At 72.3% G+C, this 86,778-nt stretch carries 79 protein-coding genes and 3 tRNA genes; 48 read left to right on the forward strand and 34 right to left on the reverse strand.

Annotation, left to right across the window (positions count from 1 at the left end; all coding sequences use genetic code 11):
* Positions 1-106: 106 nt before the first annotated feature.
* Genes DEI81_RS12265 through DEI81_RS12275 form a run of 3 tightly spaced genes read left to right on the forward strand, consistent with a single transcriptional unit; the run spans position 107 to position 3,343 of the window.
* Positions 107-1,741: a sensor histidine kinase gene (locus tag DEI81_RS12265; RefSeq protein ID WP_111011011.1), complete on the forward strand. Its 1,635-nt coding sequence runs from the start codon at positions 107-109 to the stop codon at positions 1,739-1,741.
* A 17-nt stretch (positions 1,742-1,758) separates the two neighbouring features.
* Complete coding sequence (locus DEI81_RS12270) at positions 1,759-2,421, forward strand: response regulator transcription factor (RefSeq protein ID WP_111011012.1); 663 nt, start codon at positions 1,759-1,761, stop codon at positions 2,419-2,421.
* Between the two features lie 7 nt (positions 2,422-2,428).
* Positions 2,429-3,343, forward strand: coding sequence for a DMT family transporter (locus tag DEI81_RS12275; protein WP_111011013.1), 915 nt, complete (start codon positions 2,429-2,431; stop codon positions 3,341-3,343).
* 28 nt (positions 3,344-3,371) lie between these two features.
* Here DEI81_RS12275 and DEI81_RS16275 read toward each other — a convergent pair whose 3' ends face one another.
* The 3 genes from DEI81_RS16275 to DEI81_RS12290 all read right to left on the reverse strand — a co-directional run bounded on the left by DEI81_RS16275 (position 3,372) and on the right by DEI81_RS12290 (position 4,474).
* On the reverse strand, positions 3,372-3,527 hold the full coding sequence (locus DEI81_RS16275; RefSeq protein WP_181434930.1) for a hypothetical protein: 156 nt from the start codon (positions 3,525-3,527) through the stop codon (positions 3,372-3,374).
* Positions 3,528-3,704: 177 nt separating this feature from the next.
* The gene (locus DEI81_RS12285) at positions 3,705-4,031 is read right to left on the reverse strand and encodes a hypothetical protein (RefSeq protein ID WP_111011015.1); all 327 of its coding nucleotides are present in this window, start codon (positions 4,029-4,031) and stop codon (positions 3,705-3,707) included.
* Positions 4,032-4,120: 89 nt separating this feature from the next.
* A complete protein-coding gene (locus DEI81_RS12290; RefSeq protein WP_111011016.1) occupies positions 4,121-4,474 on the reverse strand; it encodes a hypothetical protein in 354 nt (117 codons plus the stop codon).
* A gap of 95 nt (positions 4,475-4,569) precedes the next feature.
* On the opposite strand from DEI81_RS12290, the gene DEI81_RS12295 reads away from it, so the two are divergent.
* Positions 4,570-4,881, forward strand: a complete 312-nt coding sequence (locus DEI81_RS12295) for an ATP-dependent DNA ligase (RefSeq protein WP_111011017.1) — start codon at positions 4,570-4,572, stop codon at positions 4,879-4,881.
* Complete coding sequence (locus DEI81_RS12300) at positions 4,878-5,201, forward strand: hypothetical protein (protein WP_111011018.1); 324 nt, start codon at positions 4,878-4,880, stop codon at positions 5,199-5,201. The genes DEI81_RS12295 and DEI81_RS12300 overlap by 4 nt, the downstream gene beginning before the upstream one ends.
* Here DEI81_RS12300 and DEI81_RS12305 read toward each other — a convergent pair.
* Positions 5,170-5,243: transfer RNA gene (locus DEI81_RS12305), tRNA-Gly, on the reverse strand. The genes DEI81_RS12300 and DEI81_RS12305 overlap by 32 nt on opposite strands.
* A gap of 44 nt (positions 5,244-5,287) precedes the next feature.
* On the opposite strand from DEI81_RS12305, the gene DEI81_RS12310 reads away from it, so the two are divergent.
* The 5 genes from DEI81_RS12310 to DEI81_RS12330 all read left to right on the forward strand — a co-directional run bounded on the left by DEI81_RS12310 (position 5,288) and on the right by DEI81_RS12330 (position 8,776).
* On the forward strand, positions 5,288-5,677 hold the full coding sequence (locus tag DEI81_RS12310; RefSeq protein WP_181435411.1) for a hypothetical protein: 390 nt from the start codon (positions 5,288-5,290) through the stop codon (positions 5,675-5,677).
* Between the two features lie 136 nt (positions 5,678-5,813).
* A tRNA-Pro gene (locus DEI81_RS12315) sits at positions 5,814-5,890 on the forward strand.
* 35 nt (positions 5,891-5,925) lie between these two features.
* A complete protein-coding gene (tig, locus tag DEI81_RS12320; protein ID WP_111011020.1) occupies positions 5,926-7,245 on the forward strand; it encodes a trigger factor in 1,320 nt (439 codons plus the stop codon).
* A 217-nt stretch (positions 7,246-7,462) separates the two neighbouring features.
* On the forward strand, positions 7,463-8,089 hold the full coding sequence (locus DEI81_RS12325) for an ATP-dependent Clp protease proteolytic subunit (RefSeq protein ID WP_111011021.1): 627 nt from the start codon (positions 7,463-7,465) through the stop codon (positions 8,087-8,089).
* Positions 8,090-8,116: 27 nt separating this feature from the next.
* Positions 8,117-8,776, forward strand: a complete 660-nt coding sequence (locus tag DEI81_RS12330) for an ATP-dependent Clp protease proteolytic subunit (RefSeq protein ID WP_111011022.1) — start codon at positions 8,117-8,119, stop codon at positions 8,774-8,776.
* Positions 8,777-9,122: 346 nt separating this feature from the next.
* On the opposite strand, the gene DEI81_RS12335 is transcribed toward DEI81_RS12330, so the two are convergent.
* Together DEI81_RS12335 and DEI81_RS12340 are read right to left on the reverse strand one after the other, a co-directional pair.
* Positions 9,123-9,854, reverse strand: a complete 732-nt coding sequence (locus DEI81_RS12335; RefSeq protein ID WP_111011023.1) for a copper resistance CopC family protein — start codon at positions 9,852-9,854, stop codon at positions 9,123-9,125.
* Positions 9,851-10,618 carry a YcnI family protein gene (locus tag DEI81_RS12340; protein ID WP_111011024.1) on the reverse strand — a complete coding sequence of 256 codons (768 nt, stop codon included), beginning with the start codon at positions 10,616-10,618 and terminating at the stop codon, positions 9,851-9,853. Before DEI81_RS12340 ends, DEI81_RS12335 begins: the two co-directional genes overlap by 4 nt.
* Positions 10,619-10,824: 206 nt before the next feature.
* On the opposite strand from DEI81_RS12340, the gene clpX reads away from it, so the two are divergent.
* On the forward strand, positions 10,825-12,105 hold the full coding sequence (clpX, locus tag DEI81_RS12345; RefSeq protein WP_111011025.1) for an ATP-dependent Clp protease ATP-binding subunit ClpX: 1,281 nt from the start codon (positions 10,825-10,827) through the stop codon (positions 12,103-12,105).
* Between the two features lie 137 nt (positions 12,106-12,242).
* On the opposite strand, the gene DEI81_RS12350 is transcribed toward clpX, so the two are convergent.
* Positions 12,243-14,267: a M3 family metallopeptidase gene (locus DEI81_RS12350; protein WP_111011026.1), complete on the reverse strand. Its 2,025-nt coding sequence runs from the start codon at positions 14,265-14,267 to the stop codon at positions 12,243-12,245.
* 58 nt (positions 14,268-14,325) lie between these two features.
* Positions 14,326-14,916, reverse strand: a complete 591-nt coding sequence (locus DEI81_RS12355) for a TetR/AcrR family transcriptional regulator (protein WP_111011027.1) — start codon at positions 14,914-14,916, stop codon at positions 14,326-14,328.
* 211 nt (positions 14,917-15,127) lie between these two features.
* Here DEI81_RS12355 and DEI81_RS12360 point away from each other — a divergent pair, with 211 nt between their 5' ends.
* Positions 15,128-15,964 carry an alpha/beta fold hydrolase gene (locus DEI81_RS12360; protein WP_111011028.1) on the forward strand — a complete coding sequence of 279 codons (837 nt, stop codon included), beginning with the start codon at positions 15,128-15,130 and terminating at the stop codon, positions 15,962-15,964.
* 227 nt (positions 15,965-16,191) lie between these two features.
* Positions 16,192-17,178, forward strand: a complete 987-nt coding sequence (locus tag DEI81_RS12365) for an SDR family oxidoreductase (protein WP_111011078.1) — start codon at positions 16,192-16,194, stop codon at positions 17,176-17,178.
* A gap of 52 nt (positions 17,179-17,230) precedes the next feature.
* Here DEI81_RS12365 and DEI81_RS12370 read toward each other — a convergent pair whose 3' ends face one another.
* Complete coding sequence (locus DEI81_RS12370; protein WP_111011029.1) at positions 17,231-17,476, reverse strand: hypothetical protein; 246 nt, start codon at positions 17,474-17,476, stop codon at positions 17,231-17,233.
* Between the two features lie 95 nt (positions 17,477-17,571).
* Positions 17,572-20,166, reverse strand: coding sequence for a valine--tRNA ligase (gene valS, locus DEI81_RS12375; protein WP_111011030.1), 2,595 nt, complete (start codon positions 20,164-20,166; stop codon positions 17,572-17,574).
* A gap of 234 nt (positions 20,167-20,400) precedes the next feature.
* On the opposite strand from valS, the gene DEI81_RS12380 reads away from it, so the two are divergent.
* Positions 20,401-21,975, forward strand: coding sequence for an MFS transporter (locus tag DEI81_RS12380; protein WP_111011031.1), 1,575 nt, complete (start codon positions 20,401-20,403; stop codon positions 21,973-21,975).
* Positions 21,976-22,029: 54 nt separating this feature from the next.
* A complete protein-coding gene (locus DEI81_RS12385; protein ID WP_111011032.1) occupies positions 22,030-22,941 on the forward strand; it encodes an EamA/RhaT family transporter in 912 nt (303 codons plus the stop codon).
* A 9-nt stretch (positions 22,942-22,950) separates the two neighbouring features.
* On the opposite strand, the gene DEI81_RS12390 is transcribed toward DEI81_RS12385, so the two are convergent.
* The 4 genes from DEI81_RS12390 to DEI81_RS12405 form a co-directional block, all read right to left on the reverse strand.
* The gene (locus DEI81_RS12390; protein ID WP_111011033.1) at positions 22,951-23,793 is read right to left on the reverse strand and encodes a dienelactone hydrolase family protein; all 843 of its coding nucleotides are present in this window, start codon (positions 23,791-23,793) and stop codon (positions 22,951-22,953) included.
* A gap of 162 nt (positions 23,794-23,955) precedes the next feature.
* Positions 23,956-24,360, reverse strand: a complete 405-nt coding sequence (locus tag DEI81_RS12395; RefSeq protein ID WP_111011034.1) for a hypothetical protein — start codon at positions 24,358-24,360, stop codon at positions 23,956-23,958.
* The gene (locus DEI81_RS12400; protein WP_111011035.1) at positions 24,361-24,717 is read right to left on the reverse strand and encodes a hypothetical protein; all 357 of its coding nucleotides are present in this window, start codon (positions 24,715-24,717) and stop codon (positions 24,361-24,363) included.
* Between the two features lie 225 nt (positions 24,718-24,942).
* On the reverse strand, positions 24,943-25,848 hold the full coding sequence (locus tag DEI81_RS12405; RefSeq protein ID WP_111011036.1) for a PHB depolymerase family esterase: 906 nt from the start codon (positions 25,846-25,848) through the stop codon (positions 24,943-24,945).
* Between the two features lie 97 nt (positions 25,849-25,945).
* On the opposite strand from DEI81_RS12405, the gene DEI81_RS12410 reads away from it, so the two are divergent.
* Complete coding sequence (locus DEI81_RS12410) at positions 25,946-26,290, forward strand: MerR family transcriptional regulator (protein ID WP_111011037.1); 345 nt, start codon at positions 25,946-25,948, stop codon at positions 26,288-26,290.
* A 103-nt stretch (positions 26,291-26,393) separates the two neighbouring features.
* On the opposite strand, the gene DEI81_RS12415 is transcribed toward DEI81_RS12410, so the two are convergent.
* Genes DEI81_RS12415 through DEI81_RS12430 form a run of 4 tightly spaced genes read right to left on the reverse strand, consistent with a single transcriptional unit; the run spans position 26,394 to position 31,904 of the window.
* On the reverse strand, positions 26,394-28,166 hold the full coding sequence (locus DEI81_RS12415) for an ABC transporter ATP-binding protein (protein WP_111011079.1): 1,773 nt from the start codon (positions 28,164-28,166) through the stop codon (positions 26,394-26,396).
* A gap of 35 nt (positions 28,167-28,201) precedes the next feature.
* Complete coding sequence (locus DEI81_RS12420; RefSeq protein ID WP_258368706.1) at positions 28,202-29,101, reverse strand: ABC transporter permease; 900 nt, start codon at positions 29,099-29,101, stop codon at positions 28,202-28,204.
* Complete coding sequence (locus DEI81_RS12425) at positions 29,098-30,219, reverse strand: ABC transporter permease (RefSeq protein ID WP_309146674.1); 1,122 nt, start codon at positions 30,217-30,219, stop codon at positions 29,098-29,100. Before DEI81_RS12425 ends, DEI81_RS12420 begins: the two co-directional genes overlap by 4 nt.
* The gene (locus DEI81_RS12430) at positions 30,204-31,904 is read right to left on the reverse strand and encodes an ABC transporter substrate-binding protein (RefSeq protein ID WP_111011038.1); all 1,701 of its coding nucleotides are present in this window, start codon (positions 31,902-31,904) and stop codon (positions 30,204-30,206) included. Before DEI81_RS12430 ends, DEI81_RS12425 begins: the two co-directional genes overlap by 16 nt.
* 30 nt (positions 31,905-31,934) lie before the next feature.
* Here DEI81_RS12430 and DEI81_RS12435 point away from each other — a divergent pair, with 30 nt between their 5' ends.
* Entirely contained in the window at positions 31,935-32,552 is a 618-nt protein-coding gene (locus DEI81_RS12435; RefSeq protein WP_111011039.1) for a TetR/AcrR family transcriptional regulator, read from the forward strand.
* A gap of 67 nt (positions 32,553-32,619) precedes the next feature.
* Here DEI81_RS12435 and DEI81_RS12440 read toward each other — a convergent pair whose 3' ends face one another.
* Both DEI81_RS12440 and DEI81_RS12445 read right to left on the reverse strand, forming a co-directional pair.
* Complete coding sequence (locus tag DEI81_RS12440; protein ID WP_111011040.1) at positions 32,620-33,714, reverse strand: acyltransferase; 1,095 nt, start codon at positions 33,712-33,714, stop codon at positions 32,620-32,622.
* 86 nt (positions 33,715-33,800) lie between these two features.
* Entirely contained in the window at positions 33,801-34,877 is a 1,077-nt protein-coding gene (locus tag DEI81_RS12445) for a cation diffusion facilitator family transporter (RefSeq protein ID WP_111011041.1), read from the reverse strand.
* 305 nt (positions 34,878-35,182) lie between these two features.
* Here DEI81_RS12445 and ileS point away from each other — a divergent pair, with 305 nt between their 5' ends.
* From ileS to ndk, 4 genes are all read left to right on the forward strand, one after another.
* Positions 35,183-38,449 (forward strand): isoleucine--tRNA ligase, encoded by a 3,267-nt coding sequence (gene ileS / locus DEI81_RS12450; protein WP_111011042.1) that lies wholly within the window; start codon positions 35,183-35,185, stop codon positions 38,447-38,449.
* A gap of 82 nt (positions 38,450-38,531) precedes the next feature.
* Positions 38,532-39,950 (forward strand): bifunctional folylpolyglutamate synthase/dihydrofolate synthase, encoded by a 1,419-nt coding sequence (locus DEI81_RS12455; protein ID WP_375334775.1) that lies wholly within the window; start codon positions 38,532-38,534, stop codon positions 39,948-39,950.
* The gene (locus DEI81_RS12460; RefSeq protein WP_111011043.1) at positions 39,947-40,390 is read left to right on the forward strand and encodes a DUF4233 domain-containing protein; all 444 of its coding nucleotides are present in this window, start codon (positions 39,947-39,949) and stop codon (positions 40,388-40,390) included. The genes DEI81_RS12455 and DEI81_RS12460 overlap by 4 nt, the downstream gene beginning before the upstream one ends.
* A 52-nt stretch (positions 40,391-40,442) precedes the next feature.
* Positions 40,443-40,862: a nucleoside-diphosphate kinase gene (gene ndk, locus DEI81_RS12465; RefSeq protein WP_111011044.1), complete on the forward strand. Its 420-nt coding sequence runs from the start codon at positions 40,443-40,445 to the stop codon at positions 40,860-40,862.
* Between the two features lie 285 nt (positions 40,863-41,147).
* Here the strand turns inward: ndk and DEI81_RS12470 are convergent, their stop codons facing one another.
* Positions 41,148-42,068, reverse strand: a complete 921-nt coding sequence (locus tag DEI81_RS12470; protein WP_111011045.1) for a thioredoxin domain-containing protein — start codon at positions 42,066-42,068, stop codon at positions 41,148-41,150.
* 143 nt (positions 42,069-42,211) lie between these two features.
* Positions 42,212-42,814 (reverse strand): vitamin K epoxide reductase family protein, encoded by a 603-nt coding sequence (locus tag DEI81_RS12475; RefSeq protein WP_258368710.1) that lies wholly within the window; start codon positions 42,812-42,814, stop codon positions 42,212-42,214.
* Positions 42,815-43,084: 270 nt separating this feature from the next.
* On the opposite strand from DEI81_RS12475, the gene DEI81_RS12480 reads away from it, so the two are divergent.
* On the forward strand, positions 43,085-46,087 hold the full coding sequence (locus DEI81_RS12480) for an Rne/Rng family ribonuclease (protein ID WP_111011046.1): 3,003 nt from the start codon (positions 43,085-43,087) through the stop codon (positions 46,085-46,087).
* A 364-nt stretch (positions 46,088-46,451) separates the two neighbouring features.
* Entirely contained in the window at positions 46,452-47,375 is a 924-nt protein-coding gene (locus DEI81_RS12485) for a hypothetical protein (protein WP_146244092.1), read from the forward strand.
* A gap of 18 nt (positions 47,376-47,393) precedes the next feature.
* Here DEI81_RS12485 and DEI81_RS12490 read toward each other — a convergent pair whose 3' ends face one another.
* On the reverse strand, positions 47,394-47,669 hold the full coding sequence (locus DEI81_RS12490; RefSeq protein ID WP_111011048.1) for a DUF4031 domain-containing protein: 276 nt from the start codon (positions 47,667-47,669) through the stop codon (positions 47,394-47,396).
* A 153-nt stretch (positions 47,670-47,822) separates the two neighbouring features.
* Here DEI81_RS12490 and rplU point away from each other — a divergent pair, with 153 nt between their 5' ends.
* The 15 genes from rplU to DEI81_RS12565 all read left to right on the forward strand — a co-directional run bounded on the left by rplU (position 47,823) and on the right by DEI81_RS12565 (position 62,805).
* The gene (gene rplU, locus DEI81_RS12495) at positions 47,823-48,131 is read left to right on the forward strand and encodes a 50S ribosomal protein L21 (RefSeq protein WP_111011049.1); all 309 of its coding nucleotides are present in this window, start codon (positions 47,823-47,825) and stop codon (positions 48,129-48,131) included.
* Positions 48,132-48,143: 12 nt separating this feature from the next.
* Positions 48,144-48,395: a 50S ribosomal protein L27 gene (gene rpmA / locus DEI81_RS12500; RefSeq protein ID WP_111011050.1), complete on the forward strand. Its 252-nt coding sequence runs from the start codon at positions 48,144-48,146 to the stop codon at positions 48,393-48,395.
* A gap of 116 nt (positions 48,396-48,511) precedes the next feature.
* Entirely contained in the window at positions 48,512-50,035 is a 1,524-nt protein-coding gene (obgE, locus tag DEI81_RS12505) for a GTPase ObgE (RefSeq protein WP_111011051.1), read from the forward strand.
* Positions 50,036-50,099: 64 nt separating this feature from the next.
* Complete coding sequence (gene proB / locus DEI81_RS12510; RefSeq protein ID WP_111011052.1) at positions 50,100-50,921, forward strand: glutamate 5-kinase; 822 nt, start codon at positions 50,100-50,102, stop codon at positions 50,919-50,921.
* Between the two features lie 51 nt (positions 50,922-50,972).
* Complete coding sequence (locus DEI81_RS12515) at positions 50,973-52,238, forward strand: glutamate-5-semialdehyde dehydrogenase (RefSeq protein ID WP_111011053.1); 1,266 nt, start codon at positions 50,973-50,975, stop codon at positions 52,236-52,238.
* A 48-nt stretch (positions 52,239-52,286) separates the two neighbouring features.
* On the forward strand, positions 52,287-52,493 hold the full coding sequence (locus DEI81_RS12520) for a hypothetical protein (protein WP_111011054.1): 207 nt from the start codon (positions 52,287-52,289) through the stop codon (positions 52,491-52,493).
* Positions 52,494-52,504: 11 nt separating this feature from the next.
* Positions 52,505-53,104 (forward strand): nicotinate-nucleotide adenylyltransferase, encoded by a 600-nt coding sequence (nadD, locus tag DEI81_RS12525; RefSeq protein WP_111011055.1) that lies wholly within the window; start codon positions 52,505-52,507, stop codon positions 53,102-53,104.
* Positions 53,101-54,708, forward strand: coding sequence for a hypothetical protein (locus DEI81_RS12530; protein ID WP_111011056.1), 1,608 nt, complete (start codon positions 53,101-53,103; stop codon positions 54,706-54,708). Before nadD ends, DEI81_RS12530 begins: the two co-directional genes overlap by 4 nt.
* Positions 54,709-54,837: 129 nt before the next feature.
* Positions 54,838-55,206 carry a ribosome silencing factor gene (gene rsfS / locus DEI81_RS12535; RefSeq protein ID WP_111011057.1) on the forward strand — a complete coding sequence of 123 codons (369 nt, stop codon included), beginning with the start codon at positions 54,838-54,840 and terminating at the stop codon, positions 55,204-55,206.
* 69 nt (positions 55,207-55,275) lie between these two features.
* Positions 55,276-55,351: transfer RNA gene (locus DEI81_RS12540), tRNA-Ala, on the forward strand.
* A gap of 104 nt (positions 55,352-55,455) precedes the next feature.
* Positions 55,456-56,415: an aldose 1-epimerase family protein gene (locus DEI81_RS12545; RefSeq protein WP_181435413.1), complete on the forward strand. Its 960-nt coding sequence runs from the start codon at positions 55,456-55,458 to the stop codon at positions 56,413-56,415.
* A gap of 73 nt (positions 56,416-56,488) precedes the next feature.
* Entirely contained in the window at positions 56,489-56,821 is a 333-nt protein-coding gene (locus DEI81_RS12550; RefSeq protein WP_111011059.1) for a hypothetical protein, read from the forward strand.
* 190 nt (positions 56,822-57,011) lie between these two features.
* Complete coding sequence (locus DEI81_RS12555; RefSeq protein WP_181436036.1) at positions 57,012-57,758, forward strand: hypothetical protein; 747 nt, start codon at positions 57,012-57,014, stop codon at positions 57,756-57,758.
* Positions 57,755-59,368 carry a DNA polymerase Y family protein gene (locus tag DEI81_RS12560; RefSeq protein WP_309146675.1) on the forward strand — a complete coding sequence of 538 codons (1,614 nt, stop codon included), beginning with the start codon at positions 57,755-57,757 and terminating at the stop codon, positions 59,366-59,368. Before DEI81_RS12555 ends, DEI81_RS12560 begins: the two co-directional genes overlap by 4 nt.
* The gene (locus DEI81_RS12565; protein ID WP_111011085.1) at positions 59,368-62,805 is read left to right on the forward strand and encodes an error-prone DNA polymerase; all 3,438 of its coding nucleotides are present in this window, start codon (positions 59,368-59,370) and stop codon (positions 62,803-62,805) included. Before DEI81_RS12560 ends, DEI81_RS12565 begins: the two co-directional genes overlap by 1 nt.
* 38 nt (positions 62,806-62,843) lie before the next feature.
* Here the strand turns inward: DEI81_RS12565 and DEI81_RS12570 are convergent, their stop codons facing one another.
* Positions 62,844-64,271, reverse strand: coding sequence for a cell wall metabolism sensor histidine kinase WalK (locus DEI81_RS12570; RefSeq protein ID WP_111011060.1), 1,428 nt, complete (start codon positions 64,269-64,271; stop codon positions 62,844-62,846).
* A 16-nt stretch (positions 64,272-64,287) separates the two neighbouring features.
* On the reverse strand, positions 64,288-64,965 hold the full coding sequence (locus DEI81_RS12575) for a response regulator transcription factor (RefSeq protein ID WP_111011061.1): 678 nt from the start codon (positions 64,963-64,965) through the stop codon (positions 64,288-64,290).
* Between the two features lie 322 nt (positions 64,966-65,287).
* Between DEI81_RS12575 and DEI81_RS12580 the strand changes: the two genes are divergently transcribed.
* The gene (locus tag DEI81_RS12580; RefSeq protein WP_111011062.1) at positions 65,288-65,686 is read left to right on the forward strand and encodes a hypothetical protein; all 399 of its coding nucleotides are present in this window, start codon (positions 65,288-65,290) and stop codon (positions 65,684-65,686) included.
* Between the two features lie 21 nt (positions 65,687-65,707).
* On the opposite strand, the gene DEI81_RS12585 is transcribed toward DEI81_RS12580, so the two are convergent.
* A complete protein-coding gene (locus tag DEI81_RS12585; RefSeq protein ID WP_111011063.1) occupies positions 65,708-66,739 on the reverse strand; it encodes an aromatic acid exporter family protein in 1,032 nt (343 codons plus the stop codon).
* A gap of 82 nt (positions 66,740-66,821) precedes the next feature.
* Here DEI81_RS12585 and DEI81_RS12590 point away from each other — a divergent pair, with 82 nt between their 5' ends.
* Both DEI81_RS12590 and DEI81_RS12595 read left to right on the forward strand, forming a co-directional pair.
* A complete protein-coding gene (locus DEI81_RS12590; RefSeq protein WP_111011064.1) occupies positions 66,822-68,054 on the forward strand; it encodes a phosphotransferase enzyme family protein in 1,233 nt (410 codons plus the stop codon).
* Positions 68,055-68,440: 386 nt separating this feature from the next.
* Positions 68,441-70,570, forward strand: a complete 2,130-nt coding sequence (locus DEI81_RS12595) for a DEAD/DEAH box helicase (RefSeq protein WP_111011065.1) — start codon at positions 68,441-68,443, stop codon at positions 70,568-70,570.
* Positions 70,571-70,717: 147 nt separating this feature from the next.
* Here DEI81_RS12595 and DEI81_RS12600 read toward each other — a convergent pair whose 3' ends face one another.
* The gene (locus DEI81_RS12600; protein ID WP_111011066.1) at positions 70,718-70,990 is read right to left on the reverse strand and encodes a mycoredoxin; all 273 of its coding nucleotides are present in this window, start codon (positions 70,988-70,990) and stop codon (positions 70,718-70,720) included.
* 125 nt (positions 70,991-71,115) lie between these two features.
* On the opposite strand from DEI81_RS12600, the gene DEI81_RS12605 reads away from it, so the two are divergent.
* From DEI81_RS12605 to DEI81_RS12610, 3 genes are read left to right on the forward strand one after another with little or no spacing between them, the layout of a single operon-like run.
* Positions 71,116-71,454, forward strand: a complete 339-nt coding sequence (locus tag DEI81_RS12605; protein ID WP_111011067.1) for a PadR family transcriptional regulator — start codon at positions 71,116-71,118, stop codon at positions 71,452-71,454.
* A complete protein-coding gene (locus tag DEI81_RS16035) occupies positions 71,451-72,323 on the forward strand; it encodes a hypothetical protein (RefSeq protein WP_146244093.1) in 873 nt (290 codons plus the stop codon). The genes DEI81_RS12605 and DEI81_RS16035 overlap by 4 nt, the downstream gene beginning before the upstream one ends.
* Positions 72,320-73,834 carry a CYTH domain-containing protein gene (locus DEI81_RS12610; protein ID WP_146244094.1) on the forward strand — a complete coding sequence of 505 codons (1,515 nt, stop codon included), beginning with the start codon at positions 72,320-72,322 and terminating at the stop codon, positions 73,832-73,834. Before DEI81_RS16035 ends, DEI81_RS12610 begins: the two co-directional genes overlap by 4 nt.
* 99 nt (positions 73,835-73,933) lie before the next feature.
* On the opposite strand, the gene DEI81_RS12615 is transcribed toward DEI81_RS12610, so the two are convergent.
* Positions 73,934-76,072 carry a S9 family peptidase gene (locus DEI81_RS12615; protein WP_111011069.1) on the reverse strand — a complete coding sequence of 713 codons (2,139 nt, stop codon included), beginning with the start codon at positions 76,070-76,072 and terminating at the stop codon, positions 73,934-73,936.
* Positions 76,073-76,172: 100 nt separating this feature from the next.
* On the opposite strand from DEI81_RS12615, the gene DEI81_RS12620 reads away from it, so the two are divergent.
* Positions 76,173-77,381 carry an amidohydrolase gene (locus tag DEI81_RS12620; protein WP_111011070.1) on the forward strand — a complete coding sequence of 403 codons (1,209 nt, stop codon included), beginning with the start codon at positions 76,173-76,175 and terminating at the stop codon, positions 77,379-77,381.
* Positions 77,382-77,487: 106 nt separating this feature from the next.
* On the opposite strand, the gene DEI81_RS12625 is transcribed toward DEI81_RS12620, so the two are convergent.
* The gene (locus DEI81_RS12625; RefSeq protein WP_111011071.1) at positions 77,488-78,378 is read right to left on the reverse strand and encodes an aminodeoxychorismate lyase; all 891 of its coding nucleotides are present in this window, start codon (positions 78,376-78,378) and stop codon (positions 77,488-77,490) included.
* Positions 78,379-78,451: 73 nt separating this feature from the next.
* Entirely contained in the window at positions 78,452-78,802 is a 351-nt protein-coding gene (locus DEI81_RS16040; protein WP_111013891.1) for a tryptophan synthase subunit alpha, read from the reverse strand.
* Positions 78,803-78,899: 97 nt separating this feature from the next.
* On the opposite strand from DEI81_RS16040, the gene DEI81_RS12630 reads away from it, so the two are divergent.
* Entirely contained in the window at positions 78,900-79,418 is a 519-nt protein-coding gene (locus DEI81_RS12630) for an 8-oxo-dGTP diphosphatase (protein WP_181435415.1), read from the forward strand.
* Here DEI81_RS12630 and DEI81_RS12635 read toward each other — a convergent pair.
* A complete protein-coding gene (locus DEI81_RS12635) occupies positions 79,384-80,691 on the reverse strand; it encodes an ABC transporter permease (RefSeq protein ID WP_146244096.1) in 1,308 nt (435 codons plus the stop codon). The two genes, DEI81_RS12630 and DEI81_RS12635, sit on opposite strands and share 35 nt — an antisense overlap.
* A gap of 234 nt (positions 80,692-80,925) precedes the next feature.
* The gene (locus DEI81_RS12640) at positions 80,926-82,614 is read right to left on the reverse strand and encodes a sodium:proton antiporter (protein WP_111011074.1); all 1,689 of its coding nucleotides are present in this window, start codon (positions 82,612-82,614) and stop codon (positions 80,926-80,928) included.
* Positions 82,615-82,792: 178 nt separating this feature from the next.
* Here DEI81_RS12640 and DEI81_RS12645 point away from each other — a divergent pair, with 178 nt between their 5' ends.
* Positions 82,793-84,049, forward strand: a complete 1,257-nt coding sequence (locus tag DEI81_RS12645; RefSeq protein WP_111011075.1) for an inorganic phosphate transporter — start codon at positions 82,793-82,795, stop codon at positions 84,047-84,049.
* Positions 84,046-84,261 carry a hypothetical protein gene (locus DEI81_RS12650; protein ID WP_111011076.1) on the forward strand — a complete coding sequence of 72 codons (216 nt, stop codon included), beginning with the start codon at positions 84,046-84,048 and terminating at the stop codon, positions 84,259-84,261. The genes DEI81_RS12645 and DEI81_RS12650 overlap by 4 nt, the downstream gene beginning before the upstream one ends.
* A 57-nt stretch (positions 84,262-84,318) precedes the next feature.
* Here the strand turns inward: DEI81_RS12650 and DEI81_RS12655 are convergent, their stop codons facing one another.
* Both DEI81_RS12655 and DEI81_RS12660 read right to left on the reverse strand, forming a co-directional pair.
* Positions 84,319-85,413, reverse strand: a complete 1,095-nt coding sequence (locus tag DEI81_RS12655; RefSeq protein ID WP_146244097.1) for a YihY/virulence factor BrkB family protein — start codon at positions 85,411-85,413, stop codon at positions 84,319-84,321.
* Positions 85,414-85,423: 10 nt separating this feature from the next.
* Positions 85,424-86,778 (reverse strand): MFS transporter (locus DEI81_RS12660; protein ID WP_375334774.1); only part of this gene is annotated, 1,355 nt, incomplete at its 5' end.

Genomic DNA, 86,778 nt, shown 5'->3' on the forward strand with positions numbered 1-86,778 from the left:
GCCCGGAGGGTGGGACTACCCGGAGGGTCGGAGGGGGGACAACCCCACCACGGGTCCGGGAGCGGGCAGGATGGGGCGCGGGCCCGCCGACCGCGAGGCTCGATCCATGACCGAAACAGCTCGTATCGACACCGCGGAGACCGTGCCCATGCCCTCCGACCAGCTCCCGTCGGCCGCGTCGGGCGGCGTGCCCGCGTCGGGCGCCGTGCCCGCGTCCGGCAGCGCGCCCGCGTCCGGCAGCGCGCCCGCGTCCGCGCCCGGCCGCATACCGGGGACCCGACTCGGCGACGTCCCCCCGTCCGGCCCGGACGACGGCGCCGTCCCGCCCGGCGGTGGGGGTGGTGGCGACGGCACCCCGCGCCGCTCCTTCTACCGGGACGCCTGGAGGCACGTCCCCCGCGACTTCGGGTACCTCGCGTTCACGGCGCTGCTCCTCGGCACCGTGTACTCCGTGTTCCCCCTCGTGATCCTGCACGGGACCGCCGGGCAGGTGCTCAACCCGATCTCGCTCGTGCTGTTCCTGGCGTCGCTGTTCGTCGCCCGATGGCTCGGCGCGTTCGAGCAGCTCCGGATGAGCTGGGCCGAGCCCGAGCGCTTCCGCCCCGTCGACTGGACGCCGCGGTGGCGACAGAACTGGTTCCTCCGGATCGTGTCGGCGGTGGCGAACCCGCACTACTGGCTGTACCTGCTGCACGCGGTCGTCGTCTACCCGCTCGTCGCGTGCATCACGATCGGCGCCGGCGCAACCCTCGTCGCCGGCGTCGTGGCCCCGGTCGGCGCCGGGTTCGCCGCCATCACCCACGGGTGGCAGATCAACCAGTACCTCGCCCACCAGGGGATCGGCCAGACCTGGCCCTGGGTGGTCGGCGCGATCGCGTGCGCGGTGTCGGTGACGGCAGCGGTCCTCCTGTTCCCGCTGTGGACCCGCGGCGCGGTGCTCGCGCACTACTGGGTGGACCGAGCACTCCTCGGCGGCTTCCGGTCCGAGGTGCTGCAGCAGCGCGTCGTCGGGCTGCAGGCGTCGCGGGCCGGTGCCGTCACCGCCGAGGGCCAGGCGCTCCGTCAGATCGAGCGTGACCTGCACGACGGACCGCAGCAGCGGCTCGTCCGGCTGCGGATGGACCTCGCGGCGGCCGAGCGCGCGTTCGAGCGTGACCCCGAGCGTGCCCGCGGACTCATGGCCGAGGCGTCCGGGCACGCGAAGGACGCCCTCGACGAGCTCCGTGCGCTGTCCCGGGGGTTCGCGCCGCCGATCCTGCTCGACCGCGGGCTCGTCGCGGCACTCGAGGCGCTCGTGTCCCGGACGCCCCTGCCCGTCGACCTCGACGTGCGGCTGCCGGACGGGTTCGTGCTGCCGACCGAGATCGAGCGCAACCTGTACTTCACGGTGAGCGAGCTCCTGACGAACACCACGAAGCACGCGGAGGCGTCCTCCGCCGAGGTCTCGATCACCCTGACGTCCGACCCCGACGGTCAGCCGGTGCTCGAACTCCGGGTCCGGGACGACGGCCGGGGTGGTGCCGCCGTGCAGGAGGGCCACGGGATCCTCGGGCTCATGGGGCGGATGCGCGCGCTCGACGGCGAGCTGTCGGTGTCGAGCCCGGCGGGTGGCCCGACCGACGCCGTGGCGCGGATCCCGCTCGGCGCGCTGCGGGGCACGCCGACGACGATGCCGGGAGGCCCGTCCTCGTCCACCACACGTCCGGTCGCGCCGGCCGCGGGGCCGACCGCGGCGCCGTGACGGCTAGCATCGAGCGCATGACCGACGGCCCGGATGCACCCCGCATCCGGGCCGTCGTCGTCGACGACGCGGTCCTCCTGCGCGAAGGCCTCACGCGCGTCCTCGACGAGGCCGGGATCGCGGTCGTCGCGCAGTACGGTGACCCGGCGACGTTCCTCGCGAGCCTGCCGGAGGTCCGCCCGGACGTCGTCGTGATGGACGTCCGCATGCCGCCGAGCTACACGGACGAGGGTGTGCGCGCCGCCGTCGCGGCCCGTCGCACGGTGCCGGGCATCGGGGTGCTCCTCCTCTCGCAGTACGTCGAGGCGTCGTACGCCGAGGAGCTCCTGGCAGACGGATCGAGCGGGCTCGGCTACCTGCTCAAGGACCGCGTCACGCGCCTCGACGAGATCGACGACGCGATCCGGCGCATCGCGAGCGGCGGCACGGTGCTCGACCCCGAGGTCGTGACGGAGCTCATGGGGCGCCGGCGTGACCCGCTCGCCGCCCTGACACCGCGCGAGCGGGACGTCCTCGCGCTCATGGCCGAGGGGCGCTCGAACGCCGCGATCGCACGCACCCTCGTGATCGGGACCGGCGCCGTGGAGAAGCACGTGTCGAACATCTTCGCCAAGCTCGGACTCGAGGACACCGGCGACGACCACCGTCGTGTCCTCGCCGTCCTCGCGTCCCTGCGATGAGGCACCGATGAGCGCGCCGACCCCGGCCCGGGACGGTGACCGCGCGGCACGTGTCCCGGCGCCCGCGCTCGCCGTCGCCGCCATGGTGTCGGTGCAACTCGGCGCGGCGATCGCGAAGACCCACTTCGACGTGGTCGGGTCCGTCGGTGCGGCCGTGCTCCGTCTGACGATCGGAGCCGTCGTGTTCGCCCTCGTGGTGCGGCCGGCGGTGCGGTCGTGGGACCGGGCGCAGTGGCTCGGCGCCCTCGGGCTCGGTCTCGCCCTCGGCGGCATGAACGTCTGCATCTACGTCGCGTTCGCGAGCATCCCGATCGGCATCGCGGTGACGGTGGAGTTCCTCGGGCCGCTCGCGCTCTCGCTCGTGTACACCCGGCGATGGCGCGACGTGGTCTGGGCCGCGCTCGCACTCGTCGGCGTCGTGCTGCTCGGTGTCGGCGCGTCCGGTCCCGCCGCGGTCGCGGGGTTCGTGTTCGCCGTCGTCGCCGCGGTGTGCTGGGCGGCGTACATCGTGCTCAACCGGCACGTCGGTGCGCGGATCCCCGGGGTGGACGGTCTGAGCGTCTCGCTCGTCGTCGCGATGCTCGTCGCCCTCCCGGTCGGTGCGGGTGCCGCCGTGCACGGTGTCCGAGCGGATCCGGTGCTGCTGCTCGTGTTCGGCGCCGTGGCCGTGCTGTCGAGCGTCCTGCCCTACGCCCTCGAGATGCAGGCACTCCGGACGTTGCCCCCGCGGGTGTTCGGGGTGCTCCAGAGTCTCGGGCCGGCCATCGCAGCGCTCGCCGGGTTCGCGATCGCGGGCGAGGCCCTGTCGGCGCGGGAGCTCGTCGCGCTGGCCTGCGTGACGCTGGCGAGCATCGGCGTCACCGTGAGTGGCCGACGCGCGCGCGGGAGGAGCACACCGGTACCCGACGCGCCGCCCGCTTGACGGGCCTCCCGGCCGGCGCCGGGGCCGGTCAGTCCTCGGACACGAGGAAGTCCGCGTACGTCGGCTCGGTCTGGTCCGGGGCGAGGAGCGACGGGTCGTTGACGCGCTGCTCGACGTAGGCCGCGATGACCTCGGGCGGGGTGAGGACGTGGGACATCCAGGAGGGGACGTCGGTCTTCTTCATCTGCCCTCCCGTGGTCGATGCGGCCGGCACTGGTCCGTCCGTCCAATCCTTCGCGCGCTGAAATGTTCAACGACGTGCGATTCGCTGAACGATCCTCTGTATGGGCAGGGCTGTCAATGCGGTCGCGTCAGAATGTCCGCTTGACGCAATCCGTGCGTCCGCGGCGTCGTTGCATGGTCACCATCGGTCGTCCGCCACCCGGCGCGTCCGGCGGTCGTCCTCGCGGAGGGTGCGGTGCTTGACGGCGGATCGCCAGACCCAGGCCTCGGCCGGATGACCGAACTGCGCCCACTCCACGAGGACGGCGTCGACGGTCCAGCTGCGGGCGAACGCCTTGACCCGGACGTGGAACGACGGGAACTGGATCCACGCCCACACCGGGATCGGCGTGACGGCGTGGCAGGGATCGCCGCCCCGGGCGTCCTCCGACAGCGAGAACGCGTCGGGGCGCGGCGACTCGGGGTGCTCCGGTGGTGACCACCGGTCCTCACGTCGCCGTCCCATGCCCCTATTCGAACGTGTGTTCGAACCCGGCGTCAAGTCGAGCGGCGCGTCCCGGCTCGGCTGCGCGTCCGGTACGCCCTCGGCCGACCCTACGTGGCGTCGTAGTCCAGGTCGACGAGGAAACTGAGGTCCTGCACGTCGGTCATCTCGGCGGGCCACTCCGGCCGGCTCGGTTGCAGGGACATCGTCCCCCGCTCGAGGCGCTCGATGACCTCCTGGTCGAGCGGTTCGTCCGGGCTCTCGAGGACCGGTGTCGAGAAGATCTGGCTCGCGGGCCCGATGAGCAGGTGGGCGTACGCCCTGCTGCCGCCGTCCGTGACGACCGGGATCTGGACGACGTCGGCGACGCCCGCCACGGCGAGTGCCCGGGCGTACCGGAGGAGGGCCTTGCACGTGCTGTCGCCGGTCATGACGTACCCCCCGGCGTAGTGGATGCGTCGCATGATGCCAGCGTGGTCGTTCCGGTCTGGGTACGCTGACAGGACAGGCGTTGGGCTCCCTGGTGGCAATCCCAGGAGCCGGATCGGAGGCTGGTCCCATGGGCAGGATGATCTACAACAGCTCGTACACCGTGGACTTCGAGGACCGCCTGCTCGCGCACCTGCAGATCGTGATCGCGACGAAGCTGCGCCGCGGCGAGTCGTTCATGTTCTCCTGGAAGGACGACCGCGACGTCGGGAACGGTCGGACCGCGATCTGGCTCGACCGGACCGTGCCCCTCGTCATCCGCTACTCGGGCAGTCGCCCGCCGACCATCAACCGCGAGTGGGTCGAGGCGTTGGCCCAGGCAGCCGGGTCACCCGGCGGACTGCGCATCGTCCCCGAGCCCTCGGAAGGGACCCCGGCATGATCCGGACCATCGTCATCTACGACGGGATCGAGTACACGATCTCGAAGGAGGGGCCCGACGCGGTGCGGGAGCGGATCCGGACGGCCCTGGCGTCCGACGGCCTCATGTGGCTCGAGGTGAACCGTGGCGACGGCCGGCCGACCCCGGCCGTGCTGCTCGTGTCCCGGAGTTCGACCATCGCACTCGTCGCCGACCGTGATGCATCGGACGACGGCGATCCGGTGCGGTACCGGCTCGAGGAGGACGAGCACCTGCTCGGCACGGTGGACGACGTCGGGTCGGGTCACGTGGAGGGGATGACGGGAATCGAACCCGCGTAGCCAGTTTGGAAGACTGGGGCTCTACCATTGAGCTACATCCCCGTGCGACACCGCGGCGCCGCCCTCCGATCGTAGCGGACGGCCGGGTGCCCACGCACACCGCGCTTACACTCGGCGGCGTGCGGGTACCCCGGATCGCCACCACCAGCCACGATCCGCTCGTGCGGCGTTCGCGCGTGGTCTCCCACATCCTCGTCGCCGTCGGCGTCGTCGTCCTGTCGTTCGCGCCGTCGGTCGTCGGCGGACGGGTGGGAGAGCCGTTGCACGTGCTCCTGCACGTCGTCCGTCCGATCGTCGCGGTGGCGCTGTTCGCGGCCGCGGTGCTCGTCCAGGTCGCCGTGGGCGTCCGCTGGCGGCGCCGGCTCCTGCGGGACGCCGCGGACGACGGCCGCCAGGACCGCAGGACCGGTCGCGGGCAGGACGCCGCCACCGACGGCCGGGAGGACCGGGGCGCGCTGCCACCGCCACCCGCGTGACGCGGGTGCCCACCGCCTCCACGGCCGCTGGGAGGGCCGGGAACGCGGCGCTTGCGTGCCGCTAGACTCGTCGGGATCGATCGCGGTCGGGTCCGTCCTGCCCGCGCTCGTTGCACGACCCTGGCCCGGCAACGACCGGGGCGTAGCTCAGCTTGGTAGAGCGCCCGCTTTGGGAGCGGGAGGTCGCAGGTTCAAATCCTGTCGCCCCGACCAGGTCACACCATCGTCAACCTCAGGAGAACACACCCTTGGTCACCAGCACCGTCGACAAGTTGAGCCCCACCCGGGTCAAGCTCACCGTGAACGTGACGCCGGACGAGCTCAAGCCGAGCATCGACCACGCGTACAAGCACATCGCCGAGCAGATCAACATCCCCGGCTTCCGGAAGGGCAAGGTGCCGCCGGCCATCGTCGACCAGCGCGTCGGCCGTCCGGAGATCCTGAACCACGCCGTCGGGGACGCCATCGACACCTTCTACCGCCAGGCGGTCGAGGAGAACGAGCTCCGCGTGCTCGGTCGCGCCGAGGCCGACATCGCCGAGCTCCCGAGCGTCAAGGACTTCTCCGGCGACCTCGTCCTCACGTTCGAGGTCGACGTCCGTCCCGAGTTCGACCTCCCCGACTACGAGGGCCTCGAGCTCACGGTCGACGCGGTCGACGTCACCGAGGACGAGATCGAGGAGGAGCTCCAGAACCTCCGCACGCGCTTCGGCACGCTCGTCACGGTCGACCGCCCCGCCACCGCGGGCGACTTCGCCCAGCTCGACCTCACCGCGACCATCGGTGACGAAGAAGTCGACTCGGCCACGGGCGTCTCGTACGAGATCGGCTCCGGCGACCTCATCGAGGGCATCGACGACGCCCTCGAGACCCTGACCGCAGGCGAGTCCACCACCTTCGAGTCGAAGCTCCTCGGCGGCGACCACGAGGGCGAGACCGCCCAGATCGCCGTGACGCTCACGGCCGTCAAGGAGCGCGAGCTGCCCGAGGCCGACGACGAGTTCGCGCAGATCGCGAGCCAGTTCGACACGATCGACGAGCTCAAGGCGGACCTCAAGGAGCAGATCGCCAAGTCGAAGACCTTCGGCCAGGGCGCCGCGGCCCGCGACCAGCTCGTCGAGAAGCTCCTCGACAGCGTCGAGATCCCGATCTCGCAGCAGCTCATCGACGACGAGGTCCACCGTCACCTCGAGCAGGAGAACCGCCTCGAGGACGACGAGCACCGCGCCGAGGTCGCCGAGTCCAGCGAGAAGGCGTTCAAGTCGCAGCTGCTCCTCGACGCCGTCGCCGAGCAGGAGCAGGTCCAGGTCAGCCAGGAGGAGCTGACCCAGTACCTGATCCAGGCCGCCGCGCAGTACGGCATGGAGCCGGGCGAGTTCATCAAGGTGATCGACCAGAACGGCCAGATCCCCGGCATGGTCGGCGAGGTCGCCCGTTCCAAGGCGATCGCGACCGTGCTCGCCAAGGCGAAGGTCGTCGACACGAACGGCAACCCGGTCGACCTGTCCGCGTTCACCGCGGGCGTCGCGCAGGAGCCGGCGACGGACGACGAGGCCGAGGCCGAGTGAGCCGAGCTGACTGACCGACCTCGCAGGCTCGGTCGGCGCCGCGCAACGCTGGCGCGTCGCACATGCGAAGAGTGCGCACGGGAGGCCCGGGACCAGCTGGTCCCGGGCCTCCCGTGCGTCGTTCCCGGCCCTGGTATTGCCGACAGCGAACTCGGGAGATGCGCCGCGTTGCACCCGATAGGTTCGACGACAAGCGACAACTGAACGGGAGCTACACATGGCCGAAGCGACACTGAACCCCAGTGTTTTTGACCGTCTTCTGAGGGACCGGATCGTCTGGCTCGGCTCCGAGGTCCGTGACGACAACTCGAACGAGATCGCTGCGAAGCTGCTGCTGCTCGCGGCGGAGGACCCCGAGAAGGACATCTACCTCTACATCAACTCGCCCGGTGGTTCGATCACCGCCGGCATGGCCATCTACGACACGATGCAGTTCGTCCCGAACGACATCGTCACCGTCGGTATCGGGCTCGCCGCCTCGATGGGGCAGTTCCTGCTCTCGTCCGGCACCCCGGGCAAGCGCTACATCACCCCGAACGCCCGCGTGCTCCTGCACCAGCCGTCCGGTGGCTTCGGCGGGACCGCCGCCGACATCCAGACCCAGGCCAAGGTCATCCTCGACATGAAGCAGCGCATGGCGGAACTCACCGCCGAGCAGACCGGCAAGTCGATCGAGCAGATCCTCAAGGACAACGACCGCGACAACTGGTTCACCGCGCAGGAGGCCCTGGAGTACGGCTTCGTCGACCACCTCCGTGCGATGTCCAGTGAGGTCATCGGTGGCGGCGGGACGGTCGGCGACGGCGAGACCGAGACCCCGGCCGCGGCGCCGTCCGCCGAGTAGCCCACCACCAAGAAAAGGAAATCGAGAATGCATCTCCCCATGCTCGGTGGCGCGCAGAACGTCCCCGCACCCTCCGACCGCTACATCCTCCCGAGCTTCGAGGAGCGCACCGCCTACGGCTACAAGCGCCAGGACCCGTACGCCAAGCTCTTCGAGGACCGCATCGTGTTCCTCGGCGTGCAGGTGGACGACGCTTCGGCCGACGACATCATGGCCCAGCTGCTCGTGCTCGAGTCGATGGACCCGGACCGCGACATCGTCATGTACATCAACTCGCCCGGTGGCTCGTTCACGGCCATGACGGCGATCTACGACACGATGCAGTACATCCGTCCGCAGATCCAGACGGTGTGCCTCGGTCAGGCAGCGTCCGCCGCGTCGGTGCTCCTGGCCGCCGGCACGCCGGGCAAGCGTCTCGCGCTGCCGAACGCCCGCGTGCTCATCCACCAGCCGGCAACCCAGCAGGGTGGCGGGCAGGCGTCGGACATCGAGATCCAGGCCGCGGAGATCCTCCGCATGCGCACCTGGCTCGAGGAGACCCTGTCCCGGCACTCGAACCGCACCCCGGAGCAGGTCAACCACGACATCGAGCGCGACAAGATCATGTCCGCGCAAGAGGCCGTCGAGTACGGGCTCATCGACCAGGTGCTGACCAGCCGCAAGTCGCTGCCGGCGCTCGTCAAGTAGTCCCGACAGACCGAGGGCCCCGACCGTTCTGGTCGGGGCCCTCCGTCGTGTCCGGCGGCTTGGTGGCCGCGCGCCTGCGCCGCTTGCGCCGCTTGCGCCGCTTGCGCCGCTTGCGCGGCCTGCGGCCTGCGTCCTGCGGCCTGCGTCCTGCGGCCTGCGTCCTGCGTCCTGCGGCCTGCGTCCTGCGTCCTGCGTCCTGCGTCCTGCGGCTTGCGGCCTGCGGCCGGCCTGCGGCCGGCCTGCGGCCGGCCTGCGGCCGCCCACCCTTCCGCGAGATCGCAGTCGTTGCCGTTCTGGGTCTCCTCAGAACGGCAACGACTGCGATCTCGCCGGGGGGCGCCTGCGGTCAGTCGCGGGCGTCGTCGGCGAGGTCGTCCTCGTCGTCGCGGCCGCGTTCGGCGGTCGCCGGCTCCACGGCGGATCCGGCAGGGCGGCGGAGGAGCAGCAGCACGACCACGACGAGCGCCACGAGCACGAGCCCGCCCGCGCCGATCCAGATCGCGTCGCCCACGACCCCGCTGGAGCCGCTGCCCGCGCTGCCCGTGCCGGAGTCCGACGCGGCGGCCGACGAGCCCGGCCCGGACGCGCAGACCGGCGGCCGCGTGCTCCCCGTGGCGGGGCGGAACCCGGCCGGGGCATCCCACCGGAACCGGTACTGGTCCGACACCGTGTGGCCGTCGGCACTGACGATCTGCCACTCGATCGTGTACTCGCCCGACCGTCCGAGCGCCGCCTTCGTCGTCATCGACGGGCCGTCCACGATGAGGCAGCCGTTCTCGTAGTACCGACCGCTCGGTCCGACGATCCGGTAGGCGAAGCCCGAGTTGGTGTCGCCGATGTCGAGCAGACGGTCGTTCGTCGTGATCTCGAACCGCTTCGGCAGTGAGGTCAGTGTGCCGTTGACGGTCGGCGTCGACGCGATCATGTAGTTGTGCGCGGAGGCCGGGGCCGCCAGTCCGAGGACGGCGCCTGCGGTGACCGCCACCGATGCCAGCGCGAGGGCGAGCGCGCGACGCGCCCCGGTCCTCCCGGCCGGCGACGCCGCACCGGATCCGGTGCGGATGCGGCGGGCGCTCACCGGGGACGCCGCCGGGCCATGGCGGCCGCGCTCACGACGCCCACCGCGCCGACGACGAGTCCGGCGATGCCGAGGCCCCGAGCGACGAGGTCGGTGTCCCCGCCGGCGGATCCGGTGCCGCTCGTCTCGGTGCCGCTCGCCTCGGTGCCGCTCGCACTGCCCGTCGCCGCGTCGCTGGCGTGCTCCTGCGCGTGGTCGTCGTCGTCGTCCGCGCCCGGGATCGCCGCGGTCAGGGTGACGGCCGGTGCGGGGTGCTCGGGCTCGTCCTGGCCGGCCTTCTGCACCTGGTCCCACTCGGTCGATCCGGTGACGCACGTCTGGGTCACGGGGAACGCGACGATCGTGCCGGGCTTGCCGTCGGGCAGCGAGAGCGAGAGCTGGAAGGTGTCGCGCTCGTCCGCGGCCAGGGGCGTCGTCGCCGTGTACGTGACGCTCGTCACGCGCGTCCCGGCGTCGGCGGGGTCCTCGTCGTCGCTCGCGGACTGCTTGCTCGTGTAGGGCTCCGTTGCCTTGGTGATCGTCCAGTTGGGGTTCACCGTGGGCGTGACGTCGATGACCGACCGCGGAACGTGGAAGGTCAGCGCGGTGGTCGGGGAGCCGTCGCACCCGTGCGGGACCGAGAACGTCAGGGTCGTGTACGAGTCGGCGGCGGTGTCCGTGGCCGTCGCCTCGACGTGGGCGCTCGCCGCGGCGGCGGTCCCGAGGACGAGAGCGGCCGTGATGCCCACGGTGGCGGCGGTGCCCGCGACGAGGCGCTTGCGCATGGAGGTCCTTTCGCTTCTACAACTTGTAGAGTCCCGACGGCCACCGTAGTCCGAGGCGGTCTTGTGGCACAAACCGGCCGCCCCGAGCGAACGCGTGGTGGTTTGCGGCACGGTCGCGCCGTCAGTGTCGTCGGATGCGATTAGGCTCAACTCCACGACGACCTCGTGTGCCAGCCACCGGTGCGCGACGACCAAGGAGGCCTCGCATGGCACGCATCGGAGAGAGCGCCGATCTCCTCAAGTGCTCCTTCTGCGGCAAGAGCCAGAAGCAGGTGCAGCAGCTCATCGCGGGCCCGGGCGTGTACATCTGCGACGAGTGCGTCGAACTCTGCAACGAGATCATCGAGGAACGCCTCGCCGAGGCCGGCGAGGACACCGCGGACGGCGACTTCGACCTCCCCAAGCCGCGCGAGATCTTCGACTTCCTCGAGGAGTACGTCATCGGGCAGGATCCGGCCAAGCGTGCCCTGTCGGTCGCGGTCTACAACCACTACAAGCGCATCCGCGCTCAGGGTGCGATCACCGCGGCCGAGCACCGCGGCGACGACATCGAGATCGCCAAGTCGAACATCCTGCTCATCGGCCCGACGGGCTGTGGCAAGACCTACCTGGCGCAGACCCTGGCCAAGCGGCTCAACGTGCCGTTCGCGGTCGCGGACGCCACGGCGCTCACCGAGGCCGGCTATGTCGGCGAGGACGTCGAGAACATCCTGCTCAAGCTGATCCAGGCCGCCGACTACGACGTCAAGCGGGCCGAGACGGGGATCATCTACATCGACGAGGTCGACAAGATCGCCCGGAAGGCCGAGAACCCCTCGATCACGCGCGACGTCTCGGGCGAGGGCGTGCAGCAGGCGCTCCTCAAGATCCTCGAGGGCACGACGGCGTCGGTGCCGCCGCAGGGTGGGCGCAAGCACCCGCACCAGGAGTTCATCCAGATCGACACGACGAACGTGCTGTTCATCGTGGCCGGGGCGTTCGCCGGGCTCGAGGACATCATCTCGTCCCGCATCGGCAAGCGGGGCATCGGCTTCGGCGCACCGTTGCACAGCCCGCTCGACCAGACCGACGTCTACGGCGAGGTCCTGCCCGAGGACCTGCACAAGTTCGGCCTGATCCCGGAGTTCATCGGGCGCCTCCCCGTCGTGACCACCGTGACACCGCTCGACCAGGCCGCCCTCATGGAGATCCTGACCGAGCCGAAGAACGCGCTGGTCAAGCAGTACCAGCGGATGTTCCAGATCGACGGCGTCGAGCTCGAGTTCGACCGGCAGGCGCTCGAGGCGATCGCGGACCTCGCGGTGCTCCGCCAGACCGGTGCCCGTGGTCTTCGCGCCATCATGGAAGAAGTCCTCGGCCCGATCATGTTCGAGGTGCCCTCGGACGATGACGTCGCTCGCGTCGTCGTCACGCGGGAGTCCGTGCTCGAGAACGCCGCGCCGACGATCGTGCCGCGGGCGCGCAAGCGCGTCGAGAAGTCCGCGTAGCGCCGCTGCAACGCGGTCGGCGGACGTCCCGCTGGCCCGTTGACCACGACCGTGCCGTTCGAACACCGCGATCCCGGTGTTCGAACGGCATCGCGGTGTTCGAAGCCCGGCGGCGCCTCGGCGCGACGTCGGCCGGCCTACTCGAGCCCGCGGCGGCGCAGCAGGGGACCGACCTCGGCGTCGCGGCCCCGGAACTCGCGGTAGGCCTCGAGCGGGTCGCGGGAGCCTCCGACACCGAGGACGATCGAGGCGAACCGGCGTCCGGCCTCGCGTGACAGGCCGCCGTGCTCCCGGAACCACTCCACGGTGTCCGCGTCGAGCACCTCGCTCCAGATGTAGCCGTAGTAGCCCGCGTCGTACCCGCCCGAGAACGTGTGGGCGAAGTACGTCGACGAGTAGCGCGTGGGGACCGCGGGGACGGCGATGCCGGCGGCCTCGAGGGCGTCCTGCTCGAACGCCTCCACGTCGGTCACCGCCGCGGCCTCCGCGGAGCTGAGGCGGTGCCAGGCCTGGTCGAGCATCGCGGCAGCGAGGTACTCGGTCGTGGCGAAGCCCTCGTTGAACCCCTCGGAGTCGCTGAGGCCGAGTACGAGTTCCGCGGGCATGGGCTCGCCGGTCTCGTGGTGTCGGGCGTAGTTCACCAGGACCTCGGGCCAGTTGAGCCACATCTCGTTGACCTGGCTCGGGAACTCGACGAAGTCGCGCTCGACGCTCGTGCCCGAGAACCGCGGGTACGTCGTCCGCGCGATGAGGCCGTGCAGCGCGTGCCCGAACTCGTGGAACAGCGTGGTGACCTCGTCCTGGGTCAGGAGTGTGGGGGACCCGGCGGCGGGCTTCGGCACGTTGAGGTTGTTGACGACGACGGGCAGGGTGCCGATCAGGGCCGACTGCTCGACGATCGGGTTCATCCACGCACCGCCGCGCTTGCCGTCGCGCGTGTACAGGTCGAGCAGGTAGAGGCCGACCGACGCGCCCTGTTCGTCCGTGACCTCGAACACCCGGACCTCGTCGTTGTAGCCGTGCAGGTCGGGCCGCTCGGCGAACGACAGGCCGTACAGGGCGTTCGCCGCGTGGAACACGCCGTCGTGCAGCACGCGCTGCGCCTCGAAGTACGCGCGCATCGCGGTCGCGTCGACCGCGAACTGCTGGGCGCGGAGGATCTCGGTCGCGTACGCCCAGTCGTGCGCCTCGACCTCGTGGCCGAGCACCCGCGCACGGACCTCGCGCTCGTCCCGGGCGTTCGCGGCCGCGGCGGGCGCGAGCGACGTCAGGAGGCCGTCCACCGCCTCCGGCGTCCCTGCGGTCTCGTCGGCGGTCACGGCGGCGGCGTGGTTCGGGAACCCGAGGAGTTCCGCGCGCTCGGCACGGAGCCGGACGATGCGGAGCACGAGGTCCCGGTTGTCCCAGTCGTTGCCCCGCCGACCCCGCTGCAGCGAGGCGTCCATGATGCGGGCCCGGACCGCTCGGTCCGTCAGCGTCGCCAGGTAGGGGTGCCCGGTGAACAGCGGCAGGGTGATGAGCCAGCCGTCCAGGCCGCGCGCCTCGGCGGCCCCGCGGGTCGCGGACCGGGCACCGTCGTCGAGGCCGTCGAGCTCCGCCTCGTCGGTGATGTGCACGGCGAGGTCGTTCGTGTCGTCGAGCAGGTTGCGCTCGAACCGTGTCGTGAGCGTCGAGAGCTCCTGGTTCAGCGCGGTCAGGCGCTCCTTGCCGGCGGCGTCGAGCCCCGCACCGGCCAGGGTCATCTCGGTGTGGGTCCGCTCCACCAGGCGGAGGTCCTCGCCGGTCAGGCCGAGGTCCTCGCGGGCGTCGTGCACGGCGGCGACCCGCTCGTACAGCCGACTGTCGAGGGTGATCGCGTCGCGGTGGGCGGCCAGCAGCGGCGAGATCTCGGCCTCGAGGTCGTGGATCTCGGCGGTCGAGTCCGCCGAGGCGACGGTGAAGAAGGCCATGGACACGCGCGCCAGGAGCTGCCCGGACCGCTCGAGGGCGACGAGCGTGTTGTCGAACGTCGGGGACTCCGGGTCCGTCGCGATCGCCTCGACCTCTGCACGCTGCTCGCGCATGCCCTGGTCGAACGCGGGGCGGTAGTGCTCGAGCCGGACCTCGGTGAACGGGGGGAGCGCGTACGGGAGGCTGCTCGGGGCGTCGAAGGGCGTGGCCATGTCCACCACCCTAGGACCGGGGGTGCGGGGACGCCCGGGGGCGGGCCTCCCGGCCGGTTCAGCGGGTGGCGACCGCGGCGTCGACGAGCGTGGCGGCGGCGCGTCGGGCGTGGACGGCGGCGTCGGCGGTGCCGGCGATCGCCGCGGTGGTCTGGGCGCCCTCGGCGAGCAGTGCGAGCTGGGCGGCGAGCTCCTCGGCGTGGGCGTGGTCGAGCCCGATGGTGGCGGTGAGCCCGGCGATGTACCGCTGGAAGGACTCCTTGTGTCGCCGCGCCATGTCCGCGATCGCAGGGGAGGTCGCGCCGAGTTCCCCGAAGGCGTTGATGAACCCGCACCCGCGGAACGAGCTGTCGGCGAACCACGCCTCGAGGTAGTCGTAGACGGCGAGGAGCTTCGCTCGGGGCCCGTCGGCGGCGTCGACGGCGGCGCTGACCCCGCGCTCCCACATGTCGTGCCGGCCGGCGAGGACGGCGACGACGAGGTCCTCCTTGCCGGGGAACTCCTTGTAGAGGCGCTTCAGCGACACGTTCGCGGCCGAGCGGACGGCGTCCATGCCGACCGACTGGATGCCACGTCGGTAGAACAGCTCGTCGGCAGCGGCGATGATGCCGGCCCGGGTGTCGTCCTGCTCGACGGTGACGGTGCTCATGTCTGGTTCCTCTGGTCCTAGGTCGTGGCAGCGGAGGAGCTGCGGCGGGATGGTGTCGACGTCCCCCGTTCGGAGCAGTACCTGCGAGTCGGCTGAGACCGGCTTGCGCGGAGAACGCTCGTTCTCTAGTGTAACCAACATCGGCGGAGAACGATCGTTCTCCACCGGAGCGGACCGAGAGACGGCCCGGACGACGAAGGGATGTAGGACGATGAGCACCATCACGGTCGGGACCGAGAACAGCATCGACATCGAGCTCCACTACGAGGACAAGGGCACGGGCCAGCCGGTCGTGCTCATCCACGGCTTCCCGCTCGACGGCAACTCGTGGGAGGGCCAGGTGCCCGCGCTCCTCCAGGCGGGCTACCGCGTCATCACGTACGACCGCCGCGGGTTCGGGCAGTCGTCGCAGCCGTCGACCGGGTACGACTACGACACGTTCGCGGCGGACCTCAACGTCGTCATGGAGACCCTCGACCTGCACGACGCGATCCTCGTCGGCTTCTCGATGGGCACCGGCGAGGTCGCCCGGTACATCGCCACCTACGGTTCCGGGCGCGTCGCGAAGGCCGCGTTCCTCGCATCGCTCGAGCCATACCTCGCGGTGACCGACGACAACCCGGACGGAGCGGCGCCGATGTCCTTCTTCGAGGGGATCGCCGAGACCGTCGCGCAGGACCGCTACGCGTACTTCACCGCCTTCTACCAGGACTTCTTCAACCTCGACGAGAACCTGGGCAGCCGCATCAGCGAGGAGGCGGTCCGCAACGCGTGGAACGTGGCCGCCGGTTCCGGGGCCATCGCGTCCGCGGCCGCGCCCCTGACCTGGCCGACCGACTTCCGCGCGGACATCCCCCAGGTGGACGTCCCCGCGCTCATCGTGCACGGCACCGGCGACCGCATCCTGCCGATCGACGCCACCGGCCGGCGCTTCGCCGCGGCGCTGCCGTCGGCGGACTACGTCGAGATCGAAGGGGCGCCGCACGGGCTCCTCACGACCCACACCGCGGAGGTGAACGAGGCCCTGCTCGCCTTCCTCCGCAAGTAGGCCCGGCGCAGCACCAGCCCGCTCCTCTCGCACCCCGCCCTCCGATCCGGCAGGGCGGTGGCCGCAGGGCGATGCCCCGCTCCACTCCGGAGCGGGGCACCGCCGTGTCCGGCGCTCGCGGCCCGCGAACGGCCGTCGCTGGGAACGACGGCCACCCGGAGGGCGTACCAGTGGACCGTCAGGAGACGGGGACGTCCCGCTCCACCGAGCGCACCGGGAGGCGCACCATGGGCAAGCGGAACCGCACGATCGTGATCACGGGGGCGTCCAGCGGCATCGGTCGGGCCACGGCGCTCCGGTTCGCCCGCGCCGGTGACGCGGTCGTCCTCGCCGCCCGTCGTCCCGCCGCCCTGGAGGCCGTGGCCGCCGAGTGCCGTGCGCTCGGTGGCGACGCGCTCGCCGTGCCGACCGACACGAGCGACGAGACCGCCGTGCTCCGCCTGGCAGCGGAGGCCGTCCGCCGGTTCGGACGCATCGACGTGTGGATCAACGACGCCGCCATCTCGTCGTTCTCGCCGTTCCTGCAGATGCCGATGGACGAGTTCCGCCGCGTGATGGACGTCAACGTCATGGGGTACGTGTACGGCGCACGCGCGGCCCTCGAGGTCATGGAGCGGCAGGGGCGTGGCGTGCTCGTCAACGTGTCGTCCATCGTGGGCGAGGTCCCGCAGCCGTACACCGCGCCCTACGGCATGTCGAAGGCGGCGGTCCGTGCACTCGGCGTGAGCCTCCGGTCCGAGCTCATGCTCCGCGGCAAGAAGCGCATCCACGTCGTCACGGTCCTGCCGCCCACCGTGGACACGCCGTTCTTCCGGCACAGCGCGAACCACACCGGCCGCAAGATCGTCGCGCTGCCGCCGGTCTACGGTGTCGACAAGGTCGCGCGCGCGGTCGTCCGCGCGGCCGACGCGCCCGGCAAGGCGACCGAGATCGCGATCGGAGGTGCCGGCAAGGCGTTCGTGCAGCAGCACCGCATGACCCCGGCCGCGGTCGAGGCGCAGATGGCGATCCAGACCGACAAGACGCACCTGTCTCGCCACGAGCACGTCCCCGACAACCAGGGCACGATCTTCACCCCGTCGTCCGACCCGCGGGACGCGACGGCGGATGGCGGGTGGCACGGCGGACGGCGCACCGCGAGCCGCAACGTGATGGGCTGGGCGCTCGTCGGCGCGATCGCGGTGTTCGTCGGACGGCGTCTCCGCGCGCGCTGACCAGCCCCGCCTGGCTGCCTGCCCGGCGCGGCCGAGACCGGGCTGGGTCCGCTCAGGGCTCGTCGTCGTGGGGCGGCGTCGTCACGGCCTGCCCGAGCGGGTCGAGGTGGATCCGCGTCCCGTCGTCGAGCTCGGCGATCGGTCGGCGCTCGAGCCACGTCAGGGTCCAGCGCCACGTCGAGGCGTCGACCCCCTCGTCGGCGAGTTCCTCCTCGACCGTCCGGACCGCGACGAGCATCGCCTCCGGCAGGGCGGTCGGTGGCTCCTGCCCGACGCTCCATCGTGTGCCCAGCTGCATGGTGCCTCCAGTCCGTCCCAGTCCGATCCGAGATCGCAGTCGTTGCCGTTCTGATCGAACCAGAACGGCAACGACTGCGATCTCGCGGAGGGGGGTCAGCCCGCGGGCTGCTCCTCGAGCTCGATCTCGACGACGCTGAGCTCCGCGCCCTCCGCGAACGCCAGGTTCCGGATCCGCCCGACCGCGGCGAGGTCCGGCGCGGCCTGCTCGATGAGCGCCCGCACCGGCTCGGGAGCCGCGACGACCGCCCGCGTGACGGGCGTCTTCTGCGACGCCTTCGCCGCCGTCTTCGCCCCGCGGATGCCGATGAGCGCCTGCCCGACGGCCTCGAGCAGCCCGGACTCGTCGGCGTCGACCGGCAGGTCGGCCGGGGTCGGCCAGGAGGCCCGGTGCACCGATCCGTCGTGCGTCCAGGCCCACACTTCCTCCGTTGCGAACGGGAGGAACGGTGCGAGCAGGCGGGTCAGCACGTCCATCGCGGCGCGGAGCGCGAGCACCGCCGAGGCCTGCGTCTCGTGGGTGGCCTCGTCGGCGGTGCCGTACGCGCGCTCCTTGACGAGCTCGAGGTAGTCGTCGCAGAACGTCCAGAAGAACCGCTCGGTGACCTCGAGCGCGCGGGCGTGGTCGTACTGCTCGAACGCGGTCGTGGCCTGCTCGACGACCGAGCGGAGCGCGGCGAGCATGTCCACGTCGAGCGCCTCGGTGACGCTGTGCGCACCGACGGGCAGCTCGAAGCCGTGCACGAACTTCGCGGCGTTGAGCACCTTGATCGCCAGGCGTCGACCGACCTTGATCTGCTTGGGGTTCTGCGGGTCGAACGCCGCGTCGGTGCCGAGACGCGAGGACGCCGCCCAGTACCGGACCGCGTCGGCGCCGTGCTGCTCGAGCATGTCGATGGGCGTGACGACGTTGCCCTTCGACTTCGACATCTTCTTGCGGTCCGGGTCGACGATGAACCCCGAGATCGAGGCGTTCGCCCACGGGGCGACGCCGTCCTCGAGCTGGGCCCGGAGCGCGGTCGTGAACAGCCAGGTCCGGATGATGTCCTGGCCCTGCGGACGGACGTCGTACGGGTAGACGATCCCGAACAGGTCGGGGTCCCGCTCCCACCCGCCGGCGAGCTGCGGGGTCAGGGACGACGTCGCCCACGTGTCCATGACGTCGACCTCGCCGATGAACCCGCCGGGGACGCCGCGCTGGTCGGCGGAGTAGCCGGGAGCCGGGTCGGACGACGGGTCCACGGGGAGCTGGTCCTCGGTCGGGGTGATCACCTGGTCGAACACGGGGTTGCCGTCGGCGTCGAGCGGGTACCAGACGGGGAGCGGCACACCGAAGAACCGCTGCCGCGACACGAGCCAGTCGCCGGACAGGCCGTTCACCCAGTTCTCGTACCGGACGCGCATGAAGTCCGGGTGGAACGCGATCTGCTGACCGCGCTCGACGAGGGTGTCCTTGAGCTGCTGGTCGCGCGACCCGTTGACGATGTACCACTGCCGCGTCGACACGATCTCGAGCGGCTTGTCGCCCTTCTCGAAGAACTTGACCGGGTGCGTGATCTTCTTGACGTCGCCGATGAGCTCGCCCGATTCGGTGAGCGCGTCGACGACGACCTGCTTGGCGCTGAACACGGTCTTGCCGGCCATCTCGGCGTACACGGCCAGGCCGCGCTCCGAGGTGATGACGTCGGGCGCCTGTGACACGATGCGGCCGTCGAACCCGATCACCGAGCGGTTCGGCAGCTGCAGCTCGCGCCACCAGACGACATCCGTCGTGTCGCCGAAGGTGCAGATCATCGCGATGCCGGCGCCCTTGTCCTGCTGTGCCAGGTGGTGTGCGAGCACCGGGACCTCGACGTCGAACAGCGGGGAGCGCACGGTCGTCCCGAACAGGTCCTGGAACCGTTCGTCGTCCGGGTGTGCGACGAGTGCGACGCACGCGGGGAGCAGCTCCGGCCGGGTCGTCTGGATCACGACGTCGCCGCTGCCGTCGGTCTTGTGGAACGCGATGCCGTGGTACGCGCCGGGCTGGTCCCGGTCCTCCAGTTCGGCCTGCGCGACCGCCGTGCGGAACGTGACGTCCCACAGGGTCGGTGCGTCCGCCTGGTAGGCCTCGCCGCGGGCGAGGTTCCGCAGGAACGCCTTCTGCGCGATCGCCTGCGATTCGTCGCCGATCGTCCGGTACGACTGCGTCCAGTCCACCGACAGGCCGAGGGTGCGCCACACGTGCTCGAACTGCTGCTCGTCCTCGACGGTCAGGCGCTCGCACAGCTCGATGAAGTTGCGGCGTGAGATCGGGACCTGGTCGGCGGCCTTGGTGCTCTTGCCGTCGCCGCCCTCGAACGGTGGCGTGAAGGACGCGTCGTAGGGGAGCGACGGGTCGCAGCGGACGCCGTAGTAGTTCTGCACGCGGCGTTCCGTCGGCAGGCCGTTGTCGTCCCAGCCCATCGGGTAGAACACGCGCTTGCCGCGCATGCGCTCGAACCGCGCCTTGACGTCGGTGTGGGTGTAGCTGAACACGTGCCCGATGTGCAGCGAGCCGGACGCCGTGGGCGGCGGGGTGTCGATCGAGTAGACGTCGGCGCGGGTCGCACCATCGCGGTCGAACCGGTAGATGCCGTCGGTCTCCCACTGCGGGCCCCAGACCTGCTCGAGGCCGTCCACCGAGGGCTTGTCGGGCATGGGCTTGGTCATGGCTGCACCTTCCGGTCGATGTGTGCGGCACCGAGTCCGTGATGAGGTGCCTGAGTGTTCCGCGCGCTGCGGGTCGGGACAAGGGTACCGGGGCCGGGAGGGTCGGACCAGTCGCCGCCACACGGCGACCACGACAGGCGAGGCGCACACCCTGAGCGGTGAGGACGCGCACGGGCCCACCGATACGGCACTCTGGTACGTGACATTCCACGACGCCCGGAAGGACCAGGACCAGTGACCGCGCCATCGAACGACACCACGACGTCCCGACCGCGCCGCAGGGGAGCGCCGGACCTCGTCCGGTCCGCTCGGCGCCGCCTGACCGCGGACGACGTGACGGTCGTCGACGGTCCGCTGCTCAAGCGCGCGGTCACGGCGGCGGCGCTGGGCAACGCGATGGAGTGGTTCGACTTCGGCGTCTTCGCCTACCTCGCCACGACGATCGGGCAGGTGTTCTTCCCGTCGGCGGACCCGACGGCCAGCACGATCTCGGCGTTCGCGACGTTCACCGCCGCGTTCCTGGTCCGACCGCTCGGCGGCGTGGTGTTCGGTCCGCTCGGGGACCGGATCGGGCGACAGCGGGTGCTCGCGCTGACGATGGTGCTCATGGCGGCCGGGACCTTCGCCATCGGGCTGGTGCCCGGGTACGACCGGATCGGGCTGTGGGGTGCGGTCCTCCTCTTGCTCGCCCGGCTGTTGCAGGGGTTCTCGACGGGCGGTGAGTACGGCGGGGCGGCGACGTTCATCGCCGAGTACGCACCGGACCGGCGCCGTGGCGCCCTCGGCGCCTGGCTCGAGTTCGGGACGCTCGGCGGGTACGTGCTCGGCGCCGGGCTCGTGACGGCCCTCCAGGCGACGCTGTCGGACGACGCGCTGCTCGCGTGGGGGTGGCGGGTCCCGTTCCTCGTGGCGGGTCCGCTCGGGGTCATCGGGCTGTACCTGCGTCTCCGGCTCGAGGAGACGCCCGCGTTCCAACGACAGCAGGCCGCGCTCGCTGAACGCGAGGCGGAACGGACCCCGGTCGTGCGCCTGCTCGCCGAACACTGGCGGCCGCTGCTCGTGTGCATCGGGCTGGTGCTCGTGTTCAACGTCACCGACTACATGCTGTTGTCCTACATGCCGACCTACCTGACCGAGACGCTCGGCAGCGACGCCACCGACGGCCTCGTGCTCGTCATCGTCGTGATGGTCGTCATGATGGCGGTGATCGGGCTCGGCGGCCGGCTGTCCGATCGGTTCGGACGGCGCCCCGTGCTCTTCGCGGGCTGCATCGGCTTCATCGTCCTGTCGTGGCCGGCCCTCGCCCTCGTGCAGACCGCGGACCCGTGGCTCGGGTTCTGCGGACTGCTGCTCATGGGACTCGTGCTCGTGACGTTCACGTCGACCATGCCGTCGACGCTGCCCGCGCTGTTCCCGACCGCCGTCCGCTACGGCGCGCTCGCGATCGCGTTCAACGTCTCGGTGTCGTTGTTCGGCGGGACGACACCACTGGCGACCGAGGCGCTCGTCGCGGCCGCGCACGACGCCGGCCTGCCGTGGGCGGACGACGTGCCCGCGCTGTACCTCGTCGTCGCCGCGGTGATCGGGCTGGTCGCGGTGGCCTGCACCACCGAGACCGCACAGGAGCCGCTGCTCGGCTCGGGGCCCACCGTGACCACCGAGGCCGAGGCGTCCGCGGTCATCGAGCAGTACGCCGACCCGACGAGCGCGTTCTCGCGCACGAGCTGGGCGCGAGACTTCGCCACGAGTCAGATCCCGGTGGTGGGGGAGCAGGACGCCCCACGCGATCGCCCTCCGTCCGTTCGGTAGGGTCGACGCACGCTGCCGAGCGGGCGGCGCGACAGCGACGCGCGGAGGTCGGATGTGCTGACCGTGGTCCTCGGGCTGCTCGGCGCCATGACCTACGGGGTGTCCGACTTCCTCGGCGGGGTCGGGTCGCGGACGGCGCGGCCGATCGTGGTCACGGCCATCGCCGCGGTCGTCGGCATCGTGCCGCTCGTGGCGGCCGTGCCCCTGCTGCACGCCCGGTTCACCGGCCACGCGCTCCTGTGGGGGTCCGTCGCCGGGATCGCGGGCTCGGTCGGCGTCCTGCTGCTCTACGCCGCGCTCGCGATCGGGCCGATGAGCGTGCTCTCGCCGGTCACGTCCGTGTTCGCGGCGGTCGTGCCCGTCGTCGTCGGTGTCGTCGCGGGGGTTCGACTCGGGCCGGTGGCGATCGCCGCGATCATCGCCGCCGTCGTGGCCGTCGTGCTCGTCGCCACCTCGTCGAACGGGTCCTCGACGCCGCTGACCCTCCGCGGCCTCGGGATCGCCGCCGTGTCGGGATGCGGGTTCGGGGTCCTGGTCATCGCCTACGCCCGGACCGACGCAGCGGACGGGATCGCGCCACTCGTCGTCGCCCGGGTGATCCAGGCGATCGTCATGTGGACGGGCGTGCTCGTCGTCGTCGCACGATCGCGACGCGCTGCCGCTGCTGCGCCCGCCGGAGCTGAGGGTGCGCCGGATCGCGCACCGCTCCTCCCGGTCCACCGGCGGTTCTGGGTCGTCGTGGTCGCGTGCGGGTGCTTCGACGCGTCCGCGAACGTGTTCATCCAGGCCGCACTGCACGTGTCCGACGACCCGGCGGCGCTGCCCGTGGTCAGCGTGCTGGACGCGCTCTACCCGATCGGGACGATCCTCCTGGCCGCGATCGTGCTGCGGGAGCGGCTGTCGCGCGTGCAGGTCGCGGGCTTGGTGCTCGGGTTCGCGGCGAGTGCGACGCTGGCACTCGCGTGAGGTCCGCCGTCAGGCAGGCTGCGTCTGCTCGCCAGTGCCTGCGGGCGTGAGCCGGTCGCGCAGGAACTGCACCGCGCGGTCGCGGGCCGCGAGTGCGGGATGCCCGGGGACCTCCCGGACCTCGTTGGTGAGCACGGAGTGGGCGTGCGGGCCGAAACCGCCGCTGTTGCCGGGGGACGAGTCGAGCTCGATGACCTCGAAGGCGTCCCCGAGCCGACGCTTGAGTGTCTCGAACCGGGCGCGGGGCACGCTGCCGTCCTCGCTGAACCGCAGGCCGAGTGCACACACCTCGCCCGCGGCGGCACGCGCGGCGATGCGGTCGAACTCGGCCGTCGAGACGGGCCCCGGCGCGAGCTTGCGCGCGCGGCCGAGGGGGAACGGGACCGCGGGCTGACTGAGGACCGATGCCCTGACCGTGTCGTCGATCGCCGCCGCCAGCGCGAAGCCTCCGGTGAAGCACATGCCGATCACGCCGACACCCTTTCCCGGTGTCCGAGCCGCGAGGTCCGCGGCGACGGCGCGCAGGAAGTCGGTCACCGGTCGATGCGCGTTCACCGCGAAGGCGCGGAACTCCGCCGAGACGCACAGTTTGGCGACCACGCCGAGGGTGGAGGCGGGCGTCGCTGACCGACCCGGCTCACCGAAGGGCGATGGGACGACGACGGTGAAGCCGCTGTCGACCAGGTGCTCCGCGAGCCCGAGGACCTCGGGCGTGATCCCCGGGATCTCCGGGATGAGGACGACGCCGGGGCCGGTGCCCTTCTCGAAGCAGTCGTACGTCAGACCACCACCCGTGAACGGTGAGCGCGTCCATCCGGTGAGGTCGGATCGAGGGGCGGTGCTGGCGGGCATGGCGACTCCTTCGTCGGTGGATGCAGCCTAGGGGACGGCGCCCGTTGGAGCCCGTGCGGCCATCACCGCTGCCGGCGTCGGACGACAGCGCGGATCCCGAAGAGCAGGCGTCTCATGCTCGGACTTCGTCCCCACGCCCGGCGCGCATGCTCGTGCGCCGCATCACGGTACCGGCGTCGCCCGGAGCAGCTCCGTCGAGAAGCCGAAGGCCGTGTGCAGGACCCCACGCAGGGTCAGGCGATACCGGTGTCCGACGTCGAGGCTGCGCGCGAGCGCGGTCGCCTTCGTGAGCGACTGCCCTGCTGCCGAAGGATCGATGTCGATCGTGCCGCCGCAGTCGGTGCCCACGTCCCATGCTGCGCCGCCACTCCGCAACGGTGCGGGGTCGACTGCCGTGATCGTGCACGTCTGCGTCGTGTGGCGCTGACCGAGCTCGTGACTGGTGATCCCGAGCGCCGGGAGACCGATGGCGAGGACGACGAGGACCGACCCGAGCGAGGCGATGCCGATCTTCTGGCTCCGTGGTACGTACGGGCTGCGGAAGAAGCTCGTCCATCGCCGCTCCATTCAGGCCACCGGGGAGGAGCCGGGGAAGGACCGCGACTGCTCGGGGAGCTCCGGGTGGGACGCGTTGCGGAAGTAGTGGACGGCGAACTGCGGCCCGAGCGCTCGCTGGAGCCGGGCAGCGACGTCGAAACCGGCGGCGACGAACTCGACGTCCCGGGGATGCATCGGGTCGTCGGCAGCTCCGTCGACCCCGCGAGCCCATCCGGAGACGACGCGCTGCAGGTCGAGGGGGATCGGGAGTTCCCACGGCTCCAGGTACTGCCCGGACCGGACATCGAGGATCGGCTCCACGCCGACGCTGGCGACGAGGACGATGTGCCGTGGCTCGTCGTGCGCGGCATCGACAGCGCTCAACATGGAGTCATCCTCGCATGTCGACCGCGAGCGCCGACGCCTGATCAGCGCGCTCGCCGGAGCCGATGGCGCACGACGATCAGCCCCAGCGTCGCCGCGGCGGCGGGCAGCGTGAACGTGATGCCGGCCCCGGTCGTGATCATCGCCCTCCGCTGCGCGTCGACGTCCGAACCAACCACGATCCGCTCGTGCCGGATCAGTCGCCCACTCCGGGCGCCGGCCCGCCACTCACCCGGCGTGCCGGGAGGCCCGACTCCCGTCCTCCGCGCGGCGTCCGCCGATGCCGAAGAACGCCGCGGCCGCGGCCGCCACGGACAAGTCGTGACCGGTGCGCCCGAGGACGAAGGGCGCCCGCTTCGGCCCGGGGACCGTGTGCCCGCCCCGGTGGACCGTGACCAGGCGGACGGGCATGCGCCCGTCCTCCCGGTGGTCGACCTGCTCCATCCACGTCGATCCGTGCCCGTCGGAGGGGATCCGGTCCACGACCCCCGGCGTGCTGATGCCGTTGCGCCGGGCGAAGTACGCGGCCGTGTCGCGTGCCGACAGGGCGCTGCCGCCGACCTTGAAGAAGCGCTGTGCCCACGGCTTCATCGCGCCACCGGCGTAGGGCGCGATCGGGTCGGCCGTGCCGTGCACGAGCAGGATCGGGAGCGGCGTCGTGGCAGGTGTCTCGGTGGGGAGCAGGAAATCGTCGCGCGTGGGCATCGTCGCGGCGACGACCGTGACGCCGGCCAGCAGTTCCGGTACCTCGTGCACCAGGCGCATGGCCATCTGGCCGCCGTTCGAGTAGCCGATGACGAACACCCGGTCCGGGTCGATGCCGTGGGTCGCCCCGAGGTCCCGGATCACGGCGCGGACGAACCCGACGTCGTCGATCCCCTCGAGTCGCGCCGGGAATCCGCTCTGCCGTCGGGCGTCGTTCCAGTTCCCGCGGTACCCGTCGAGGTACACGACCACGGCCGTGCCGCTCGCCGCGAACGCGTCGTACATGCCGCCCGTGAAGGCGCGGTGCTTCGCGCCGGTCTGCTTCGACCCGTGCAGGACGAGGACGAGGTCTCGGGCCTGCTGGGCCTCCGGATCGCCCACGATCGTCATCGTCCGCTGCCTGCCGTCCACGTCGATGGTGCTGCGCATGCCCGTCCTCCTCGTGCTCGTGTGCCGTGCTGTGCGCGGTCGGGACCGACGCTAGAGTCTGACGTCGTGTCAAGGTCAAGCGAGGTGGGGGCGGCGGATGAACATCGGTGAGCTGAGTGCACGGTCCGGCGTCAGCGCCCGCTCGTTGCGGTACTACGAGCAGCAGGGACTCCTCAGCGCTCGCCGCAGCCCGAACGGCTACCGGACGTACACCGACGACGCCGTCGAGAAGGCGCGGGTCATCCGGACGATGTTCGAGATCGGGTTCTCGCGCGAGGACGTCCGGGCGGTCATCCCCTGCGCGACCGGGCGGCACGACACGGTCGACCGCCGCGCCGTCCGGGGCACGGTCGAGCGGATGCGCGACGACATGTCCGAGCGGATCGACGAGCTCGTCAGGACGCGTGCGGCGTTGACGGAGTTCCTCGAGCGCGGGGTGTGACCGCGCGGCGTGCGACCGCGGGAAGCGACTGCGGGAAGTGACAACGTGGAGAGCGACAGCGCGGGCGCGAGATGCGCGCCGGTCCTGACCGCTGACGCCCGACCTACCCCGCCGCCAGCCGCTCCGCCGCCGCCAGGAGCCGCGCCGTGACCGGGTGCGCCGGCCGCCCGAACACCCGATCGGCCGGCCCGGCCTCGACCACCCGCCCGGCGTCGAGCACCAGCACGTCGTCGCTCATCCGCCGCACCGCCGCCACGTCGTGCGAGACGAAGAGCATCGCCGTCCCGGTCTCGCGCTGCAGCCGCTCGAGCAGCGCGAGCACCGCGTCCTGCACGGTGGCGTCGAGCGCGGTGACGGGTTCGTCGAGGAGCAGCAGGTCCGGTCCGGTCGCCAGGGCCCGGGCGATCGCGAGCCGCTGCCGTTGCCCGCCGGACAGGGTGCGGGGACCGCGGGGCCGGAGCGCGGGGTCGAGGTCGACCCGGCGGAGGGCGGCGTCCACGGCGTCGGCGACGGCACCGGCGGCACGTCGAGCGCGTCCCGCGGTGAGTGCGTCGACGAGCACCCGCTCGACGCTCCATCGCTCGTCGAACGTCGACCCGGGGTCCTGCACGACGGCGGCGATCCGGTGACGACGTGCCCGCCGCGCGGCTTCCGGGAGGGGCGCCCAGGCCGCGCCGTCGAGTCGCACCCGTCCGGCGGCCGGGTCCGTCAGCCCGAGGAGCACCCGGGCGAGTGTCGTCTTGCCCGACCCGGATGCGCCGACGACCCCGCGCGTCCGGCCCCGAGCCAGCGCCAGATCGACGTGCTCGAGCACGCTCCGTCCGTCGTACCGAGCGCCGAGGTCCTCGCCGACGAGCACCGGCTCAGGGGCGGCTGACGAGGCCGGAGGCACGGCGTGCCCGGCAGGACCGGCGCCGACCGCGGGACCGGCGCCGACCGCGGGACCGGCGCCGACCGCGGGACCGGCGCCGACCGCGGGACCGGCAGGCACCGCGGGATCGGCCGTCGCTGCAGGCGGGGCCGCCATCGCGGAACCGGCGGTCCCACCGACCGGATCGGCAACCTCGGAACCCCAGCGCACCGCGACCCGCGCGTGCTCGGCCGCGGCGACGAGCGCCCGCGTCACGGGATGGCGGGGCGTCCGCAGGACGGAGGCGGTGCGCCCGCTCTCCACGATCCTCCCGTCCGTCATGACGGCGACGCGGTCGGCCCAGCCCGCGACGAGGCCCATGTCGTGCGTGATGAGGAGGAGTCCGGCGCCGGTGTCCCGGACCTGCCGCAGGGTCTCCATGACCGTCACGGCGATCCCCGCGTCGAGTGCGGTGGTCGGCTCGTCGGCGATCACGAGTGTGGGACCACCGACGATCGCGGCCGCGATGAGCGCCCGCTGCCGCATCCCGCCGGACAGGGTGTCGGCGCGCCGTCCGTCGCGGGCGAGCGCGGGGTCGAGACCGACCCGGTCGAGCGTGGCGGCGACCCGGTCCAGCCGCTCGCGCGCAGTGAGTCCGGTGTGGAGGCGGAGGGCGTCGGCGACCTCGCGGCCGACGGGGCGGAGCGGGTCGAGCGCGCCGAGGGCCTCCTGGCCGACGTACCCGACGCGATGGCCGCGGATCCGGCGCCACCGTCGCTCCGACGCGGTCCGCAGGTCCGCGCCGTCGAGCTCGAGCCGCCCCGCGGTGACGCGGGCGCCGGGTGTCGAGAGCCCGAGGAGTGCCCGCGCCGTCACCGACTTGCCCGACCCGGACGGGCCGACGAGCGCGACGCACTCGCCGGGCGCGATGCGGAGGTCCACGCCGCTGACGACGGTCCGGCCGTCGATCGCCACGGCGAGGTCGGTGACGTCGAGGACCGGGAGGCCCGCGTCCGGCGTGTCCACGGACGCACCGCCGGCGACGGGTGACCCGCCCGCGCTCACCGCGGTACCCAGAGTCCGCGGAGGCGACGCCCGAGGACGGTGACCGCGGCCGCGGTGACGACGATCGCGAGCCCCGGGAAGGCGCTCGTCCACGGGGCGGTGTCGAGGTAGGTCCGGCCGTCGGCGAGCATCGCGCCCCACTCCGGCGCCGGCGGCGGGGTCCCGAGGCCGAGGTAGCTCAGGGCCGACGCCCACACGACCGCCTGCCCGACGCCGAGGGTGCCGACGGCGACGATCGGCCACAGCGCGGTCGGCAGCACGTGGTGCACGACGATCCACGTCGGGCGACGACCGAGCAGCACGGCGGTCTCGGCCACGGAGGACGCCCGCGCGGTGCGGACGAGCCCCCGGACGATGCGCCCGTACCCGGGGGCGGTGGCGAACCCGACGGCGATCGTCGCGGGGACCGCACCCGGCCCGGTCACGGTGATGACGACGAGCGCGACGAGCAGGATCGGCAAGGCGAACCCGACCTCGAGCACCCGTCCGACCACGGCGTCGGCGATCCGGCCGCCGAGCCCCGCGACGAGCCCGAGGAGGACCCCGGCGACGCCGCCGACGAGTGTCGCGACGACGCCGACGGTCAGCGAGGCGCGGGTTCCGGCGACCACGCGCGCGAGGACGTCGCGGCCCGACTCGTCGGTGCCGAACGGATGGAGCGGGGACGGCGCGAGCAACGCCTGCGCAGGGTGCACCGCCAGCGGGTGGGCGCCGCCGAGTGCGGCCGGCCAGACGGCGGCGAGGACGGCGAGGAGCACCACGACGGCGGCGACGCTCCCGGACGGTCCGAGGGCGCGGACCGTGCGTCGCCATGCGGTGCCCGGCGCGCCGACGGTCGCGGGGACGGCATCGTCCACGTCGGCCGCCGGGAGGCCCGGGTCGACGATCCCGGTCACGGAGCGGCCCGCCCCGTGGTCGGCCGGGGAGCACCCGGGCGGGGCCGGCGAGTGCGTCGGACGGACGAGCCGGTCGGTGCCGTGCGGGTCACCCGCGGGTCGACGACGCGTTCGACGAGGTCCGCGACCGCGAGCACCACGACGTACGCGAGGGCGGACACGAGCGCGATCCCGGCGACCAGGGGCATGTCCCGCTCGGTCACGGCGCCGACGAGACTCCGTCCGATGCCGGGGAGTGCGAACACGGACTCGACGACGACCGCGCCGGACACGAGCGACCCGAAGGCCCAGGCGCTCAGGGCGATCCCCGGCAACGCCGCGTGCCGCAGCAGGTGCCGGGAGAACAGGCCGACGGGGGACTCGCCTCGCGCTCGCGCCGCGAGGGCGAACGCGGACCGCTCGGCGTCGAGCACACCGTCGCGGATCGTCTGCGCCAGGTAGCCGGCCACGGGGACCGCGACCGTGACGGCCGGGAGCACCCATCCGCCGACCGTGCCGTCGCTCACCGCGGGGGCCCATCCGAGCCCGGTCGCGAACACGACGATGAGCACGCTGCCGAGCCAGAAGTGCGGCGTCACGCTCGCCGCGACCGCGATCCCCGACGTCAGGGCGGCGGCGATCCGCCCACGACGGGTCGACCACCACGCGGCGACGACGGCCAACGCCCACGCGACGACGAGTCCGGCGAGCGCGAGCGTCAGGGTGACCGGGAGCTCCTGGGCGAGCAGGGCGGCGACCGGTGTGTGGAAGGTGTACGAGTCGCCGAGCCGCACGGTCGCCAGCCGTCCGAGGAACACCGCGTACTGCACGACGACGGGGCGGTCGAGCCCGTACTCGGCGCGGACGTGCGCGACCGCGGCGGCCGAGGCCTGCGATCCGGGCCCGCCGAGGATCGCCTGCGCGGGGTCGCCGGGGATCGCACGGATCGCGACGAACACGATCGTCGCCACGGCCCAGAGGACGACGACCGCCCCGACGACCCGGCGCGCCAGCCAGGCCGCGGCGGTGCCGAGCCGGACCCGGGGAACGGGGGTGGGCCTCCCGGCCGGAGCGGGCGGACCGGCCGGTCCGACCGGAGCGGCCGGACCGGTCGCGCCGTCCGTCAGTGGTCGATCCACGCGGTCCCGAAGTCCGGGGTGCTCACCGACGTGGTCGTGATGCCGTGGACGCTCGACCGGTACAGGAACTGGTTCTGCTGGTCGTACAGCGGCAGCACGGTGCGGCTCGTGAGGATCCGGTGCTGCGCCTCGGCGTAGAGCGTGGACCGCGTGGTCGGGTCCGTCGTGCGGGCGGCCTGTTCGAGCTCGGCGTCGAGCTGGGGCTCGGACAGCTGCGCGAGGTTCGCGAAGTACCCGGACGGCGCGGGCGTGATGCTCGCGCTGTCGTACAGGATCCGGAGCACGTCCGGGCCGACCTTCGTGTACGGGGCACTCACGACGTCGTAGTGGTTGGCGGCGAGTGCGGCGTACCAGCTGGACAGGTCGAGCTGCTCGATGCGGACGTCGAAGCCGACGGCCTTCTCCGACGCCTGGATCTGCTGGAAGAGGCTGCGCTCGGCCGGGATCGACTGGTTCGTCGACACCGGGAACGTGACGGTGAGCCGCTGGCCGTCCTTCGTGCGGACGCCGTCCGACCCGACCTTCCAGCCGTCCGCGTCGAGCAGGCGCTTCGCGGTCGCGGGCGAGGAGCTGAACAGCCGCTTGTCGCTCACGGCGAGCGGCTCGACGCTCGACAGGACGGAGTACGACCGCTTCGCCGTGCCGAGGAACAGGGACCGGATGCCCGGATCGATCTGCGCGCCGGCGATGAACGCCTTGCGCACCTGCTCGTCCCGGAACACCCCGTGGCCGGAGTTGAGCTCGAGCCGGTTCGAGGCGCCGGGCCGCGGGGCGTCGAGGTCACGGATGCTCCCCGTCGAGCTCGCCGCGTGCAGCTGGTCGGGCTGGGCGTTGTCGATGACGTCGACCTGGCCGGACTTCAGCGCCGCGTAGCGCGAGGTCGAGTCGGGCAGGAACCGCCAGGTGATCCCGGACAGCCGGGGCTTCGTGCTCGAGTTCCCGAGCGGCGTGAAGTGCGTGTTCCGGGTGAGGCTGACGTGGTCGCCGTGCACCCACTTCGTCACCACGAACGGACCCGTCCCCACCGGGCTGGCGCAGTTGGTCGCCTGCGAGCGGGCCAGCGCCGTCGGCGACTCGATCCCCACCCACGGCTGCGACAGCGACTCGAGCAGGGCGCTGTCCGGGCGGCTGAGGCGCAGCGTCACCGTGTGGGCGTCGGTCGCGGTCGCCGTCGCGATCGCGCCGAGGGCCAGGTACCCGGTGCTCGATGCCGTCGCCGGGTCCTGCACGTGCTCGATGTTCCGGACGACGGCGGCCGCGTCGAACGGCGTCCCGTCGCTGAACGTGACGCCCTCGCGCAGGTGGAAGGTCCAGGTGCGGCCGTCGCTGCTCGTGGTCCAGCTCGTCGCGAGGGCGGGCTGCGCCTTCCGGTCGCTGCCCATGGTGACGAGCTCCTCGATGTACTGCGACGCGAGGAGCGCCTGCGGGTAGTTGCCACCGACGTGCGGATCGAGGCAGGTCGGTTCGGCGTCGCCGGACGCGTACACGAGCGTCCCGCCGTGCGTGGGCGTGCTGCTGGCGCTCGGGCTCCCGCCGGAACACGCGGCGACTGCCAGGAGGACCGCGGTCGCGCCCGCCACGGTCGTCGCGGTGCGCGCGACGCGCTTCGAGCGGGTGCGGATCAGCGGGGGAGCGACCGCGGTGCGAACGGCGGAGGCGAGTTTGTGTACCGAGTCCAAGAACATGTCCGGGTGAGTCTAGCGGTTGAATGGGGCATGGCCGATCCGGAGGACCCACAGGCGGAGCGTGTGCGCCGAGCCGGCCGCCCGCGGCGCTCCTCGGCAGTGGTGCTCGCCGACGCCGCCGCCGAGCTCTTCCTCGAGCAGGGGTACGCCGGCACGACGGTCGACCACATCGCGCAGCGCGCCGGGGTGAGTCGCGCCACGTTCTTCAACTACTTCACCGCGAAGTCCGACGTCATGTGGCTGGAACTCGACGAGGCCGTGCGCGAGATCCCCGCGCTCCTCCGCGTGTCCGAGGAGCGCTCGCCGGTCCGGGCCGTCGAGGACGCCCTGCTCGCCGCGGCCCGGCGGCACGACCCCCAGCGGGTGCCGTGGTCGATCGCCCAGGCCGAGGTCATGCGGATCGGCCCCGAGCTGGTGCAGAGCGCCGCGGCCCGGATCATGGGGCAGCACAGTGCGGTCGCCGCGTTCGTCGCCGACCGCACGGGCGAGCGTCCGAGCGGGTTGTGGCCGCAGACGGTCAGCGGCGCGATGCTCGGCGCGGCGGCCGCGGCGTTCGGGGTGTGGGTCGCCGACGGGGTCGGGCGTGGACCCCTCGTCGAGTACGTGGCCGCGGCGCTGACCCCCGTCGCCGCGGGACTCGACGCGTAGCACGCCCGCTGGACCCGTCCGGCGTCCCCTCGGGATCGTCCGGTGCTCCCTCGCCCCAGGTCGGCGCTCAGACGGCCACGGCGACCGGTCGTCGGTGCCGACGCGCGAGCCCCGCGCCCGCCCAGCGGTCCCCGGCGACCGCGAGCGCGAGGAGCGTCACGGCGGCCACCGCGAACGGTACCGGTCCGGTGTGCGGGAACCCCCACTGCACGAGCAACGGCCAGTGGAACACGTACAGCCCGTACGAGATCGACGCCAGGAACGCGGACGGCGCCGCGACGCGGGCGAGGCCCCGGCCGAGCGCAGCGGCGAGGGCGGGCCGTGCCCGCAGCGTCGGAGCCACGACCGCGACGAGCGTCACCAGGGCCGTGGCCACACCGAAGTGCCGGACCATGAGCAGGGGGTAGGCCGCGAATCCGCCCCCGGTACCCGAGCGGAGCGTCGTGCCCACGGCGAGCGCCGTGAGTGCCGTGAGCCAGAGCAGCTCCGGGGCGAGCGCGCGCGGACCGACCCGGTCCTGGAGGAACGCACGCGCCATCGCCGCGCCGGCCCACCACACGAGCAGGTACGCGAGCACGAGCACGGCGTGCCCGGGGTGCACCGTGTAGGCCGCGAACGCCGCGAGCGACACCGCGCCGACGAGGTGGGGGGTCAGTCGCGGCCACCGGTGCAGTGCCGACGCGAGGAGCGGGAACACCAGGTAGAACGCGATCTCGTACGACAGCGACCACAGGGCGAGGTTGTGGAACGGCGGGTCGACGATGACCCCCGGCTTCAGCGCCCCGTTGTCCTGCAGCGCCACGAGGGTGCCGAGGACCTGCCCGGGGTGGAACTCGGCCACGAGGTCGCGGTCCGCCGCCGCGACCCCGATCGACAGCACCAGTGCGAGCACGAGCGGCGGGTAGATCCGACGGAGACGCCGGAACAGGTACGCGCCGACCCCGCCGCGCCGGTCGAACTCGTTGGCGTACACGACGAATCCGCTGAGCAGGAAGAAGACCATGACGGCCTCCTGCCCGAACGCGAACACGTCGCGCAGGACCACGGGTCCGCCGTAGGCGTTGACCGACACGAGGTGGTGGGCGACGACCTCGAGCGCCGCGAGTCCGCGCACCGCGTCGAGGAACACCCGCAGGCCGCGGGGGAGTGCCGGTCGCGCCATCGGGACCTCCCGTCCGTCGACGCTGATGGTCCTCGGGGGCCGGTGGGGCGGTTCCCAGCACCCCTGGGACGGTCGTGGAGGCCCGGTCAGGCGCGGAGGGTGCGCCCGTCGCCCGTGGCGACCTCCTCGAGGGTGCCGTCCTCGACGATCTCCGGCACGTCGCCGTCGTTGTCCGGCACCAGGCTCGCGTCGCCCGGCTGCGAGAGCGTGAGCACGGCCTCCTCGATGTAGGGGCTCGACTCGAGCTGTTCCTCGACCGCACGCAGCCGGAGCGCGACCTGCTCCTCGCGCTCGTTGCCCGCCATGTCGATCGCCGCGACGAGGTACACCCGGCTCGGCCCGACGAACTCGAGGTGCAGGTACGTCACACGCTCCACCTCGGGCTTGCGGAGGATCTCCGCGAGCACGGCGTCCTCGAGCTCGGGCGACGTCGACTCCCCGATGAGGAACCGCCGGTTCCGGTCGATGAGCACCACCGCGACCACGCCGAGCAGCACCCCGACGGCGATCGAGCCGAGCGCGTCCCACACGGCCGACCCGGTCAGCTGGTGCAGGAGCAGGCCGAGGAACGCGAGGACGAGACCGACGAGTGCCGCCGAGTCCTCGGCGAACACCGCGCGGAGCGTCGGGTTCGAGGACTGGAGCACGTGCCGGAGGATCGGCACCCGGCGTCGGGTCGCCGCGCCGTGGGCCTGCCGGAACGCCTGCAGGAAGCTCGTGCCCTCGAGGCACGCGGAGACCGCGAGCACGATGTAGCCGATGAGGACGTCACGCGGCGGTTCGTCCGAGGTCAGCTCGCTGATCCCGTGGTAGATCGACACGATCGCGCCGGCCGTGAACAGCCCGAACGCCGCGAACATCGACCAGATGTAGGTCTCGCGGCCGTAGCCGAGCGGGTGGTCGGCGTCGCGCTGCTTGGCGCCCCGGCGCTCGGCGATGAGCAGGAAGATCTCGTTGCCGGTGTCCGCCCACGAGTGCGCCGCTTCGGCGACCATCGACGCCGAACCGGTCAACAACGACGCGAACGTCTTGGCGAGGGCCACGAGCAGGTTCGCGGCGAAGGCGATGACGACCGTGAGCAGGCTCTCGGGCTTCGGGGCGCCCGAGGCCGCCGCGTCCGGGTGGTTCGTGCTCTTGCGGTCCTCGGTCGCGTCGCTCACCATGCCCCCAGTCTGCTCCGCGGGCGGTACGATCGTCCCAGCGGCGTCGATCCGGCCATCACCGGGGAGCCTTCGGAAGAACACCATCCGTCCTCCGCGAGCGTCCCCGGGCGCGAGCGGGAGTCGGGCGGCCACTAGAACCGAACGGGTCGGGTCCGTCACAGCCTGAGCAACGAGCGGTGGTCCGCGCGACGGGAGCAGTGCCTCCCGGCCGTGGCCGCAAGCGAGGTGGTACCGCGCCGCCGGGTCGAGTCGACCGGGTGGCGTCCTCGTCGACAGCACGCACACGACCACTCGCCGAGGACCAGATGCGCTACCCCTTGAACGACCCGGACGCCGCCGGCGTCACCCCGTCCCCCTCGTTCCCCGAGGTCGAGCGCGGCGTCCTCGCCTTCTGGCAGCGCGACGACACGTTCCGGGCGTCGGTCGAGCAGCGGCAGGGCTGCGACGAGTGGGTGTTCTACGACGGCCCGCCGTTCGCGAACGGACTCCCGCACTACGGGCACCTGCTCACCGGCTACGCCAAGGACGTCTTCCCGCGGTTCCAGACGATGCGCGGCAAGCAGGTGCACCGCCGCTTCGGGTGGGACACCCACGGACTGCCGGCCGAACTCGAGGCCATGCGCCAGCTCGGCATCACCGAGAAGCACGAGATCGACGACATGGGCATCGACGTGTTCAACGCGGCGGCGCGTCGGTCAGTGCTCCAGTACACCGACGAGTGGCGCGACTACGTCACCCGCCAGGCACGCTGGGTCGACTTCGACGACGACTACAAGACGCTCGACGTCACGTTCATGGAGAGCGTGCTGTGGGCGTTCAGGTCCCTCTGGGACAAGGGCCTGGCGTACGAGGGCTTCCGCGTGCTGCCCTACTGCTGGAACGACCAGACGCCGCTGTCGAACCACGAGCTCCGGATGGACGACGACGTCTACCAGCAGCGCCAGGACCAGTCGGTGACCGTCGCGTTCCCGTTCACCGGCGCCCGCGCCGAGGAGCTCGGGCTCTCGGGCGTCCGCGCGCTCGCGTGGACGACGACGCCGTGGACCCTGCCGACGAACGCGGCGCTCGCCGTGGGCCCCGCCATCGAGTACGTGGTCGTGCCGGCCGGTCCGGACGGCGCGGCCGACGGGACCGCGGCAGGCACCGCGTCGTTCCTGCTCGCCGGCGACACGCTCGCCGCGTACGCCAAGGACCTCGGCTACGGCTCCGCCGAGGAGGCCCGTGCCGCGGTCACCCGCACCGTCACCGGTGCCGAGCTCGACGGCGTCGCGTACGAGCGGCTGTGGGACTTCTACGTCGACGTCGAGGGCATGGAGAACGCCTGGCAGGTGCTCGTCGCCGAGTACGTCGCCACGGGCGAGGGCACGGGCATCGTGCACCAGGCACCGGCCTACGGCGAGGACGACCAGGCCGTCTGCTCGGCGGCGGGCATCCCGACGATCCTCTCCCTCGACGACGGCGGGCTGTTCCTGCCGCAGGTGGACCTCGTCGCGGGCCAGCTGTGGTCCGACGCGAACAAGCCGCTGACGCAGGAGCTCCGCGCGATGGGTCGCCTGCTCCGGGTCGCCTCGTACGAGCACAGCTACCCGCACTGCTGGCGCTGCCGGAACCCGCTCATCTACAAGGCCGTGTCGAGCTGGTTCATCCGGGTCACCGATTTCCGGGACCGCATGGGCGAGCTCAACGAGCAGATCACCTGGGTGCCCGAGAACGTCAAGGACGGCCAGTTCGGCAAGTGGGTCGAGGGCGCTCGTGACTGGTCGATCTCGCGCAACCGGTACTGGGGTTCGCCGATCCCGGTGTGGAAGAGCGACGACCCCGCGTACCCGCGCGTCGACGTGTACGGATCCCTCGCCGACCTCGAACGCGACTTCGGGCGCCTGCCCCTGAACGACGCCGGCGAGCCGGACCTGCACCGCCCGTTCATCGACGAGCTGACGAGGCCGAACCCCGACGACCCGACCGGCCGCTCCACGATGCGCCGGATCACCGACGTGTTCGACGTCTGGTTCGACTCCGGGTCGATGCCGTACGCCCAGGTGCACTACCCCTTCGAGAACCGCGAGTGGTTCGACACCCACAACCCGGCCGACTTCATCGTCGAGTACATCGGACAGACGCGCGGCTGGTTCTACGTCATGCACGCGCTGGCGACGGCCCTGTTCGACCGTCCGGCGTTCTCGAACGTCATCAGCCACGGCATCGTGCTCGGGTCCGACGGCCAGAAGATGTCGAAGAGCCGGCGGAACTACCCCGACGTCAACGAGGTCTTCGACCGCGACGGCGCCGACGCCATGCGGTGGTTCCTCATGTCGTCCTCCGTGATCCGCGGTGGGAACCTCGTCGTCACCGAAGAGGGGATCCGCCAGGGCGTCCGCGAGTTCCTGCTGCCCCTCTGGTCGACGTACTACTTCTTCACCCTCTACGCGAACGCGTCGGGGGACGACGGGTACCACGCCACCTGGCGCACCGACTCGACGGACGTGCTCGACCGGTACCTGCTCGCGCGCACCCGGCAGCTCGTGCTCGACGTCACGGCGCACCTCGAGGCCCTCGACACCCCGCTGGCCACCCTCGCGGTCCGCGACTTCGCCGACGTCCTCACGAACTGGTACGTCCGGCGGTCCCGTGACAAGTTCTGGGCGGGTGCCGGGTCCTCGGACGCTGCCCGCGATGCCTTCGACACGCTGTACACGGTCCTCGAGACCCTGACGCGCGTCGCTGCGCCGCTCGCGCCGCTCGTCGCGGACGAGGTCTGGAGGGGCCTCACCGGTGGGCGCAGCGTCCACCTCGAGGACTGGCCGGACGCCGAGGCGTTCCCCGCCGACGACGCCCTCGTCGCCGCGATGGACCGCGTCCGCGACGTCGCGTCGAAGGGCCTCGCGCTCCGCAAGGCGACCGGCAAGCGGGTCCGTCTGCCGCTCGCGACCCTGACCGTCGTCACCGCGGATCCCGCCGGGCTCGAGCCGTTCGCCGACATCCTCCGCGACGAGCTGAACGTCAAGCGCGTCGTGCTCGAGCAGCAGGCCGAGCAGTCGCTGGCGCAGTACGGCATCGAGCGGAAGCTCACGGTGAACGCCCGTGCCGCGGGTCCCCGCATCGGCAAGCTCGTGCAGCAGGTGATCCCGGCGGCCAAGCGCGGTGACTGGACCGCCACCGCCGACGGCGTCACGGTCGGCGGTGTCGACCTGGTCGAGGGGGAGTACACGCTCGACCTCACCGTGGCCGACCCGACGAGCGCGGTGGCGTTCCTCGAGGGCAGTGGCTTCGTCGTGCTCGACACCGTGACGACCCCGGAGCTGGAGGCCGAGGGCCTGGCCCGCGACGTCGTGCGTGCGGTGCAGCAGGCGCGTCGGGACGCCGGGCTCGACGTCAGCGACCGCATCGTCCTGCGCCTCGAGGCCGACGAGGCTGCGAGCAGCGCGATCGAGGCGCACCATGGACTCATCGCGCAGGAGACCTTGAGCAGCCGGCTCGAGCAGGTCGTCTCCGCGCTGGACGACGACGACCCCGGCGTCGAGCACGTCGGCGACGGCGCGCTCGTCCGGGTGGAGGTGACCCGCGTTGGCTGAGATCGGCAACGGTACGAACCCCTACGGCGACGACGACGCGTACGACGAGGACGGCGAGCCCGTCGCCGGGACTCCACGTCCGGTGACGGCGGGCGTCCCCGTGCCGCACGGGCCCGAGGACGACGGCGTCGCCCAGGTCGAGTCGGAGCTGTACGCCCGCATCGGGGAACAAGCCCCCGAGCGTCGGCTGGCCGCGACCCGGCGTGCCGTCGAGCTGCTCGGCGACCCGCAGCACGCGTTCCCGGTCATCCACATCACCGGCACGAACGGCAAGACGTCGACCGCCCGGATGATCGAGAGCATCGTGCGCGCGCACGGGCTCCGCACCGGACTCATGACGAGCCCGCACCTCGTGTCCATCCGAGAGCGCATCGTCATCGACGGCGAGCCCATCCGGCCCGAGTCGTTCGTCGAGAACTGGCGCGACATCCAGCCGTACCTGACCATGACCGACGACGAGCTCCGCGCCGCCGGACAGCAGCCGCTCACGTTCTTCGAGGCGCTCACGGTCCTCGCGATCGCGTGCTTCGCGGACGCGCCGGTCGACGTCGCCGTGATCGAGGTCGGCATGGGCGGGGAATGGGACTCCACGAACGTGGTCGACGGCCAGGTGGCGGTGTTCACCCCGATCGCGATCGACCACGCCAAGCATCTCGGCAACACCGTGGCCGAGATCGCCCGGACCAAGGCCGGGATCATCAAGCCCTCGGCGGCGGTCGTCAGCGCGCGGCAGACGCCGGAGGCCCTGGGGGAGCTCGAGCGTGCGGCGGCCCTGAGCGAGGCGACGCTCGCCGTCGAGGCGACCTCCGGCCCGAACGGCGGCTTCCGTGTGCTGTCGGACACCCCGGCCGTCGGCGGTCAGCTCGTCAGCGTCCAGGGCGTCGCCGGACGGTACGACGACCTGTTCGTGCCGCTCTTCGGTGCCCACCAGGCCGAGAACGCCGCGGTGGCGATCGCCGCCGTCGAGTCGTTCCTCGGTCGCGGATCGCAGCCCCTCGACGAGGACGTCCTCAGCGAGGGCCTCGCGGCAGCGACGTCGCCCGGCCGTCTCCAGCCGATCGCCCAGCAGCCGACCGTGGTCGTCGACGCCGCACACAACCCGCACGGCGCCCGGGCCCTGGCCGAGGCCCTGCCCGTCGCGTTCCCGTCCGACCACGTGGTCGGCGTCCTCGGCGTCCTCGCGGACAAGGACGCCCGCGGCATCGTCCGCGCGCTCAAGGGCGTCGTGGCCACGTTCGTCGTCACGCAACCGCCCGGTCCCAGGGCCCTCGACGCCGACGCGTTCGCCGCGATCGTCGTCGACGAGGTCGGCCCGGATCGGGTGGTCGTCGAGCCCGACGTCGAGGCCGCCCTGGCCGAGGCACGGACCCTCGCCGAGGACGCCGACGCCGAGGCGGACCTGGCCGAGGGGGAGCCGGGCGCCATGGTCCTCGTCGCGGGCTCCATCGTGCTGATCGGTCGGGTCATGGACCTGGTCCACGGCGAAGGCGAGTCGGCATGACGGACGCTCCCCGGACCTCCCCGCCGGCCCGCGGCACACGGATGCGGCGTCCCCGCCCCCCGCGCGGCGCCCGCGAGAGCCTGCTGTCGATCGTCCTCGTGCTCGAGGCCGTGGTGTTCTTCTTCCCGATGCTCGTCGTGTTCGGCAAACACGAACTCCCGCCGGCCGCGGCGTTCGGCGGCGGTCTCGGCTTCATGGTCGTGCTCGCCATCGCCTCCCGGCTGACCGGTCGCCCCGCCGGTGTAGGGTTCGGATGGCTGCTGCAGGCGGCCATCATCGCCACCGGCTTCGTGGAACCGTTCATGTTCGTCGTGGGCGCCATGTTCCTGGCGTTCTGGATCTACTGCTTCGTCAAGGGTGGTCAGCTCGACCGGACGAATGCGGCCCGCGCGGCGGCCCTCGGCGAGGACCCCGCACCGGGCACCGACGCCGGCGCCTGACCGTCGCCGCCGCACACCGACCACATCCACCCCCGAACCCAGGGAGCAATGCGTGTCCGACCTCGAAGAGACCCTCGTCCTCGTCAAGCCCGACGGCGTCGCCCGCCAGTTGACCGGGGAGATCCTCCGCCGCATCGAGGCGAAGGGCTACGAGATCGTCGACCTGAAGATGCTGACGGCGTCCCGCGACCTGCTCAGCGCCCACTACGAGGAGCACCAGGGCAAGCCGTTCTTCGAGCCCCTCGTCGAGTTCATGGAGTCCGGGCCGATCGTCGCCGTCCGCGTCGCGGGCAACGGCGTGATCGCCGGCTTCCGCTCGCTCGCGGGCACCACCGATCCGACCTCGGCCGCGCCGGGCACGATCCGCGGCGACCTCGGGCGCGACTGGGGTCTCAAGGTGCAGCAGAACCTCGTGCACGGCAGCGACTCGCCCGAGTCCGCCGCGCGCGAGCTCGGTCTCTGGTTCGCCTGACCCGCTGTTCCGCGTCTTCCCGACAGGCCCGTCGTCGTCCGACAACGGGCCTGTCGCCGTATCCGCGGGCATGCGATGCGCGGGCATCTGACGACGTCACCCCTGTCGTCCGACACCCGCGCCGGCGAGACGAGCACCCGCACCGGGCGTGACCGGGAGGCCCGACACCACCCGGGGGAGGGAGCGGACACCCGAGGCGGAACGACGACGGGCCGCCCCCATCGGGACGGCCCGTCGTCGCACGGCTGACGGTCGCCGCGGGGCTGGCCCGCGGCGACCGTGCGATCAGCCCGCCGAGGGCGTGGCGGTCGGCGTCGCGGTCGAGCTGCCCGAGGAACCCACGGCCTGCTCGGCGACCTGCTCCACGAACGACGAGAAGGCCGACGTGTCGGTCAGCGACCCGGTGTACTGCTGCCCGTTGACGAGGACGAGCGGGGTGCCGGTGAGCTTCTTGACGTCGGAGTTCGGGATCTTGTCGTTGAGCGTCCGGTTCGTGACGTCGGCGACCCACCCCTTGAACGTGCCGTTGTGGATGCAGCTCGGGATGTTCTCGTTCGTCGCGCCAGCGGCCTTGACGAGGCTGACGATCTGGTCGTCGGTCAGACCCTTGGTCTGCTCGCTCGGTTGCTTCTTGTAGAAGCGCTGGTTCACGGCGAGGAACTTGTTCGGCTCGTAGTTCGCGACACAGGCGGCAGCGTTGGTGGCGCGGGTCGAGTACTTGGTTCCGAGGGAGCTCGCGTCGAGCAGCGCGAACGGATGGAGCTCGAGCGTGGCGTACCCGGCGGTGACCCACTGCTTGATCTGCGTCATGTTCGTCGTCTCGAACTGGTTGCAGTACGGGCACATGTAGTCCTCGTAGACCACGATGTTGATCGTGTCCTTGTGGGCTGCCGTCTTGGTGGCCGTCGGCTCCGCGCCGGCCTTCGTCGCACCCGTGGTGACCGCGGTGATCGACTTGCCGTTGCCGTGCAGCAGGATGCCGTCGCTCGCCATGTTCTTGGGGCCGGGGCCCGCGGGCTGGATCGAGTTGACGACGACGAGCACGACGATCGCGGCGACGGCGAGGACCACGACGGCGATCCCGCTCTGCAGGAACAGCCGGTTGCGGCGTCTGCGCTGTTGTTCTCGCTCGCGCATCGCCCGCGCGTGCTCGCGGGCTGCTTCGCGCCGTGCCTTCTTGGAGGAGTTGTCGCCTGCGGTGCTCATCGGCAACAACCGTAACGGGTGCTGGAGGGGGTCGAGCGCGGCTCGGCTGACAAACCTCCCAGAAGTGCGTGACGCGTCATCGACGCCGGTGCGCGGGGCGTCGACATCAGGCCGGTGTCGCGGTGCGGACCGGTCGTACGCGATCAGAAGAGGATGGCCCGCAGCGTCGGGAACATGATGAGGATCACGAGGACGATCACGACGTAGTTGACGAGCACGATGAGCCAGGAGAACGGGAGGACCGCCTGGCCGATCCGACGTCCGCGTTCGCCGAGGTTCCCCCGCGCCAGGTTCCAGCACGTGAACACCCAGAACATCGGGATCGTCATGGACCAGACGAGCATGCACCAGGGGCAGAGCGCACCGATCGACCACACCGTCTGCGTGAAGAGCCACGTCACGAACACCCACGCCAGGAACACCCCGGCGTTGAACGCCACCCAGAACCAGCGGGCCGCGACGACGCCGGCCAACAGCATCACCGCGACGGCGATCGGTGCCACGAACCCCGAGACGCCGAGGATCGGGTTCGGGAACCCGAACAGATGTGCCTGGTGGCTCGCCATGACGTTCGAGCAGCTGATGAAGGGGTTGACGTCGCATCCCAGTGCCTGCTTGGGGTGTTCCAGCAGTTGGTACTCGTCGACGACGAGCCGGAAGGCGCCGTACAACCCGCCCGCCCCGGTGACGAGGAGGAACACGGCCATGGCCACGGGTGGACGACGGAGGGCTTCGCGGGACGTCACGAGCGCCATCATCGCATGCACGTTCGGCGTTCCCATGGGCGGGCGTGCGATAATCGATGGGTCGACGGTCCCGTACCGTCGATGACGAAGAGCTTTCCGGGCCCGGTGCCCGGACAACGAAGCGCCGTGAGAGGGCGCGCGCGACCGTGGTGCTGCCCCGTACGGAGCGGCACCGGCCGCTTGGAGCGAGCGCGGGGGCGTAGTCGCCGCCCGCCGAGGATTCCCGCCGGTCACATGCTGACCAGGCCGGGCTGAGGAGTGCACCAGTCGATGGTGGAGCAGAACGACAACAACAACGAAGACGGTACGAAGCGCCGCGGGCGCCTGTTCGGCAGCCGCCGGGCACGGTCCCACGGACCGGACGACCACGTCGCCGACCGGGAGGCCCGGGCGACGCCCGTCACGCCGCCCGCGTCCGACGCGGAGGACCCCGGGGAGCTCTCGGCACCGGTGGCGTCGATCGACGCCCCGGACGCCGCGCGCGTCGTCGTCGACGAGGGCGACTCGGTGACCTCCGTGGTCGACGAGGCCGCGTCGGTGACGACGGTGGTCGACGAGGCCGCGCAGGTGACGACGGTGATCGACGAGGTCGAGTCGGTGACGACGATGGTCGACGCGGTCACGGTCGTGACGGCGACGGAGGCGGTGCCCCTCGACCTCGCTGAGGACACGGCAGCCGACCTCGCCCCGGAGGCGACGGGGTCGGGTGTCACCGATCTGCCGGATGCGGAGCCCACCGGCGCCGGGCAGCCGGAGGCCGAGCCGTCGACGGCGGAGGAGTCCGCGGCCGAACCCGCCCCGACGTACCCGGTCGCGACGAGCACGACGAGCCTCATCTTCCATGCGCCCGTGCTGCCGGACCTGCCCGAGCGGTTCCAGCCGGACGACGAGCCGGACCGCGACCGTGACCGTGACCGTGACCGCGACCTCGTCGAGTCGCCGAGCACCCGCCGTCGATCGCGTCGTCGCGGGGCCGCCGCGCAGGACGACCAGCAGGCCGACGACTCGGGCGTGCAGCAGCAGCGGCAGCCCAAGCAGAAGCGTGAGCCGGAGCTCATCACCGAGCCGCAGCGCATCAAGGGGTCGACGCGGCTCGAGGCGAAGAAGCAGCGTCGCCGTGACGGCCGTGACGCCGGTCGCCGCCGTCAGGTCATCACCGAGGACGAGTTCCTCGCCCGCCGCGAGAGCGTCGACCGCCAGATGATCGTCCGCTCGCAGGCGGACCGCATCGAGATCGGCGTGCTCGAGGACGGCGTCCTCGCGGAGCACTACGTCACGAAGAACCACAACGTCTCGCTCATCGGGAACGTCTACCTCGGCAAGGTGCAGAACGTGTTGCCGAGCATGGAGGCCGCGTTCGTGGACATCGGCCGCGGGCGGAACGCGGTGCTGTACTCGGGCGAGGTCGACTGGGACTCCGTCGAGACGGGCAACCAGCCCCGCCGCATCGAGCTCGCGCTCAAGCCCGGCGACAAGGTCCTCGTGCAGGTGACGAAGGACCCGGTCGGCCACAAGGGCGCCCGCCTGACGAGCCAGATCTCACTCCCGGGGCGCTACCTGGTCTACGTGCCGAACGGCTCGATGAACGGGATCTCGCGCAAGCTGCCCGACACCGAGCGCGCGCGCCTCAAGAAGATCCTCAAGGAGGTCCTGCCGGAGCACGCGGGTGTCATCGTGCGCACCGCGGCCGAGGGAGCGACCGAGGAGCAGCTCACGCGCGACGTCACCCGGCTCACGAGCCAGTGGGAGGCGATCCAGAACAAGGTGCAGAACGGCCAGGCGCCGGTGCTGCTCCACAGCGAGCCCGACCTCCTCGTCAAGATCGTGCGCGACGTCTTCAACGAGGACTTCTCGAAGCTGATCATCGACGGTGATGCCGCCCGCGCCGTCATCGACGAGTACCTCTCGGCGGTGGCGCCGGACCTCAAGGACCGCGTCGAGCTCTACGAGGGCCCCGACTCGTTCGAGGAGCACCGGCTCAACGAGCAGATCGAGAAGGCCCTGGACCGCAAGGTCTGGCTGCCGTCCGGCGGCTCACTGGTGATCGACCGTACCGAGGCGATGACCGTGGTCGACGTCAACACGGGCAAGTTCGTCGGGTCCGGGGGCAACCTCGAGGAGACCGTCACGAAGAACAACCTCGAGGCGGCCGAGGAGATCGTGCGTCAGCTCCGACTGCGCGACATCGGCGGCATCATCGTGGTCGACTTCATCGACATGGTGCTCGAGTCCAACCGCGACCTCGTGCTCCGCCGTCTCGTCGAGTGCCTGAGCCGTGACCGGACGAAGCACCAGGTCGCCGAGGTCACCTCGCTCGGCCTCGTGCAGATGACCCGCAAGAAGATCGGCGTCGGCCTGCAGGAGTCGTTCGCCGAGGTGAACGCCAAGGTCAACGACAACACGAACGAGTCCTCGCCGAAGGGTGGCCGGAGCGGTCGCAAGGGCCGGGGCAACGGCGGTGGCCAGGGCAACGGCAACGGCAACGGCAGCGGCAACGGCAACGGCCAGCAGTCGTCGCAGCAGGCGCACCAGATCACCGAGGACGTCAAGAACGCGCTCTCGCGGATCGCCGCATCGACCATCCCGCACGACGACGCCGCTGCGACGGCTGCGAGCGGCACCGCGCCGACGAGCGCGAGCCAGCTCGAGGAGGCTCTGGACAGCGCCAGCGGAGCCACACCGGGTGAGGCCGACGCCGGTACGGGGACGACGCGATCGCAGCGCCGCTCCCGTCGCGGGGACCGGAACGAGCGCGGCGATCGGAACGACCGTTCCGACCGGAACGAGCGTGCCGACCGGGACGAGCGTGCCGACGGGGAGGGGCGCACCGAGCGCACCGAGCACGCTCCGTCCGCCGACGCGACCGTGGAGCAGCCGACCGAGGTGACACGGCAGCAGCCCGCAGCGCCGCACGAACCGGCGACGCCCGAACCGGTGTCGGCGACCCGTGAGCCGGCGTCGACGGGGTCTCGTCGGGTGAGCACGACGGCGACCGTGTCCCCGACCGAGTCCGTCGCGATCCTCGACATCCCGCTCTCCGCGGCGCCGGTCCGACAGCCCCGGCCGGTGAGCACCGAGGCAGCCGAGTCCCTCCTGGACTCCGTCCTCCAGGCGCTCCCCGAGCCGAAGCAGCCCGGCCAGGGGCGCAACCGGTCCCGCAGGGTGACGTCGGGGAGCATCAGCGCACCCGCGACGACCAGCGGCGCAACCGACGCCGGCGGTGCTGACGACGCGGGCGACCCCGACGGCGGGCCGGTCATCCTCGGGCGGTGACCGCAGCGCGGGACTGAGCCCGGGCCTCCCGGCAGACGGCCGACGCGGCCGACGACGAACGCGACCTCCCCCCGACGGGGCGGGGTCGCGTTCGTCGTTCCGCGGTAGCGTTTCCTGACCGTCGACCGGTGCCGCGTGCCGCGGCCGCCCACCGCCACCGCAGAGGAGAGCCCGCGTGTCCGATCCGACCGACGACCACCAGCAGCCGGTCGGGGGAGCGCCCGGGTTCCCGAGAGACGGCCGTGCCCCGTCGCAGGGTGACCACCACCGGATGCCGGGCGCGGCCGGCCCCGCGCCGTCGTGGTCGTCCGTCCCGGGTCCGTCGGTTCCGGGTCCGTCGGTTCCGGGTCCCTCGGTTCCGCGGGTGCCCGGCCCCGGCATCGGGCTCCCGGGCGCCGTCCCCGCATGGCGGAGGAGCAGCCCCACGAGTGTGTTCGCTCGGGAGCGCTCGGGAGCTGGCGTCGCCGCCGCGGCGCTCGCCATCGCGGTGGTCGCGGCGGTCCTGCTCGTGTCGTCCCTGTCCGAGTTCCTCGGCACCCTGTCCTACGCGGGTGCCATGGACTTCGGCGATGAGGGCTTCACCGGCACGCCGCTCGGGTACTTCCTCGTCACCTGGCTGCTCGACCCGCTGGCGTTCTACGTCGTCGCGTTCGTCGTCCTCGCGTTCCTGACCCCGGTGACGCGACGGAGTCCACTGCCGACGATCGTGCTCCGGGCGATCGTCGCCGGGGCGGCGGGGACCGTGGGCATCATGGTCGTCGGCGTGTTCGAGGGCTTCGTCCACGCGGTGAGCGAGCTCGACTGGACCTACCTGCTCACCGACATCCTGACGGACCCCCTGTCCCGCGGCGTCGAGTACACGGCGCTCACCATCACGGCCTGCACGCTCGTCTGGTTGTGGTCAGGACGTCCAGGGCGACGAGGCCGCACCGGCCGTCCGGGGATGCCGGGCATGGTCCCGCCGGCCGACGCCGTGCCGGTGGCCACGATCCCGCCGCAGGCGCCGGCCTGGCAGGCGGCTGCTCCGCGCCCGGGTGCGTCGCAGCCGGGAGGCGCGTGGCCGACGGGCGCAGCGCAGCCGGGAGGCGCGTGGCCGACGGGTGCAGCGCAGCCGGGAGGCGCGTGGCCGACGGGCGCAGCGCAGCCGGGAGGCGCGTGGCCGACGGGCGCAGCGCAGCCGGGAGGCGCGTGGACAGCCGATGCGTCCCGGTCGGGAACCCCGTGGCCGACGGGGACGTCGGCTCCCGACGAGTGGCGTGCGACCGACGAGGTCGACCGGGACCGCTGAGGCGCCCTGGGCAGCGGGTCAGTGCCCGGAGCGCTTGTCGCGCTGCGGGACCCGGAGTCCGCTCGCGATGAGCCGGAGGACGAGTTCCCGGCCGGACACGGCGAGGGCCCCGAGCGCGACGAGTTCGTCGTGCCGGGCCGCGGGGACGTCGTAGTGGTCGTGGTCGAACGCGCGGCGGGGCAGGCCGGCGCGGGCCGCGAAGGCGTGGAGCTCGTCGTAGGACTCGTCGCTCACCAGGTGCGACCAGACCGTGTCGTGCGCGGGCCAGACGGGAGGGTCGATGAGCACGGTCACCCGGAGGAGCCTACGGCGTGGCGCGCGTTTGACCGGACCGGGAGCCATCGAGTACCCTTGGTTGTTGGTGTCCGCGAGGCCTCATGCCCGCGTCGACCGCGTCGGCGACGGCACCGCAGACTTCCCTCCAGCAGAGTACGTAAGGAATTCCACGTGGTTTACGCAGTTGTGCGCGCCGGCGGCCGTCAGGAAAAGGTCGAGGTCGGCACCGTCCTGAACATCGACCGCATCAAGGGCGACGAGAACGGCACCATCCAGCTCGCGCCGGTGCTCCTCGTGGACGGCGACAAGGTCACCTCCGCGGCGAGTGACCTCGCCGGCGTGACGGTCACGGCCGAGGTCCTGAACGACCTCCGTGGCCCGAAGATCGTCATCCAGAAGTTCAAGAACAAGACCGGGTACAAGAAGCGTCAGGGCCACCGCTCGGAGCTCACCCGCGTCAAGATCACCAAGATCGCGTAAGGCGGAAGAACAATGGCACACAAGAAGGGTGCGAGTTCCACTCGCAACGGTCGTGACTCGAACGCGCAGCGCCTCGGCGTGAAGCGCTTCGGCGGACAGGTCGTCAACGCGGGCGAGATCATCCTCCGCCAGCGTGGCACCCACTTCCACCCGGGCGCCAACGTCGGCCGTGGCGGCGACGACACGCTCTTCGCGCTCACCGCGGGCGCCGTCGAGTTCGGCACCAAGGGCGGCCGCAAGGTCGTCAACATCGTCAACGCCTGATCGCACGACGACACACTCCACGAGAAGGGCGGGCCGAGTGCCCGCCCTTCTTCGCTTTCCCGCCGGGTGCGGCGCCCTCGGTCCGGCGCCCCTGGCACCAGCTCCGTGAGGACACCATGGCCACCTTCGTCGACCACGTCACCCTGCACCTGACCGCGGGCAACGGCGGCAACGGCTGCGTCTCGGTCCGCCGCGAGAAGTTCAAGCCCCTCGCCGGGCCCGACGGCGGCAACGGCGGGAACGGCGGGGACATCGTCCTCGTCAGCGACCCGCAGGTCACGACCCTGCTCGGGTACCACCGGTCGCCCCACCGCTCCAGCCGGAACGGACAGCCCGGCATGGGCGACATGCGCAGCGGCACGAGCGGCGAGGAGCTCGACCTCCCGGTGCCCGTCGGCACCGTCGTGTACGACGAGCGTGGCGAGCAGATCGCCGACATGGACCGCCCGGGGATGCGCGTCGTCGTCGCGCAGGGCGGCCAGGGTGGCCTCGGCAACGCCGCCCTCGCCACACCGAAGCGCAAGGCCCCCGGGTTCGCGCTCCTCGGGACGCTCGGCGAGACCGGGGACGTCCGGCTCGAACTCAAGACCGTGGCCGACGTCGCCCTGGTCGGGTTCCCGTCCGCGGGCAAGTCGAGCCTGATCGCCGCGATCTCCGCCGCCAAGCCGAAGATCGCCGACTACCCCTTCACGACGCTCACCCCGAACCTCGGCGTCGTCGAGTCGGGATCGGTCCGGTTCACCGTCGCCGACGTCCCCGGCCTCATCGAGGGGGCGTCGGAGGGTCGCGGACTCGGCCTCGAGTTCCTCCGGCACGTCGAGCGGTGCAGCGCCCTGCTGCACGTGATCGACTGTGCGACGCTCGACCCCGGCCGTGACCCGATCAGCGACCTCGACGTCATCCTCCGCGAACTCGAGCGGTACCCCGTGCCGGCCGGTCAGACACCGCTGCTCGAGCGTCCCCAGCTCGTCGCCCTCAACAAGATCGACGTCCCCGACGCCCGCGAGCTCGCCGAGTTCGTGCGGCCGGAGCTCGAGTCGCGGGGCTACCGCGTGTTCGAGATCTCGACCGCGTCGCACGCTGGACTCCGTGAGCTGACCTTCGCCCTCGCGGACATCGTCGAGCAGGCCCGGGTCACGCAGGCCACCCAGCCCGAGCCCGAGCGGATCGTGCTCCGTCCCCGGGCGGTCGACCAGACCGAGTACACCGTCCGCGCCGAGGGTGGCGAGGAGCACCGGTTCTACCGGATCCGCGGGGCGAAGCCCGAGCGCTGGGTGCAGCAGACGGACTTCGACAACGAGGAAGCCATCGGCTACCTGGCGGACCGACTCGCCAAGCTCGGCGTCGAGGACGACCTCTTCAAGGCCGGCGCGGTGGCCGGTTCGACCGTCGTGATCGGCGGGGACGGCGGCATGGTCTTCGACTGGGAGCCGACACTCACCTCGACCGCCGAGCTCATCACGAGCGCACGCGGCACGGACTCCCGCCTCGACCTCAACCCCCGCCCGACCCGCGGTCAGCGCCGTGCGGAGTACTTCGAGCGCATGGACGCCAAGGCCGAGGCGCGCGCCGAGCTCGAGCGCGAGCGCGTCGCCGGACTCTGGGCGGACGACGACGACACCGAGCCGGACGCCGACTGACCGACCACGCCCGCCCCGAGCACCTGGCAGGACCACGACCCGACACGACAGGAGTGCCGCAGCGATGACCGACAGCACGACCACGCGCGCGGAGCCGACGCCCGTCCGGACCCGTGCCGACGTCCCGACCGCGCGCCGGATCGTCGTCAAGGTCGGCTCGTCCTCGATCAGCGGGGAGAACGCCGGGCAGATCGAACCCCTCGTCGACGCCCTCGCCGCCGCGCACGGCCGGGGCACCGAGGTCGTGCTCGTATCGTCGGGGGCGATCGCGACCGGGTTCCCGTACCTGGCGCTCGACGCCCGCCCCGACGACCTCGCGACGCAGCAGGCCGCCGCGGCCGTCGGGCAGAACGTCCTGGTGTACCGGTACCAGCGGAGCCTGCGCCGGTACGAGATCGTCGCCGGTCAGGTGCTCCTGACCGCCGGGGACCTGCAGAACCCCACGCACCGGGTCAACGCGCAGCGGGCGATGGACCGCCTGCTCGCGCTCCGGATCCTGCCGATCGTCAACGAGAACGACACCGTCGCCACGCACGAGATCCGGTTCGGGGACAACGACCGGTTGGCCGCCCTCGTCGCGCGGTTGCTCCGTGCCGACGTCCTCGTCCTCCTCTCGGACGTCGACGCGCTCTACACGAAGCCGCCGGAGCAGCCCGGCGCCGAGCGGATCGCGGAGGTCCCGTTCGGTGACGACCTCGCCGGCGTCACGTTCGGTTCGGTCGGCGTCGCAGGCGTGGGGACGGGGGGCGCGGGGACGAAGGTCGCGGCCGCCCGCCTCGCGGCCGAGGCCGGCACGAGCGTCCTCGTCACCGCGACCGCGCTCGTCGACCGCGCGCTCACGGGTGACGCGATCGGGACCTGGTTCGCCGCCGGACCGCAGGCGTAGCGCGGGTCGGTGGCACCGCCTCCCGTCGGTCGCCCCGTCTACAATCCGGGTATGGCAACCACCGCCGTCCACCCCACGCTCGTCGACAAGCTCGTCGCTGCGCGCGCGGCCTCACCGGCCCTCGTGACGGCGACCGCTGACGTCAAGAACGCCGCGCTCGGCGCGATCGCGGCGGCCGTGCGGTCGGCCACTGACGAGATCGTCGCGGCCAACGCCCGCGACCTCGAAGCGGGGGAGCAGGGCGGGCTCGCGCCGGGCCTCCTGGACCGCCTGCGGCTGGACCCCACGCGGATCGAGGCGCTGGCGTCCGCCGTCGAGCACGTCGCCACGCTGACCGACCCCGTCGGGCAGACCGTGCGCGGCTCGACCCTGCCGAACGGACTCCAGCTGACCGAGGTCCGCGTGCCGTTCGGGGTCGTCGGGGCGATCTACGAGGCACGGCCGAACGTCACCGTGGACATCGCCAGCCTCGCGCTCAAGAGCGGCAACGCGGTCGTGCTCCGCGGCGGCTCGGCGGCCGCCCGGACGAACGCCGTGCTCGTCGAGCGCATCCAGGACGCCGTGGCGACGGTGGGGCTGCCCGGCGCGCTCGTGCAGACCATCGACGAGTTCGGCCGCGACGGCGCGACGGAGCTCATGCGGGCGCGGGGGCTGGTCGACGTCCTCGTGCCTCGCGGCAGCGCCGGTCTCATCCAGACCGTCGTCACGGAGTCGCAGGTCCCGGTGATCGAGACCGGTGCGGGCGTCGTCCACGTGTTCCTGGACGCGTCGGCCCCCGAGGACTGGTCGGTCGACATCGTGCTCAACAGCAAGGTGCAGCGTCCGAGCGTCTGCAACGCCCTCGAGACGCTGCTCGTGCACCAGGACGCCGCACCGCGCCTCCTGCCCGTGGTGGCGGCGCGCCTCCTGGAGGCGGGGGTCACCCTGCGCGGTGACGACGCGACCCGCGCGCTCGTCCCGCAGGCGGTCCCCGTGACCGAGGAGGACTGGGGCACTGAATCGATGGCGCTCGACCTGTCCGTCCGGGTCGTGCCCGACCTCGACGCCGCGATCGCGCACATCGGCCGGTGGTCCACCCAGCACACGGAGTCGATCGTCACGAACGACCTCCGCAACGCGGACCGGTTCCTCGCCGAGGTCGATTCCGCAGTCGTCATGGTGAACGCCTCCACGCGGTTCACCGACGGCGGTGAGTTCGGGTTCGGGGCCGAGGTCGGGATCTCGACGCAGAAGCTGCACGCGCGAGGGCCGATGGGGCTGCCGGAGCTCACGAGCACGAAGTGGATCGTGCGCGGACACGGTCAGGTGCGCGGCTAGACTGGGGCGCGGCCACCGCCACACCCCATCGGAATGATCGGAGCGCCCATGATCCACCTGCTGCTCGCTGCCGGAGAACCCACCACGGCCGAGGTGCCCCGGTTCATCTTCCCGCTCGGTGCGGCCGCGGTGTTCACGTTCCTCGGGTTCGTGACCTGGAGCTTCCGCGACGTCGCCTACCGGCACAGCCACAAGTTCGACGCCACCCGGACCGACGAGACCGGCGTCGACGAGTTCGGCCACACGAAGATCTGACCCGCCGCCCGATGCTCGAGAGCACCGGTCGGCCGCGCATCGGTGTGATGGGCGGCACGTTCGACCCGATCCACCATGGTCACCTCGTGGCAGCGAGCGAGGTCGCGTCCTCGTTCGGTCTCGACGAGGTCGTGTTCGTCCCGACCGGCCAGCCCTACATGAAGTCCGACGTGTCGGACGCGGAGCACCGGTACCTCATGACGGTGATCGCCACCGCGTCCAACCCGATGTTCACGGTGAGCCGTGTCGACATCGACCGCCCCGGCCCCACGTACACGATCGACACCCTCCGTGACCTCCGCGACCAACGACCGGACGCCCAGTTCGTGTTCATCTCGGGCGCCGACGCCGTGGCCCAGATCCTCGACTGGAAGGACCACTCCGAACTCTGGGACCTCGCCCACTTCGTTGCTGTGACTCGGCCGGGACATGACCTGACCGTCACCGGATTGCCGGAGCGGGACGTAAGCTTGCTCGAGGTACCGGCACTGGCGATCTCGTCGACCGACTGCCGAAGCCGCGTGGGCCGAGGACATCCCGTGTGGTACTTGGTCCCGGACGGCGTCGTCCAGTACATCACCAAGCACCATCTGTATCGGAGCGTCGCATGAGTTCGTCCGACTCGCAGCCGCCCCTCACGCGGCGTCAGGCCCGAGAGCGCGAGCGTGCCGCCGAGACCGGTGCTCAGCCCGTGACGCCGGAGGCCGCCGTGGCCGCCGGCGTTCCCGCATCCGTCGCGTCTGCGGCCGATGGCCCGCGCAGCGTCGCGGTACCCTCGGCACCGCCCGCCGCCCCGACCGACCTGCCGCGCCGGCGTCCGGGTTCGCACGTCGCTCCCGCCGCGTCGGCACCAGCACAGGCCGCCGCGGTGCCGGTGCGGGGTGGTGTCGCCGATCAGGGCGCCGCGGAGCCCACGCAGCGCGCAGCCGTCCAACCGTCCCGCGCCGCTGACGCCGCCCCGCCCGCATCGGCCACCGAGATCGTCCCCGGCACCGGCATGACGCGGCGTCAGCTCCGCGCCCTGCGTGAGGCCGAGCAGCACCGTGACCAGGCACCCGTCCCGCTCCGGACGCCGTCACCCCAGTCGTCCGACCGCACCGTGGCGGACGTCCTCGGCGACGTCGCCGCGCTCGAGGGCCAGCGCATCGCCGCGGAGCACGACGAGCCCGCGCCGGACGCCGCGATCCTCCACCAGGCGACCGAGGCGGACGGTTCGCCCGACGCCATCGAGCCGCTCTCGGACGCCGTCGCCCACAGCGACGAGCCGCGGGTGCACCGGTCGACCTGGGCGCCGCCGGCACCGGAGCCCGACGCCCCGCTCCCCGAGGCCGAGCCGATCGTCGACATCGTCCCGGCCGGGGACGCCGGTGCGGTGCATGACGACGAGGCTGCGGGTGGTGACGACGCTGCCCGTGGCGACCGCGCTGAGCGTGGTGCCGGTGACGTCCCGGATGCCCGTGACGCCGGGGCAACGCGCCCGCGGTCCGCGTCCGGTGCCGCCGAGGGCATCGACGCGAGCACCGACGACGTGCTCGATCCGGCCCTCCCGGCGGCCTCGACGCCGAACGTGTTCCCCCTCGACCTCTCGGACGTGGCCGGATCGCCCGCCGCGCCCACCGCGGCCGACGCTCGTACGGAAGAACGGCGTCCGGCGTCACCCGCTTCGGCGGGTCGGGCCCGTCCCGCTGCCGCGCGTGGAGGAGCGACCCCGGAGCCGCCGGCCACGACCGGCACCATCGCGACGCCGACGGGCCACTGGTCCCGCCAGGCCGAGGCCGCGGACGAGCACCTGCACGATCCCCAGACCGGGCAGTCGCGGGCGACGCAGACGCAGACGAACGCGCTGATCCTGCCGAACTCGGCGCTCAGCGACGTCACGGGTGCCCTCAACGCCACGGGCGAGGTCATCATCACCGGGTCGATCGACCTGCCGAAGACCCTCGCCGCCACCGGGGCGCACACCCCGCACATCGACGGCGTCGAGGTCGATCGACTGCTCGAGCAGCACGACGCCGAGACCGCGACGAACGACGCGGTCCCCGTCCGGGCGAGCCGCGCGGTGTCGAGCCACACGTCGACCCGTGCGGTCGTGCTCGCCGCGGCGAAGCCGAAGCAGTCGCGGATGCCGACCGTGCTCGCGTACTCCGCGGCGAGCGTCGGGGTGGCCGGGGTCATCGCCGTCGTCGTGGCGATGTTCTCGCTCGGCGTCTTCTGAGCCGGGCCACCGGCGGGCGTTCGCTCTCCGCGGGAGCCGAGTCGGGCCTCCAGGCTGGTCCGTGTCGGAGGTGTCGCTTATGATCGACGGCATCGACGCCCACCCGGCGTCGAACGACCGAAGGAATCCGTGACCGCTTCCCCCCGAGCCCTCGAACTCACCCAGATCGCTGCCGCCGCGGCGGACGACAAGCAGGCCGAGGACCTCGTCGCCCTCGACGTGACGGGTCCGCTCCCACTGACCGACGTGTTCCTCCTGGCGAGTGGCCGGAACGAGCGCAACGTCCTCGCCATCGCGGACGAGGTCGAGGACCGCATGCTCCAGGCCGGTGCCAAGCCGCTCCGGCGCGAGGGGCGGAGCGAGGGTCGATGGGTCCTCCTGGACTTCGGCGACGTCGTCGTGCACGTCTTCCACGACGAGGACCGCCAGTACTACTCGCTCGAGCGCCTGTGGTCCGACTGCCCGAGCATCCCGCTCGAGGTCCCCGTCACCCACTGACCGTGGTCGGGCGGCCCTCGCAGATGGTGTACGCTTGACTGGTTGCTTCCGCACGGGGGCAACCGACCTGGGTCTGTGGCGCAGCTGGTAGCGCACCTGCATGGCATGCAGGGGGTCAGGGGTTCGAGTCCCCTCAGATCCACCATCACGACGAAGGCCCCGCTCCGGTGGGGCCTTCGTCGTCGAGCGGGCCGTCGCTGGTCGCGATCTCGGCCGGCGGTTCGGCGGGACACCGATAGCCTGGTCGGCATGAGCGCATCGCCGCGCACCGCGGACACCTCCAGTCAGCCCCTGTCGGGGACCGAATGCTCGATCAGCGCGGGGCCGTACACGGCCACGATCGCGTCGATCGGGGCGACGCTCCGGAGCCTCCGGTACGACGGCCGTGACGTCGTCGTGCCGTTCGACGCGGACGAGGTCCGTCCGGTGTTCCGCGGCGCCGTGCTCGCGCCGTGGCCCAACCGCGTCGTGGACGGCCGGTACTCGTTCGCGGGGCAGGACCACCTGCTCGCCCTGTCCGAGCCGGAGCGTGGCCACGCGTTGCACGGCCTCGTCGCGTGGGCCGACTTCGCCGTGGCTGAACGGGCCGACGACCGGGTGGTCCTCACCACCACCATCCCCGCGCAGCTCGGGTACCCGTTCCGGGTCGAGGTCGCGGTCACCCACCAGGTCGACGAGCAGGGCCTGCACACGACGATCACGGGGACGAACACCGGCCCCGACGCGGCGCCCTGGGGGACCGGGCCGCACCCGTACCTCGTCGCAGGCCCCGGGCACGTCGACGACTGGACCCTGCACCTGCCGGCGCAGCAGGTGCTCGAGGTGACGCCGGACCGACTGGTCCCGACGGCGTTGTCCCCGGTGGCGGACGTCGACGACGGTGTGTTCGACCTCCGGGTGCCGGAGCGGATCGGCTCGCGGTTCATCGACCATGCCTTCACCGGGTTCGACCGTGACGCGGACGGCACGGCGACCGTGCGGGTGACCGCCGCCGACGGCTCTGGCGTGCGGATGACCTTCGGCCCGGAGTGCCCCTGGGTGCAGGTGCACACCGCGGACCACGTCGTGCCCGAGTACCACCGTGTCGGCCTGGCGGTCGAACCGATGACCTGCGCCCCGGATGCGTTCAATGCCGGAGCCGAGCGGGGCCTCCTGGTCGTCGAACCGGGGGAGTCGGCCACGGCCTCCTGGACGATCACCGCGGTCTGACCGGGCGCGGAGGCGCCACGGCGACTCCGTTGGCGTGTCGTGGACGAGCGACGTACACTGCCGATTCGAACATGTGTTCGATGATCGGGAGGCGGTGGTCGCGGTGCCGGTGCGCGAGGCGCGAGTGGTGCGGGTGGGCACGACGGCGGCTGGCGTGCCCCGAGATCTCCTGTGGGACGGTGTCCGCTACCACGTGACCGACCGGCCGACCCGGTGGCGGGGCCGCCCGGACGAGTGGGACTTCGGACCGGGCGGCGGGGATGACGGTGCCCGCGATGCCCGGAACGACGGGCTTCCCGCGCTGTGGCGGTTCCAGGCCACGCCGCTCGACGCCGACGCGCCGAGCGTCGTCGTCGACGTCATCGGGACCGGTGGGGGCTGGGTGCTCCTCGGCGTCGTCCGGTAGCGGGGCCGTGTCCACCGTCGTGCCGACGACGATCCGGCGTCCACAGCGGATGTCGGACCCGGTTGACATGATCGAACACATGTTCGAACATGGGGCGATGCAGACGGCGGCGGCTCTCCTCGGAGAGCGGGGCGATCGGACACCGGCACCCGGTGCCCATGGTGCACGCGCGGTCCGACAACCGGACCACGTGGCCGAGGCGCGGGCGGCGCTGGAGCGCATCACGAGCCTCCGCTCCCGGATCGCGGACATGGAGGACACGCGGATCGACACCGGTGCGCTCCCGACGTCGCCTGCGCTCGCGCCGCTCCTACCGGGTGGCGCACTCCGGTCGGGGGCGGCCTACAGCGTGCACGAGTCGGTGCTGCTGGCGATGACCATGCTCCAGGCGGCGTCGGCGTCCGGCGCATGGTGCGCCGTGGTCGGTGTGCCGTCCTTCGGGGTCGAGGCCGCCGCGGCCTCCGGGATCGACCTGGAGCGGCTCGTGCTCGTGCCCGACCCGGGCGACCAGTGGCTGACGGTCACCGCGGCGCTGGCCGACGTCGCGACGATCGTGCTGACCCGACCGCTCGGGCGCGTCACCCCGGGCGACGTCGCTCGCCTCGGGGCACGGCTCCGGCAGCGGGGTGCCGCCCTCGTCGCGCTCGGCAGCTGGCCCGGTGCCGAGGCCTCGCTCCGGGTCACCGACTCCTCGTGGCAGGGCATCGGACGCGGGTTCGGGTACCTGTCGGAACGGCGGGCAACGGTCGTGGCGACCACTCGGGCCGGCGCTGGACGCCCACGCAGCGCCGAACTCCTGCTCCCCGCAGCGGACGGGACGGTCCAGCCGTCGGTGTCGGCGACCGCGAGCGGTGATCCGACCGGCACCCGGTCCCCGGTGGTCGTCACGACGGCCGGCGGAGACCGGGGAGCGCGTCCCGTGGCGGTGGCGTCGTGACCGGTGGAACGGTGGCCCTCGGGGCGGGGAGTCCGCCCGTCGAGGCCCCGCCCACCCGCACGATGGTCCTGTGGTGCCCGGACTGGCCCGTCCTCGCCGCTGCGGTGGCGTCCGGGGCGGACCCCGAGCGGCCGATCGCCCTCGTGGCCAAGGGGCTCGTGTACGCCTGTTCCGCGGCCGCTCGTCACGAGGGCGTCCTCCGCGGGCTGCGCATCCGCGAGGCCCAGGCCCGGTGCACGACGCTCGTGGTCCAGCAGTACGACGAGGCCCTCGACCACCGGGCGTTCGAGCCCGTCATCCGTGCGGTCGAGGGTGCCGTGCCCGGCGTGCACGTCCTGCGTCCGGGGACGCTCGCGATCCGCTCCCGGGGGCCGGCCCGCTACTACGGCGGGGAGCACCCGGCAGCGCTGACGCTCGCGGGCATCGCGGCCGACCACGGGGCGCCGGGCGTGCGGGTCGGCATCGCGGACACCCCGTTCGCGGCGGAGCAGGCGGCACGTGCCCGGACACGCGATGTCGAGCGGGTCCGCATCGTCCCCGAGGGTGCGTCGGCGGACTTCCTGGCACCGCTGCCGTTGTCGGTCCTCGGTCGCGACGACCTCGCGATGGTGCTCGGGCGGCTCGGGATCACGACGCTCGGTGCGTTCGCGCAGCTCACGGACGAGCAGGTGCGGGACCGGTTCGGGCCGGAGGGTGCGTTCCTGCACCGGCTCGCCGGAGGCCGTGACCCACGTGCGGTCACCGCCCGCGACGTCCCACCGGACCTGACCGTCGACGCCGCGTTCGAACCCCCGCTCGACCGTGCCGACCAGGTGGCGTTCGCGTTCCGTCGGTCCGCCGACACCTTCGCCGAGCGGCTCCGTGCGGCGGAGCTCGTGGCCACGACGATCCGCATCGAGATCACCGACGACCGTGGCGTCTGCCTCGACCGCACCTGGGCCCATCCGCGGTGGTTCGACCCCGCCGACGTCGTCGACCGCGTGCGGTGGCAGCTGCAGGGCGGTACGGACCCCACCGGGCTCGAGGCCCCCGTCGCCCACGTCCGGCTCGAGGCCGAGGCGGTCGACGCGGTCACGAACCACGAGCGTGGACTCTGGGGTTCCGGGCCGGACGAGCGGGTGCACCACGGCCTCGCCCGGATCCAGGGCATGGTCGGACACGACGGGGTCGTCACGGCACGCATCGCCGGCGGTCGGACCCTGGCGGAGCGCACGCTGTTCGTGCCGTGGGGGGACACCCCGGCAGGGGGCGAGCGCGCGGTCGCGGTCGCCCGTGCACGCCCGTGGCCCGGTCGGTTGCCCGGGCCCGCACCCGCGACGGTCCTCGACCGTCCTCGGCCCGTGGACGTCGTCGCCGCCGACGGCACCCCGGTCGACGTCGACGGGCGCAGCATCCTGACCGGTGAGCCGGACCGGTTCCGCGCCGAGGGGGACCGGGGCGGACGCTTCAGTGCGGTGGTCGCATGGGCGGGGCCATGGCCGCTCGTCGTGCGCTGGTGGGAGGCCGGGGGTCGCCGTCTGCACCGGATGCAGCTCGTCGACGCCGAGGGGCGCGCATGGACCGTCGTCCTGGCGGATGGCCGGTGGTGGGCCGAGGCGGTGGCGACCTGATGGGGTACAACAACCCACCGATCCCGTGGTCGGAGTTCGAGCGTGCGCTGTCGGACAAGCGCAGTCCCGGGGCAGCGCCTCCCGGTGACGGCGGTGACAGCCCGGCGTGGTCGCGCAAACGCGTCCCGTACACACCGGCGCCGGCCTCGATCGTGGACGACGGCCTGACGGTGCCGTACGCGGAGCTGCACGCGCACTCGACCTTCAGCTTCCTCGACGGTGCGAGCCCACCGGAGCACCTGTTCGAGGAAGCCGCACGCCTGCACCTGCACGGCCTCGCACTCACCGACCACGACGGCCTCTACGGGGCGGCGCGGATGGCCGAGGTCGCCGAGACCCACTCCGACATCCGGACGGTGTACGGCGCGGAACTCTCCCTCGGCCTGTCCGAACCGCAGAACGGCGTCGCCGACCCCGAGGGCACACATCTGCTCGTCCTCGCACGCGGGCAAGCGGGCTACCACCGACTGGCCGCCGCCATGACGAGCGCACACCTGTCGCCCGGTGCGGAGAAGGGCCGGCCCCGGTACGACCTCGACGACCTCGCAGAGCGGGCCGGTGACGCCTGGCACGTGCTCACGGGGTGCCGCAAGGGGACCGTCCGCGCCGCCCTCGAGACCGGGGGTGAGGACGCCGCCGAGCGGGCACTGCGGGACCTGCTCGACCGGTTCGGGCGCGAGCACGTCACCGTCGAGCTCATCGACCAGGGCGACCCGATGGACACGGCCCGCAACGACCTCCTGGCCGGACTGGCCGGGCGGTTCCGGTTGCCCGTCGTGGCCACCGGGAACGTGCACTACGCCACCCCGGACCGGTTCCGGGTCGCCACGGCGCTCGCGGCTGTCCGGGCACGCCGCAGCCTCGACGAACTCGACGGCTGGCTCCCCGCCGCCGACACGGCGCACCTGCGGTCCGGGGCCGAGATGAGCCGTCGGTTCGCCCGGTACCCCGGCGCCGTGGCGCGGAGTGTGGAGCTCGCCGACGACCTGTCGTTCCGGTTGCGGAGTGCCGCGCCGGGCCTCCCGGACCTCGACGTGCCCGACGGGCACACGCCCATGTCGTGGCTCCGCGACCTCGTCTGGCAGGGCGCCCGGCGGTTCTACCCGGGCTCGGCCGACGGGGTCGACCCGGTCAAGCGTGACCGCATCGAGCGTGAGCTGCACGTGATACAGGAGAAGGACTTCCCCGGGTACTTCTTGATCGTGCGGGATCTCGTGCAGTACGCGCGCAGTCGGGGGATCCTCTGCCAGGGCCGTGGGTCCGCCGCGAACTCGGCGGTCTGCTACCTGCTCGAGATCACGGCGGTCGACTCGATCCGGTACGGGCTGCCGTTCGAACGGTTCCTCTCGAGCATGCGCGACGAAGAGCCCGACATCGACGTCGACTTCGACTCCGACCGCCGCGAAGAAGTCATCCAGTACGTCTACGCCAAGTACGGCCGGTTCAACGCGGCGCAGGTCGCGAACGTGATCACCTACCGTCCGAAGGCCGCGGTGCGCGACATGGCGAAGGCGCTCGGGCACAGCCCGGGACAGCAGGACGCCTGGTCCAAGCAGGTGGAACGGTGGGGGTCGGTCACCGAGAGCACGGAGCACGACATCCCGGACGAGGTCGTCGGACTCGCGCGCGAGGTCCTCGGGTTCCCCCGGCACCTCGGCATCCACTCGGGCGGCATGGTGCTCACCGACCGACCCGTCGGCGAGGTCGTCCCCATCGAGCACGCCCGCATGGACGGCCGGACGGTCCTGCAGTGGGACAAGGACGACTGCGCCTTCATGGGGCTCGTCAAGTTCGACATGCTCGGCCTCGGCATGCTCGCGGCGCTGCAGTACGCGTTCGACCTCGCGGCCGACCACTGCGGTGAGCGCTGGGACATGCACGACATGCCGAAAGAGGAGCAGGGCGTCTACGACCAGCTGTGCCGGGCCGACACCGTCGGGGTGTTCCAGGTCGAGTCCCGGGCGCAGATGGGCACCCTGCCCCGGTTGTTACCGCGGCGGTTCTACGACCTCGTGATCGAGGTCGCGCTCGTGCGTCCCGGTCCGATCCAGGGCGGCGCCGTCCACCCCTACATCCGGCGGCGGACCGGGGAGGAGCCGATCACCTACCTGCATCCGGCACTCGAACCGGTGCTCGAGCGCACCCTCGGGGTGCCGCTGTTCCAGGAGCAGCTGATGCAGATGGCGATGACCGTGGGCGGGTGCTCGGGCGAGGACGCCGACCAGCTCCGCCGCGCCATGGGGTCGAAGCGGGGGCTGGTCCGGATCGAGGCGCTCCGCGACAAGCTCTACCGCGGCATGGCCTCGAACGGCATCGAGGGCGAGGACGCCGACGCCATCTACGCCAAGATCCAGGCGTTCGCGAACTTCGGCTTCGCGGAGAGCCACTCGATCAGCTTCGCGCTCATCGTCTACGCGAGTGCATGGATGCGGTTGCACTACCCGGGCGCGTTCCTGGCGGCACTGCTCCGGGCGCAGCCGATGGGGTTCTACTCGCCGCAGTCGCTCGTCGCGGACGCCCGACGCCACGGAGTGCAGGTGCGGCGCCCGGACATCCTGCGGTCGGGGGTCGACGCCACGCTCGAGGTCCTCGATCCCGACGCACCGCTCGGCGACGACGGACTGCCGCCACGGACCGGTTCGGACACCTGCCTGGCCCAGGAACAGGAGCCCGTCCGGCCGTTCGACCGGAGCACACCGTTCGACACGGACGACCACCGACGCGACGGTGCCTTCGCGGTCCGTCTCGGCCTGGTCGAGGTCACGTCCCTCGGCCGACGCAGTGCGGAGCGGATCGTCGCGGAGCGCGAGGCGAACGGCCCGTTCCGGGACATGTCCGACCTGGCTCGGCGGGTGGGGCTGACCACGGCGCAGCTCGAGGCGCTCGCTGCGGCGGACGCGTTCGCGTCGTTCGACATCGACCGTCGCAGCGGCATGTGGTCGGCGGCGCAGGCTGCGGCGGAACGCCCGGACCAGCTCCCCGACACGCAGGTGGTCGTGCAGCCGCCGCTGTTCGGGCAGCTCACCGACGGTGACGCCTTGATCGCGGACATCTGGTCGACGGGGCTGTCACCGGACGACCACCCGATCCGGCACGTGCGGCGGGATCTCGCCCGGCGGCGCGTGCTCAGCGTCGCGGAGCTCATGACGGCCGAGACCGGGCGGCGGATCGAGGTCGGCGGGGTCGTGACGCATCGACAGCGTCCCGCCACGGCGTCCGGGATCACCTTCATGAACGTCGAGGACGAGACCGGCCTCGTGAACGTGATCTGCAGCGTCGGCGTGTGGACACGGTTCCGTCGGGTCGCCCGCGAGGCACCGGCGCTCGTCGTGCGGGGGATCCTCGAGCGGTCACCCGACGGTGTGGTGAACGTCGTCGCGGACCACATGGAACGGTTGCCGCTCGCGGTCCGGACGCGCTCCCGCGACTTCCACTGACCGGGCGGCGAGCAGGGGGAGGGGCGAGCCGGGCGGGGTCAGACCGCGGGGACCCGCACCGTCACCTCGAGGCCGCCGGACCGGACGTTGCGGAGGCTCGCCGTGCCTCCTGCGCGCTCGGCGATGGCGCGGACGATCGCGAGTCCGAGGCCCGAGCCGCCGGGCGAGGGATGCACGGACCGTCGGGCGGCGTCGGGGCGGGTGAAGCGGTCGAACGCGACGGGGACGAACGCGTCCGGGACGCCTGGCCCGTCGTCGGTGACCTGGAGCACGCCCTGCCCTGCCTCCGCGCGCCAGGTGACGACGATGCCGCCCCCGGGTTCGAGCGCGGCGACGGCGTTGCCCGCGATGTTCGTGACGAGCTGCGCCATGCCGCTCGTGTCGAGCCGGTAGCGCGGTTCGACGGTGCCGCCGCCGATGCCCGGCCCGGACCCGCCGACGGCGATCGGGGGTTCGAGCTCGAAGTCGACGGTGATGTCCTTGGCGCCCGCGATGAGCCGGACGCGGTCGACGGCGGACATGACCTCGTCGCCGAGGTCCGTCCAGCTCGTCGTGCGCGCCACCTCGTCGGCCTGGGCCTCGGTCTCCTCGACGCGGGACAGCGTGAGCAGGTCGTTCGCGAGCCGGGACAGCCGCGCGACGTTCTGCTTGGCGCGGTCGATGTGTCCCGCGAGCGCGTCGGCGTCGCCGGTGTCGAGCGACGCGAGGTCGAGCTGCGTCGTCAGGATCGCCAGCGGGGTCCGGAGTTCGTGGCTCGCGTCCGAGACCATCTGCCGTTCCCGTTCCGTGGCCTGCCGGGTCCGGGCGAGGAACGCGTTGAGCGTCGTCGCGAGCGAGGACAGCTCGTCCTGCGCGGGGCCGACGGGGAGCTCGGCCCGGTCGGTGGTGCCCCGGAGCCGTTCGGCCTCGCGGCGCATCTGGGCGACGGGCCGGAGCGCCACGGTCGCCAGGATCCACGACGCGATCCCGAACGCCACGAGGATCACGAGCCCGAGCACGCCGAGCGTCTCGGTGAGGTCGTCCACGACGATGCGCTCGGACTGCGCGTTGCGGGCGGCGACGACCGTCCACCGGCCGGCGTCGTTCGTGACGTGCTCGACGACGACGCGGTACTCCGAGCGGTCGACGGTGATCGACGAGGTCCGGGCGCTCGCGGTGGACAGGGATCGGATCTCGTGTTCGAAGCTCCGTGGCATGGTCGTCAACTCGAGCTGCCCGGTCGGCGACACGACGGCGACCAGCTGACCGTTGCCGGGACTCCCGAGGTCGGGCGAGCTGTCGACCTCGAGCGCGGCGATGTAGGGGTCCGCGTCGGCGACGAGCAGGGTCGTGGTGGCGCTCGCGACGACGGAGATCACCTGGAGCCGGACGACGACGACGAGCAGGACGATGACGATGGCCGCGATCGCGGTGCTGCCGATGGTGATCCGTGCGCGGAGCGACAGCAGACGGAGCGGCCGGAACACGGCGGGGAGGACCGGTTCAGGCCCCGACGCTGTCGAGGCGGTACCCGCGACCGCGCACGGTCGTGATGGCGACCGACGCGTCGTGCGCGGAGAGCTTCTTGCGGAGGTACGAGATGTACTGCTCGACGACGTTCGGGTCGACGTGCTGGCTGCCGTCCCAGACCTCCTCGAGGATCTTGGGCCGGTCCACCACGCTCCCGGCGGAGCGGGCGAGCAGCCGGAGGAGCGCGAACTCGGTCGGGCTCATCGCCACGCGTTGGCCCTGCACGACGACGCGTCGTGCCTCGGAGTCGATGGCGACGTCGGCGACCTCGATGGTCCGAGGTGCGCCAGCCACCTCGCGCCGGCCGAGGGCCCGCAGGCGCGCGGTGAGCTCGGCGAACGCGAACGGCTTCGTGAGGTAGTCGTCGGCACCGGAGTCGAGGCCGTACACGCGGTCGTCGACGGCGTCCCGCGCGGTGACGAGGAGGATCCGCATCGGGTCCTCGCGCTCGCGGATGCGGCGGCTCAGCTCGAAGCCGGACATGCCGGGCATCATGACGTCGACCACGGCGAGGTCGTACGCCTGCTCGCCGAGCGCGATGAGCGCCTCCACGCCGTTCTCGACGGCGGTGACCCGGTAGCCCTCGGCCGCGAGTCCCCGTTCGAGGAGCGCGCGCATCTCGTCGTCGTCCTCCACCACCAGCAGCCGCATGTCCTGACCTCCTCGGGCCATGGTGGCACTCCGCGCTGCGGGGCGTGCGGCGTTCCCCGTGGTGTCGCTGAATCTCGTCACAGCGTCGGTGCGGGCCGCCGCGCCGGTGGACGGCCGGGAGGCCCGATCCGCGTCCGTCACGTCCACTCCGCGCATCGTCGGGCGACCGGTCCGCACATCCTCGGCACACATCGCGCACGCAGCGTCCGCACGTTGCTACGCTGCGGCGACGACGTGCGCTCGGCGCCGTCGACGTCGCACCCCGGGGTGCGACGGGGGGAGCGGGAGACGGGGGGCCGTGGTGACGGGGGACGAAGCGTCGGTGGGGCCGACGGAGGACGAGCGTGTCGACGACCGGTTCGCCGGCGACCGACTCGTGGACGACGGGTGGGGGGAGGCCCTCCACCCGGCGGTGCGCCGATTACGACTCGAACTGCGCGCGGCGTGGCGGGTGATGACGGGGCTCCAGGAACTCGCGGCGCCGCACCGGGCGCGGGCGCTCGCGGACCTGCGGGCGGGCCTCCCGGACGTCGCGGGCCGAGCGGGGCGCGCCGACGCGGTCGCGGCGCTCGCGGAGATCCGGGCGGCGGCGCGCCATCACACCGGCCCGGTGGCCGACGCGGCCGTCGGGGATGCGTGGGACGAGCTCATCCGCACGGCGCTCGCCGCGGCGACCGCGACGGCGACCTGCTCGGAGCGGTGCGCGGACCCGCTGCGCTGACCGGGCCGACGCGGCGTCGGGTCAGGCCCCCTCGCCGAGGAGTTCCTCGCGCACGCGGCGGACGTCCTCGAGCAACGACCCGATGAGGATCCAGTGGTCCTCGTTCGGCCGGAGCACGACGACCGGGGCTGTGAGCGTCGGCGAGGCGGGATCCTCGGCGATCGGCCGCTGATCGGCAGCGGCGAAGGCCCGGACCTCGGCGGCGATCCGTGCGACCTCGGTGGCGATGCGGCCGATCGCGCGGTCCTCGACGAGGTCGGGCGCGACGTTGTCCCGGATCGCCCGGGTCATCCCGATCACGCGGGTGACGATCACGGCGAGGTGCCCGGCGATCTCCATGTCGCGCTCGAGGATCGTCCGGTGGCGCCCGCCGCGCGGGTTCATCGTCAGGCTCTCCCGCGCGGCGGCCAGCGCGGCGTCGGAGCGGGCCTGCGCCTGCCGCAGCGTCCGCGCGGTGGCGAGGTCGGCCTCCCACCCGGTGCGGTCCCGGCCCTCGGTGAGTCCCACGGCGATGCGCTCGAACGCCGATGCGGTGTCCCGCGCGAGACGGGCGACCGCCAGGTGCGCGGGCTGGAGCAGCACGGGCGGCACGATGAGCGCGTTCACGGCGAGGGCGACGAGGGCGCCGATGACGGTCTCGATGATCCGGTCGACGGCGTAGTGCGGCGTGGTCGCGCCGGTCGACAGGACGAGCATCGCGCTGATCGGGATCTGCGTCGACGAACCGGGCGTGAGCCGGAGCGTCCACGCCAGGAGGATCGCCAGGACGATCACGAGCAGCACGATCCACGTGTTGTCACCGAGCAGCAGGTGGAGCGCGGTGGCGAGCAGCACGCCGAGCACCACTCCGGCGCTGCGTTCCAGGCCGCGGACGAACGACTGGTTGACGCTCGGCTGCACGACGAGCAGCGCGGCGATCGCGGCGAAGATCGGGTACTCCGAGTTGAGCAGCGCCGTGCAGAGCACCCAGGCGGCGATCGTGGCGACCGCGGTCTTGACGACCTGCAGGAACGGCGTCCGCGTCGCCTGACGGAGACGCGCGACGGGGTTCACGGTCCGAGGCTACCGAGCGCCGCTCCCGGCGTATCGATGCGGGACACGGTTGACTGGGCGCGTGTGGCCCGACCATGATCGCGTGCTCCCCGAGGCGTTCGCCGGTTCGGGGACGACGGTGCTGTCCGCGCGCGCACACTCGGTCGAGCCGTCGGGCAACGGGTACCTGTACGGCTACGAGGTCGACACCGTCGACGCCGCCGGGGCACGGGCGACGGTGCTCACCTACGTCGACACGGGCGGCGGCCACGACCAGCACTCCGCCGTCGTGCTCGACCCCGTGACCGGCGACGCCGTGTCGGTGTGGGCCTACCCGAACGACCCGGGCCTCCCGGTGTTGCCGCACGTGACCTACCGGGACGCGGTGGCGGAGCTGTTGACCGCCGCGGGCATGCCCGTCACCGCACCGACGCTCACGGTCGCGGCGTACCGACCCGGCAAACGCGCGGTGGTCCGCGTCGACTCGCCCCAGGGCACGGTGTTCCTCAAGGTCGTGCGACCACACCGCGTCACCCCGATCGTCCGGACGCACGAGCAGTTCGTGGCGGCCGGACTCCCGGTGCCGCGCGTGCTGTCGTCCCGCGGTGACGGTCTGCTCGTGCTCGAGCGCGTCCGAGGCGTCCCCGCGGGCAGTCGCATCCTCGAGATCGCGGACGATCCCCGGTTCATCGCGTCGCTCGCCGCACTGACCGGCCGGATCGCCACGGTCCGGCTGACGCAGCAGGCGCGTGCGGACGCGATGGACCACGCGGACTGGCACCGGCGCACACTCGTGTCCGCGCTGCCGGGGGAGGCCGAGGAGATCGACCGACTGTACGACGCGATCGGGCGGCGCTCGATCGGGTGGTCGACGTCCGACCGTCAGGTGGTGCACGGTGACCTGCACCTCGAGCAGATCTTCGTCGACGAGCATGAGCCGTGGCGGATCTCCGGCCTGCTCGACATCGACACCGCCGGGTGGGGGTACCCGGTCCGGGACGTCGGCGCCGTCGTCGCACACCTCGTCGTGACGGGCCTCTGGCACCGGTCGCGCGGGGACGCCGAACGGGGCGCCGCTGCCGAACGGCTCGCCGACGCGATCGCGCGGGACTGGGTTCGACGCAACCCGGACGGCGCCGAGCGCATCGGACCCGCCATCGGCTCGCAACTCCTCGCTCACGCGGGTGGCCAGGCGACGACCGGGTCGGCGAACGGGATCGCGACGGCGGAGCAGCTCCTCGCCGCGACCCGTGCCGCGCTCACCGCACCGGCGGCGACGCTGCCCGCCCCGGGGCCCGGTCTGCGGCCACGGTCCGCACCCGGTCGCGGGTCCTGAGGCGAGGCCTCCCGGGGCTCCCACATGGTGCGGGGGAGGTGCGGTGCACTAGACTGGCTGCGCACGCGCCGTGCGCCGCACGCCGTCCCGATTCCGGGGGCGGCCCACCCGGTTCCGGGGGCGGTCACGTGTCCCGGCCCCCCGGAGTCGGGACGCGACGGCGGTGACCCGACATCCGTGCGGCGTCGCGAGCGTGTGACAGTTCATGGAGGGGCACCCACCCGGTCTCCTGATCGGTACCGGCCCGGCGCGTCGAACAGGCTCGCCCCGGGCCACGTCCGGTCGTGTCGCACGGGTGTCCGGAACGACGGCCGCGCGCGGTCCGTCACGAGACGTACCGGCGGACACCGTCGGGGACTCCCGTCGATCGGGAGACAGGAGGAGCGTTGGCTCGATCAGGCATCAGGCGAGCGGCCGGCGGCGTGCGGTCCGCACCCCGTCGCACGCGACCCGTCGACAACGAGGGGCTCATCCCCGTGCTCGCCCGCGCCGTACGGGAGGTCGAGGCGGCGGCCCAGCGTGGGGCGCTCCGCCCCTCGAACCGCACGAAGTTCCAGGCCGTCGCACAGCTGATGCGCGAGGAGCGCGCCCGCGTCAAGGCGGACGCCGACCTGACCGACGCGCAGCGCGCCGAACAGCTCAAGCGGCTCGACGGCGTCGCCACCATCCTCGCCAAGACCGCGGCCCGCGACACGAGCGTCATCCAGCTCCTCGCCGAGGACGCCCCCGTCTCCGAGTCGACGCGGACCGTCAAGCGGGACATGATGATCGCCGCGGGCATGGAGCTCGCGCCCGAGGAGCTCGTCATCGCCGCCGAGCCGACCTCGCCGGTCGAGGCCCCGGAGCGGGCCGTCGTGCCGCAGCAGGTCGTCGCCCGGCAGCTGGCGAACCCGTTCCTCCCGCCGGACTTCTCGCTCGCCGAGGCCCCCGTCGCGCACCCGCGGCGCCTCGCGAACTGGGAGCTGTTCGGCCCGCTGTTCAAGTCGTTCGAGTACGGCGCGGGCGGGGGTGTGGCGTCGATGCCGCTCCCGGAGCCCACGACCCTCCGGACCCCCGCGGGTGCCGAACTCATGAAGCACCAGGCGGAGCTGGTCGCGTCGGCGGCGCAGGGGCACCGCACGTTCCTGCTCGCCGACGAGCCGGGCCTCGGCAAGACGGCGCAGTCGCTCCTCGCCGCGGACGCCGCGAACGCGTTCCCGCTCCTCGTCGTGGTCCCGAACGTCGTCAAGACGAACTGGATGCGCGAGGCCCAGCGGTGGGTGCCGAACCGATCCGTCACGGTGCTGCACGGGGACGGCGAGGACATGGACGGCTTCGCCGACGTCATCGTCGTCAACTACGAGATCCTCGACCGCCACGTGGGCTGGCTCGGCGCGCTCGGGTTCCGGGGCATGGTGGTCGACGAGGCGCACTTCATCAAGAACAAGGAGTCCCAGCGCTCCCGGTTCGTGCTGCAGCTCGCCGAGCGCATCCGCGAGCGCATGGCCCGGCCGCTCCTCATGGCGCTCACCGGCACCCCGCTCATCAACAGCGTCGAGGACTTCCGGACGATCTGGCAGTTCCTCGGCTGGATCGACGACAAGAAGCCCCGCGCCGAACTCATGAACGCCCTCGAGGACATCGGGCTGACCCCGGCCGAGCCCGGTTTCTTCGTGGAGGCCCGTCGCGCCGTCATCGAGATGGGGATCGTCCGACGCCGCAAGGTCGACGTCGCGGCGGACATCCCCGCGCGCCGGATCGCGGACATCCCCGTCGAACTCGACGACGAGGTCGGCCGGTCGATCCGCGACGCCGAGCGCGAGCTGACCGCGAAGCTCGTCGCCCGCTACCACCAGGCGCTCGCCGCCCGCACCGGCCAGGCCCCGGTCGAGGGCATCGACCACAAGCTCGTCCGCCAGGTCGCGCGGTGGGAGCTCGAGGACCAGGACGCCACGACGACCGGCGAGAACGTGTTCTCGATGGTCCGGCGCATCGGTCGTGCCAAGGCCCAGCTCGCGGCGGACTACGCGGCGCAGCTCGCGTCGAACGTCGGCAAGGTCGTGTTCTTCGCCAAGCACCTCGACGTCATGGACCAGGCGGAAGAGGTCTTCGCGCGCCGTGGCCTGCGGACCGCGACCGTCCGCGGCGAGCAGTCGACGGCGCAGCGCACGGCCGAGATCGACGCCTTCGTCAACGACCCGGACGTCGCGGTGATCGTCTGCTCGCTCACCGCGGCCGGCGTCGGCCTCAACCTGCAGGTCGCGTCGAACGTCGTCCTCGCGGAGCTGTCGTGGACGAGCGCCGAGCAGACGCAGGCGATCGACCGCGTGCACCGCATCGGACAAGAGGAGCCCGTCACGGCGTGGCGGATCATCGCGGCCCAGACGATCGACACGAAGATCGCCGAGCTCATCGACAGCAAGGCGGGGCTCGCCGCGCGGGCGCTCGACGGCTCGGACGAGGAGCTCGTCGACTCGGGCGACATCCAGCTCGACGCGATGGCGGCCATGCTCACGGACGCGCTCGAGGGGCGCTGACCCCGTCGCCGGCCGCCCGCGGTCGACGCGCCCGGCGCGGGAACGGCCCCGGAGACCACTGGTCTCCGGGGCCGTTCCCGTGCGGGTGGATCAGGTCGCGTCGCCGAGGCGTCCGCCTCCACGCGCGGCCGCCGACGAGGGCGGTGCTCAGATGCGGGACTGCACCTCCGCCAGCGAGGGGTTCGTCGCCGTCGAGCCGTCCGGGAACACGAGGGTCGGGACGGTCTGGTTCCCGCCGTTCACCGCGGCCACGAGTTCGGCCGTGCCGGGGGTCTCCTCGATGTTGACCTCGGTGTACGTGACACCGGCGCGGTCCATCTGGGTCTTCAGTCGCTTGCAGTAGCCGCACCAGCCGGTCGTGAACATCGTGACGGTGCCGGCGGCGGGGACGAACGCGTCCTTCGAGATCGTGTCACTCATGATGCCGACGGTAACCGACGTGCCTGCGCGGGTATTCCTGCCGGACGCCGCCCCGGCCCTCCCGGTCGGCCCACCGGACCGCAGGACCGGTTGACACACCTATCCGACATAGGTAGGTTCGGTCCATGGAACCACTCCAGCGCGTCACCGCACCGACGCTCGACGTCCTCCAGGCCCTGCTCGCCCAGGAGGAGCCACTCTGGGGCCTCGTGCTCATCAAGACCACGGGGCGCCCGTCCGGCACGGTCTACCCGATCCTCGAGCGGCTCGAGCGCCAGGGCTGGATCACCGGGTCATGGGATGACGACCCCGACCGATCCGGCCCGCGTCGCCGCCGCTACGCGTTCACGGGGGAGGGCCGGGTCGCCGCCCGCGACCTCGTCGCGTCCGCCGACGAGCACCGGGCACGCGCCGCCGCGCGACCGTCACGGCGCACCGCGCCCGGCCGGACGGTGACCCCGTGATCGGCCCCCGATCGTCGGCGGCTCGACACGGCGCCGAGGGCGCGTCGACCCCGCCGCACCCGCTCGCGCGAGCGGTCGTCGACCTCGCCGTCGCACTCTCGCCCGCCGACCACCGACCGGTCCGCATGGAGCAGTGGCACGCGGACCTCCGCGACGCCGCCGACCTCGACCTGCCCCGCGCGAGCCTGGCGTTCGGGGCGCTCACCACGGCGCTGTTCCACCGCCGCGCCGTCCACCGATCGACCTGGGGGGAATCCATGTCCGCACTGTCGGGGCGCGCCGCGCCGCGCACCATCCGCACGTCCTCGGCGCTCGTCGCCTTCGCCATCTGCTCGATGCTCGTCGGAGCCGGGCTGTCCGCCATGGGATCGCGCTACGACGGATCGGACTGGATCCGGGTCCTCACGGTCGTCGTCGTGGCCCTCCTCGTCGTCGTCCCGGCGCTCGCGGCCATCGGTGCCCTGCTGCTGACGGACGCGTCGACCCGCGGCCGCCGGCTCGCCGGTGTCGGGTTCGTCGTGCTCGGCGCGGCCGGACTCGCGGCCCTCGTCCTGACGTCGACGCCCGGACCCGCGTGGGCGTGGCTCGGTGGGTCGGCGGTCGCCGTGGCGGCCGGCCGCCTCGTGCTCCGCTCCAGGTCCGCGACGGACTGGTGGCTCCTCGGCATGCCCGTGATCGCGACGGCGCTCGGTTGGCCGTTGACCGAGGTCTGGAGCCTCGCGACCGTCGTGCCCTACACGGCGCTGTTCCTCGTCATGCTCCTGGCCTATGTCGTCCCCTTCCTCGGGAGCATCGCGGCGGCCGTCCTCGCCGGCCGTCTCGACGACGCTCGGGCCACCGGCGGCGGGCTGGTAGACAAGGACGTGTGAGCGACACGCACCTCGAGATCGAACGCACCTACGACCTGGCCCCGGAGGCCGAGTTGCCGGACCTGATCGGGGTCGGCGGGATCCTCCGCGCCGAGCGGCAGGAGCCGTTCGAGCTCGACGCCACGTACTGGGACACCGAGCGCTTCGACCTGGTGGCCGCACACGTGACGGTCCGCCGCCGCACGGGAGGCCCCGACGCCGGCTGGCACATCAAACGCGCGGCCTCGGACACGGTCCGGCACGAACAGCACTTCCCGCTCACTGAGGACACCGACACCGTGCCCGACGCGGTGCTCGCGGCGCTGTTCGCCGAGCGCCGGGGGCGGGCGCTGCGCCCCGTGGTGCGGATCCGGACGGAACGGGCCGTGACGCGCCTCCTGGACGAGGACGGCGACCAGGTCGCCGAGCTCGCGGACGACCACGTCAGCGCCTTCCGGCTCGACCCCGACGCGCCGACCGGGCCGCGGACGTGGCGCGAGGTCGAGGTCGAGGCGGTCGAGGGCGTCGACGAGCAGGTGGCGCAGACGCTGTTCGACGGCCTCGACGCGCGGTTCGCCGAGCGTGGTGCGCAGCCGGCGGCCGTCTCCTCGAAGCTCGCCCGTGGCCTCGCGGGCGTCGACGCCCCGCGCCTCCGCACCACGGACAAGCCGGCCAAGGGCTCCGCCGCGCGCGTCCTCCGCAAGCGCGTCGCGCGACTGCGCTCGTCGCTCGCCCGCCGGGAGGCCCGGCTCCGGTCCGGCGACACCGCCGACCTCCGCGGACTGGCCACCACGTCGCTCGGCCTGGCGGCGGTGCTCGGCGCCTACCGCGCCGCCTTCGCCGACGCGGACCTCACCGACCGCGCGGTGGCCGCCGCGGAGATGCTCGCCGACGTCGTGAGCCGTGCGGCGTCGGCCGAGTACCTCGTCGGCGACCTCCACCGGGCCGGGACGCCGGCGCAGGACGCACTCGTCGACACCCTGGCGCGCGAACGGCTCCTCGCGGCGACCCGTGAGCGTCGCGACGAGGCGGTGCGCGACACCCTCCGGTTCCTGCACACGCCGGAGTACCTCGACCTGCTCGACCTGCTCGACGACGCCGTGGAGCGACCCGAGCCGACCGCCTGGGCGCTCCGGACCCCGAAGCGGGTGGCGCAGGACGTCACGGCCGCCGAGAAGCCCGTCGTGCGCGAGCTCGTGCGCGCCGCGGTCGGTGACGACCCGGCGGACGAGACCGGCGACCGCGAGGCGACCGAACGCGCGTGGCTGGCCACGATGCGGATGCGGATCGCGATGGACGTCCTCGGGGACGAGGCCTTCCCGCATGCACTCGGCCGCCGGATCACCGTCGCGGCGGACGTCCTCACCGAGCGGGCGCAGTCCCTGCACGCGCTCGAGGAGCTCCGGCACGTCGCCGGCATCGCGACGCGCGCGGGGGAGGACACCTTCGGCTACGGCGTGCTCGCGGGCGACCGCGTGCGTCGTGCCGAGGAGTCCTACGACGACGCGGTGCAGGCCCTCTCGCGCGTCTGACCCAGCCCGTCACCCCCTCCCGCGAGATCGCAGTCGTTGCCGCTCAGGACGCTCCCGGAACGGCAACGACTGCGATCTCGCGGGTCGGGGATCGCGCCGTCAGGACCGCGGTTCGGCCTCGGCCAGACCGAGCACGTCGAGCAGCCACGCCAGCTCGAAGGCCCGCTCGCGCCAGGAGTCGTAGCGCCCGCTCACCCCGCCGTGTCCCGCCGCCATCTCGGTCTTGAGCAGCACCGGCGCACCGACCTCGCGCAGGCGCGCCGTCCACTTGGCGGGCTCGACGTACAGCACCCGGGTGTCGTTGATCGACGTGACCGCCAGGATCCGCGGGTAGGTGACGTCGTCGCGGACGTTCTCGTACGGCGTGTACTCGCTCATGTACCGGTAGACCTCGGGGTCGTGCAGGGGATCGCCCCACTCGTCCCACTCGATCACCGTGAGCGGCAGGTCCGGGTCGAGGATGCTCGTCAGCGCGTCGACGAACGGGACCGCCGCCAGGATCCCCGCGAACCGGTCCGGTGCGATGTTCGCGACGGCGCCCATGAGCAGCCCGCCGGCGCTGCCGCCTTCGGCGACGATGCGGTCCGGCGTGGTGCGGCCGGTCGCGATCAGGTGGTCGGCGACCGCCACGAAGTCGGTGAACGTGTTCTTCTTGGTCAGGGTCTTGCCCTGCTCGTACCAGTGCCGGCCCATCTCGCCGCCGCCGCGGACGTGCGCGACCGCGAACACGACGCCGCGGTCGAGCAGCGACAGCCGCATGACGCTGAAACCGGGGTCGATGCTGTGCTCGTACGAGCCGTAGCCGTACAGGTGGACGGGAGCGGGCCTCCCGGCCGGCACCGCGTCGCGGCGCCACACGAGCGAGACGGGCACGCGCGTGCCGTCCGGTGCCGTCGCCCACTGGCGTTCCTGCACGTAGTCCTCGGAGCGGTGGCCGCCGAGCACCGGCTGGCGCTTCCGCACCGTGATCGCGCCCGACGCGAGGTCGAGGTCGCCGACCGTCGACGGGGTCACGAACGACGTGAACGTCAGGCGCAGGGTGGGCTGGTCCCACTCGGGGTTGCCGCCGAAGCCCGCCGAGAACAGCTCCTCGTCGAACGGGACCTCGTGCGCGTCGCCGTACCCGTCGCCCTCGATCGGCACGATCGCGACGCGGGGGAGCGCCTCGGACCGGTACTCGACCGCGAGGTGGTGGGCGAACGCGTCCACCGACTCGATGCGGCGCTCCGGGTCGTGCGCGATGACCACGCGGCGGTCGCTCGCCGAGGTCGGGTCGTCGGCGGGCACGTCGACGAGCTCGAAGTTCTCGGCGCCGTCGTTGTGCAGGACGAGCAGCCGGTCACTCCCGCCGACGACCGCGTGCTCGACGTCGTACTCGACGCCCTCGCGACGCGGCCAGACGACGTGGAACTCGCCCGTCGGGTCCGCCGCGTCGAGCAGGTGGACCTCGGACGTGATCTTCGACCCGAGCTCGATCACGATGTACTGCGACGACCGGGTCACGCCGACGCCGACCCAGTAGCGGTCGTCGGGCTCCTGGAACACGGCGACGTCCTCGCCGGTCCCGCCGACCTCGTGCCGCCAGATGGTGTCCGGACGCCACGACTCGTCGACGGTGGGGTAGAACACGTACCGGCCCGACGGGTCGAACACGGCACCGGCCCCCGTGCCCTCGATGACGTCCGGCAGGTCCGCACCGCTCGTGAGGTCGCGCACGTGCAGCGTGTACCGCTCGTCGCCGGCCGTGTCGATGCCGTAGACCAGGCGCTCGCCGTCGTCGCTGACGTCGTACGTGCCGAGCGCGAAGAAGTCGTGCCCCGCGGCGAGCAGGTTGCCGTCGAGCACCACCTGCTCGCCCGGCACCTCGGCGCCCGCCTCGACCTCGGGCGGGGTCCAGTCGTCCTCGTCGGTGATCGGCGCGCGGCAGTGGACGCCGTACTGGCTGCCCTCGCTCGTGCGCGTGAAGTACCAGAACCGGCCCATCCGCACCGGCACGCTGAGGTCGGTCTCCTGCACCCGGGCACGGATCTCGTCGAACAGCCGGTCGCGCAGCGGGGCGAGGTGCGCGGTCGCCGCGTCGGTGTACGCGTTCTCGGCTTCGAGGTACGCGAGCGTCTCCGGGGACTCCTTGTCACGGAGCCACTCGTAGTCGTCCACGAACCGGACCCCGTGGTGGGTCCGGGTGACCGGGTGCTTCGCGGCGATGGGAGGGGTGGTCGAGGACGCGTCGGAGCTCACCGGCCCAGCCTAGGACGCGCTCCGGCGGTGCACCTGGACGGTCCGGGAGGCCCGGTGCTGGTGACCGAGATCGCATCCGCCGGTCGGTAGCGTGGTCCGCATGAGCAAACGATCCTTCGTCATCACCGGTGCCCACGTCGTCCCCGTCGTCGGGGACGAGTTCGACGGCGGCGCGGTCGTCGTCGAGGACGGACGCATCACCGCGGCGGGCCCGGACGTCGCCGTGCCCGAGGGACTGCCGGTCGTCGACGCGGCGGGCACGTGGCTCGTGCCGGGCTTCGTCGAGGCGCACGGCCACGTCGGCATCCACGAGGAGGCCAACGGCGTCGCGGGCAACGACACGAACGAGATGACCGGCCCGAACATGGCAGCCGTCCGCGCGATCGACGCGATCGACATCGACGACGAGGGCTTCCGGGACGCGCTGTCCGGCGGCGTCACCGCGATCGTGGTCAAGCCGGGCTCGGGCAACCCCATCGGTGGCCAGACCGTCGCGATCAAGAGCTGGGGCGGCCGGACGATCGACGAGCAGCTCATCTCGGACAGTGTCAGCGTCAAGAGCGCGCTCGGCGAGAACCCGAAGCGCGTCTACGGGGCGAAGGACCAGACGCCGTCGACCCGCCTCGGGGTCGCGAAGGTGATCCGCGAGGCCTTCGTCGCCGCCGACCACTACCGCACCGCCCGTGCGGCCGCCGCGGGGAAGGGCGAGCCGTTCGAACGCGACCTCACCAAGGAGACGCTCGCGCGCGTCCTCGACGGGGAGCTCGCCTGGGACCAGCACACGCACCGCCACGACGACATCGCCACCGCGATCCGCCTGTCCGAGGAGTTCGGTTACCGGCTCGTCGTCAACCACGGCACCGAGGGGCACAAGCTCGCGGGTCTCCTCGCCGAGAAGGACATCCCCGTCGTGTACGGCCCGCTGTTCACGAGTCGCTCGAAGGTGGAGCTCCGGGACCGCGCGATCACGAACCTCGCCGAGATCGCGGCGGCCGGGGTCCGGGTCGCGATCACGACGGACGCGCCCGTCGTGCCGATCAACATGCTCGTGCTGCAGGCGACGATGGCGGTCAAGGAGGGCCTGCCCCGGCAGACGGCGCTCGAGGCGCTGACGACGAACCCGGCGACGTTCCTCGGCTTCGGCGACCGCGTCGGTCAGATCACACCCGGCTACGACGCCGACCTCGTGCTCTGGTCGGGCGACCCGCTCGACGCGACCTCGCGGGCGCTCCGCGTCTTCATCGACGGCGCCGAGGTCTACACGTGGGACGCGGAGGCGCACCGCGGGGTGACCGTGCCGCGGTTCTGACCCCCGACCGCCCGCCGCGGCGCCGGTCGGGAGGCCCGGATCGCGACCGCCGTGCCGGGCGCGGCTCGGGCCTCCCGGCCGTCCGCCGGGTCACGGCGTCCGGCGCCTACGCGGTGCGGTCGAGCAGGAACGTGTTCATCGCGGCGGTGAGCTCGAGGTCCATGTCGCGCACGTCGCCGTTGACGGAACGGATCGGGGCAGCGAGCCGGGAGCTCGACACGAGCCACAGTGCGTCGGCGGCACGGAGGTCGTCGAGCGTCACGAGCTCGTACGAGGTCGCGATCCCGCGGTCCTCGGCGAAGGCGAAGACGTCCGCCTGCGTCGTCCCCGCGAGGATGCCGATGTCGGTCCGGGGCGTGACGAGGTCGTCGCCGCGTCGGAGCAGGAGCGTCGAGCGCGGGCCCTCGAGGACGTAGCCGTCGGTCGAGACGAACAGGGCGTCGTCGGCCCCGCGGCGAGCCGCCTCACGCAGGGCGGCCATGTTCACGGCGTACGACAGGGTCTTGGCGCCCTGGAGCAGCCAGGGACTCGTGCGGGCGACGTCGTGGCGGTACCCGCGGTCGAGCGTGACGACGGCGATGCCCTGCTCGCGGGGCATGGTGTACTCCTCGGCCGGGGCCGCGTACACGTAGCCCGTCGGTCGGCCGTCGCCCTCGACGCCGCGGGACATCACGGTCTTGCAGTAGGCCTCGCGGACCGGATCGAGTTCCGCGACGACGGCCTCGACCGCGCGGCGCCAGACGTCGAGGTCGGGTGCGGGCAGGTCGAGCATCGCGGCCGAGCGGGCGAGACGGTCGAGGTGTGCCTCGAGTGCCTGCGGTCGACCGTCCGTGACGTTCAGGGTCTCGAACACGCCGTCACCGCGGACCAAGCCGAGGTCGAGCACCTGGACGTGCGGCTCGATCGGACCCTCGAAGGTGAACGCGTCGGCGCCGGGGTCGTGCGCCTCGGCGTGCTGGGAGGGACGGTTCAGGATCGCGAGGACGGTTTCGGTCATGCGGTCAGTCAAGCGCATCCGCTGCCGGTCCCCGGGCCTGGTCCGCGGGTGTCCGCGGATGCGTCGGACCGGGTCAGCGGCCCTCGGGGATCGCGCCCATGAGCTTCCAGACCGCGCTCGACAGCTCCGGGTGCGCGAGCGCGATGCGCCGGAGGCGGTGGTACTCCTCGCCGTGCACCGTACCCGACCCCGACGACGGGTGCTGGGTGCGTCCGCCGGCACGGTGCTCGATGCGGGAGTCGACCTCGATGGCCTCGGCGCGGAGGATCAGCACGACCTGCTCGTCGACCGTCGGGATCAGGTGCATGAACTCCCACGGGTCGTCACCCTGGCGACAGCGGTGTTCGACGATGACGGCGATCTCCTCCGCCGCCTCGGCACGGAGCACCTCGAGGCTCCGCCCCGCGTTCCGGGACTCAGCCACGGTGTGCCCGTACCTGCGCTGCCATGGAGCGAGCCTACGCCACGCCTTCGGGGACATCGACGCCGCGCTCCCCGGCGTGCTCGGGCAGACTCGGAGCGTGCCGCACGTCGCGTCGAAGGACCAGCACCCGCGGGTGTGTGTCGTCTACCTGCTCCGATCCGGGCCCGCCGGGGTCGAGGTCCTGCTCGGACGGAAGCGGCGGGGGCTCGGGGTCGGACGGCTCGTCGGCCCCGGCGGCAAGCTCGAGCCCGGCGAGGACGCCCGCTCGGCCGCGGTGCGTGAGGTCGCGGAGGAGGTCGGGCTCGAGGTCCGTGCCGAGGACCTCGAGCCGCGGGGGACGCTCGACTACCGCTTCCCGTTCCGGCCGTCGTGGAGTCAGGTCTCGGACGTGTTCGTCGCCGAGCGGTGGGACGGCGAGCCGCGCGGTGGCGACGAGCTCGAACCGGGCTGGGTCCCCGTCGACGCCGTGCCCTACGACGCCTTGTGGGACGACGCCCGCTACTGGCTGCCGGGGGTCCTGCGCGGCGGGAGCGTCCGTGCGCGGTTCACCTTCGGCGAGGACTGTGCCACGGTGTCCGGGTTCACCGGGTCCGGCGTCCGTGCGGCGGTCGACTGATCGCGACGGCGCCGGTGCGGGGTGCGGCGGTGCCCTCGAGGCCCTCGAGCCCGCCCGTGAAGACGTCGCCCGTCATCCGGGCGTCCTGGAACCCCGCGTCGTGGTGGTCGTCACCGTCGCCTCGGCCGGGGCGGATGGTGCTCAGCGTGCCCGTCTCGGTCGACTGGAGTCCGTGCCGCGCGAGTTCCTCGTCGCGCTGCTGGCCCAGGAAATCGCGGTTCGCGGTCTGCGCGTCCCCGAACATCGTCGTGCGACCGGTGACGATCATCCGGATGCGGCGGTGCTCCCACCACATCTTGCCGACGACCATGAGCACGATCCCGGCCGCGGCGTAGGAGGCCATCGTGACCAGCCCGCGCTCGTACGAGGGTCCGACCCCGTACACCGTGTGCTTGATCATCTCGACCATGCTCGAGCCCACCACGACGTGGTTCAGCCAGGCGAACGGCTCCGGCATGAACCACTTCGGGTAGGCGCCACCCGACGACGGCATCGACAGGAAGACGAAACAGATCATGGCGGGTGCGGCGATGAACCGCCCGGCGAAGTAGCTCAGGCCGTTCACGGTCAGTCCGATGGCGACGATCCAGCCCCAGGCGATGAGCACGAGCGCGGCGAAGTGTCCGTGGATGGCGCCGACGACCGGGCCGGCCAGGGTGTTCGTGATGAGGGAGATGACGATCCCGCCCACCACGATGACCGCGACGCGCGTGCGGTGGCGCAGCGGGCCGCCCATGATGCCGATGAACATCGCCACCATGTACCCGCCGATGCACCACGCGAGCATGACGTACATGGCGACGGTGCCGTACTCGTCCCAGCGTGGCAACGGGGCGAGTTCGGTGATCGTCGGTGCCGGACCCCCACCGGCCGTGATCACCGACGACAGGGTCGCGGGGACGAGGCTCGCCACCTGGAACTGGTGCGCGCTCGCCTTGAACACCGTGTTCGACGACGGGTCGTAGGCGACCGCCATGAGTCCGCTCACCACGTCGTGCTTCGCGCGGGTGAGCGAGTCGACCGTGTGGAACACGTACTCGCCGGGCAGGGCCTTGTGCACGGCCGCGACGAGTGCCGGGTCCGACCCGACCAGCGCGATCGGGACGTCGTGCGGATGGGGTGCGTGGAACGCCGCGATGTAGCACAGGCAGAACCCGACGATGAAGAACAGGGGCATCCAGAGCTGCAGGCCGATGAGTTGCAGCGAGGGGTGGAGGGTTCCGTACCAGCGGCGGTAGCGACTGATGTGCTGGGGCTCGGGCGCACGGGTCACGGTCCGTCCCCGCCCGGCGATGCGGGTACCCCGACGCGGCGACGATCCCCGGGTCGCCGGCCTCGTGGTGCGGGCCGTCGGTGTGCTGCGGTGCACTCCGGCACGGTCCGGGACGTCGTTGTTGCGCGGTGTGCTCACGCGGGCTGGGCCACCTCTCTGGGCTTCGGACGGAGGCTTCCAGGGTACGCCGCGGCCGCTTCGAGCCCACATGGCCGGGAGGTGCGGGCCGCGCGGTCAGGACCGGCTGCGGCCCGCCTGGGACGAGTCCATCGCGAGCTCCTCGGCGTCCAGGCTGATGAGGACGCGGCGCATGACCTCTTCGTCCAGGGCGCCGTGCTCGCGCTCGCGCAGCACGACCTCGCGCCGGCGGGCGAGGAGCTCGCGCCGGACCGCCTGGACCTCGGCGGCGGTGAGCCGGGACGGGGCCTCGCGGGCGTCGAGGCGCTCGTCCTCGGCGTCGTGCTGGAAGTCCTCGGCCTGCCGCTCCAAGCGCCGCCGCAGCCGGCCCACGGTCGCGTCCACGGCCTCCCGTCCGTACCGCTCCGCCCAGACGTCCTGCCGCTCGCGGATCAGGTCGATCGCCGCCTCGGTCGTGCGGTGGGACAACAGGAGCTCGGCCGCGGTGTCGCGCTCGTGCTCGCCCGGGTCGTGGACGTGCAGACGGCGGATGACGATCGGCAGGGTGAGCCCCTGCAGCAGGAGGGTCCCCACGGTGACGACGAACGCGATGAGGAAGATGGTGTCCTGCGCGGGGATGTGCGTCGGCGAGGACACGACGGCGACGGCGGCGGCCAGGGTGACCACGCCGCGCATCCCCGTCCACGAGATCACCGTGAGCTCCTGCCAGGTCATCCGTGGTTCGGCCGCGCCGCGGAGCCACCGGAGGCGCGGCCTGCCCCGGGTCGCGCGGACGACGAGCGGTCGGAGCCAGCGCCCGTTCAGGCGGCGCCGCCAGTACGACAGGAACACGAACGCGGGACGGACGAGCACGACGACGCCGAGCACCACGAAGGCCACCCCGACGCTCTCGAGCAGGCTGCGGTCGCTGGCGAGCGTCTCGCGCACGACCGTGTTGAGCTGCAGCCCGATGAGCGCGAACACGAAGCCCTCGAGGATGACGTCGGCGCTCGTCCACAGTGGGCGCTCCTGGAGACGGGTCTCGTAGCCCTCCTTCGGCGAGTTGTACCCGATGTACAGGCCGGCCGTGACGACCGCGATCACGCCCGAGCCGCCGAGTTCCTCGGCGAGGACGTAGGCCACGAACGGGAGCAGGATGCTCATGATGGTCGCGATCACCGGGTCGCCCAGCCGCATCCGGAGCCAGTGCACGAGCACGCCGAGGACCCCGCCGACCAGGAGTCCCACGACGATCGCCAGGGCGAAGATCCCGGCGTCCTCCCACAGGGTCAGCGACTCGCCCGCGATGATGAGCGTGAAGACGCGGACGAGGGTCAGGGACGCCGCGTCGTTGATGAGGCTCTCGCCCGACAGCACGGTCATCACGCGGCGGGGGAGCCCGAGCTTCCGGCCGATCGCCGCGGCCGACACGGCGTCGGGCGGGGCGACGATCGCGCCGACGAGGATCGCGGCGGGCAGGGTCATGTCCGGTACGAGCAGGTAGGCGACGGCGCCGACGACGATCGCGGTCACGATCACGAGCACGATGCCGAGCCGACGGATCTGCCGGAGCGACTGCCGGAAGCTCTGCCACGTCACGTCGAGCGCCGCGGAGTACAGCAGCGGCGGCAGCACCACGGTGAGGATGACGTCGGAGTCGATCTCGATGTGCGGCAGCCCGGGGACGAACGAGGCGGCGAGCGCGGCGGCGGTGACGAGGAGCGGCGCGGGCAGGCCCTTGGCGCGGGCGAACGCGGTGAGCGCGAGGGACACCACGAGGACCACGAGCAGTTCGGCGATGTCCATCGGGCGGGAGTCCTCTCGTCGTCGGCCTGTCCATCTTCTCAGAGACCGCCTGGTGCGGGCTGGACGGGCCCTGAGCGCGACGACAGCGGACGAGGACGGGCGGTGCTCGCCCACGGAGTGGACGGGGGATGGACATCAGGTTGCCCCGCGGTGCCCGGAACTGGGAGACTCGTCGGCGGTGGATCTCACACTCATAGTCGTCCTGGTCATCGCGTTGGCCCTCTTCTTCGACTTCACGAACGGTTTTCACGACACCGCCAACGCGATGGCGACCCCGATCGCGACCGGCGCGATGAAGCCGACGGTCGCGGTGTCCGTCGCGGCGGTGCTCAACCTCGTCGGGGCGTTCCTCAGCACCGAGGTGGCGACATCGATCTCGCACGGCCTCATCAACGAGGGGCCGGGTGGCGTCGCGATCACCCCGGCGATGATCTTCGCGGGGCTCATCGGTGCCGTGACCTGGAACATGATCACCTGGCTCCGCGGCCTGCCGTCCTCGTCCAGCCACGCGCTGTTCGGTGGCCTCATCGGCGCGGCCATCGTCGGCGCGGGCTTCGGCTCGGTGAACTACGCCTCGCTCCTCACGGTGGTAATCATCCCGGCCGTCCTCTCGCCGGTCATCGCATCGGTGGTCGCGTTCCTGGCGACCCGCATCGCCTACGCGGTCACGCGGCGCAAGGGCGCGCCGAACGAACGCGGCGGCTTCCGCATCGGTCAGATCTTCACCTCGTCCATGGTGTCGCTCGCCCACGGCACGAACGACGCCCAGAAGACCATGGGCGTCATCACGCTCACGCTCATCGCGGGCGGGTTCCAGCGCAGCGGGTCGGGCCCGGAACTCTGGGTGATCGTGGCCTGCGCCATGGCGATCGCGCTCGGCACGTACACGGGCGGTTGGCGCATCATCCGGACGCTCGGCAGCGGGCTCACGGACATCCGCGCGACGCAGGGCTTCGCCGCCGAGGCCTCGACCGCCGCGACGATCCTCGCGTCGAGCCACGTGGGCTTCGCCCTGTCGACGACGCAGGTGTCGTCGGGATCGATCATCGGTGCGGGGCTCGGTCGCCGCGGGTCGAAGATCCAGTGGTCGACGGCGGGCAAGATCGTCATCGCGTGGTTCATCACGTTGCCCGCCTCGGCAGCCGTCGGCGCGGTGGCGTCGGCGATCGCCCGCATCGGCACGGCCGGGCTCGTCGTCGACGCCGTGCTCGGGGCCGTGATCATCGCCGGGCTGTTCCTGTGGTCGCGGCGGAACCCGGTCGAGCAGGCCGCGGCGATCGAGGTCGACGTCGCCGCGAACTCGGTCCTCACGCGCAAGCAGCGCCGCGACCTGCAGCGCCGGAAGCGTGCTGAGGAGGTCGCGGCCCGCCGGGTGGCGTTGAGCCGCGAGAAGACCCTGCGCCGGATGGCCGCACGGAGAGGAGGCCGTCGATGATCGACTGGGGAGGCTTCTTGCTCGTCGTGCTCGTCGCGCTGATCTCCGCGTGCTTCGTCACCTCGGTGTACGGGCTCGGACTCCGTCTGTGGGTCACCGGGCGCGACGGCCGCGCGCGGTCGGCGCGCGCGGCGGCGGTGCTGTGCTTCGCGGTCTGCGCGGCCACGGTGCTGTACGGGGTGTACCTGATCGTCCCGCAGTTCCACCAGTAGCCCCGTCGGCCCGGTCACGAGACCGACGGAGCGGGCGCGGGTCGGGCCTCCCGGCCGTCAGTCCGTCGGCAGCGGCCGCTCGTCGGCGCGCACGCGGACCTGGTTCGCGAGGTCGCGCAGACGCTGTTCCTCGCGTTCGGTCTCGGGATCGGGCTCGGGCAGCTCCGCGGCGGCCAGGCGCACCTGCCGCGCGGTCGCGACGTCGTGGTCGTGCCACCGTGCCAGCGCGAAGTTGCGGCGCACGTCGCGGAGGGGGAGGCGGATCGTGGCGTCCGCCTCGACGCCGGCGAACAGCTGCCGCATCCGGATGATCTCCGAGTCGAGCTCGCCCCCGACCACGAGCACGAAGTTCGAGATGTAGAGGTAGACGAGCAGCAGGATCGCGCCACCGAGCCAGCCGTACGCGTGGTTGATGGACCCGATCGTCTTGACGTACACGACGAACCCGAGGGTCGCGAGGGCCCAGGTGCCGATCGCGAACCCGGCTCCGGCCGAGACCCACCGCAGGTGTGGTGCCCGGACGTTCGGCGTCGCGTAGTACAGCACCCCGACCATGACGACGAGGGTCGCGAGGAGGACGGGCCACTTGCCGACGTCCCACAGGCCCTCGAGCCAGGCCGGCCACCCCATCCGGTGCACGACCGTGGCGACCGCCGTCGGGGTGCCGAGCAGGATCGTGATCGCCACGGCGCCCCCGACCATGATGAGCATCGTGACGAGCAGCATCATGCTGCGGAACTTCCAGATCCGTCGCCCCTCCTCGACCTCGTAGGCCGTGTTCATCGCGCGCCCGAACGCGGTCGCGTACCCGGACAGCGACCACAGGGTCAGGAGGAGGCCGATGGCCAACGCGAGCTCCGGGCTGTCGAGCGCGGTGAGCTGCCGGAGCGGCGTCTCGAGGTGTCGCGCGGTCTCCGGGCGGATGATGGCGCCGAGGATCTGGATGATGTCGGTGATCGTGTCACCGGAGCGGTCGAGGATCGACACGGCCGACACGACGGTCAGGGCCGTGGGGAACGCCGTCAGCGTGGCGAAGAAGGTGAGCGAGGCAGCGGCGTCGACGACCCGGTGCCGGATGACCTGGTGGGTCGTCCGCCGGACGACCGCCCGGAACCCGGTGCGCTTGAGGGCACGCGAGTCGGCGTCCTGCATGCCCCCCACGCTAGCCGTCCGCGGGGCGGAGGGCGTCGTACCGCCGGAACGAGGGAACGAGGCGCAGCAGGAGCGCCACGAGTCCGATGATCACGACGCCGCCGACGATCGGCGGGACCGCGATGCCGACGGCCACGACGAGGCCCGCGTACAGGTCGCCGATCCGGGGACCGCCGGTCACCACGACGACGAAGATGCCCTGCAGTCGGCCGCGCATGCCGTCCGGTGCGGCGGCCTGGAGGATCGTCCCGCGGAACACGCTGCTCACGTTGTCCGCACCACCGGACACCAGGAGCGCCGCGGACGCGAGCACGAGCGCCGGCAGGATCCCGATGCCGAACCCGACGTGGGCGCGGCCGCCGAGCGCGTGGGCGGCCGCGATCACGATGCCGAACACGGCGATCGAGGCCCCGTAGACCGTGATCGCCCAACCCACCGCCTCACCCTGGCGTCGGACGTGTCCGAGCGGGCCGGAGAACACGCTCGACACGAGTGCCCCCACGGCGTACGCGGCCGTGAGCACGCCGACCGTGATCGAGCCGCCACCGATGACGAGCGCCCCGATCGCGGGGAACAGGACGCGGGGTTGGCCGAACGTCATCGCGATGATGTCGAGCACGAACGTCATCGTGATCGTCGGGGAGCGCCGGAGGAACCGCGCGCCCTCGACGAGCGACCCGAGCCCCGGGCGCTGTGCGTCGTGCTCCGGCGCCATGCGCGGCAGCGTGATGACCCCCGTGAACGCGAAGCTGAAGAGGACGACGTCGATCGTGTAGGTGGGCGCGTACCCGACGGCGGCCACGAGCACGCCGGCGACGGCGGGCCCCACCGTGACCGCGAATCCCGTCCCGATGCCGCTGAGCGCTCCGGCGGCCGGCAGCAGGTCGGTGCCGATGAGCCGCGGGATGATCGCGGAGCGGGAGGCCCCGATCACCGTCCCGGCGACCGCGTTCACCGTCGCGAGCACGTACAGCAGCGCCACGTTCTCGAGGCCGAGCCAGGCGTGCGTGGCGATGAGGGCGGTGGACACCCAGGCGAGGACCGCGCTCGCGAGGGCGACGGCGCGGCGGTCGAACGCGTCGGCGAGCATGCCGCCGTACAGCCCGGCCGCGATCATCGGCACGAGCGAGATGACCCCGACGAGCGAGACCGCGAACGTCGACCGGGTGATGTCGTACACCTCGAGGCCGACGGCGACGGTCGTCATCTGGGTCCCGATGCCGGCGACCGAGCTCCCGACCCAGAGGCGGGCGAACGCGGGGGACCGGCGCAGCGGCGTGAGGTCGGCGAGGAGCGACCGGTGCCGGGTCGGCTCGGTGTCGACGGACGCGGGAGGGGTCGGAGTGGTGGGGGTCTGATCGTGGG

The organism is Curtobacterium sp. MCBD17_013, assembly GCF_003234565.1.
Lineage (GTDB): Bacteria > Actinomycetota > Actinomycetes > Actinomycetales > Microbacteriaceae > Curtobacterium.

Bases quoted from the DNA above. Each gene is read 5' to 3' on its own strand.
- DEI81_RS12410 (WP_111011037.1), top strand. From the start codon at position 25,946: ATGAACATCGGTGAGCTGAGTGCACGGTCCGGCGTCAGCGCCCGCTCG.
- DEI81_RS12370 (WP_111011029.1), bottom strand. From the start codon at position 17,476: ATGCAGCTGGGCACACGATGGAGCGTCGGGCAGGAGCCACCGACCGCC.
- DEI81_RS12445 (WP_111011041.1), bottom strand. From the start codon at position 34,877: ATGGTGAGCGACGCGACCGAGGACCGCAAGAGCACGAACCACCCGGAC.
- proB (WP_111011052.1), top strand. From the start codon at position 50,100: ATGACCGACAGCACGACCACGCGCGCGGAGCCGACGCCCGTCCGGACC.
- DEI81_RS12355 (WP_111011027.1), bottom strand. From the start codon at position 14,916: ATGAGCACCGTCACCGTCGAGCAGGACGACACCCGGGCCGGCATCATC.
- DEI81_RS12360 (WP_111011028.1), top strand. From the start codon at position 15,128: ATGAGCACCATCACGGTCGGGACCGAGAACAGCATCGACATCGAGCTC.
- clpX (WP_111011025.1), top strand. From the start codon at position 10,825: ATGGCACGCATCGGAGAGAGCGCCGATCTCCTCAAGTGCTCCTTCTGC.
- DEI81_RS12545 (WP_181435413.1), top strand. From the start codon at position 55,456: ATGAGCGCATCGCCGCGCACCGCGGACACCTCCAGTCAGCCCCTGTCG.
- DEI81_RS12650 (WP_111011076.1), top strand. From the start codon at position 84,046: ATGATCGACTGGGGAGGCTTCTTGCTCGTCGTGCTCGTCGCGCTGATC.
- DEI81_RS12275 (WP_111011013.1), top strand. From the start codon at position 2,429: ATGAGCGCGCCGACCCCGGCCCGGGACGGTGACCGCGCGGCACGTGTC.
- DEI81_RS12520 (WP_111011054.1), top strand. From the start codon at position 52,287: ATGATCCACCTGCTGCTCGCTGCCGGAGAACCCACCACGGCCGAGGTG.
- nadD (WP_111011055.1), top strand. From the start codon at position 52,505: ATGCTCGAGAGCACCGGTCGGCCGCGCATCGGTGTGATGGGCGGCACG.
- DEI81_RS12655 (WP_146244097.1), bottom strand. From the start codon at position 85,413: ATGCAGGACGCCGACTCGCGTGCCCTCAAGCGCACCGGGTTCCGGGCG.
- DEI81_RS12285 (WP_111011015.1), bottom strand. From the start codon at position 4,031: ATGGGACGGCGACGTGAGGACCGGTGGTCACCACCGGAGCACCCCGAG.
- DEI81_RS12515 (WP_111011053.1), top strand. From the start codon at position 50,973: ATGGCAACCACCGCCGTCCACCCCACGCTCGTCGACAAGCTCGTCGCT.
- DEI81_RS12605 (WP_111011067.1), top strand. From the start codon at position 71,116: ATGGAACCACTCCAGCGCGTCACCGCACCGACGCTCGACGTCCTCCAG.
- DEI81_RS12295 (WP_111011017.1), top strand. From the start codon at position 4,570: ATGGGCAGGATGATCTACAACAGCTCGTACACCGTGGACTTCGAGGAC.
- DEI81_RS12290 (WP_111011016.1), bottom strand. From the start codon at position 4,474: ATGCGACGCATCCACTACGCCGGGGGGTACGTCATGACCGGCGACAGC.
- DEI81_RS12390 (WP_111011033.1), bottom strand. From the start codon at position 23,793: ATGCCCGCCAGCACCGCCCCTCGATCCGACCTCACCGGATGGACGCGC.
- DEI81_RS12620 (WP_111011070.1), top strand. From the start codon at position 76,173: ATGAGCAAACGATCCTTCGTCATCACCGGTGCCCACGTCGTCCCCGTC.
- obgE (WP_111011051.1), top strand. From the start codon at position 48,512: ATGGCCACCTTCGTCGACCACGTCACCCTGCACCTGACCGCGGGCAAC.
- DEI81_RS12395 (WP_111011034.1), bottom strand. From the start codon at position 24,360: ATGGAGCGGCGATGGACGAGCTTCTTCCGCAGCCCGTACGTACCACGG.
- DEI81_RS16275 (WP_181434930.1), bottom strand. From the start codon at position 3,527: ATGAAGAAGACCGACGTCCCCTCCTGGATGTCCCACGTCCTCACCCCG.
- DEI81_RS12430 (WP_111011038.1), bottom strand. From the start codon at position 31,904: ATGTTCTTGGACTCGGTACACAAACTCGCCTCCGCCGTTCGCACCGCG.
- DEI81_RS12400 (WP_111011035.1), bottom strand. From the start codon at position 24,717: ATGTTGAGCGCTGTCGATGCCGCGCACGACGAGCCACGGCACATCGTC.
- DEI81_RS12350 (WP_111011026.1), bottom strand. From the start codon at position 14,267: ATGGCCACGCCCTTCGACGCCCCGAGCAGCCTCCCGTACGCGCTCCCC.
- DEI81_RS12265 (WP_111011011.1), top strand. From the start codon at position 107: ATGACCGAAACAGCTCGTATCGACACCGCGGAGACCGTGCCCATGCCC.
- valS (WP_111011030.1), bottom strand. From the start codon at position 20,166: ATGACCAAGCCCATGCCCGACAAGCCCTCGGTGGACGGCCTCGAGCAG.
- DEI81_RS12365 (WP_111011078.1), top strand. From the start codon at position 16,192: ATGGGCAAGCGGAACCGCACGATCGTGATCACGGGGGCGTCCAGCGGC.
- DEI81_RS12330 (WP_111011022.1), top strand. From the start codon at position 8,117: ATGCATCTCCCCATGCTCGGTGGCGCGCAGAACGTCCCCGCACCCTCC.
- DEI81_RS12640 (WP_111011074.1), bottom strand. From the start codon at position 82,614: ATGGACATCGCCGAACTGCTCGTGGTCCTCGTGGTGTCCCTCGCGCTC.
- ileS (WP_111011042.1), top strand. From the start codon at position 35,183: ATGCGCTACCCCTTGAACGACCCGGACGCCGCCGGCGTCACCCCGTCC.
- DEI81_RS12460 (WP_111011043.1), top strand. From the start codon at position 39,947: ATGACGGACGCTCCCCGGACCTCCCCGCCGGCCCGCGGCACACGGATG.
- DEI81_RS12270 (WP_111011012.1), top strand. From the start codon at position 1,759: ATGACCGACGGCCCGGATGCACCCCGCATCCGGGCCGTCGTCGTCGAC.
- rpmA (WP_111011050.1), top strand. From the start codon at position 48,144: ATGGCACACAAGAAGGGTGCGAGTTCCACTCGCAACGGTCGTGACTCG.
- DEI81_RS12530 (WP_111011056.1), top strand. From the start codon at position 53,101: ATGAGTTCGTCCGACTCGCAGCCGCCCCTCACGCGGCGTCAGGCCCGA.
- DEI81_RS12600 (WP_111011066.1), bottom strand. From the start codon at position 70,990: ATGAGTGACACGATCTCGAAGGACGCGTTCGTCCCCGCCGCCGGCACC.
- DEI81_RS12300 (WP_111011018.1), top strand. From the start codon at position 4,878: ATGATCCGGACCATCGTCATCTACGACGGGATCGAGTACACGATCTCG.
- DEI81_RS12340 (WP_111011024.1), bottom strand. From the start codon at position 10,618: ATGCGCAAGCGCCTCGTCGCGGGCACCGCCGCCACCGTGGGCATCACG.
- DEI81_RS12325 (WP_111011021.1), top strand. From the start codon at position 7,463: ATGGCCGAAGCGACACTGAACCCCAGTGTTTTTGACCGTCTTCTGAGG.
- DEI81_RS12470 (WP_111011045.1), bottom strand. From the start codon at position 42,068: ATGAGCACCGCAGGCGACAACTCCTCCAAGAAGGCACGGCGCGAAGCA.
- DEI81_RS12435 (WP_111011039.1), top strand. From the start codon at position 31,935: ATGGCCGATCCGGAGGACCCACAGGCGGAGCGTGTGCGCCGAGCCGGC.
- DEI81_RS12440 (WP_111011040.1), bottom strand. From the start codon at position 33,714: ATGGCGCGACCGGCACTCCCCCGCGGCCTGCGGGTGTTCCTCGACGCG.
- DEI81_RS12480 (WP_111011046.1), top strand. From the start codon at position 43,085: ATGGTGGAGCAGAACGACAACAACAACGAAGACGGTACGAAGCGCCGC.
- DEI81_RS12565 (WP_111011085.1), top strand. From the start codon at position 59,368: ATGGGGTACAACAACCCACCGATCCCGTGGTCGGAGTTCGAGCGTGCG.
- DEI81_RS12405 (WP_111011036.1), bottom strand. From the start codon at position 25,848: ATGCGCAGCACCATCGACGTGGACGGCAGGCAGCGGACGATGACGATC.
- DEI81_RS12625 (WP_111011071.1), bottom strand. From the start codon at position 78,378: ATGACCGAAACCGTCCTCGCGATCCTGAACCGTCCCTCCCAGCACGCC.
- DEI81_RS12575 (WP_111011061.1), bottom strand. From the start codon at position 64,965: ATGCGGCTGCTGGTGGTGGAGGACGACGACGAGATGCGCGCGCTCCTC.